This is a genomic window from Apibacter sp. HY039 (assembly GCF_004023655.1).
Taxonomy (GTDB): Bacteria; Bacteroidota; Bacteroidia; order Flavobacteriales; family Weeksellaceae; genus Apibacter; species Apibacter raozihei.
Genome location: NZ_SAYM01000001.1, coordinates 1 through 115343 on the forward strand (window position 1 = coordinate 1; position 115343 = coordinate 115343).

The 115343-nt window shown below is 31.4% G+C and carries 110 protein-coding genes and 3 tRNA genes (1 of these 113 running past the window's edge); 52 read left to right on the plus strand and 61 right to left on the minus strand.

Annotation, left to right across the window (positions count from 1 at the left end):
* Positions 1 to 386 precede the first annotated feature (386 nt).
* Positions 387 to 2528 carry a S46 family peptidase gene (locus EQ921_RS00005; RefSeq protein ID WP_128330090.1) on the minus strand — a complete coding sequence of 714 codons (2142 nt, stop codon included), beginning with the start codon at positions 2526 to 2528 and terminating at the stop codon, positions 387 to 389.
* 224 nt (positions 2529 to 2752) lie between these two features.
* Positions 2753 to 4081 carry a hydroxymethylglutaryl-CoA reductase, degradative gene (locus EQ921_RS00010; RefSeq protein ID WP_128330091.1) on the minus strand — a complete coding sequence of 443 codons (1329 nt, stop codon included), beginning with the start codon at positions 4079 to 4081 and terminating at the stop codon, positions 2753 to 2755.
* 430 nt (positions 4082 to 4511) lie between these two features.
* On the opposite strand from EQ921_RS00010, the gene EQ921_RS00015 reads away from it, so the two are divergent.
* Both EQ921_RS00015 and EQ921_RS00020 read left to right on the plus strand, forming a co-directional pair.
* Positions 4512 to 5060, plus strand: coding sequence for a hypothetical protein (locus tag EQ921_RS00015; RefSeq protein WP_128330092.1), 549 nt, complete (start codon positions 4512 to 4514; stop codon positions 5058 to 5060).
* Positions 5047 to 5691: an ATP-binding cassette domain-containing protein gene (locus EQ921_RS00020; RefSeq protein WP_128149921.1), complete on the plus strand. Its 645-nt coding sequence runs from the start codon at positions 5047 to 5049 to the stop codon at positions 5689 to 5691. The genes EQ921_RS00015 and EQ921_RS00020 overlap by 14 nt, the downstream gene beginning before the upstream one ends.
* A gap of 82 nt (positions 5692 to 5773) precedes the next feature.
* Here EQ921_RS00020 and EQ921_RS00025 read toward each other — a convergent pair whose 3' ends face one another.
* The 3 genes from EQ921_RS00025 to EQ921_RS00035 are packed head-to-tail and all read right to left on the minus strand — an operon-like array spanning position 5774 to position 11528.
* Positions 5774 to 6841: a sulfatase-like hydrolase/transferase gene (locus EQ921_RS00025; protein ID WP_128330093.1), complete on the minus strand. Its 1068-nt coding sequence runs from the start codon at positions 6839 to 6841 to the stop codon at positions 5774 to 5776.
* Positions 6842 to 6860: 19 nt separating this feature from the next.
* Positions 6861 to 8336: a SusD/RagB family nutrient-binding outer membrane lipoprotein gene (locus EQ921_RS00030; RefSeq protein ID WP_128330094.1), complete on the minus strand. Its 1476-nt coding sequence runs from the start codon at positions 8334 to 8336 to the stop codon at positions 6861 to 6863.
* Positions 8337 to 8348: 12 nt separating this feature from the next.
* Positions 8349 to 11528 (minus strand): SusC/RagA family TonB-linked outer membrane protein, encoded by a 3180-nt coding sequence (locus EQ921_RS00035; RefSeq protein WP_128330095.1) that lies wholly within the window; start codon positions 11526 to 11528, stop codon positions 8349 to 8351.
* A gap of 331 nt (positions 11529 to 11859) precedes the next feature.
* On the opposite strand from EQ921_RS00035, the gene EQ921_RS00040 reads away from it, so the two are divergent.
* Positions 11860 to 14031, plus strand: coding sequence for a helix-turn-helix domain-containing protein (locus tag EQ921_RS00040; protein ID WP_128330096.1), 2172 nt, complete (start codon positions 11860 to 11862; stop codon positions 14029 to 14031).
* 141 nt (positions 14032 to 14172) lie between these two features.
* On the opposite strand, the gene EQ921_RS00045 is transcribed toward EQ921_RS00040, so the two are convergent.
* A complete protein-coding gene (locus EQ921_RS00045) occupies positions 14173 to 14679 on the minus strand; it encodes a PepSY-like domain-containing protein (RefSeq protein ID WP_128330097.1) in 507 nt (168 codons plus the stop codon).
* A 287-nt stretch (positions 14680 to 14966) separates the two neighbouring features.
* Between EQ921_RS00045 and EQ921_RS00050 the strand changes: the two genes are divergently transcribed.
* From EQ921_RS00050 to eptA, 5 genes are all read left to right on the plus strand, one after another.
* Positions 14967 to 15758 carry an AraC family transcriptional regulator gene (locus EQ921_RS00050; RefSeq protein WP_128330098.1) on the plus strand — a complete coding sequence of 264 codons (792 nt, stop codon included), beginning with the start codon at positions 14967 to 14969 and terminating at the stop codon, positions 15756 to 15758.
* A 103-nt stretch (positions 15759 to 15861) separates the two neighbouring features.
* The gene (locus EQ921_RS00055; protein WP_128330099.1) at positions 15862 to 16230 is read left to right on the plus strand and encodes a RidA family protein; all 369 of its coding nucleotides are present in this window, start codon (positions 15862 to 15864) and stop codon (positions 16228 to 16230) included.
* 20 nt (positions 16231 to 16250) lie between these two features.
* Positions 16251 to 17183 carry a threonine/serine dehydratase gene (locus tag EQ921_RS00060; RefSeq protein ID WP_128330100.1) on the plus strand — a complete coding sequence of 311 codons (933 nt, stop codon included), beginning with the start codon at positions 16251 to 16253 and terminating at the stop codon, positions 17181 to 17183.
* 474 nt (positions 17184 to 17657) lie between these two features.
* Complete coding sequence (locus EQ921_RS00065; RefSeq protein ID WP_128330101.1) at positions 17658 to 18485, plus strand: phosphatase PAP2 family protein; 828 nt, start codon at positions 17658 to 17660, stop codon at positions 18483 to 18485.
* Positions 18472 to 19992, plus strand: a complete 1521-nt coding sequence (gene eptA, locus EQ921_RS00070) for a phosphoethanolamine--lipid A transferase EptA (RefSeq protein WP_128330102.1) — start codon at positions 18472 to 18474, stop codon at positions 19990 to 19992. The genes EQ921_RS00065 and eptA overlap by 14 nt, the downstream gene beginning before the upstream one ends.
* 266 nt (positions 19993 to 20258) lie before the next feature.
* Here the strand turns inward: eptA and EQ921_RS00075 are convergent, their stop codons facing one another.
* Positions 20259 to 21242 (minus strand): M48 family metallopeptidase, encoded by a 984-nt coding sequence (locus EQ921_RS00075; RefSeq protein WP_128330103.1) that lies wholly within the window; start codon positions 21240 to 21242, stop codon positions 20259 to 20261.
* Positions 21243 to 21430: 188 nt separating this feature from the next.
* On the opposite strand from EQ921_RS00075, the gene EQ921_RS00080 reads away from it, so the two are divergent.
* Positions 21431 to 21964, plus strand: a complete 534-nt coding sequence (locus EQ921_RS00080; protein WP_128330104.1) for a hypothetical protein — start codon at positions 21431 to 21433, stop codon at positions 21962 to 21964.
* Positions 21965 to 22113: 149 nt separating this feature from the next.
* Here EQ921_RS00080 and EQ921_RS00085 read toward each other — a convergent pair whose 3' ends face one another.
* Positions 22114 to 22536, minus strand: a complete 423-nt coding sequence (locus tag EQ921_RS00085; RefSeq protein ID WP_255424399.1) for a DoxX family protein — start codon at positions 22534 to 22536, stop codon at positions 22114 to 22116.
* Positions 22537 to 22803: 267 nt separating this feature from the next.
* Positions 22804 to 23043 carry a hypothetical protein gene (locus EQ921_RS00090; protein WP_128330105.1) on the minus strand — a complete coding sequence of 80 codons (240 nt, stop codon included), beginning with the start codon at positions 23041 to 23043 and terminating at the stop codon, positions 22804 to 22806.
* A gap of 356 nt (positions 23044 to 23399) precedes the next feature.
* On the opposite strand from EQ921_RS00090, the gene EQ921_RS00095 reads away from it, so the two are divergent.
* The 5 genes from EQ921_RS00095 (at position 23400) to EQ921_RS14970 (ending at position 30692) form a co-directional block, all read left to right on the plus strand.
* A complete protein-coding gene (locus tag EQ921_RS00095) occupies positions 23400 to 25319 on the plus strand; it encodes a class I SAM-dependent DNA methyltransferase (RefSeq protein WP_128330106.1) in 1920 nt (639 codons plus the stop codon).
* Complete coding sequence (locus EQ921_RS00100; RefSeq protein WP_128330107.1) at positions 25316 to 26464, plus strand: restriction endonuclease subunit S; 1149 nt, start codon at positions 25316 to 25318, stop codon at positions 26462 to 26464. The genes EQ921_RS00095 and EQ921_RS00100 overlap by 4 nt, the downstream gene beginning before the upstream one ends.
* A gap of 23 nt (positions 26465 to 26487) precedes the next feature.
* Positions 26488 to 29769 (plus strand): type I restriction endonuclease subunit R, encoded by a 3282-nt coding sequence (locus tag EQ921_RS00105; RefSeq protein WP_221410452.1) that lies wholly within the window; start codon positions 26488 to 26490, stop codon positions 29767 to 29769.
* 18 nt (positions 29770 to 29787) lie between these two features.
* Positions 29788 to 30126, plus strand: coding sequence for a hypothetical protein (locus EQ921_RS14965; protein ID WP_370449480.1), 339 nt, complete (start codon positions 29788 to 29790; stop codon positions 30124 to 30126).
* 245 nt (positions 30127 to 30371) lie between these two features.
* Complete coding sequence (locus EQ921_RS14970; RefSeq protein ID WP_370449487.1) at positions 30372 to 30692, plus strand: DUF5655 domain-containing protein; 321 nt, start codon at positions 30372 to 30374, stop codon at positions 30690 to 30692.
* On the opposite strand, the gene EQ921_RS00115 is transcribed toward EQ921_RS14970, so the two are convergent.
* Complete coding sequence (locus EQ921_RS00115; protein WP_128330108.1) at positions 30687 to 30986, minus strand: hypothetical protein; 300 nt, start codon at positions 30984 to 30986, stop codon at positions 30687 to 30689. The genes EQ921_RS14970 and EQ921_RS00115 overlap by 6 nt on opposite strands.
* Positions 30987 to 31131: 145 nt before the next feature.
* Between EQ921_RS00115 and EQ921_RS00120 the strand changes: the two genes are divergently transcribed.
* The gene (locus EQ921_RS00120; protein ID WP_128330109.1) at positions 31132 to 31512 is read left to right on the plus strand and encodes a helix-turn-helix domain-containing protein; all 381 of its coding nucleotides are present in this window, start codon (positions 31132 to 31134) and stop codon (positions 31510 to 31512) included.
* 2 nt (positions 31513 to 31514) lie between these two features.
* Here EQ921_RS00120 and EQ921_RS00125 read toward each other — a convergent pair whose 3' ends face one another.
* From EQ921_RS00125 to EQ921_RS00135, 3 genes are read right to left on the minus strand one after another with little or no spacing between them, the layout of a single operon-like run.
* Positions 31515 to 33677: an ATP-binding protein gene (locus EQ921_RS00125; protein ID WP_128330110.1), complete on the minus strand. Its 2163-nt coding sequence runs from the start codon at positions 33675 to 33677 to the stop codon at positions 31515 to 31517.
* Complete coding sequence (locus EQ921_RS00130) at positions 33674 to 34672, minus strand: hypothetical protein (protein WP_128330111.1); 999 nt, start codon at positions 34670 to 34672, stop codon at positions 33674 to 33676. Before EQ921_RS00130 ends, EQ921_RS00125 begins: the two co-directional genes overlap by 4 nt.
* The gene (locus tag EQ921_RS00135; RefSeq protein ID WP_128330112.1) at positions 34669 to 36753 is read right to left on the minus strand and encodes an AAA family ATPase; all 2085 of its coding nucleotides are present in this window, start codon (positions 36751 to 36753) and stop codon (positions 34669 to 34671) included. Before EQ921_RS00135 ends, EQ921_RS00130 begins: the two co-directional genes overlap by 4 nt.
* A 422-nt stretch (positions 36754 to 37175) precedes the next feature.
* Between EQ921_RS00135 and EQ921_RS00140 the strand changes: the two genes are divergently transcribed.
* The 3 genes from EQ921_RS00140 (at position 37176) to EQ921_RS00150 (ending at position 42860) form a co-directional block, all read left to right on the plus strand.
* On the plus strand, positions 37176 to 38156 hold the full coding sequence (locus EQ921_RS00140; protein ID WP_128330113.1) for a bacteriophage abortive infection AbiH family protein: 981 nt from the start codon (positions 37176 to 37178) through the stop codon (positions 38154 to 38156).
* Positions 38157 to 38228: 72 nt separating this feature from the next.
* Positions 38229 to 39962, plus strand: coding sequence for a hypothetical protein (locus EQ921_RS00145; protein ID WP_128330114.1), 1734 nt, complete (start codon positions 38229 to 38231; stop codon positions 39960 to 39962).
* Positions 39963 to 39992: 30 nt separating this feature from the next.
* The gene (locus EQ921_RS00150; RefSeq protein WP_128330115.1) at positions 39993 to 42860 is read left to right on the plus strand and encodes a hypothetical protein; all 2868 of its coding nucleotides are present in this window, start codon (positions 39993 to 39995) and stop codon (positions 42858 to 42860) included.
* Between the two features lie 292 nt (positions 42861 to 43152).
* Here the strand turns inward: EQ921_RS00150 and EQ921_RS00155 are convergent, their stop codons facing one another.
* The 5 genes from EQ921_RS00155 to EQ921_RS00175 all read right to left on the minus strand — a co-directional run bounded on the left by EQ921_RS00155 (position 43153) and on the right by EQ921_RS00175 (position 47134).
* Positions 43153 to 43776 (minus strand): hypothetical protein, encoded by a 624-nt coding sequence (locus EQ921_RS00155; RefSeq protein ID WP_128330116.1) that lies wholly within the window; start codon positions 43774 to 43776, stop codon positions 43153 to 43155.
* A gap of 633 nt (positions 43777 to 44409) precedes the next feature.
* Positions 44410 to 45411, minus strand: coding sequence for a hypothetical protein (locus EQ921_RS00160; protein WP_128330117.1), 1002 nt, complete (start codon positions 45409 to 45411; stop codon positions 44410 to 44412).
* Positions 45408 to 45680: a DNA-binding protein gene (locus EQ921_RS00165; RefSeq protein WP_128330118.1), complete on the minus strand. Its 273-nt coding sequence runs from the start codon at positions 45678 to 45680 to the stop codon at positions 45408 to 45410. The genes EQ921_RS00160 and EQ921_RS00165 overlap by 4 nt, the downstream gene beginning before the upstream one ends.
* 303 nt (positions 45681 to 45983) lie before the next feature.
* Positions 45984 to 46385: a hypothetical protein gene (locus EQ921_RS00170; protein WP_128330119.1), complete on the minus strand. Its 402-nt coding sequence runs from the start codon at positions 46383 to 46385 to the stop codon at positions 45984 to 45986.
* Between the two features lie 92 nt (positions 46386 to 46477).
* On the minus strand, positions 46478 to 47134 hold the full coding sequence (locus tag EQ921_RS00175) for a hypothetical protein (RefSeq protein ID WP_128330120.1): 657 nt from the start codon (positions 47132 to 47134) through the stop codon (positions 46478 to 46480).
* Between the two features lie 83 nt (positions 47135 to 47217).
* Here EQ921_RS00175 and EQ921_RS00180 point away from each other — a divergent pair, with 83 nt between their 5' ends.
* Positions 47218 to 47451, plus strand: coding sequence for a helix-turn-helix domain-containing protein (locus EQ921_RS00180; protein ID WP_128330121.1), 234 nt, complete (start codon positions 47218 to 47220; stop codon positions 47449 to 47451).
* A 1-nt stretch (position 47452) separates the two neighbouring features.
* Here EQ921_RS00180 and EQ921_RS00185 read toward each other — a convergent pair whose 3' ends face one another.
* The 5 genes from EQ921_RS00185 to EQ921_RS00205 form a co-directional block, all read right to left on the minus strand.
* Entirely contained in the window at positions 47453 to 47752 is a 300-nt protein-coding gene (locus EQ921_RS00185; protein WP_128330122.1) for a hypothetical protein, read from the minus strand.
* A 13-nt stretch (positions 47753 to 47765) separates the two neighbouring features.
* Positions 47766 to 48914, minus strand: a complete 1149-nt coding sequence (locus EQ921_RS00190; protein WP_128330123.1) for a site-specific integrase — start codon at positions 48912 to 48914, stop codon at positions 47766 to 47768.
* 361 nt (positions 48915 to 49275) lie between these two features.
* Positions 49276 to 49349, minus strand: a tRNA-Arg gene (locus EQ921_RS00195).
* A 21-nt stretch (positions 49350 to 49370) separates the two neighbouring features.
* Positions 49371 to 49443: transfer RNA gene (locus EQ921_RS00200), tRNA-Pro, on the minus strand.
* Positions 49444 to 49467: 24 nt separating this feature from the next.
* A tRNA-Ser gene (locus EQ921_RS00205) sits at positions 49468 to 49552 on the minus strand.
* Positions 49553 to 49683: 131 nt separating this feature from the next.
* Between EQ921_RS00205 and EQ921_RS00210 the strand changes: the two genes are divergently transcribed.
* The 4 genes from EQ921_RS00210 to EQ921_RS00225 are packed head-to-tail and all read left to right on the plus strand — an operon-like array spanning position 49684 to position 52708.
* Positions 49684 to 50604: an N-acetylmuramoyl-L-alanine amidase gene (locus tag EQ921_RS00210; protein WP_128330124.1), complete on the plus strand. Its 921-nt coding sequence runs from the start codon at positions 49684 to 49686 to the stop codon at positions 50602 to 50604.
* Positions 50605 to 50611: 7 nt separating this feature from the next.
* Positions 50612 to 51499, plus strand: coding sequence for a GTPase Era (era, locus tag EQ921_RS00215; RefSeq protein WP_128330125.1), 888 nt, complete (start codon positions 50612 to 50614; stop codon positions 51497 to 51499).
* 3 nt (positions 51500 to 51502) lie between these two features.
* Entirely contained in the window at positions 51503 to 52075 is a 573-nt protein-coding gene (locus EQ921_RS00220) for a hypothetical protein (RefSeq protein ID WP_128330126.1), read from the plus strand.
* A 60-nt stretch (positions 52076 to 52135) separates the two neighbouring features.
* Positions 52136 to 52708 (plus strand): tetratricopeptide repeat protein, encoded by a 573-nt coding sequence (locus tag EQ921_RS00225; RefSeq protein ID WP_128149980.1) that lies wholly within the window; start codon positions 52136 to 52138, stop codon positions 52706 to 52708.
* Positions 52709 to 52801: 93 nt separating this feature from the next.
* Here the strand turns inward: EQ921_RS00225 and rho are convergent, their stop codons facing one another.
* Positions 52802 to 54514 (minus strand): transcription termination factor Rho, encoded by a 1713-nt coding sequence (rho, locus tag EQ921_RS00230; RefSeq protein WP_128330127.1) that lies wholly within the window; start codon positions 54512 to 54514, stop codon positions 52802 to 52804.
* Positions 54515 to 54712: 198 nt separating this feature from the next.
* On the opposite strand from rho, the gene EQ921_RS00235 reads away from it, so the two are divergent.
* Positions 54713 to 55093, plus strand: coding sequence for a DUF4293 family protein (locus tag EQ921_RS00235; RefSeq protein WP_164875239.1), 381 nt, complete (start codon positions 54713 to 54715; stop codon positions 55091 to 55093).
* A 56-nt stretch (positions 55094 to 55149) separates the two neighbouring features.
* Here the strand turns inward: EQ921_RS00235 and EQ921_RS00240 are convergent, their stop codons facing one another.
* The 3 genes from EQ921_RS00240 to pyrF are packed head-to-tail and all read right to left on the minus strand — an operon-like array spanning position 55150 to position 57866.
* A complete protein-coding gene (locus tag EQ921_RS00240; RefSeq protein ID WP_128330128.1) occupies positions 55150 to 55905 on the minus strand; it encodes a hypothetical protein in 756 nt (251 codons plus the stop codon).
* A gap of 19 nt (positions 55906 to 55924) precedes the next feature.
* Positions 55925 to 56491: a crossover junction endodeoxyribonuclease RuvC gene (gene ruvC, locus EQ921_RS00245; RefSeq protein WP_228427708.1), complete on the minus strand. Its 567-nt coding sequence runs from the start codon at positions 56489 to 56491 to the stop codon at positions 55925 to 55927.
* Between the two features lie 13 nt (positions 56492 to 56504).
* On the minus strand, positions 56505 to 57866 hold the full coding sequence (gene pyrF / locus EQ921_RS00250) for an orotidine-5'-phosphate decarboxylase (RefSeq protein ID WP_128330130.1): 1362 nt from the start codon (positions 57864 to 57866) through the stop codon (positions 56505 to 56507).
* A 113-nt stretch (positions 57867 to 57979) separates the two neighbouring features.
* On the opposite strand from pyrF, the gene recJ reads away from it, so the two are divergent.
* Genes recJ through EQ921_RS00265 form a run of 3 tightly spaced genes read left to right on the plus strand, consistent with a single transcriptional unit; the run spans position 57980 to position 60960 of the window.
* Positions 57980 to 59689, plus strand: coding sequence for a single-stranded-DNA-specific exonuclease RecJ (gene recJ / locus EQ921_RS00255; protein ID WP_128330131.1), 1710 nt, complete (start codon positions 57980 to 57982; stop codon positions 59687 to 59689).
* 19 nt (positions 59690 to 59708) lie between these two features.
* Positions 59709 to 60284, plus strand: coding sequence for a nicotinate (nicotinamide) nucleotide adenylyltransferase (gene nadD, locus EQ921_RS00260; RefSeq protein WP_128330132.1), 576 nt, complete (start codon positions 59709 to 59711; stop codon positions 60282 to 60284).
* Between the two features lie 49 nt (positions 60285 to 60333).
* Positions 60334 to 60960 (plus strand): 7-carboxy-7-deazaguanine synthase QueE, encoded by a 627-nt coding sequence (locus EQ921_RS00265; protein ID WP_128330133.1) that lies wholly within the window; start codon positions 60334 to 60336, stop codon positions 60958 to 60960.
* A gap of 4 nt (positions 60961 to 60964) precedes the next feature.
* Here EQ921_RS00265 and EQ921_RS00270 read toward each other — a convergent pair whose 3' ends face one another.
* Positions 60965 to 61444 (minus strand): PepSY-like domain-containing protein, encoded by a 480-nt coding sequence (locus tag EQ921_RS00270; protein WP_128330134.1) that lies wholly within the window; start codon positions 61442 to 61444, stop codon positions 60965 to 60967.
* Positions 61445 to 61822: 378 nt separating this feature from the next.
* Between EQ921_RS00270 and EQ921_RS00275 the strand changes: the two genes are divergently transcribed.
* From EQ921_RS00275 to EQ921_RS14700, 5 genes are all read left to right on the plus strand, one after another.
* Positions 61823 to 62461 carry a peroxiredoxin gene (locus EQ921_RS00275; RefSeq protein ID WP_128150000.1) on the plus strand — a complete coding sequence of 213 codons (639 nt, stop codon included), beginning with the start codon at positions 61823 to 61825 and terminating at the stop codon, positions 62459 to 62461.
* Between the two features lie 24 nt (positions 62462 to 62485).
* Positions 62486 to 62800 carry a co-chaperone YbbN gene (locus EQ921_RS00280; RefSeq protein ID WP_128150002.1) on the plus strand — a complete coding sequence of 105 codons (315 nt, stop codon included), beginning with the start codon at positions 62486 to 62488 and terminating at the stop codon, positions 62798 to 62800.
* Positions 62781 to 63038 (plus strand): hypothetical protein, encoded by a 258-nt coding sequence (locus EQ921_RS00285; protein ID WP_128150004.1) that lies wholly within the window; start codon positions 62781 to 62783, stop codon positions 63036 to 63038. The genes EQ921_RS00280 and EQ921_RS00285 overlap by 20 nt, the downstream gene beginning before the upstream one ends.
* 146 nt (positions 63039 to 63184) lie before the next feature.
* Positions 63185 to 65380, plus strand: coding sequence for a peptidylprolyl isomerase (locus EQ921_RS00290; protein ID WP_128150006.1), 2196 nt, complete (start codon positions 63185 to 63187; stop codon positions 65378 to 65380).
* A 222-nt stretch (positions 65381 to 65602) separates the two neighbouring features.
* Positions 65603 to 65845, plus strand: a complete 243-nt coding sequence (locus EQ921_RS14700; protein ID WP_164875241.1) for a hypothetical protein — start codon at positions 65603 to 65605, stop codon at positions 65843 to 65845.
* An 80-nt stretch (positions 65846 to 65925) separates the two neighbouring features.
* On the opposite strand, the gene hemB is transcribed toward EQ921_RS14700, so the two are convergent.
* The 3 genes from hemB to EQ921_RS00310 all read right to left on the minus strand — a co-directional run bounded on the left by hemB (position 65926) and on the right by EQ921_RS00310 (position 68317).
* A complete protein-coding gene (hemB, locus tag EQ921_RS00300) occupies positions 65926 to 66903 on the minus strand; it encodes a porphobilinogen synthase (RefSeq protein WP_128330135.1) in 978 nt (325 codons plus the stop codon).
* 65 nt (positions 66904 to 66968) lie between these two features.
* Positions 66969 to 67295, minus strand: coding sequence for a gliding motility protein GldC (gene gldC, locus EQ921_RS00305; RefSeq protein ID WP_128150012.1), 327 nt, complete (start codon positions 67293 to 67295; stop codon positions 66969 to 66971).
* Positions 67296 to 67318: 23 nt separating this feature from the next.
* On the minus strand, positions 67319 to 68317 hold the full coding sequence (locus tag EQ921_RS00310) for a gliding motility protein GldB (protein WP_128330136.1): 999 nt from the start codon (positions 68315 to 68317) through the stop codon (positions 67319 to 67321).
* Positions 68318 to 68369: 52 nt separating this feature from the next.
* Between EQ921_RS00310 and nadE the strand changes: the two genes are divergently transcribed.
* Together nadE and EQ921_RS00320 are read left to right on the plus strand one after the other, a co-directional pair.
* Positions 68370 to 69155 (plus strand): NAD(+) synthase, encoded by a 786-nt coding sequence (nadE, locus tag EQ921_RS00315; RefSeq protein WP_128330137.1) that lies wholly within the window; start codon positions 68370 to 68372, stop codon positions 69153 to 69155.
* Positions 69156 to 69265: 110 nt separating this feature from the next.
* Positions 69266 to 70009, plus strand: coding sequence for a YebC/PmpR family DNA-binding transcriptional regulator (locus EQ921_RS00320; RefSeq protein ID WP_128150018.1), 744 nt, complete (start codon positions 69266 to 69268; stop codon positions 70007 to 70009).
* Between the two features lie 48 nt (positions 70010 to 70057).
* Here EQ921_RS00320 and EQ921_RS00325 read toward each other — a convergent pair whose 3' ends face one another.
* Complete coding sequence (locus EQ921_RS00325; RefSeq protein ID WP_255424401.1) at positions 70058 to 70363, minus strand: DUF3817 domain-containing protein; 306 nt, start codon at positions 70361 to 70363, stop codon at positions 70058 to 70060.
* Positions 70364 to 70468: 105 nt separating this feature from the next.
* Between EQ921_RS00325 and EQ921_RS00330 the strand changes: the two genes are divergently transcribed.
* Positions 70469 to 71323, plus strand: coding sequence for a glycosyltransferase (locus EQ921_RS00330; protein ID WP_128330139.1), 855 nt, complete (start codon positions 70469 to 70471; stop codon positions 71321 to 71323).
* A 637-nt stretch (positions 71324 to 71960) separates the two neighbouring features.
* On the plus strand, positions 71961 to 72620 hold the full coding sequence (locus EQ921_RS00335) for a YggS family pyridoxal phosphate-dependent enzyme (RefSeq protein ID WP_128330140.1): 660 nt from the start codon (positions 71961 to 71963) through the stop codon (positions 72618 to 72620).
* Here EQ921_RS00335 and EQ921_RS00340 read toward each other — a convergent pair.
* On the minus strand, positions 72608 to 73540 hold the full coding sequence (locus EQ921_RS00340; RefSeq protein WP_128330141.1) for a metallophosphoesterase: 933 nt from the start codon (positions 73538 to 73540) through the stop codon (positions 72608 to 72610). The two genes, EQ921_RS00335 and EQ921_RS00340, sit on opposite strands and share 13 nt — an antisense overlap.
* Positions 73541 to 73547: 7 nt before the next feature.
* Positions 73548 to 74303, minus strand: coding sequence for a 5'-nucleotidase C-terminal domain-containing protein (locus EQ921_RS00345; protein ID WP_128150043.1), 756 nt, complete (start codon positions 74301 to 74303; stop codon positions 73548 to 73550).
* Between the two features lie 147 nt (positions 74304 to 74450).
* Between EQ921_RS00345 and EQ921_RS00350 the strand changes: the two genes are divergently transcribed.
* Positions 74451 to 75506 carry an NAD-dependent epimerase gene (locus tag EQ921_RS00350; protein ID WP_128330142.1) on the plus strand — a complete coding sequence of 352 codons (1056 nt, stop codon included), beginning with the start codon at positions 74451 to 74453 and terminating at the stop codon, positions 75504 to 75506.
* Between the two features lie 19 nt (positions 75507 to 75525).
* Positions 75526 to 76830 (plus strand): nucleotide sugar dehydrogenase, encoded by a 1305-nt coding sequence (locus EQ921_RS00355; protein WP_128150047.1) that lies wholly within the window; start codon positions 75526 to 75528, stop codon positions 76828 to 76830.
* A gap of 5 nt (positions 76831 to 76835) precedes the next feature.
* Here EQ921_RS00355 and EQ921_RS00360 read toward each other — a convergent pair whose 3' ends face one another.
* From EQ921_RS00360 to rlmD, 18 genes are all read right to left on the minus strand, one after another.
* Complete coding sequence (locus EQ921_RS00360; protein ID WP_128330143.1) at positions 76836 to 77726, minus strand: glycosyltransferase family 2 protein; 891 nt, start codon at positions 77724 to 77726, stop codon at positions 76836 to 76838.
* A 9-nt stretch (positions 77727 to 77735) separates the two neighbouring features.
* On the minus strand, positions 77736 to 78692 hold the full coding sequence (locus EQ921_RS00365; RefSeq protein ID WP_128330144.1) for a glycosyltransferase: 957 nt from the start codon (positions 78690 to 78692) through the stop codon (positions 77736 to 77738).
* Between the two features lie 3 nt (positions 78693 to 78695).
* Positions 78696 to 79553: a glycosyltransferase family A protein gene (locus EQ921_RS00370; protein WP_128330145.1), complete on the minus strand. Its 858-nt coding sequence runs from the start codon at positions 79551 to 79553 to the stop codon at positions 78696 to 78698.
* A gap of 215 nt (positions 79554 to 79768) precedes the next feature.
* Positions 79769 to 79960 (minus strand): hypothetical protein, encoded by a 192-nt coding sequence (locus EQ921_RS00375; protein WP_128330146.1) that lies wholly within the window; start codon positions 79958 to 79960, stop codon positions 79769 to 79771.
* 4 nt (positions 79961 to 79964) lie between these two features.
* Positions 79965 to 80945: a 3-oxoacyl-ACP synthase III family protein gene (locus EQ921_RS00380; RefSeq protein ID WP_255424402.1), complete on the minus strand. Its 981-nt coding sequence runs from the start codon at positions 80943 to 80945 to the stop codon at positions 79965 to 79967.
* 367 nt (positions 80946 to 81312) lie between these two features.
* A complete protein-coding gene (locus tag EQ921_RS00385; RefSeq protein ID WP_128330148.1) occupies positions 81313 to 82221 on the minus strand; it encodes a glycosyltransferase in 909 nt (302 codons plus the stop codon).
* A 3-nt stretch (positions 82222 to 82224) separates the two neighbouring features.
* Positions 82225 to 82851 (minus strand): acetyltransferase, encoded by a 627-nt coding sequence (locus EQ921_RS00390; RefSeq protein ID WP_128330149.1) that lies wholly within the window; start codon positions 82849 to 82851, stop codon positions 82225 to 82227.
* Between the two features lie 2 nt (positions 82852 to 82853).
* Positions 82854 to 83936: a DegT/DnrJ/EryC1/StrS aminotransferase family protein gene (locus tag EQ921_RS00395; RefSeq protein ID WP_128330150.1), complete on the minus strand. Its 1083-nt coding sequence runs from the start codon at positions 83934 to 83936 to the stop codon at positions 82854 to 82856.
* Complete coding sequence (locus EQ921_RS00400; protein ID WP_164875554.1) at positions 83933 to 85051, minus strand: glycosyltransferase; 1119 nt, start codon at positions 85049 to 85051, stop codon at positions 83933 to 83935. Before EQ921_RS00400 ends, EQ921_RS00395 begins: the two co-directional genes overlap by 4 nt.
* A 19-nt stretch (positions 85052 to 85070) precedes the next feature.
* The gene (locus EQ921_RS00405) at positions 85071 to 86327 is read right to left on the minus strand and encodes an ABC transporter ATP-binding protein (protein ID WP_164875555.1); all 1257 of its coding nucleotides are present in this window, start codon (positions 86325 to 86327) and stop codon (positions 85071 to 85073) included.
* Between the two features lie 19 nt (positions 86328 to 86346).
* On the minus strand, positions 86347 to 87213 hold the full coding sequence (locus EQ921_RS00410; RefSeq protein ID WP_128330152.1) for an ABC transporter permease: 867 nt from the start codon (positions 87211 to 87213) through the stop codon (positions 86347 to 86349).
* 6 nt (positions 87214 to 87219) lie between these two features.
* Positions 87220 to 88089: a glucose-1-phosphate thymidylyltransferase RfbA gene (gene rfbA, locus EQ921_RS00415; protein WP_128330153.1), complete on the minus strand. Its 870-nt coding sequence runs from the start codon at positions 88087 to 88089 to the stop codon at positions 87220 to 87222.
* 1 nt (position 88090) lies between these two features.
* Positions 88091 to 88615, minus strand: a complete 525-nt coding sequence (locus EQ921_RS00420) for a hypothetical protein (protein ID WP_128330154.1) — start codon at positions 88613 to 88615, stop codon at positions 88091 to 88093.
* Positions 88616 to 88626: 11 nt separating this feature from the next.
* A complete protein-coding gene (gene rfbB / locus EQ921_RS00425; protein ID WP_128330155.1) occupies positions 88627 to 89673 on the minus strand; it encodes a dTDP-glucose 4,6-dehydratase in 1047 nt (348 codons plus the stop codon).
* Between the two features lie 9 nt (positions 89674 to 89682).
* Positions 89683 to 90990, minus strand: a complete 1308-nt coding sequence (locus EQ921_RS00430) for a UDP-glucose/GDP-mannose dehydrogenase family protein (protein ID WP_128330156.1) — start codon at positions 90988 to 90990, stop codon at positions 89683 to 89685.
* Between the two features lie 55 nt (positions 90991 to 91045).
* The gene (locus EQ921_RS00435; protein WP_128330157.1) at positions 91046 to 91723 is read right to left on the minus strand and encodes a DUF6048 family protein; all 678 of its coding nucleotides are present in this window, start codon (positions 91721 to 91723) and stop codon (positions 91046 to 91048) included.
* A complete protein-coding gene (locus tag EQ921_RS00440; protein WP_128330158.1) occupies positions 91692 to 92012 on the minus strand; it encodes a DUF6452 family protein in 321 nt (106 codons plus the stop codon). The genes EQ921_RS00435 and EQ921_RS00440 overlap by 32 nt, the downstream gene beginning before the upstream one ends.
* A gap of 163 nt (positions 92013 to 92175) precedes the next feature.
* Entirely contained in the window at positions 92176 to 93582 is a 1407-nt protein-coding gene (gene rlmD, locus EQ921_RS00445; protein ID WP_128330159.1) for a 23S rRNA (uracil(1939)-C(5))-methyltransferase RlmD, read from the minus strand.
* Between the two features lie 167 nt (positions 93583 to 93749).
* Between rlmD and EQ921_RS00450 the strand changes: the two genes are divergently transcribed.
* Positions 93750 to 94934, plus strand: coding sequence for a pyridoxal phosphate-dependent aminotransferase (locus EQ921_RS00450; protein WP_128150085.1), 1185 nt, complete (start codon positions 93750 to 93752; stop codon positions 94932 to 94934).
* A gap of 103 nt (positions 94935 to 95037) precedes the next feature.
* Here the strand turns inward: EQ921_RS00450 and EQ921_RS00455 are convergent, their stop codons facing one another.
* Both EQ921_RS00455 and EQ921_RS00460 read right to left on the minus strand, forming a co-directional pair.
* Entirely contained in the window at positions 95038 to 95364 is a 327-nt protein-coding gene (locus EQ921_RS00455; RefSeq protein ID WP_128150087.1) for a YegP family protein, read from the minus strand.
* Positions 95365 to 95578: 214 nt separating this feature from the next.
* Positions 95579 to 96370 (minus strand): RNA methyltransferase, encoded by a 792-nt coding sequence (locus EQ921_RS00460; RefSeq protein ID WP_128330160.1) that lies wholly within the window; start codon positions 96368 to 96370, stop codon positions 95579 to 95581.
* Positions 96371 to 96451: 81 nt separating this feature from the next.
* On the opposite strand from EQ921_RS00460, the gene EQ921_RS00465 reads away from it, so the two are divergent.
* The 5 genes from EQ921_RS00465 (at position 96452) to EQ921_RS00485 (ending at position 99136) form a co-directional block, all read left to right on the plus strand.
* A complete protein-coding gene (locus EQ921_RS00465) occupies positions 96452 to 96898 on the plus strand; it encodes a ribonuclease domain-containing protein (RefSeq protein ID WP_128330161.1) in 447 nt (148 codons plus the stop codon).
* Positions 96895 to 97170: a barstar family protein gene (locus tag EQ921_RS00470; RefSeq protein ID WP_128150093.1), complete on the plus strand. Its 276-nt coding sequence runs from the start codon at positions 96895 to 96897 to the stop codon at positions 97168 to 97170. Before EQ921_RS00465 ends, EQ921_RS00470 begins: the two co-directional genes overlap by 4 nt.
* A 381-nt stretch (positions 97171 to 97551) precedes the next feature.
* Positions 97552 to 98274: a polyprenol monophosphomannose synthase gene (locus EQ921_RS00475; RefSeq protein ID WP_128330162.1), complete on the plus strand. Its 723-nt coding sequence runs from the start codon at positions 97552 to 97554 to the stop codon at positions 98272 to 98274.
* A complete protein-coding gene (locus EQ921_RS00480) occupies positions 98271 to 98654 on the plus strand; it encodes a DUF4296 domain-containing protein (protein WP_128150097.1) in 384 nt (127 codons plus the stop codon). Before EQ921_RS00475 ends, EQ921_RS00480 begins: the two co-directional genes overlap by 4 nt.
* Complete coding sequence (locus EQ921_RS00485; protein WP_128330163.1) at positions 98651 to 99136, plus strand: thioredoxin family protein; 486 nt, start codon at positions 98651 to 98653, stop codon at positions 99134 to 99136. The genes EQ921_RS00480 and EQ921_RS00485 overlap by 4 nt, the downstream gene beginning before the upstream one ends.
* A 1-nt stretch (position 99137) precedes the next feature.
* On the opposite strand, the gene EQ921_RS00490 is transcribed toward EQ921_RS00485, so the two are convergent.
* Positions 99138 to 100163, minus strand: coding sequence for a metallophosphoesterase (locus tag EQ921_RS00490; protein WP_128330164.1), 1026 nt, complete (start codon positions 100161 to 100163; stop codon positions 99138 to 99140).
* A gap of 64 nt (positions 100164 to 100227) precedes the next feature.
* On the opposite strand from EQ921_RS00490, the gene EQ921_RS00495 reads away from it, so the two are divergent.
* The 8 genes from EQ921_RS00495 (at position 100228) to EQ921_RS00530 (ending at position 111188) form a co-directional block, all read left to right on the plus strand.
* Complete coding sequence (locus EQ921_RS00495; protein WP_128330165.1) at positions 100228 to 102381, plus strand: S9 family peptidase; 2154 nt, start codon at positions 100228 to 100230, stop codon at positions 102379 to 102381.
* Between the two features lie 19 nt (positions 102382 to 102400).
* Positions 102401 to 104050, plus strand: coding sequence for a peptide MFS transporter (locus EQ921_RS00500; RefSeq protein ID WP_128330166.1), 1650 nt, complete (start codon positions 102401 to 102403; stop codon positions 104048 to 104050).
* A gap of 93 nt (positions 104051 to 104143) precedes the next feature.
* Positions 104144 to 105811 carry a hypothetical protein gene (locus tag EQ921_RS00505; protein WP_128150107.1) on the plus strand — a complete coding sequence of 556 codons (1668 nt, stop codon included), beginning with the start codon at positions 104144 to 104146 and terminating at the stop codon, positions 105809 to 105811.
* 42 nt (positions 105812 to 105853) lie between these two features.
* Positions 105854 to 106810 (plus strand): Gfo/Idh/MocA family protein, encoded by a 957-nt coding sequence (locus tag EQ921_RS00510; RefSeq protein WP_128330167.1) that lies wholly within the window; start codon positions 105854 to 105856, stop codon positions 106808 to 106810.
* An 88-nt stretch (positions 106811 to 106898) separates the two neighbouring features.
* Positions 106899 to 107237, plus strand: a complete 339-nt coding sequence (locus tag EQ921_RS00515; RefSeq protein ID WP_128330168.1) for a CidA/LrgA family protein — start codon at positions 106899 to 106901, stop codon at positions 107235 to 107237.
* On the plus strand, positions 107234 to 107947 hold the full coding sequence (locus EQ921_RS00520; RefSeq protein WP_128330169.1) for an LrgB family protein: 714 nt from the start codon (positions 107234 to 107236) through the stop codon (positions 107945 to 107947). The genes EQ921_RS00515 and EQ921_RS00520 overlap by 4 nt, the downstream gene beginning before the upstream one ends.
* Before the next feature lie 112 nt (positions 107948 to 108059).
* The gene (rnr, locus tag EQ921_RS00525) at positions 108060 to 110219 is read left to right on the plus strand and encodes a ribonuclease R (RefSeq protein WP_128330170.1); all 2160 of its coding nucleotides are present in this window, start codon (positions 108060 to 108062) and stop codon (positions 110217 to 110219) included.
* A gap of 78 nt (positions 110220 to 110297) precedes the next feature.
* Entirely contained in the window at positions 110298 to 111188 is an 891-nt protein-coding gene (locus tag EQ921_RS00530; protein ID WP_128330171.1) for a leucine-rich repeat domain-containing protein, read from the plus strand.
* A gap of 212 nt (positions 111189 to 111400) precedes the next feature.
* Here the strand turns inward: EQ921_RS00530 and trpA are convergent, their stop codons facing one another.
* The 6 genes in view from trpA to EQ921_RS00560 are tightly spaced (at most 33 nt apart) and all read right to left on the minus strand, a layout consistent with a single transcriptional unit that may run on beyond the window.
* Entirely contained in the window at positions 111401 to 112174 is a 774-nt protein-coding gene (trpA, locus tag EQ921_RS00535) for a tryptophan synthase subunit alpha (protein ID WP_128330172.1), read from the minus strand.
* Positions 112171 to 112812 (minus strand): phosphoribosylanthranilate isomerase, encoded by a 642-nt coding sequence (locus EQ921_RS00540; protein WP_255424403.1) that lies wholly within the window; start codon positions 112810 to 112812, stop codon positions 112171 to 112173. Before EQ921_RS00540 ends, trpA begins: the two co-directional genes overlap by 4 nt.
* Position 112813: 1 nt before the next feature.
* Positions 112814 to 113596, minus strand: coding sequence for an indole-3-glycerol phosphate synthase TrpC (gene trpC / locus EQ921_RS00545; RefSeq protein ID WP_128330173.1), 783 nt, complete (start codon positions 113594 to 113596; stop codon positions 112814 to 112816).
* Positions 113597 to 113629: 33 nt separating this feature from the next.
* Complete coding sequence (locus tag EQ921_RS00550) at positions 113630 to 114061, minus strand: hypothetical protein (RefSeq protein WP_128150125.1); 432 nt, start codon at positions 114059 to 114061, stop codon at positions 113630 to 113632.
* Between the two features lie 20 nt (positions 114062 to 114081).
* Positions 114082 to 115080 (minus strand): anthranilate phosphoribosyltransferase, encoded by a 999-nt coding sequence (gene trpD, locus EQ921_RS00555; RefSeq protein ID WP_128150127.1) that lies wholly within the window; start codon positions 115078 to 115080, stop codon positions 114082 to 114084.
* 4 nt (positions 115081 to 115084) lie between these two features.
* Positions 115085 to 115343, minus strand: the 3' end of a protein-coding gene (locus EQ921_RS00560; RefSeq protein WP_128150129.1) for an aminodeoxychorismate/anthranilate synthase component II. 308 nt of this gene lie beyond the right edge of the window; 259 of the gene's 567 nt are visible here — the last part of the coding sequence; its start codon lies beyond the right edge, outside the window — the gene reads right to left on this strand; the stop codon is at positions 115085 to 115087.

Below are 115343 nucleotides of genomic sequence, written 5' to 3' on the forward strand. Positions count from 1 at the left end.
CAAAGATACAGACTTTTTCTTATCCTCCAAATATTTCTGTACTTTTTTTTGACTTTTTTTAACCCCAAACCTATAACTCGCTATTAAACAATTAGATAAATTATTAACTTTTTCTAACCTTTTTTTTCCATTTCTCTCACTTCTTCTATTTCCCAATGTTAACACGATGTTATTTCTTTATCCTCCTCCTCTGTTTTTATTCTTCTATTCTATGATATACATAATTCCCCCCCTTTTTAATTGGGATGTCGTTCTGCAATATCTATAGTTGTACAAAAACTAATATTTAAATTAATGGTTAAATCATACGAACGGGTTTTTATATTCGAGCGGGCGTCAAAATCATTTGACGCCCGCCCGTAATTTCTACTTATATCTATTAATACTTATTTTACTATTTTCATTTCATTAATTAGATTTTCTGCTCCTGCATATTTTTCTATTATAAATAATACAAATCGAATATCCGTATTTATACATCGCTGTAACTTTTCGTCGAACTGAATATTTCCACTCATGGCTTCCCAGTTCCCATCAAATGCCAATCCTATTAGTTCTCCATTACCATTAATGACGGGCGAACCTGAATTCCCTCCAGTTATGTCATTATCTGAAAGAAAGTCAACCGGTAATTCTCCATATTCGTTGGCATAATCTCCATAATCTTTTGAATTGTATAAATCGATCAACTTCTGAGGTAAATCAAATTCCGCATCACCTTTTTTATATTTAGCAATCATACCTTTTAAGGTTGTGTAATAATTTAATCGGGCATCGTTGGGTTTTTCCGGATTATCCATTAAGGTTTTAACTGTTCCGTAGGTTAGTCTCATGGTTGAATTAGCATCAGGGTAAAAGACTTTTTTAGGGAAAGTTTTTCTTAATCCATCAATAAAAAGTCTTTGAGACTTTTCAAATGTGTCGTTTAATTGAATCTCTCCCTCAGTTTTGTTCATTAATGTAGTTGCTGCTTCTTTAGACAATACATAGAGGGGATCGTTGTGTAAAACTTCTTTGGATGGATGGTTAATAAAGTTGATAATGGATTCTTTATCTTTAAATAAAGAGCTTTCTGTTAAATTTTCTATGTTATTTACAGTAATTTTACCTTGTGAAATGGATTTAAGCTGATTTTTTAGCGGTACTCTTTCAACATATAATTGAAGAAGCTCTTTTGCCAGCTCTTTTTCTACCTCCGGGTGAAGGGTTTCATACATTGAATTGATAGTTTCGATGTATTTAGGTTTCATTGCTTCTCTTCCTTCATCTGACTGATCCAGATAAGTAGAAAGCATATCTCCTATACGGTTGGGCATACTCACGTAAGAACTGGCTCTCAAAAACCAAAATAAATACATTTTATCTGCAACCATAAGGTTAGTTTGCTGGTAATAGTTTTTAAGACTGGACAAAACGGAGGAATACTTATCTTTATTTTTGGATTGTAATGCCCATCGTGTAAATTCTTTTTCTTCTTTTTCTTTATAAGCTATAACCTCATTTTTTTTTATAGCTTCAATCATTCCGATTCTGTTTTTCCAGTAATTTGCTATACTTGCATATTTTCCTGCGTAATTTAATTCTATAGCTTTATCTTTTTCACTATGTTTTTTCAATATATCCAACGCATGTCTGGACGCTTCAATAAATGGTGGATATTCATATTCTACTAATTGCTGTATTCCATAAGATGTAAGATATCGACTGGTAACACCGGGATATCCTAAAATCATAGCATAATCTCCGGGTTTTATTCCGTAAATATTTATAGGCAACGAATGCTTAGGCTGATATGCTATATTATTTTCAGAGTATTCGGAAGGATTCCCCGCTTTATCAGCGTATATTCTGAACATAGAAAAATCTCCGGTATGTCTCGGCCATTCCCAATTATCTGTATCTCCTCCAAATTTACCAATAGATGCCGGAGGAGCTCCAACAAATCGTATATCGGTGAAATCCTGATATACAAAGTAATAGAATTCATTTCCCTGAAAAAAAGATCGCACTACAACTGTATATTTCCCCTTTTCATTATTTTCCTGTTCTATTTTTTCAAATTCTTCTTTTATTATTTCCTGTCTTTGCTTCTCAGTAATTTTCTTTTGATTAAGCCGGGCATTTATTCTTTCTGTTGCATCTCCCATTCGTATTAAAAAACGGACATACAATCCTTTTACGGGAATTTCGTCTTTTTTATTTTTAGCCCAGTAACCATCATTTAAATAATCATGCTCTGGTGTAGAAAGCGCAGCAATGTTAGAATATCCACAATGGTGATTCGTAAGTATCAGTCCTTGGTCAGAAACAATTTCACCTGTACAGAACCCACCAAAACTTACAATTGCATCTTTTAGACTTGAGTTATTAACGCTGTATATTTCTTCGGGGGTTAATTTGAGTCCTTCTTTTTGCATATCAACGTAATTTAAACGCTTAATAAGCATCATTAACCACATTCCCTCATCTGCTTTGGCTGGTATAAGGGTTAATACGGATAGGCATAATCCTAAAACTATTCTTTTCATCTATATATTATTTTTATCTACGCTAAATTATCACTATTTTCTTAATTTCAAATGTATAGTAAATACTTCCTAATTGTGTTACTATCATTTGACTCTTAATTTATATGTATGGAATAGATATATTTCTATCTTTTTTTTCTTTAATAATCTTTGGTATAAATATGTTTAAATATAAAAAGCCGAAATCATCCGGCTTTTTATATAATTTTTTAAATTGCTATATATTACTTGTTGCGAAGTTTTTCTAACTCTGAAATCACTACGTGATGAGAAACTGTCTTATCTTTAAAAAAGTTTACAAAATAATTTTTTTCTTCTTCTGTTGCTGCATGTTGATTTAGTATATTTAAAAGGTGCATTTTCATATGCCCTTTTTGAATACCTGTAGTTACTAAAGAACGTAATGCAGCAAAATTTTGAGCTAACCCTGCTACGGCTACTATCTGCATAAGTTTTTCGGCAGAGGGCTTGTTTAAAATCTGCAAGGATGCAATAACCAGAGGATGGAGCTTAGTTAATCCTCCGACAACCCCTAACGATAAAGGCAAATCTAACCAAAACTTAAAAATGCCGTTATCAATTTCACAATGGGTCAAACTCCTATATTTTCCAGAGCGTGAGGCATACGTATGTACGCAGGCTTCCACGGCTCTAAAATCATTACCTGTGGCTATTACTACGGAATCTACCCCATTCATAATTCCTTTATTGTGAGTGGTAGCTCTGTAAGGTTCTATTTCAGCTATCTCAACTGCCTGTTTAAATTTCCAGGCAAATTCTTGAGGAGAAATTCCACTTTCATCAATTAAGTCTTCGATTTTACAGCTTATTTCTGCACGTGCTAAGCAATCAGGAGTATAATTAGATAGTATGGACATTATGATCTGCATAGAGTTTTTTTCGTCTTCAGTAAAACTTTCTGCTTTTTGAATTTCGTATTTTAATGTTTGAGAAAACTGTTCTAAACATGAATTGATAAAATTAGCTCCCATGCTATCTCTTGTATCAAACGAAGCCTGAATCTGATAATAGCATTCTAATTCTGAAGTTTTGTCAATCAGTTCAATAGCATTTATCCCCCCACCCCGTAATACCATATTACGAGTTATATCTTTTGTTTGCTTATAAAGTTCTTCTTGTAAATATAAGGCAAACCATGATTTTAATTTTTCTGGATTACCTTTAAAAATGAAATGAACATGTCCCAGTTTTGAAGCTCCAAGGATAGAGGTTTTAAACCCTCCTTTATCTAACCAGAATTTAGCAGATTTTGAGGCTGCGGCTACAACTGAACTTTCTTCTATAGCCATAGGTATTGCAAACACTTCATTGTTTATCAAAAAATTTGGCGCAATTCCATAGGGCATATAAAAATTGGATATTGTATTTTCAGAAAATTCTTCATGCAATTTTTGTAAAGCGGCATCTTCATTCCAATATTGTGTTAAAATATTTTGAACTTCTTCAGAGTTGTCTGTATAATTGTTTACCAGCCACTTAATTTTATCTATTTTACCTAATCTGGAAAATCCTTCTATTATTTTATTTTTCATCCTTGGAAAGATACATTAATTTGTAACAAAGTTATAATATATTTAACTAATCTGTAAATTGAATGATTTGAAAAACCGCTTATTTTTAAAATATTTATACTTTAGATGTAAACAAATTCTACGGTTACTAAATAACAGCTTAGATTATTCTGTTTGTTTGACTGTTGTAAGTATCATACTTTATTTTATAAAACTGCCTGATTACATTTATTTAATTATTTACTTCACTTGTTTTTCTTTTCTTAATAAAAGAAGGGATACAAAATTTTTAGCTAAGCTATTTGATAATAAATCTTTTCTGCTGCAAATACAAGAAAATCTCATCGTCTTTGCTTTTGTTACATTATTGATTTACTCAAAAATTACCGATTATAAAATACTTATATTCTGTTTTCTCTGGGCAATCTTATCTCCTAAGATCTCTTTTAATATGGATATATTGCAACTTAAAATTATTGATCTTTTGCCTGTGCATATTTTCGAGTGGAAATCTGCGTTAAGAAAAAACATATTTTCTTACCTGATTTTATATATTTTACTTTTTTTATCCAGTTATCATCCATTTACTTATATAGTTATGTTGCTGTTGGTTTTATCTTCATTTATAGAGATTTACAAATATCTGGAACCTAAAGAGTTATATATATCTTATTTTCAAAAGTTTTCATTAATAGAAAAATATAAAATATCTTTAAAGGTTTTTAACGTAATAATCATTCCTCCATTCATTCTATTTGGATTTATAAATACTTTATACTCTGAATTTTTATTACTTTTTTTTCCTGTCAATTTATTTATTTTAGAAATTATTTCCAGAAAGTATAAAAATTACTCAGATAATCGCAGAATCATCGAATTCAATCCTGTTCTGCTGATTATTTTACTGATCAAATCTATACTTATTGTACCCAGCTTATATTCTATACGTAATAACACTCAAATTGCAAATAAGAAAATCTCAGTGTATGTTAGTAATTAAAAATTTACTTGTGTCTTATAGTTCTAAGGTCGTCCTTAACAAACTAAATCTAACTATTCCTATGGGTGAAGTTTTCGGAATTCTTGGTATGAATGGGGCTGGCAAAACTACACTTTTCGAAAGTATTTATCAAAACAATAAATACAAGGGAGAAGTTTTATTTAAGGGAAAAACTCTTGAGAAAAAGAATCTTTCTTATGTTGAAGCAGAAAATTATTTTTATCCTTTTATGAAATGTAAAGAGTATCTTGATTTTTTCACTTTTTCAGATTCTCTTTATAAATGGAAAGAATACTTTTCCTTTGAATTGGAGCAGTACGTTGAAAATTTTTCTACTGGAAATAAGAAAAAACTTGCTATAACCGGAGCTACTTTACTAAATCGGAATATCTATTTACTAGATGAGCCTTTTAACGGCCTGGATTTTGAAAGTGTTGAAAAACTTTATCTACTAATTAATCATCTGAAAAGTCTTGGGAAAACCATCCTTCTTAGTTCGCATATTATGGAAACCCTTGAAAATTGCTGCGATAGAATAGGTATTTTAGAGGGAGGTACAATTGATTCAGTCTATAGTATTGAAAAATTTGCTGAATATAAGAATAAAGTCAGAAGCAAAAATTCTTGTTAAATCTGTTATTTACTGAATAAATTATATAAAAAAACGATAAATCAAAATTTATCGTTTTACTTAATACTTACTACAGGATATTTTAATAAAGGGCACTTCCAACATCTTTGGGTTTATAATCAATTTGTAGAATTTTTGCTATTGTAGCGGCAATTTGATCATTATAATATTGTTCTTTGTCAAATAGTGGAGGATGAACCTGATTACCGATTAAAATCAGCCAGGTTTCTGATGAACCGGGAATTGCAAAATAATGGTCTTTCCAATGCTCTCCTGTACCTCTGCCATGATCAGTCGTAATTATAAATGTAGTTTGATCTTTATAATAGGAATCTGACTGTACATATTCCCACAATTCTCTGATCATTTGGTCATTTACATGAGCCGATTCCAAGTAGTGATTATAAGATCTGTCATGAGCAAAATCATCCGTTTCTCCATAACCGATAAAAACTAATCTGGGTTTTTCTTTCTTGATTGTTTCCAATGCATAGTTATGGGTAAAAACATCGAATCGGACTCCCTGCCAACGTTTAGGTGTTTCATCCTGAAATTTGTCCAAAAATTTTTCAAGAAATGATGGGTTTGAAGACAAGCTATGTCTATAACCTGCATTAACGGGAAGCTTACTTCTTTCTTCATTAAATATAAATGGAAAAACATCCCATCCTCCAAATATGGCTATTTTACCTTTAAACATAGGATCCTGATTTGCAAATTCAAAGAGGGAAACATTAGGATTCCCTACCTTATTATTATTATTAATCCTTGTATCATCAGGTTTTCCTGTTATAATTTCATTATATCCCGGATAAGAAAAATGCATTCCATTTTTTACGTTAACCCTGCTATTTTTATCTCTGTTCCCAATGATTACTCCCTGTTTTTCTACTTTGTCCCATATAAAAGGAAATAAGGCTTTTCTTCGTTCTTCATCCGATTCTTTCCAAAACTTATTTTTTAGCCGTTCTATATCCTGTGTATAGTTTTTGTCTTGAAGAAGCTCCCATTCAGCTCCTCTGAATAATTCCTGCCACCTTAATCCGTCCAGTGTAATCAGAAAAACTTTATTTTCCTGAGATTGTATTTTATTATTGTTAACTATTATTAAAAAAAGGGTTATGAGTACGGTAATTTTCATCTTTTTCATTTTTTTATTAGTAATTTAATTATTTTAACCACCAGGGAGTTGAACGTGTATTGTCATTTCCGCCAAACTGACGTTCTATAGCCTCTTTTACATTTACAGGATTTTTGTTATATTCGGTGATAGGATACATCCACCGAACCGGAGCTGATATCTGTTGTTGTTGCGGTAGCTCAGGATATCCTGTTCTAAGGTAATCCTGATAGGCTGTCCAACCAGACTGATGAAACATGATCATGTATTTTTGAGTGAGAATCTGATTTAGCTGGGATTGTGTGTTTTCCGTTTTGTATTTTACTGATTCCTGAGATAAATATTCATTCATATTGAAATTTTTAAAATAGTTCTCAGCATTCTTAACGTACGTTTGATAGTATTCAAATGAAGCTTTAATTGCATTTTCATAGTGCTGTCCAGCATTTGAAGCAATCCATCCTCTTACTGTGGCTTCTGCAAGAATAAACTCGGTTTCGGAATAGCTTAACAGAGTATATGGTTCGTTCACCGGATCTGAATAAAAACGATTATTTATTTTAGATATATTTTTTTCTGCCACTAATTTTTCATTTTCTGCATAGGGTACTATAGGATTTCCTCCGTGATAGGAATTGTAATCTGTAATGGGAAGCCCTTTTTCTGCCGAGGCTACAGTTTGCTGGGCAAAGGTGAATATTCGCGGGTCTTTTCTTTCTCTGAAAAACTCTATAAAAGAATCTGACAGATAAAGACTTGAAGCGTACGTGCTACTGTTAAATTGAGTATACCGGCTTCCTTCCTGATCATAAAACGGCAATTGTGCATTGTCAGAATTGGAAGAAATAATAGGTTCATTTTCAAAAATTCCTTTAAATTTCTGACCTATAATTACAGAACCTACCTTAGTTTTTTTAGATAAGGACAGTAAAATTTTTAATCGGTATGAATTCATAAGTTTTCTCCATTTTTGCATGTTTCCACTATAGTATAAATCTCCATTGACCGATTGTGTAGCATTTATCATATTTACAGCTTCTTCCAATTCATTTAAGATTCCTTCTAATACTGTTTCCTGCGTATCATAACGTGTGGTAAAAATTCCCTGCGTTTCTCCTGACAATGCTTCATTGTATGGGATATCTCCAAAAGTAAGTGTAAGACGATAAAAATAAAAGGCTCTGAAAAATTTTCCAATGGCCAGGTAATTAGTATTATTTACCCGGTTGGCTTCTTCAATCATTTTTATTACCTGCAATAAGTTCAGATAGTCATCAAATTTCCCGGAATTCCATTTATAATACTGATACGGATTTTCTTCACTGGTTAAAATAACCATACGCATACTGTAAAGTGGATCCAAGCCTTCTACTTTTCCAGCTTCTTTCTGTATTTTGGTAAGAAGCAACTGGGGAGATACCTGAGAAGGATAATTATGATTTTCGTTAATATCATCCAAGTTTGAGCATGAAACCGCAAATTGTGTGTAAATAATAAACATAACTAATTTTTGAATATATTTCATAATTGAGATTACTTAAAATTTAACATTAAATCCAATTCCCAGCCAACGGGTTGAGGGGTCTTGTATGTCATTAGTGTTTTCAAAGTTAAAATCGGGATCGGAATACAGGTTCTTAGATTTCTTCCACATCAGTAGGTTATAGGCAAAGATATTAACTGCTATACCTTTAAATACATGCTTTTCATTTAACAAAGAAGAAAAATCATATTCGAGAATAATTGAGCGCAATTTGACAAATGTTTTGTCGAAAACATTTGCAAATTCACTGTTTTCTTTTTGAGTGACTCTTGCTTTATAAGGGTAGTTTTGTGCCCAAGTCTGCCAACTGACTGTTGATGTATTTTCCTGATAGATACGAGTATCCGAAATGATATTTCCGTTTACATCTCTGATTAATTCTCCGCTAATTATATTAACACCCTGTGGAACATATACCGCCTCTCCTTTAGCATATTCCAAATCTCTATATTGAGTGGACTTGGGATGTTTCCCTCCCCACCACATTTTTTCTACTACTTCCGATCTCATAACCCCTCCAATGCTTCCATCAATTCCTATATCTATTTTAAAATTATTAATTTTAAATGTATTGTTAAAGCCGAAGGTCCAGTCCGGTGCAAAATGTCCCAGATAAGTTTTATAATTATCCCGGGTGGGTAAACCCGTACCGGCATCCAGTATAACTCTTCCATCAACTGATTTCATCCATCCATAATCATAATATGCATCTGCACGGTCATTTACTTTTAAATCACCGAACCGATAAGCATTACCATATATTTTCGTGATTTTTTTTACGCTTGTGCTCCAGTTAATTAGTGTCTTCCAGCTAAAATTTTTGTTTTTTATAACTGTTGCTCCTATAGATATTTCTACTCCCCGGGTAGTGTATTCATTTCCGTTAACCAGGCGAGTTTCAAATCCAGAGCTTTCAGAAACGGGAAGTCTTATTATTTGATCTTTATCTTTAGCCAGATACAAAGCAATATCCAGAGATAGCCGATTGGAAAAAAATGCTGAACTTATACCTGTTTCATAGGAGATGGTAGTCTCGGGTCTGATGTTTGAGTTAACCAAATCTGTTGGATAAACTGCTACCGGATTTCCGTTATGACCTAACTGATTATTTAAATAATATGATTTTAAGCTATAAGGATCTAAGTCTCCGGAAACTTTTGCCCAAGAGCCATATAATTTCAGGTAATTAACCTGCCGGGGCATATGAATTATCTGAGATAATAATACACTGAGGGAAGCTGAGGGATAGAAAAAGGAACGATTATTTTCAGGTAAAGTTGATGACCAGTCGTTTCTAGCTGCAAGAGCCAGATAAATGAATCGATATATTCCTAGTTCTGCAGTACTGTACAAACTGTAAATTGCTTTTTTACTTAAAAAATTTTTACTTTTTACTGCTCCTGAAGAGTTTCCCAGATTATAAACCCCGGGGATGAGCAATCCATCAGTTTCTGAGCTTTCATCCGTATATTCATTGTAATATCCGGAAGCTCCTGCATTTACAGTGAATTCTATATTATCTCCCCATTGAGTATCATAGGATGCCAGGATATCATAATTTACATCTGTAAATTTCCTTTTTCTGATTCCGAATTTTCCTTCGCGGGAAGCACTATAATTAAAATAGGATTTTGGACTCCGTGTTTCATCGTCTATATGATTACTGATTAATGAAACTTTAGTTTGTAGTTTTAATTTTTCAGTAATATAATACGTCAGTCCTAACCTTCCGTTTATGATTTCTTTTTCTCTTTTATTTTTATAATATTCAGCTCCAAACCAAGGGTTATTGTACCAAGCATAATTCCAGTTTGCCTGTTTGTATCCCTCCAGTCCGGGCACCCACAGATGGTTTTTCAGATCTCTGCCGTTCACATCACCTCCCATCCATATTAAAACGGTATACATATGCCCACTTGGATTGTATTCATAATTAGGAATATTGGGACTAAATTGTCGATTGTAAGAAAGGCCTGCTTTAAATTCCAGATTTTCTGCCAGTAAGGTGGATGAAGTAAAGTTTAATCCTCCTTTACTTAATCTGGACCCTGGAATCCTATCGACCATATTTATATAGTTACCTGATACTCTATATTTCCCTTTTTCATTTTTAAAATTTATTGAAAAATTTGTATTTTGGATCATTCCTGTCTTCATAAACTCTTTAAGATTATCGTGATATGTCCAATCAATCGGTACTCTTTCATATCTAGACTGATCGGCATAGGGTGTATCTTCAGTGGTTCCGTACCATGGTATAATTTCCCCGGTCTGCTTATCCTTTACCGGACTGTTCCACTGAGGTAATTTTAATCCTGTTACAAACTTAGGTCCCCATATCATATCACCATCGTTTACTCCTCCGTCTTTTCCATCCCAAAATTCATATTTACCATTTGAACCATTACCATATTCTTTTTGAGTCTCTGGCCTTAATGTAAAACCGGAAGAAAAAAGTAAACTTTGGGATAATTCTATACTTATTCCATTTTTCTTGGCAGATCTGGTAGTAATCATTACTGCCCCATTTCTTCCTCTGGAGCCGTATAGAGCAGATGCTGACGTTCCTTTCAAAATATTGATACTATTAATTTCGTTGGGTGATAAGGATTCAAATGTTTCCTGAGAAACAGGAACGTCATCTATAACTATTAAAGGGTCTTTTCCTCTGAGTTTAAAAACTGCCGCTTGCTGCAATCCTGTAGGATTTGACACCTGCAATCCGGCTACCTGACCGGTAAATAAATTACCCAGGCTAGGAGTAGTTATTTTTTCTACTTTATCATTTTTTATTTCCTGTGTAGAGTAACCAACCTTTTTATCTTGTTTAGTAATACCTAAGGCTGTTATCACTATTTCACCTACTTGTTTTTCTACTTCCTGATGTTTATTTTCCAGCACTATTTTAAGATTTTCACTCGTAATGTTATTTAGTTTATAAGGTTCATAATTAAAATGTTTAATTTTAATTGAATCAGAAAGGTTAGCTGACAAACTAAAACTGCCGTTTTCATTGCTATAGGTTTCTGAGCCAGTAGTTATATTCTTTATATAAGCATCTTCAATCGGCTTTCCTTCAGAATCAGATATAATTCCTTGAATGGTTTTTTCTTGTGCATTTATTAGTAAGGTTGAAAATAGAAAGGATAAACAGTACAGAAAAACTTTTTTCATAGAAATAGTTATTATTTTACCAGCAAAAATTGCGTTTATTTATTTCGTGTTATACACGATTTTGTTAATTTTATGTGAATTAATAATCTAGTTATAAACCATTATCTATCTATTGGTTACATTTTTACCTAACCATTTTATGTTGTAAGTTCGTTTGGTTTCTTAACGATATTTTTATTATTTAAAAAATAAATCCAATCATTACTCTGTTCTTAGCTGAAATGTAACCAATTAGAAATCAGTTTTCCAAATCGGATATTTCTTATCAGAAGAAACAGTTGTCAGGTTATTTTAAGTTTTCACTTATCTTTGTCCTAATATTGAAAAAAGTATGTTAAATTCTTCTCAGCCAATCATAAATTTAGAACAGCAACTGGCTTTTGATCTTGCTAATTATACGAATAAGAATTTGTTTATAACCGGGAAGGCAGGAACCGGTAAAACTACTTTTTTAAGAGAGTTGAAAAACAATACTCAAAAAAATACAATTGTTGCTGCTCCTACGGGTGTTGCTGCTATTAATGCCGGGGGTGTAACCATTCATTCTTTATTTTTATTTCCTCTTACCAGTTTTGTTCCTGCTAATGATGGGTGGGTGGATCGAAATATTGCCATTACAAAGTCTGAACTTCACCAACATTTCCGCTATAATAAAGAAAAGAAAAAATTATTGATTGAGGTAGAGCTTTTAATTCTGGATGAAGTATCCATGTTAAGAGCAGATATTCTGGACGCAATTAACTGGGCGTTACAGAGCGTTAGGAAAAATCCGGCACCTTTCGGCGGAGTACAGGTTATTATGATAGGAGATATGTATCAGTTGCCACCGGTAATAAAAGACGAGCAATGGAACCTTTTAAAAAAATATTATAAGAGTCTTTTCTTTTTTGATGCACAAGTTTTACAAATAGAACAGCCGATTTGCATTGAGTTTAAAAAAGTATATCGTCAGGAAGATCCTGTTTTTATCAGTTTGTTAAACGCCGTTCGTTTTCAGGATTATGATTCTATAGATTATGAATTGTTACACCAACGGTATGATCCTGATTTTATGCCGGAAGAAACTGGCTATATTACTCTAACCACTCATAATTATATTGCGGATACCATCAATCAACAAGCATTAGAGAAACTAAATAAACCTATAAAGTTTTTTGAGGCTATTATTGATGGAGTATTTCCTGAAAATTCATACCCGACAGAACCCGAATTGGTTTTAAAAGAAGGTAGCCAGGTGATGTTTATTCGTAATGATAGTTCCGGTGAAAAACGATATTTCAATGGCAAAATAGGACTTATTGAAAAAATTGAAGATTTTGATATTTACATTCGCTTTGAAAATCAGAAAGAACCCTTTAAGATGGAGCATGAAGTGTGGAAAAATATTAAATACAACTTTGATGCTGAAACCGGTAAAATAAAGGAAGAAGAATTAGGCTCTTTTTCCCAGTACCCTGTTCGCCTGGCCTGGGCTGTTACTATACATAAAAGTCAGGGACTTACTTTCGACAAGGTAATTATTGATGCCGGAAAATCATTCGCCTCCGGACAGGTCTATGTGGCTTTGAGCAGATGCCGTACTCTGGAAGGAATCGTTTTAAAATCTATGATTCGAAATCATAATATCATTCAGGACGAAAAAATTAACGAATTCCAAAATCAAATGTGGAATGTTAAAGAATTAGAAGCTATACTTGAAAAGGAAAAGTATTTATTTGCCCTGCAATCTTTGTTTCGTACTCTTGATATACAGTCTTTACTTTTGGGAGTTTATGAATGGCGAAAAATGACCATTGAAAAAAGTATTCCTGAAAAACAATTGGTTCTTGAACTGATTTCTAGTATTGATGAATGCTTACATTCGTTGCAAATTGTTGCAAGAAAATTTGAAGGCACCTTACTTAATTGGTATAGCCAGCCTACTGAATCTTCATCGCAGTGGGAAAAGATAAAAAACAGAAGTACTAACGCTGTGGAATACTTTGCTGATGAACTATTTCAAAAAGTTTGGAAGCCGTTGATATTGCACTATACTGAATATAAAAATAAGTCAAGAATCACCCTTTATTTAAGAGAAATTGAAGAACTTGAAGGCCAGATAAAACTAAAAATAAAACAAATTCTTTCTGCAGAACTCATTGATCAACGTCTTACTTACAAGGAATCTATATTTATAAGTGATTCAGGAAAAACAGTAACTTCATCTTCCGGTAAAGGTGACACAGTTTTATTGACGCTTGAACTAATTAATGAAGGAAAGTCTTTGGAACAGGTAGCAAAAGAAAGAAATCTGACAGTATCAACTATCAGTAACCACGTAGCTCAACTCATTTCCAAAAACAAGTTACCTGTACTTGCTTTTGTGTCTTCTGATAAATATGATGTCATTAAACAAAAAATTGAGGAAATGGAAACTTTGGAACTAAAAAAACTCAAAGATTTACTGGGAGAAGATTATTCTTATGATGAAATTAAATTTGTGAGAAGTGATTTGGGAAAATAAATTTTACCGATAAACGAATAATTACTTAGCTAATCTATTCTTATCATAATTGTTTAATGACTTTATAACTATTTTTTCTGACAAAAAAAGAGCTTCCCGTTACGAAAGCTCTTCAGTTCAATGTAATTTTAACTAAAACGTTTAATCGTCGTATTTAACTTTAATCAATTTACCGGCTCCGTTAAATCTAACTTCGGCTTCGTATCTACCTTTTTCTAAATCCAATTCGATTTTAGAACTTTTAATTTCGACTTTTAATAAATTCCATCCGGCAAACTGTGTACTCATATAAGAGTATACATTTCCGGGAAGCTTACTTAAAGTACCCATAGGAATCGATTTGTAATCGGATTCGATTTTTCTTACTGAACCATCCAGGTTAAATTTAATTTCAAAACCGTCTCTTGTTTCTACTTCGTACTTATGACGATCTACTTTGGCTCTTGAAACGTTAGACAATCCTCCAAAATAGGTGTTTAAATAATTTTGTGCGGATGCCGGTAATTGAGAGGGTGATATAAAACTAAAATACGGATTTTTAAAATATCCAAACTCATATTCTGATGTTTTTAGTACGGAACTAGTACCTGCGGCAAACACTCCCGTAAAACAAACTACTGCCAAAACTGGTATTATTAACTTTTTCATACTATAAATTTTTAATTTCGTATTTAATTATATAGCAAATTTAGCTTACAATTCTGTAGTGATTCTGTAGTTTTAAGATTTAGATAAAGTTTTTTTTCTCAATTTACTGATTAATATCATATACCTCTTTTTATTTAGACAACTTACGTCTTTATTTATCTCTATTAAGAAACTATCATACTATTTTTTTTACATGATTTAACATTCATTATTATTAAAGCATATAAAATTTATTTTTTTTGTACCTTGTAAAATATTATCGCTAATCCTTTAAATTATACAGATTTATGAGAGAATTATCAAAAAGAGAATACTCTGGAAATAAAATTTATGAACTTGTTACTGATGCTTATTCCTGTTCGGTTACTACATATACACCCAGTTCTTTTGATACTAGCAGGCACTACCATCCTAATGCTCACCTTAGCTTTGTTCTACGTGGAGGATGCCTGGAAAAGAAAAAAAACACTTACTCAAGAAATCCCGGAAAAACTATCTATTATGATCCTGGTGAACATCATCAAATCTGTGAAATGGCTGATGAATCCATACATGTTAATATAGATTTTGAAAATCATTTTTTTTCTGAAGATCTTACTTTTGAAGATATACGAATGACCTGCAATTCAGATCCTAGTCTATCTCTTACTTTAATCAAGCTTTATCATGAATTATATGTACAAGATAATTTAAGTGCAGCAGGTATTGAACTGTTAATTTTGAGTATATTTTATAAAAATCACCAGATTTTAAATTTGAAAAATAAACCGGAATGGATTTATGAAATTAAAGACTATCTCCATGACACCTGGGATAAACCTTTATGTCTGGAAACAATCTCTGATTTATTTTCAGTACACAAGGTTACGGTTTCTAAATATTTCACACACTATTTCGGATGTACCCCTAGTGAGTATTTACGCATACTCAAGATACAAAAAGCCACTTCTCTGATCATCCATACTTCACAATCTTTAACAGATATAGCTTTTGAATGCGGTTTTAGCGATCAAAGCCATTTTGTCCGTACTTTTAAATCTTATACAGGTTTTATTCCTAAAAAGTTCAGACAAGTATAATTCCGACTAATTTCATTCTATTTTTCTTTGAGCTTACCAATTAATTTTGTCTTCCTATTCATTTATAATTGTAAAAAACTGAAGTCAATTTAAATTTAAGCTTATGCAAATTATTCCAACCTCAGAGATAAATAACGGTCATTATTCGCCTGCAATAATTTCGGGAAATTTTTTGTTTATTTCCGGTCAGTTACCTATAGCAAACGGGAACCATTATTTTGAAGAAGATTTTGAAACTCAGGCAAAAATAATTTTTAAAAAACTGGACTCTATTTTGTCTGAAGCCGGATGTACAAAAAACCACTTGGTTAAAGTAACTGTTTACATGACTAACATTGGTTTGTGGGACTCTTTTGATCGCATTTATGCCTCCTATTTGGGTAAACACAAACCTAGCCGATGTATTGTACCTGTACCTGAACTACATTATGGTTATTTATTAGAAATCGAAGCTATTGCCGAAATATCCTAATTAATTTAAAGAATATATATATGAAAAACCATTTAGAAGAAGTATATAAACAGATACTCCCTTATATCCACCGTACTCCGGTTCTTACTTCACATTTACTTAATGAAATTACTGATTGCTTTCTGTATTTTAAATGCGAAAACTTTCAACGTATGGGTGCTTTTAAAATGAGAGGGGCAATTCATGCTCTTTTGCATTTGACTGAGGCTCAGAAAGCACGGGGTGTCATTACCCATTCTTCAGGCAACTTTGCCCAAGCGCTTGCTCTGGCTGCGAAAAGCCTTCAAATCAAAGCTTATATTGTTATGCCAGAAACAGCTCCAATTGTTAAAAAAGATGCAGTTAAGGGGTATGGTGGAACTATCATTGAATGTCCGCCAACTAATGAGGATCGGGAAAGATATACTCAAAGACTGATACAGGAAAAAGGGCTTACGTTTATACACCCATCCAACGATCTCAAAGTTATTGAAGGACAGGGAACCGCTGCCATGGAAATTATAGAAATTTACCCAAACCTTGATTTTTTGTTTGTCCCTGTAGGCGGAGGTGGTTTAGCTGCAGGAACAATTTTGGCTACACAACATTTTTCTCCGAAAACTCAGGTGGTTGGAGGTGAACCTGCATGGGTGGATGATGCTTACCGTTCGCTGAAATCCGGAAAAATTGAAAATCATTCGAACGCACCTACTATTGCTGACGGATTAAGGACCGTACTGGGTGATATTAATTTTCCTATCATACAAAATGGAATAGATAGCATTATCCGTGTAGAAGAAGAAGAAATTATAAGTGCCATGAAGCTGATTTGGGAACGAATGAAAATTATTGTTGAACCTTCCAGTGCAGTAGCTTTTGCTGCGTTATTAAAAAACAAAGCGGAATATAAAAACAAAAACATAGGAATTATATTGTCCGGAGGTAATGTTGATTTAAAAAACCTGCCTTTTTAATTATTTACAATTTTTAAAATTTAGTATGGATCCGGAGCTATTTTATGCTTAGTGACATTGCTTAAATTCAGAAATTAATTAGTACAACTTTGTAAGCCGTATCAAAATTGCTTCTTGCATCTTAAGATACGGCTTTATTGCTATATATCTTCCAACACAATTCGTTAATTGACACTTATCCTTATAAATATAATTTAAGATATTCGTAAATCCGTTGCTTTTTAAATATATAAAATTACTGTCTTTTAAAAAAAATCTTAAATTTGCACCCAATCTTAGGTCATAATTTTCGTTACATTTTTATGAAATGTTATACTTAAGAAAGAACGTACACACATTATAAATCTAAATTTGCAGATTATAAACATTACCGAGAGCTTTTTGTTTTTAGTTTATTTGTGATAAATTAAAAACATGAAGATGTTTTATACTTATGCTAAATGCTATGTTTGAAAGAACTACTAGTAAAATATTATGAATAAAATAGCTATAAATAACTTTGCCAAGCTTAGTTCCTCTCTTTTATATCTACCTCTTTTTCTATTATTATTAATTGCTGGTTTTTTGTATAAAGAATATGCTTTAGATGGCAGCTCCTATACTTTATCCCAGAAAGACTGGTTTTTATATATTAATTCGATATTATCAAAATATCCTGTTTTCATTTACAATTTAACGCAGTTTGGTGATGCATTGGTATTTTTATCTTTTTTAAGCGTCTTTATCATCTATGTTCCTAAATTATGGGAGGTAATGATTACCGCTTCCTTAGTTTCCGCGGTGTTATGCAGCCTGCTTAAATGGTTCTTTAAAATGCCTCGTCCTGCTGCGGTTTACGAACATCAACACTTTACGGTTGTAGGTAACTTGTTATGCGGAAACAATAGTTTACCCTCCGGTCATTCCATCACAGTTTTTACGATTTTAACCGTTTCTTTGTTTGCTTTTATGCCTAAAAAAATGATGTGCACTATTGTCTGGTGCAGTTTTATCATATTACTGGGACTTATTTTTGCTTTTACCCGTGTAGGTGTAGGAGCCCATTATCCGTTAGATGTAATTATCGGATCTATTATAGGATACATTTCCGGTGTCTTAGGTATTTTAATTGATCAGAAATATAAATTATGGCAGTGGATAGGAAATAAAAAGTTTTATCCTTTTTTCATTGTACTTTTTCTTGTCTGTATAGGTGTATTGATAGCAAAAATCATTCAATCAGATTTAATTATATTTTATTTTTCTATCTTTAGCCTGATCATATCCCTTTATTTAATTATTCATAGTTATGTTAAAAAATAATCTAAAAATATCGTATTTCGCTTTATTGTTGAGCATTCTTAATTTCTTGCTTTATCATTACCCGTTTTTTGGATTTGTTTTCAAGAATGTTGATTACCAGTCATTAGGTGGTGCCATATTGATTGTATGCCTTGTAATCATTATGCTGGTCGCCAACTTTTTTGTTTTTTTCTTATTTACATACCTTTCACGCTTTGTGGGAAAATTTTTACTGGTACTCACTTTTCTTATTAACTCGGTAGCTGTTTATTTCATTAATACATATGGGGTTATTATTGACGAGAGTATGATTGGGAATATTTTCAATACTAATTATGAAGAGTCCAGCAGCTTTTTTTCTGTAAAGCTAGTCTTGTATTTTATTATTCTGGGTGTACTTCCCAGCCTATATATCATAAGGGTTAAAATAATTAAAACCACTTTCAAAAAATTTGCTTTAACGTCTGCCTTGTCTTTGGCCTTTATGCTTATCCTTGTATTTGCAAATGCAAGCAACTGGTTATGGATTGATAAAAATTCCAAGACTCTGGGCGGACTTGCCATGCCTTGGTCCTATTCTGTAAACATTCCTCTCTATTTTATTCATAAACATCAGGAAAACGAAAAAGAAATTTTATTACCTGATGCTACGATTAAAGATAATGAGAAATCAATTGTTATTCTAGTTATTGGTGAATCTGCGAGAAGTCAGAACTTTTCTTTATACGGATACCCTAAAAACACCAATCCTTTACTTTCCCAAACAAAAAATCTTCATACATTTAATGCCACTTCCTGTGCCACTTACACGACTGCCGGGGTAAAATGCATTTTAGAACATACCAATTCTAATAAATTATACGAAATTCTCCCTAACTATTTATTTAGAAACGATGTGGAAGTAATCTGGAGGACTACCAATTGGGGACAACCTCCCATCCATATTAAAAACTATCTGGATAAGGAAGCTTTAAAGGCTTCTTGTGAAGGAGAAGACTGTGCGTATGATGAGGTTCTTTTGCAAGGTCTTAAAGAACAGATACTGGCAAGTAAAAAGAATAAAATTTTAGTGATCCTTCATACCAGTACGAGCCACGGACCTTCCTACAGCAAAAAATATCCCTCAAGGTTTGAGATTTTTAAACCCGTATGTAACAGTGTGGAGCTGAGCAAATGCTCTCAGGAGGAACTGATTAACGCTTACGATAACACCATTGTGTATACAGATTATCTTCTTTCTAAAGTTATCGAAGATTTGAAACAAATGAAAGAGTTCCACAGTACGATGTTATTCGTTTCGGATCACGGAGAGTCTTTGGGTGAAAAAAACCTGTACATGCATGGCATCCCTATCAGCCTTGCTCCAAAAGAACAATATGAAATCCCTTTTATCGTATGGCTATCGGATGATTACAGACAACTGAAACCCAATGATCACCTGACCCAAAACCATGTGTTTCACAGTGTACTTAACTTTTTAGATATTCAGAGTCCTATTTATAATGAAGAAATGAATATTTTTAAATAAATCATTACTTTTCTCTCTCATAGTTAGAAAAACAAAAATTAACATATACAGAGAGTATCCGGTTTTTTGTATGCATGATACTCTCTTTATTTATTTTTGAGTTTTTTTACAAATAGCCAAAAAAATATTAAATTAAAGGAAGAGCATAAAGCTCATTATTCAGTTTATTATAATTCTAATCAAGAACATTTTGAAAGAAATTGGGTAATTTATTCATGGGTATGGTCATTGGAATATGAAAAGAATGTAAATACAAAATGTGCACATTACTCTTCCATTCTCTCATATATATATCCCGGAATTTCATCTACCTCACCATTTTGCTCTTTTATGATATAGAAATATTTCTGGTAAGATTTTTTAGCTTCGGAATAATCTTCCGTAGCCCACTGAGCATCTCCCAAGTTTAACCAGGACTCTCTTTTTTCTGGGTATTTTTCTGTTATTGCTTTTAATATGTTAATTGCCCCATATGGTGCTCCAGATTTGTCTAAGTAATGAACAATGTCTCTATATTTATCAACATTTTTTGTCGATAAAGGATTACAGTATAAAAGAGGTTTTATTTTTAATGCATAATCCCCACCGATAATCTTTCTATCAGAATCCTGAAAAGCATTTTTTATTTGTTTATAAAACAAATTGAAATTTAATTTTTTACACACGTAGGCTTCTTTTATCATTTCAAATTTTCGAGTTTGAAAATTAAAAGTATAACTTTCTTCTTTCTCAATACCTACCTCGTAATTTAATCCTGTAGAAGACTCATAATACTCTTCTTTGATTTTCATTAAAAACTCAGTTTCTGTTATTTTCCCAGAAAATATATCCGCTCCTCCTTCTCCACCTAAACGACCAGATATAATTATATTATCTAAATAATTTCCCCCTTCCGAAAAGGCATTTACTAAGTATACATTTTCATGAAACCCTTCTCCTTCTCCTAATAAAGAAAAATTATAAATTACAAATTTACAATTGCGTACTTCAAACTTACCTATAACTTTTAGGTTGTCTAAAGTAAAATAGTTTTTATCAAAATAGTAATAAAAAAAGGAATTATCGCATGTATGTCCTGTAAGTTTTTTTAGGCTTCTAGTATCAACTGGAAGGCTTAACCTATGCAAAGAGTTGTAAAAACCTGTAAAGCCATACTGTTGAGCTTGCAATTTTTGAGATCCAGCCAATAGTAATACTAATATTAAGCTAACTGATAAATTTAAATACCAAGAAGAGTTTTTCAATTTCATATGTTTTAAGAACTATTTATTTTTAATAAATTTCTTTTACTAATTTTTATTAAGTTAAGATTCAATATTAATAAATATTGACAATACACAAAAATACAAATTCACAACGTAACCTTTTTGTAGCTTTTTTATATTATATTTGATACATATCATATGGTCAGTACAATAACTTAAAAATAAATAAATATATGGAAACAATTAACGGGGTAAGTTTTGAAGAGTATGCAGCAGCAAGTGCCCATCTGGGGCAAGGAATGAGCGAAGAACAGGTGATAGAAATATTGGGTCTGGATAAATCTGTTTGGGAGGAAACTTTAAGCCAGTGGAATGTCCGTTTGGGAGAATTAATGGCTGAAAATATGGAATATACCACCCGATTTGGAGAAATATTTGCCAATCCTAAAGTAGGAAGATTTGCTGAAACTTCTACTCCTTCAGTGGATATGGAAAGCCTTTTGCAAATTGCTCCGGATTATGAAACCTACCAAGATATACTCTGGCACCAGTCTGTTGCGTCGCAACATGGAATAGATCCGGTTTCGGTTTTGGAAAGTTATGGTTTAGATGTAGGGAGATGGGGATCTTTAAACATGCATTATATGAAAGATGGAATTAATTCCCTTGATCATTCAGCGCCTGATTTTAATGAACGAAACGAATATTATATAGCCTTAATGGATAGCTTAAAAGCTAAATGGGAAAAATACTATAACGAAAAATAAGCCCTCAGGCATGACTTTTATAACAACACATAGTAATAGTAATTACTATGTGTTATGTGATTGTGAATTTTCTAATCGGGAACTTAAAACAAAGATAAATGATACGTGTTTTGCCCTGAATATAAAATTTAGTTACGTGAATAGAAATTTTAATGTCTTTTATTTTTTCCTGATTCGTATGAAATAATACTTAAGGCAAATGCAGCGGCAGAGGCTGTAAATGCAGAATAGTCTAAAGGAGCCTTTATTCCTATGCCTATAACCATTCCCATTGCAAATAAAAGAGTTAACACTCCACTGCAAAAAGCAATAAGAGGTGTCTTAAAGGTTGTAAGTAATGCGATACCGAAAATTACTTCTAAAATTGTAGAAACCCCGGCCGAAATAGTTACCATCCAATCCGGAAGATAAAACAATAAAGAAGCGGTATATGCTTCAAAAGCCTTCCAGTTTCCCCAGGCAGAGACCTCTGCTGGCCACCATCCAAACCGGTCTGCGGAAGCTGAAAGAAATCCTGCGGCAATTGCCACTCGTAAAAACCATTCTACGAATTTGTTAAACATTTTATTCATTACTATCTTTTTTAGTTATTTTATATTAAATCAGCTCTTGTTAGATCAAATTTAGTACCTCAATGACTACTTATAATTTTAAATTCTATTTTTTTTCTTACAATTAGAAAATAATTGATACACTCCATTCATTACAAATTATAAACATTTTTTCATTGATAGTAACAACATTTTTGTAAAAAACTAACCGTGATAAAACTTAAAAGAAACCCCCGGACATATAATTTCCGGGGTTTTCTTTTTCTGTTATCTATTATTTTAACTTTTTTATTTATTTGAAATAGTAATTACTTTTAATTTATCAATAACTAAAAGAAGAACAAAAATAGAAATAAAGAAAACTAAGGAGGTAAAAATAATGATCGAAATATATTCAATACTCCACTCAAAAGCAACTTTCAGCCTATGAATAAAGCCTATCTGTTTTTCTGGTTTTTCTTCATAAATCGATAATTTTACAGTACAAAATTCATTAACGGAATCAAAATTTCCTAATTCCACTCCCAACTCCTGAAGCTTTTCTTCTACTTCTAATATTTTTTATTAAGAGATATGAAATCAGAAATTTGTCCGCCTTTGGATTTTAATTCTTTTAATGATTCTAAAGTAATTCTCTATAGAGTTTTTTTTCGCATTAAGCTGCCTATATTTATTGGTTTTTAAATTTGATAATTAGTTATACAACCTGAATGCTAATGACTGGATCAATACTTCTACCGGGGAATGTCTTACCGGGTATATGGCTCCAATGGAATTATCTTATTTGCTGGAAGAGGCTGTGAATAGAAAAGCATATTAAAAGATATTATTTACCTCAATATTCTTTCACTTATTTATATTATTTTTGTGTAAAATCATTTTAAATGACTAAACAGGAACTAAAAGAACTTGAAGTCCGTCTTTGGCAAGCAGCCGATAATCTGCGTGCTAACAGCGGACTAAAAGCAAGCCAATATTCAGCGCCATTATTAGGATTGGTATTTTTACGCTTTGCGTCTATCAAATATAAAAAACATCAGGATGAAATAGAGGCTGAATATAAGAAGTACAAGGGTACAAGAAACGAAAAAACAATAGAAAGTATTGCACAAAGTATTTGTGGGTATTATCTACCCGAAGAATCACATTTCGATTATCTGCTAAATCTCAATACAAAACAAAATATTCCGGATGCCATTAAAACAGCGATGGAAAAAATAGAAGAATACAAACCTGAATTAGCGGGCAGCCTCCCCAAAGACGAATATCTGGAATTAAAATCAGAAAAAGAAGTTGACTTCGGACTGGCAAAGGAACTATTGCAAATAATAAACAATATACCCGAAGAAGCCGATGGCGACATATTTGGTAAAGTGTACGAATATTTTCTTGCAAAATTTGCTTTAGCTGAAGGGCAAGGCGGCGGTCAATTCTTTACACCTACCAGCGTTGTGCAACTTATGGTAGAAATGATTGAACCTTACGGCGGACATATTTTAGACCCTGCTTGTGGTAGCGGGGGTATGTTTGTGCAGAGTTCCGATTTTGTGGAACAAATGCGCCTGCATCATCAAAATGAAGAAGCCGAACCCTTACAGGTATTTGGATGCGAAAAAGATAGGGAAACTGTCAAAATAGCCCGCATGAATATGTTCTTGCACGGCTTGAACAATAAGATTGTAAATGCAAACAGTTATTATGACGACGAGTTTGAGAGCCTCGAAAAGTTCGATTTCGTAATGGCTAATCCGCCTTTCAATGTGGATGATGTTAATTTAAGTCGTGTAAAAGACCAGAAGCGGTTTAATAAATACGGTATCCCTCAAAATAAAACGAAGAAAAGCGGCAGCAAAGACGACCAAAAGAACAAAGAAACCGTCCCTAATGCCAATTATCTTTGGATTAACCTGTTCGCCACATCGTTAAACGAAAAGGGACGGGCAGCTTTGGTTATGGCTAATTCGGCAAGCGATGCCCGCAACAGTGAAGCAGATATACGCCAACGCCTTGTCGAAGACGGTATTATCAACTGTATGTTGTCGCTGCCCAAAAATATGTTTTATACCGTAACCTTGCCTGCTACACTTTGGTTCTTCGATCGTGCCCGTTGCAACGACAAACGCATCCTGTTTATAGATGCCCGAAACATTTTCCATCAGGTAGACCGTGCGCACCGCGAATTTACACCCGAGCAAATCAAGAATATAAGCTGTATACGTCATCTTTACTATGGCGATGCACAATATATGTCCGACCTGTTGGATGAATACACCCAAAAGATAGAAACGCTCACAGCCGAAGCCTTAGTATTGGAAACCGACCGCAACCAAAAACAAAAGGAACGCGATGTATTAGCTACAAAGCTTGAGAAACTAACAGATAAAGCTTTGAATGAAGGTCTAACCCCATCGAAGGAAACCGAAAAGGAACTAAAGCAAGCCGACAAAGATTTAAAAAAGGCAGAAAAAGAATTTGCTGAAGCAGATAGACTTTGGAACGAAAAAATAGGCGAAGTACGCTATTTCGAAAGCAACCATCAATGGTTAAACGACCGCTTCCCCGAAAAGAAATACGAAGACGTTACAGGGCTTTGCAAAGCCGCTACATTAGACGAGATAGCCGAACAGGATTACAGTCTCAACCCCGGGCGTTATGTTGGTGTAGTGATAGAAGAAGACGGGCTAACCGAACAAGAGTTTCGCGCCGAAATGGAACAACGCCATAGTGCACTAAACAAATTAAACCAACGTGCCCGCGAACTGGAAAACCTGATTGAGCAAAACTTAAAAAGCATTTGGAAATGAAAGAAGGTTGGAAAGAGATATACTTCAAAGATTTTATTAAGTTAAACAGAGGATTTGACCTTCCTAATGATAAAATAGAAGAAGGCGATTATCCTGTTGTTGCTTCTACCTCAACAAAAGCATATCATAAAGAATATAAAGTTTCTGCACCGTGCGTTACAACTGGACGGTCGGGAAGTTTAGGTACTGTGCAATTTGTAAATCAAAATAGTTGGCCTTTAAATACAACCCTTTATGTCAAGGATTTTAAAGAACATGACCCCAAATTTGTATATTACTTTTTGCAAACGATGAATTTAGATAGTTTTAATTCAGGAGCAGGAGTTCCGACTTTGAATCAAAACCATCTCCATTTTTTGAAAATAAATATACCTAAAACTACAGAACATCAACAACGTATAGCCTCTATATTATCCGCCTATGACGATTTGATAGAAGTAAACAACGAACGTATCGAACTACTCGAACAGTCGGCACGCGAACTTTACAAAGAATGGTTTGTGCGAATGCGTTTTCCCAATTATCAAAATGCCAAATTCAATAAAGGTATTCCTGAAGGGTGGAAAGAGAAGAATTTAGATTTTTTTGGTAAAGTTATAACAGGTAAAACACCTTCTACTGAAATAGAAGATTATTATCATGGAGATATTCCATTTATAAAAACACCAGATATACACAATAATATGTTTATAAAAGAAACAGATTTGTATCTATCTGAAAAAGGTGTTAAATCACAAAAAAAATGTAACCTACCCAAACATACGATATGTGTAAGTTGTATAGGAACAGCTGGTGCAGTGGGGATAACAACTGCACCTGTATCTCAAACTAATCAACAAATAAATTCTATAATATTGAATAATCTTTATAATTTAGAATTTTTATATTTTGCAATAATTGATTTAAAGGAGTACATAGAATTATTTGGTGCAACAGGAGCTACAATGACAAATTTAAGTAAAGGTAAATTTGAAAAATTGAAAGTTATATACCCTAAAAAGGAGATTATAAAGAAATATCATGATATAGTTTCTCCAACTTTCAATCAAATAGAAAACTTACAAGAACAAAACCAACAATTCACTGAAATACGCAATCGGCTTTTGCCCCGATTGATAAGCGGCAAACTCGAAGTAAAAGCATAGTAAACAACATAAACAAAGATACTATGAGCATACGCAACTATATTACCGAAGATGAGATAGAAAAAGCAGCTATCGAAGTGCTTACACATCCCGATATAAAATATCGGCATATCAACTGTTTTAAGTCCGACACCACAGGGCGCGAAACCGAAAAAGATGTAGTTATAAAACCCCGGCTAAGGGATATGCTCAAAAAGTTAAACCCGGATTTACCCGAAGATGTACGGCAAACTGCTTTGAATAAGTTATTAACCATTGACCGCCTGACTTCCGACTTTCAGCGAAACCGTGAAATGATGAAAGACCTGCGAAAAGGTATCGAAGTAAAAATATCTGTTCCTGATGGTCGCACCGAATCGCAATATGTTAAAGTAATAGATTGGGAAAATCCACTTGCAAATGATTTTCTGGTTGTATCACAACTCTGGATACAAGGTGAAGTATACCGCCTTCGTCCCGACCTCATTTTGTTTATCAATGGCTTGCCGTTAGTATTTATCGAACTAAAGAATAGTAATATCAATATTGAGCAAGGCTATAAAGACAACCTTACACGTTATAAAGAAGCAATTCCCGACCTTTTTGTATATAATGCCTTCCTGATAGTCAGTAACGGTAGCAAAACGCGCATAGGCAGTACTTTTGCCTCGTGGGAATATTTCTTCCCGTGGCTTCGTGTAACCGATGAAAAACAACATATCGACAAGGAACGTATCGAAGCTTACAGGCGAAGTCTCGATTATGCCATCAGGGGTTTACTCAAACCCGATAAACTAATAGACTATATCGATAATTTTATTTTCTTCTATGACGATGCTTTAAAAATATGTGCCAAGAATCACCAGTTTTTAGGAGTAAACCATGCTATCGAGCGTTTCCGGTATTTACGTGAGCAAGCACAGACGGGAACATTGAGCGACGAACACGGCAAATTAGGGGTATTCTGGCATACACAGGGAAGCGGAAAGAGTTTTAGTATGGTAATGCTTACCCGCAAAATTATCAGTCAGTTTACAGGCAATTATACTTTCCTGATAGTAACCGACCGTGACGACCTCGACGAACAAATATATAAAAATTACCAACGTTCGGGCATTGTAGGCGAAAAGGACGAATGCCGCCCCAAAAGCAGTTCGGCTTTGCGCAAAATGTTAGGGACAAATGCAAAGTGCATTTTCACCCTCATCCAGAAATTCAGATACGATAAGGGCAAACAATACCCTATACTATCCGAAAGGAATGATATTATAGTTTTCATTGACGAAGCCCATCGTACACAATATAAAGACCTTGCCGAAAACATGCGTGCAGGGTTGCCCAATGCTCAGTTTATGGCATTTACAGGCACCCCTTTGTTTGGTAGTAAGAAATTGACAAATGACTGGTTCGGCGAAAATGTTTCGGAATACAACTTTCAACAAGCCGTAGAAGACGAAGCCACTGTTCCGTTGTTTTATCGAAAATGCTTGCCTCAAATGCAGTTAGCAAATGAAACATTGAACGAAGACTTTTACGAGATTATTGAAGACGAAAATATTAGCGAACAGGATAGTGTTCGTTTAGAAAAAGAATACGGAAATGAACTTCAAGTCTTGCGTAATCCCGACCGTTTGAACGAAATCGCACAATACATTGCCTATCATTTTCCACGTAGGGGATACTTAGGAAAAGGAATGGTTGTAGCCATTGATAAATTTACAGCAGTACGGCTTCACGATTTAGTAAAACATCATTGGCAGGAAGAACTGAGGCGGTTGAATAAAGAGATAGCTTCCGCACCAGAAGATAAGAAGAAGAAACTAAAAGAAATGCGTGAATGGATGCGCGAAACCGAAATGCGCGTAGTTATCAGCGAAGAAGCAGGCGAAGAAGAAAAATTTGCTAAAGAAGGGCTTGATATAAAACCACACCGCGCATTGATGAAGAACGTAAACGATGAAGGACAGGATTTGGAAGATATTTTCAAAATACCTGAATCGAAATTCCGTTTAGTATTTATTTGTAGTATGTGGCTTACAGGTTTTGATGTTCCTACAGCATCAACGCTCTATCTTGACAAGCCGATGAAAGACCATACATTGATGCAGGCTATTGCAAGGGTAAACCGTATAACCGATTTTCAGATTAATGGGAAGAAAAAAGCAAACGGTTTGATTATTGACCATTGCAATGTATTCGGTCGGTTGAAAAAAGCCATGTCAACCTATGGTGGTAATGTTGCATCCGAATTACAATTTAAAGAAGGAAGTGGAGCTACAGACGAAGTTGTAAAAGAGGCGTCTGTTTTATTCGATTTGCTTAAAGACAGTATAAATGAATGTTGTAATTGGTGCAAAAATCATGGGATTGACCTTCCTGCAATATTGGAAAAAGATGAAGTTTTTAGCAAAGTAGAAGATTTTCATAAATATGCCGATACCATAATTGGCATTAAGAATAGTCGCGAGCATTTCAAGGTATATGACAATGCAATTAGTTCTCTTTATGATGCCTGTCGCCCTGAAATATTGAAATATAGGAAAGATTATGCTTTAGCCGAAGTTATACATTATTTGAGAAAGGTAATTGATAATAATAGTGAAAATGACGATATAGACAGGGCAAAACACCGTATTAAAAATCTACTTAATGAAAGCGTAGTTGCTACAACCGATTTGGTAAAAGAAGGTGCTGTAGCTGAGCCTGTGGCAAGCTATGGAATTAAAGCATATAAAGAAATTGACCTTAGTAAATTAGATATTAATAAACTAAAAGAAGAATTTAAACAGTCTGAGTATAAAAATATTGAAATAGACGACCTCCGAAACTTCCTTCAAAGCAAACTGGATAAGATGCTACAACAGAACAGCACCCGTTCCGATTTTGCAACCCGACTGCAAAACATTATAGATAAATATAACGCTGGTAGTCAGGAAAATGAAGAGTTCTTCGAAGAATTGCTTAAATACAAAGAATCTTTGTCAAATGAAGAGCAACGGGCAGCACGCGAAGGATTGACCGAAGAAGAACTTGAAATATTCGATTTATTAAAGAAAGACAATCTCACTAAAGACGAAACGCAAAAAGTGAAACTTGCAGCTAAAGAGCTTTTAGTGAAACTAAAAAAGAATCAGGGTATTATTTTTATTGATAATTGGTATGATGATACCCAGCTACGTTCAAAAGCATCAAATTTAGTAAAAGATACTCTTCATGAATATTTACCGATTTCTTATGACCATAATACTTTCCCTATAAAAACCGATTTGGTATTCAACCTAATTTTAACAAAATCTGTTCAGGGTAATATAATACTTAGTGCTTAATTAAAAAAATCTATTTTTATGTTATTATTTACAAAAGATAAAAATCAGCTTTCAGAATTAAAGGAAAAACCTTTTAAACTGGAAAAAGAGATACAAACACTTTTTGAAAGTAATCTGGAAATTATTACCGGATTAAAGTTTATCAAATCCGAATTTATAATTAAAAATAATCGTATAGATACATTGGTATTCGACCCTGAATCAAAAGCTTTTATTATTGTAGAATATAAACGGGAAAGGAATTTTAGTGTTATAGATCAGGGAGTTTCCTATCTTAACCTGATGCTTGAGTATAAAGCGGATTTTATTGTTGAATATAATGAAACACAAAAACAATCCATAAAAGAAATGAAATAGATTGGTCTCAAAGCCGGGTCATTTTTGTATCTCCTTTTTTTACTCCATTTCAGAAACAATCCTCCAATTTTAAAGATTTAGCTATAGAACTGTGGGAAATCAAACAATATGAAAATAACATTCTGTTAATAAATTCTATAAAAAAGTCTAAATCAGCCCCAAGCATCAAACAAATACAAAGTGACAAAAACTCGGAAATAACAAAAGTAACCAACGAAATTAAAGTATACACGGAAGAAGATCATCTGGCTCATAAATCTGAAGAGGTTAAAGAATTATATGAAACTTATAAAAATGCCATTTTAAATCTTCCTGCCAATATTGAAACAAAGCCTAAAAAATTATATATAGCCTTTAAAAAAGATAAAAATATAGCAGATATTGTACTATTAAAAAAAGGGCTGAAAATTTTCATAAACAAGAAAAAAGGAGAGCTGGACGATCCTAAAAAACTGGCAAGAGATATTTCGAACGTTGGACATTGGGGAAACGGGGATTATGAAATCATTATTAACGATACTCAGGATTTAGAATATATTATGAGCTTAATAAAACAGGCTTTATAGATTGTGATTTCTCAATTTATCCACTTCTTCCAGCTTATCCACAAGAACCAACTGACAGGCTAAATCCAGAAGGTTTACAATATCCAGAAATTCATGGTATTCAGCATTCACTTCATGAGCAAATAAAGAACTTTGGCAGACTTTTAAAATGGATTGTATAGTAAACCCTAACTGCTGATAATTATCCATTATTAAAATAATTTTCACCTTATCGGCATCTAAGGATTCTACATATTGCCTTGCCCTTTTTTGAGCTGCTTTTTGCTGTTGAGTTATTTTCTTCTTTTTCTTCATCATTTCAAATACAAAGAAAAATGATTACTCTAAAATATTAAACTACAGACTGGATAAAAACACTCTGTTGAGGTTGTAAAAAACCACGTATTCATTTTTACCGGAATTTTTCCTACTTTTGTTAAAAGATAAAATTCTTTAAACCATGAATACAGATACAGCCAGCCCAAAAGTACACCACGGAAGAAATGTAAAAAGGCTTCGGGAAATATTAGGAATAAAACAGGAAGTATTAGCCGATAAGCTAGAGCTTTCCCAGCAAACGGTATCTAAACTGGAAAATAAAGAAGAAATTGACGAGGAAACTTTAGGGAAAATTGCAGAAGCTCTTAACATTCCTGTTGATGCTATTAAGAATTTTTCAGAACAAGGAGTAATAAATATTGTTGCAAGTACTTTTAATAACAATTCTTCAATTAATCAGAATTATTATGCAACTTTCAACCCTCTTGATAAAGTTGTTGAACTTTACGAACGAATGATTCAGGAGAAAAATGAATTGATTGAGAAGTTGTTAAGTAAGTAATATTATTTCCTATTGCTTTCAAGACGTCTGATTTCATCTTCTAATTTCTTTTTTTCTGATTCAAGGTATTTTATTTTTTCTTCATCTCCGAAAACTTCTGAATACATTTCCTGTAGTTTAGATTTAATAATGGGTTCATCTATCAGATTAATTAATTTTTGATGATACTCTTTTTCTCCTGATAATTCTTCAAACTTATTATCCTTTTTAAAATGTTTTAATTTCAATTTTTCTTTTTCTTCCAATATTTTATTTAACCAGTCAATAGTATCTTCAATTTTCTTTTTAACAAAATTACCCATTAAACCATCCTCCAGAAAAAAGGAGTTTACCAATAAATCGGATATATTGGCCCCAAAGGTATTCATATCCTTGCAATCTTCCGGTTTCCCATCTTTTAAAAACAATATATTTTCTTTAGGTATATCTGAAAGGATAAAGGGGGAATGGGTAATAAAAATAATATTTATATTGGGTAAATTTTTTAACCTACTAAAATCTATTTTTGCTATGTAATCAAGCAAATCATTAATAAAAGATTTTTGTTGTTCGGGATGATAATACAATTCTATTTCATCTAAAATTATATTAAAATTTTTATAGACCAATAACTCTTCTTTACGCGAATTAAAATTTACAGATAATAAATTTCTTAGATGATAAATAATTGAATTTAAACTATAAATTTTTTGTTTCTCTCCTGAACTTAAATTAGAAAAATTATTTTCAATATTGTTTTCATTATTACTAAAATATAATTCTATTTTAAAAAATGAGGGTGGTACTAAATCAATTAAATCCGCAAATGGATAATCATATTTATTTATCTTATTTTCTAATTCCTGAATCGGAAAAATTTTATCATTTTCAAGAATGTCATCATCTACATAATTCTGATACCTATAGAAATAGAGTGCCTGCCTTAGTTTAAGGGTTATATGACTATGATCTCTATACAAATGCATTACAAAATCGTTCAATTTTGAAGCATCAAGCAAGGATTCTTTAGTATAATTTTTAAAAGTTGGGTATCGTTTTATAATTAAGGTTATTTTCCTTAGAATATAATCAATGGTCTTATCATAAATTACCCCTTCTTTTAATTCAAAATCAATACTTGCCAAATCTTTAGATTTAAAATAACCTTCATATAATTGGGGAAATACTTTTTCTATAAATTCATCTTTTGATAGTATAGTATCTGAACTTGATTTGTCTATATAAGATAATTTAATTCTTTTGACTTCTTTTTCCTCTACTAATTTCTTGTTAGTAATTCCTTTATCAAATATTATTGCTAATAACCGGGAACGGACAAGATAATTTTCAGAATTAATGTCAATATTACCCTTATCTCTATAGGGATTTAACACAATAGGAGTTTGATAGGAATCATTTTTATGAAAAACCTTTTCAATCCATTTTCCTGATTCCTCAGTATTCAGCCCATATAAAGAATAATTAATAACCAGATTATAAAATAAAGTATCTATATTTTTTTTGAAAGCTGAATAGCCATCAATAGTTATATCTTTTTTATCTCCGGAAAAATATCTTAGAGTAATAGTATCATTCTCTAATCTCAATAAATAAACTACAGAATCTATTTCATATATAATTTCAACTTTTATATCTTCAGTATTTTCATCATAATTAATCTTATTTTCCCCTTCTGCCATTATAGTTTTTACTTTTTCTGAAATAAGTGAATGATAAAGACCGAGTATTAATTTATTTTCAATACTAAAGTCTCCTTCTTTTATTATTTTTTTTACATTTTCCAATGCTGTAAAAACTGATGAATTGCCAATATTAGGGGTAGAAATGACATCATCAATTTTAATTATTTCACATATACGAGAAATTTTATAAAAACTAACATATAATAATTCAACCAGACTACTTTTACCGCTTCCGTTTTTACCAACAATTGCAGAAATATTAATTGTTATTTCTCTTAATTCCTCAGTTAAAGGATTGATAGTATCTAAACTATATAAATCTACTTCTTTATTGGAATTGTGTTCTATCCTAGTTATTCCATCGCTTTCTACTATAAATTCATAATTATTATAAAATTTATATATTCCACCTTCTTTTAAATTCTTCCTAAATTTTGAGTTACATCCTTCTAAAGGACGAATAGCTAATAATTTGAAACTCATTTTTTAAAGTGTTTTAATATCCCTAATTCACTTAAAATATCCCTTTTCATCTTACTCAAAGGTCTTTTATGAAATTCTGATTCTTCTATATAAGTACCAAAAGCCAAACGATATACTTCTTTTTCTGATATAGTTCTTTTCATAATATTTTCCCTTAAATCTTTTAAGTATGTTTCTGAATAAGCATATCGTAATCTTGCTAAATCAGAAATTTCATCTTTATGAGCTTCATAAATTTCTTTAAGTTTGAAAAATTCCACTGTTTTTTCTCCTTTAGAATTTTTCGGACTTTTAATAGTAAATCCATAAGAATCTAAAGATCTATTATAATAACTAAATTTTATCTGTTTATTAATATCTTTCCTGTCACTCACATAAGGATGGAAATGCTTATCAAGAAATAATTCTTTTGTTCCTTTGATACTACTATTGCATATAGTACAACAAGGAATTAAATTATAAAAAGACAATGCCAGTAAAGGGTGTTTTTCTTTAGAAAAATAATGATCAAAAGTAGGTCTAATAAGTCCTTTATTGTCTATTACTGTTTTTGTATACATTCGGTTACAGTAGACACAGGTAGGTATATCTAAGTTTTCAGCTAAATTATAGGCTTTGTATTTATTTTCACTATTTATTGAAATAAAATCTTTATAATCAAAAATCTTAGACAATATGTTTTTTATTTCACTATATTTTTGAATAAGAGAAATTTCAGAATCTGTGGGTTTCCTTTTTTTTTCAATCCTAATATAATTCTCCCATTTTTGCAAAGTGAATTTATCTAATATTTTTCTAAAGAACAACATTTGCAATTGATACAACTTTCTGGGATTGCCTAAGAGAATTTGTTCAATTCTATTTTCTGTTAAAAAACAAATTATTTCAGGAGAACCATGTTCATATCGTTTTGATTTAATTTTATCTATCAACCTATTACAATGTTCTTTACTTGCCCTATTAATTTTCGGTGAGGTTTTGTCTATATACATCATAACTCTTTCTTTTTTTGTTCTAAAAATTTGATTTCTTCGTTAATTAGCTTTCTTTGAAATTCTTTATCTTCTACTAACTCTGAAATCATTTCTGCTAATTTCAGTTTAATTATCTGCTCATCAATAAGCTCAATAACTTTCTTATAATATTTTAACTTTTCCTCAAAAGAAGTTCCTCTGTTTTCCGGTTCTTTATTCTCATCAATCCACTGTATAGTTTCCTCTATTTTCTCTTTTGCAAAATCACCCATCAATCCATCTTCTATAAAAAAAGAATCAGATAATAAATCAGATATATTAGCTCCAAAAGTTTTCTTTTGTTTAGATGATATAATGGTTTTATCATTTTCATTTTTATCTAAAAAGATAATATTCGAACTTGGTATATCAGACAAACTTAACGGATCATGAGTAGTAAAAATAATCTGGAGATTAGCAACTGTATTTTTCAAGAATTCATACTCTTTTGTTTCATTATTACGTTTTTGTGGTAGTAATTCCGAAAATAATATGGGTAATGTTTTTGTTATAGCTAAAATAAATTTCTTTTTCCACAAAGGATGGTACCCTAAATCAGCTTCATCCAATAAAAGAAGATAATTTTCTTTATTATGATGAGGTTTATTTTGATAAGTCTGAATATAAGAATATAAAGAAGAATAAAAATCCAGAATAGCTTTTTCTCCTGTAGACAGTTTCTTGTTAGGAACAAATTCAAAAAGAGAAAAATCAATAACCAATCCTGTATTTCTGAAAGACTGAATAAGTTCCTTATACATTTGAAAAAATTGATTGTATTTTTCTAAATCTCCTTTAACATCTATTCTAATAAGATTGTTTTCCAGAATAGTAAAATTATCTTTTATAAAATCATAAAGTTCCTTTGATTTACCAACAGTTAAAATTTTATTTTTTATAGATAATCGAAATTTTCTTATATCTATCCCCAGTTCACCAATTATTTTATTTTGATCTATCTTCTCAAGAATATCTCGATAATTTACAGCCTTTATTTCGACTCTATCTTTAATACTTTCATATAATCCCTCATCCTGATTAATAATATACCATTTAATAAATTCATCCAATCTTTCTTCAAAAGTTCCTGCTTGTAATAAATTACTATAATTATAGTTTCCATTAATTGATTCGTGAATTAAGGCAAAAATAGTATTCATCATAAGGAAACTAAGAATAGTAATCTCTAAATCCTTTAAAAAATTATCTTGATTTATTATATATTGACTTGACTCTGATTTATATTCCTCTAAATTCCATAATTTATCCAGTTTATGAGTAAGACTATCTGACTGTAAATTTTCTACAATGCTTTTATTATATTCAATAAAAGACTCTTTATCCATTGTATATGCATCAGAACGATTTTCCAAATCTGATATATTCTTATTTAGTTCATGAATTAAAGAATCTCCTCTATTAGGGTTTCCAATTTTTGATTCAATATAAATTTTTCTAAAATATGATTTATCATATTTTTTTATAAAAAAATCCAGATACTCATAGAAAGGAAAATATTTATATGCAGATTTTAATTCTTCTATTATAGAATGGTTAAGAAAGATTAAATACCTATGTATATTATCTAAATAGTATTGTTGTAAATCACTTTCAAAATAACTTACTAAAGCTACAGGCGAATGAATATCTTTTAAATCATAATCTAAAAAAGGGGAATAATATAATTTCTCTAATGAAATATCATTTATACCTAAGTGCTGAGGTTCATTGGAAATAAATTCTTTAGAGGTTTTATTTATTATAACCTCTTCTCCACCTTGTTCCAATATAATTAATGTTCTTTCAAACGTATTTAAAATTTTCAATAAACTGGTTTTCCCTACTCCATTCTTCCCTACAATCGCAGAAACTAATGGTATACTTTTATGGTAAAAACCTTTAATAAAATGAATATTATTTTTTCTATTTATAATTAATATTTCATTATTATTTTCTTCTATTTCATAAAAATACTTACCTCCGAAATTTAATGTTATTCCTTTGTGATTTTCTCCAAAAATATGAGGTAATGTATTATAAGGGATATAGGCAGCAGAAATCATAAGAGATAATTTTATCTCAATAAAGATAAAATTTTATCTTGATAAATCATCCCGAATTTTGGATTAATTTTATTTTATAAAAAACCAGTAAAATCAATTCGTTGTCTATATGTTGTCTAAACGAAGAAATAAAAAATCGCAAATCATTTCAATTTAACGATTTACGATTTTATAACGTGATCGCGAAAGGATAGAAACCTAATCTTGTAACCACCTTATTTTCCAACATATAACAAATTTTAAATTTGGACAGGGGTACGTATAGGGGGAATTATTTACACATAGGTTAATTTAGCTCATTCACTATATTTTACTATATTTGTTTCTATCATATATTAAATCAGATGAAATTCCTTCTAGAAAAAAATACTGCTATCAAAATCCTTCAAGTTAATACTTCTAACAATAAATAAATTACTTAAATGCCAATAAAAAAACTTTATATAATAGGTAACGGTTTTGATTTACATCATCATCTAAAAACAAGTTATCTAGATTTTGCAAATTTTTTAAAAAGAAATGACATTGAGCTCTATTCTAAGTTAGAATTATACATTTCATACCCTAAAGAAGATAAAAATCTTTGGTCTAATTTTGAAGAAAACTTAGCTAATCTAGATATTGATAGAATTGTTGATGAACATTTTGGGGATTTACCAAATTATTCTAGTGAAGATTTTAGAGATAGAGATAGATTTGTTTTCCCTAATATTATGGAGGAATATTATGAAATATTCACTAATGGATTATTTTCTCACTTTCAAAACTTCATACAAAGTATTAAGTTTCCAGATAGCCTCAATAACCATAGAGTTCTATTAGATAATAATGCTTTTTTTTTAACATTTAATTACACTAATACCCTTGAAAAAGTATATGATATTAATAAAAATAATATAAAGTATATTCATAATTCTGCTATCTATGGGAATGAGCAAATTATTTTAGGTCATGGGACTGATCCCAAAAAATTTGAAGAAGAGATACCGGAACCTCCAAATGATGTTGATCCAGAAGATTATGCTGATTGGTATAACACAAATATCTATTATGATTATTCTTATGATACAGGAAAAGATACTTTATTGCAATATTTTTCAACAACTTTTAAACCTACTAAAGAAATAATTAAAACTAATAGTAATTTTTTTTCAAAACTAGATTCTGTAACAGAAATATTCGTTTTAGGACACTCTTTATCTAACGTAGATATTCCTTATTTTGAGGAGATCATAAAAAAAACACCTTCTAATACAAAATGGTTTGTATCTTTTTATAATAGTATTGAAAAACAAAAACATTTTGATACATTAACCAATTTAGGAGTTAATCACAAACTAATTACACAGTTTGAATTAGAAGATATCCAACTTAATAATAAACAATTAAAAATTAATTTTTAAAAATATTATAAATTCAAGAATTAGTAAATAAAATTTATACATACAAAAATATATTAAAATAGTGGAAACTTTATGCAAAAGGAAAATCAACTAATGGCTTTATTAGATTTAAGTAATAGTTTAAAAACGACTATTTCAAAGTATGAAACAAAAGATCTTCTTACATTTATATCCGGAGTTTTATTACAAGTTCCTACAAGAAATAATAATCCATTATTTAAAAATTTGATGTCTCCTTTTAGGCAGTTAACATATTTAGCCTTATTAAATTTAGAAAGCACCGACTCTAAAAAAGAAAAAAAGTATTTTTCAGAAGAAGAATGGGACGAAGTCACTACTCTCCTCCATAAAATAGAAACGGAATATTTTTATATTTTAGGATTTCCTAAAAATGGTAAAGAAACTCAAGAAGATATAATTAAAATCACTTCAACTCTTCCTACTTTTTTAAACTATTTTTGTAACGGCTCCTTATCTTTTATCGAACAAGATATCGAAAAAATAGAAATTATTTTTAAAAACTTTAATTCTCAAATTTATAATGAATTTAATTTAGAAATTAGTGATTATATAAAATTTTTTCATTTTACAAATGAAGTTATTAATAACAATACAAAAAAGGCTTTACATTATTTAAATAAAGAAAATTGGCAAACTTTTACTTCCAATTGCATAGAAAAAGGAATTTACGACCCTAAGGACTGGATTAATGAAGCACCTAAAGAAATACTAGCTTCTGCAGAATTTTTCAAAAGCCCTGGAAGTATATTAAAATTAAATATTGATGAAATTGATTTTACAGATTTTGATAAAGACAAATTTCTTTTAATATTAAATACTTTTACTTGTAATGAAATCCCCAAAGAAACAATTACCTTATATACTGAAAAGAATATTATAAATGATAAACCATTCTATAAAATAAACGATAAAATTTTTCTTCCTATTTTTTTTAAGCAATATCTTAATGCTCTATACAACCATTTATTTGAATTTTGCAAAAAACTCCATCAAGATAAAACATATAAAAGTAGAGATAAATATATCGAAAATAAAACATTTGATATATTTAAAAACTTTTTTGGAAAAGAAGCATTTTATTATTGTAATTATAATGTTGATAATGGAGTTTCTGAACAAGACATATTAATTCTATATAAAAAAAATGCTTTTATAATTGAAGTTAAAGCTACTTCTAACAGAGAACCTATGAGGGATTTTAACAAAGCTTATGATAAATTAAAAAATGATTTTAAAAAAGGAATTCAATACGGGTATGATCAATGTTATAGAGTGAAAAATAAATTCAACAATGATGCCTTAATTAAAATATATAATAAAAATAAAAAAATAGAGTACACATTTAACCCAAAAAAATATAATGTATATACAATAGTAGTCACTTATGACAGATTTGGTTGCATCCAAACAAATCTGTCTGAAATGTTAAATTTGAATGAAAACGATGAAAGTTATCCTTGGGCTGTAAATATTGATGATTTAGAAACATTTTTATTAGCACTTAAAAAAAAGAAAAATTACAAACAGTTATTTTTAAAGTTTATCGAATACCGAGAATATTACCATGAACATTTAATTTGTGGGGATGAATTAGAATTATGCGGATTATTTTATTCTGATGAAAATCTATTTTGTAAATATAGTTTATTGGATGAAATAATTTTTGTAGACCCAAACTCTTCCTCCATTTTTGATAAAATGTATAACGAAGGTTTAGGATTCGAAAATGAGCGATTTTATGATAAAAAAATAAACAATGAAGCTATTAATTTATATGAATTTTAAATTATGATTTATTAAAATTAATCCAAGATTATGAAATTAAAACCTATATTTTCAGAGATTTTTCTGTCACAATATTTATCAGATTTTCATCTTTCCAGTATTTCGGATACAAGAAATAAAATCCTTATGATTAAAGAATTAATTGAGGAGTTAGAATCCGGAAAAATAGAAAGTTTGAAAGAAGAAGAGGTAAAATCACGATTTCTCAATACTTTTTTTGGAGATATATTAGGATTTAATTATGGTAATTCAAATAAATGGTTACTAAGAGAAGAAAAGAAATCTACAACCGATGGAACTAAATCTGATGGAACTTTAGGTTATTTTTTTATAGAGCGATTAAAAGATGATGTAAGAGCTGTTATAGAAATAAAAGATGCAAAAACAGATTTAGATACAAAACAAAACAGAGCTAATCCACAAACCCCTATCGAGCAAGCCTTCAGTTATGCATCCAAAGCAGGAGGAAAATGTAAATGGGTCATTGTTTCCAATATAAAAGAAATTCGTTTTTATCCATCGTTAGATCAATCAAAATGTCAAATATTTATCCTAAAAGAGCTAATCCATGAGGACAAACTAAAAGAATTATTCTTTCTTTTCCACAAAGACCGTTTTATAAAAGAAAATAATGAATCCTCCACAGATAGATTATTTAAATTGACAACTAAAATTAAACAGGAGAATGATAACCCTATCCACATAATTGATAAGCTTTATACAAGTTTAAAATATTTTGAAGACTTTGGTTTTGTTAACCCGAATTATATTGCATCTATACCTCCATTTAACATTCTTGATGAATATGTCTGGCACTATCATAATAATAAACTCTTTACAATCAATAAGGATATTTATAATTTATTGACTCAACTAACTATCCTAAATGGTGATATAGACTTTACGAGTCAATTAAAAAAAGAATTATCAGAGGCAAATGTTATTGACGCAAAAAATAAGATTATTTGGATTTTTTATTTTCTTAATATTTGTTCTATTTATGAAATAACTGCAATTAAAGATTATCAACAAATAAAAGCGAATAATAAAAACACAATAGGATTTGGAATTAGACATATGTTCTCATATAAAACGGGTGAAGAGGGTATATCTAAAAATATTCAAATAATAAAAAATGAAAGCTGCGATTGTATATTATGTAATTTTAGAAGTTTCGATTTTAATAAACTTCTAAGAAAACTAAAAACAAATGAAAGTAACGAAGATAATTTTACTTTAGAATATGCTTATGCTCATTACCTTGTAGCAACTAATAACTTCAAAATAACATATAATATTTATAAAGCTCTTGAAAAGAAATTAAAAGAAAAACAAAATAAAAGTATTAAATATTTTTTAGTAAAGCAAAATCTGAAAAATCTTCATAATTTAATAATAGATTATTGGTTAGAAGATAGAGAAACAATAATTAATGACATTAAAACTATTGATTTAAATAAAGTAATCTATGATGAAATTGAATTTAATGTATGTAAGGAAGTCAAAGATTATCTAATTCAAATCAAAGAGGATGCTCTTATCTATAGAATTCAAGATAATATTGAAATAATTATTTCAAAAATTGAAGATTTAAAACAGCTATATGATAATGGTGGTAGCCAAACTGGACCGGATTATCATTTTAACTTAACTCATAATTATTATCTTCTGTATAGACATGTTAACAGTAATTACATAATATATGATGCTTTTACCCGTTATAAATCTATTGTTAAAAAAGTATTTAATGGTCTCATAATTCATTCTCATATTCCACAAATTGGCATTACCCAATTTAATGAATTTTTTTTAACCGAGGCAATACTACATATTTCACCTACCTCTTTACATGAAATTTTAAAACATGATGGTACTCTTAATGTAGATGATAATGATATAGAAATCTTATTAGAAAAATTGAATAATTTTACCTCTTCAATTTTTAAACAAGGTGTATTTAATGATCCTTACGAAAATGAAATGTTATCAATACAGTTAAATTATTTCAAATTTGGAAAATTATTCACAAACATCTTCTCAAATTTTTTCATTATTTTCTCAAAATTAAATATCTCTAAAGAACAATTTAAACAAAACATACCTCTATTAATAAAATTCTTAAAAATTGAAAAAGAATTAGCTCATTATGACTTAAAACACCTTTCTAATTTTATAATAGAAAAAGGGTGTCTTTTTAAAGAAAGTGACTTAATGGAGATTTTAAAAATAGCAGTAAATAACAATAAATATGGTAACATTAAATATCATAATTTTATTAAAAATATACCAAAAACTCTTATAAAATTTTATCCTGAATACCGAATTAATAATGAGAAATTAATTAAACAAGCTCTTTTAAGTCTCACAAATGAAGATGAAAGTTTTGCAAATTATAAAATTCTCATTAGTTGGATAGATGTTTGTAATGATAAATGTAAAGACATTTTATTTAATGCTTTTGAAGAAACACTAGATAAAAAATTTGATTCTAATTTTTATGAATTATTATTGTTAAAGTCAAGTTATGATTATAATAAAAAAAACTATTTTAAATTATATACAGAATATACAAGTAAATATAGAAAAAATGCATATAGATATGGCTTAACTGATATGGTTTTTATAAATTATGTTATTGTAATATACAAACGCAATATAGGTTTTGATAAAGAGGAAATTAAATTGATTACAAATTTAAATGATTATGAAACCTGGCTATTAAATCCAATAAAATTTGATTATAAAAAATTCAATGCTACATGGTTAATAGATCTTAATGAGTCCCCTATAATTTTAAGTAAGCTAAGAGAGATCAAAACAATACCTCCTATCATTGAAGAAGAATTGAAAGTAAACTTCAATTCAATATTGGCGGAAATAAAATATACGTATTTTTGATATTATTAAATCAATGATTAAACTACATAATCCTATTTTGATTCTTAGATTTATAATACACAAAGATATACTTCTATAGGCCATTCTAACAAATCATTATATTTCTAATAATCAGAACATGAGATATGTTTTTCTTATTCTTTAAAAATTTTGAAACAGACCTTTTTAATCCACTTTCAGCAACCCGGACGGTTAATTCTACTTAAACCGAAAATAAATCCATAAAACAATATACAACCACGTAAAAAATAATTTTTCGGTCCAAGTCAATTCTTCGTTTTCCGATTCTAATTTATTTTTTCAATTTCCCGGCAAACTGGAATATAAAATTCAGCTTATTTATTTTACCAACTTTATAGGATTTAAATTTTCTTTCAAAGTATAAACTCGCTTTAGGCAACCGGTTTTTATTTAGTATTTCATTGTAGGTATCTTTTACTATCTCATACTGGCTCATATACGCTTCAAATTTCTTATTAAAAGAAAGAGCAGAAGAAGGTCTGGAAAAACCAAACATTTTAATCACTTCATTAGTATAGATAAGCATATCTTTATCTAACATATTCAGCATTCTGGTAGTAAGGGAAAATTGAAAAGTATTTTGTCCTTTTACATTAGGGATGACATACAATCGTTGCAATACATCGGAAAAGTTAAAATCTTTTTTATTTTTATATTCTTCTAAAATAGAAAAATTTTCTTTCTTGAACTCCCAGGTTAGCCCTATCTTATTTAATCCATAATACTCACAATAATAACGCTGGAAAAGGGAAAAATTTTCCTTTACATCAGTAGTACGGAATTGGTATTTCAGAAACCTATAAATTTCAATATTTTTAAATTTAATTTCTGTAATAATTTTATCGGAATTTTCCTCAATAAAGTTTATAATTTCTTTAGTTTCAGTCATTTTCATAATACAAATAATTAATATATAAATATAATTTAAAACAAACTCATTTAACCCATCCTCAGCAACCCGGACGACTAATTCTACTTAAACCGAAAATAAACTCATAAAATCAAAGATTTAAAAGCTTAATCTTGATATTCCGGTTCAAGTCAGTTCCTAGGTTTCGAATTCTAAATCTATTCCTGCCATTTTAAGCAAAAACTCTAATTTCATTCATTAAGATTTTTACTTTTTCATTTTTCTGGTCATTTATCATTTTTGTTAGTATGACCAAATCGCAAATATCCAAATACTTCTCTTCTATTTTCATATGTAAGAGTTCATCTTCTTCCCTTTAAATACTACAAACATACAAACAGATTTATTTTCTGGTAGTGTCCTTGTCTTACGAGTTTCTGCTTGTCCTTTCCTTACACCAGTAGTTGTAAGTTTCTTGTACGAAATATGTTTGCTTTGTAAGAGTAAGATAAATTTTTAGTTGTAATCAGCCAGGTTCATTTTTTTATTTTTGCTCAATTTTTGCCATAACAATTTTTCTTTATTTATATAGGCTTCATTTCATTAGTCAGTATATATAACATAAGGTTATAACAGATTACTTTATTAATAGGTTAGATTACTCTTATTATATAGAGATCAGTCTGGTTCCACTAATAAAAGTCCTTCTATATCAGTTTTAAGTTGACTTGTTACCCTAAAAATAAGTCTGGTACCATCATCTTTAATATGTTTCTGATAAATATCTTTAAATGATTTACTATGCAAACTCCTATTATTTGGTGTCATATTCTTAAATAATACTGAACTTCTCCTATAGCCTATAGACTCCATTCCTTTAAATATGAAATATTCCATTAATTCTTTTTTTCCACAATTTTTAAGTTTCTTAATCTGTTCATCGGAAATAACATCTATGTAATCAACATGGTCTAATGAATCTCTTAATTCCATGTTTATTTCATCCCAATATTTTTTTATTTTCCATAGTTTATTTATTTTCCCCTCAAATAAACTAACCCCACTTATTTTATGAATCTGTATTTCATATCTTAAAACAAAATAATTTTCATTTATATTTTTCCCCAGACTTTTATTCTTATTACAAAAAATATGAGAAATTTTATCATAAAAAATAACATGATAATTTTCTCCAATAAATTCTACCCCTGTATTAGAATAAGAATTTTTCTGAGTCAGCTCTTTATGACTACCTATACAAAGAAAAAAATTCCTATCCTCAGCTTTTAATTTAATTCCTGTTGTTACTCCTATTTCTATCTGGGTTACCTTTGCCTTCCAAAGAGAATTTTCTACTAAACCAATCTCTTTTTCAAGCATACTAATTACTTCAATAAATTTATTATAGGTTAAATTTTTCCTATGTTCTTTCCGCTCATACCACTTTCTAATACTTCCATTAAACACTAGCTTTGTTTTTCCAGTATCTTTGTATGTACATAAAAATAATCGAAGTCGGGCAGATTTTTCTCCTTTCGGTAATTGTACTTCAGAATTAAAAAGATTCCTAAAACGTCTTGTAAATTTCCATTTAGGAGGTGTTTTATAATTTTTAAATAGTTTTTCTTTTTCTGGTAAAAATTCAGGATTATCCAATATTATTTTAATTCTATCTATCATGATTTATATTTTAAAAATTTTTCAATATTCTTTCTGCAAAACAATACTTTAGCATTTCTTTTTATTTGTATTACTTCCAATCCTTCCTGTCTCCATCTATCTATAGTCCTTTCACTAATGTTAAATTCCAAAGAAGCCTCTTTTTTTGTTAAATATTCTTTTAACTCCTTATTAGGATTTCCCTGTATTCCTTCTTTTAATAACTTGATTTCAATTTTGAGCTTCCCTATTTCTCGTATAGCCCATTTAATTACTTTTTGTTGGTTCATAATTTCGTCTTTTCTTTATAAACTATATTAATTTTTACTCAAAATTAAACTACTCTCTCTATCGATGTAAATACAACAACAACAATAAGTTATTACGATTATACAGATTTTAATTAAATGAACAAAAATTTAAAATTTAGTGATTTAATACTAAATAATAGGGTAATTTTTCATTAAAATACTTACAAAACCCTTTATAGGTAACAGTTTTATGAACTTTTGATTAATTTCAACAAAAAAAGCGACAAATTAAGTCGCTTTTACAGAATATTTTATTTGTATTAGAAAAAAGGCTAATCTATCTCATTTTATAATGGCTATCAAATAGTTTCCAGAAGATAAATTGCTATCATAAGTTGATTCGATTTGAAGAATAATAACATGAACATTGTTAGTATAAGTTAATTTCTCTTGCGATGATACATTTAGTTTCTTATATCCTTGTTTAAGTAAGTTAGCTTTTATTGTTTTTAGAAGATTTTGATCACTGGAAATAAATTCTAATGTCTCAGTACTAACTCTGCGAGCAACTTTATTATACAGAAATACCCTATTTAAGATTTGGCTCTCGTTACAAATCAAACAATTAAAATTATAATATTCTTTTACTAAATCATTTCTTCCATAAACGTTCCTATATCCTATTCCTCTATATTCCCAATTAGGATTTTTATTTAGAGATTGAGAAAATGAACTTGTATCCATACTAAAATAATTAATTAAATCATTTAAATTTTTAATTTGAGCACTTGTTCTTATACTAATAATACCTATACATATTATAAAAATAATTTTTCTCATAATAATTTAGCTTTATGTTTAATCAACTTTTCAAACCGTATCTTATCTCCTTCTTCGTTTAGTAATTCTTCATCATTTACATCATAAGTATGATAGTAAGCAGAGCCGTTTTCAAACTTAACCAGATTTTCTAATTCTTCATCGGTAAGCTCTGCGCAATAGAACATTGTAAAAGGTTCAAACAACAATTTCCAGTTTCCGGTTTTAATGGTATAAGTTTCCAGTACTCCTATACATCCATTTATCGGAGCATTATATACCGTAATTTCATCTATTTTATCATTATTTAAGTCTCCTTCTGCTATCAAGATCCCCCCGCAACAGCCAACAGAAATAGGTTTTATGCTTTTATCGCTGAATTGTATTTCCCACTGGTCGGGTTCTGAATCATCGTCTAAAACAGGAAATCCATAACCCTCTTTTACTTTTACTAAATAAGCAAACTCCTTTTTTCCATCTCCATTAAAATCGCCCAATACTTTCTGACCAACAGTAAATAGCTTTTTTGCTTCTTTTTTGGATAATGAAATGGTATCAGTAGCTTCTTCAGATTTTTTAGTTAATCCAAATACTTCCCGTAATTGAGCGTTTGCCTCTTCTGAACACGACACTAACAGAAAGGGAAAGAACATCAGTAAAAATAATTTTTTCATATTAAATAATTTTTAGCTAAGATAAATAAAAACTGCATATATGCGGTAAATTATATGCGACAATTTCTGAAATTTTACATATTATGTATGATTCAGAAGAAAAAAGAAAAAGTACAATCTCTAAAATTGGAGAAAAACTAAAACAATTAAGAAAAGAAAAAGGTTTTTCCAGCTATGAAACCTTTGCAAATGAATATGAGTTAAACCGGGTACAATATTGGAGAATAGAAAAGGGTCAAAATATTACAATTAAGACCCTTTTAGTTATTTTATCAATCCATGAAATAACTCTAGAAAAATTTTTCAAAGACCTTTAACCTATCGATCAATTTCTTTCTTTAATTTATCTAAAAATTCAAATTCTGGTTTAGGAATTAAACTTTTTGCTAAATCAAGTAAATTATAAATATCCAAATCTGTATGATAATGTATACCCTCTTCTTTAGCTAGTATAGCACTCTGACAAATTCTTAAAATAGATTGCATAGCAAAACCTAAATGTTGGTAACTTTCTATTTCAGCAATAAAATCGTATTGTCTATTAGCATTCTTAGCTAAGGTGCTTAGATAATTCTCTGCTTCAGTTAAAAAAAATTGATTTTTCATTTTGTTATTCATGGTTGTTATATACTCAATTGAAGAAATTAATACCTTTTATAATATCCTTCATCATGGCTTTATTAGAATTTACATAAATCAAAGATTGATTGACATTCTTATGCCCCATTAACTTCATAATCAGAAAAGCATTTACATTATGTTGTCCTAATAAAGAGCCGAAGGTATGACGAGACCAATGAAAAGATAATTTCGGGGCTATTTCTGCCATCTCAGCTATTTCTTTCAACATTTTATTTACATTTTGGTTAGATACATTTCTAAAAATTGGTTCATCTTTCTTTTTAAATCTTTGGTATTTCAAGATTATTTTAAGAGAGTTTTTAGATAAGGGAATGTTAACTATTTCTTTAGTTTTTTGCATTTCAACAGAAAGCATTCCACTACCCCAATTTTTTCTCGTTATTCTATTTACATCAGAAAACCTTAGACCAGTATAACAAGCAAGTAAAAATTTATCTCTTGTTAATCCTAAACTATCATTTAATTCCAAATTTTTAATTCTTTCTACTTGCTGTTGAGTAAGAAAATGGGTCTTATTTTTAGGATTTACATACTTAAAATCGTCATAAGGATTAGAATCAATAAATTTTAATTTTTTTGCAAAAATAATTACGGTTTTCAGATTTTTATGTTTATTCCAAACTCCTCCGATTCCTGTTTCCCTTTTCTCCTTTAGGTAGCAGTCAAATTCCTGAATAAAATTTAAATCAATGTCATATAAATGTAAATTAGGTCTGAATTCTTTCAGTATTTTACCCAAAAGCCTATAATGGTACTGAGTTCCTTCAGTAATATCAGAAAATTTTCTAGGACAAAATGTATTCTCAAAAAAAGTATAGAAATCTTGAGAGTTTTCTTTCCTAAAATAAGTCTTAATTTTATCCAGAGTTATAGGCTTTCCGCCTGCAATAGACTGATTAATAAAATCCTTTACATTTTGTTCCTCTCTATCTAGCCTATTATTTAAACTAAGATACCCTTTCCCTTTAAATCTCTTTTTTACTCCATCCCAATTATTAACCCCTTCAGAAATACCTAAAGGAAGTTTTAGACGCTTTCCATTTAATGTAATTTGTAAATACATTGGGCATTTTCCATTTTGTTTCATCTTATCTGTACGGATAATTGCAAATACAGAAAAATTAAATTTGTTTACCATGATAATCTTATTTTATTGGTTACATCTATATAATAGCTCCAAGACGTAATTATCATTAGCTAAATTCGAATTTTGACAGCAAACATCAAAGCAATTCATTGATTAAATGAACATTAACCTAAACTATCAAACTTTTAAAAAACAAGGAAAATAATAATTAAATAGTAAATAACCCTAATCAATAGGTTTTCTACAATTTATAGTTAGATAACAAAGGGGGACGCTATAGGGGGAAGAAATTTAGTGATTTTTGACTAAAAGTGACGAATTGTATTTTGCCTTTATAAATAAAAAAACCTCTATAAATGTTATTTACAGAGGTTTTATAATATTTTTTCGAGTGAGTTACTCTTAAAGATTGTGATCGCGAAAGGATTCGAACCTTTGACCGTCTGCTTAGAAGGCAGATGCTCTATCCAGCTGAGCTACGCGACCCTCCTTTCGGATTTTATACTGTCGGGGTGACAGGACTCGAACCTGCGACCCTCTGGTCCCAAACCAGATGCGCTACCACCTGCGCTACACCCCGAAAAAAAACAAACCTAGTGTCCTGCGGAGAGTGTGGGATTCGAACCCACGCGACGGTTTCCCGTCGACAGTTTAGCAAACTGCTCCGTTAACCACTCCGGCAACTCTCCAAATCTGAATCAATCGAATCAAATTGGAGTGCAAAAGTAGCGGTAAGATTTTATTTATGCAAATATTTTTTTATTTTTTTTAAGTTATTTTTATTTTCAGGTTTTATAACTTTGTCAATCAAACATTTTATATGAGAGATACATTTCAACTATTTATACTTGCCGCCTTGCTATTAGTGCTGGTAAGCTGTGGTTCGCAGAAGAAAATTACCGTCAATACCAAGGTGGTTCACGATACGGTATACATTACAGATGTAAACCCTAAATATCATTTTGTAACGGAAGCCTCCCTTCCGGGATATGTCATCTCTAAACAAAACTTCCCGTCTGTTGCCTCCAATTACAGAGTTAAATTTCTCGTGATGCACTACACCGTATCCGATTATCCTACCTCAGTTAAGATTCTGGCCCGAAAAGGACAGGTAAGCTCTCACTACCTGATAAGTGATAAACCAAATGATTCAATCGATATACTGGTAAGTGAAGACCGAAGAGCCTGGCATGCAGGTGTAAGCTATTGGAAAGGTGCCGAAAACCTGAATGATACTTCTATAGGTATAGAAATCGTTAATCCCGGTTACAAAAAGGTTAACGACTCCCTGGTTTTTACTCCGTTTACTGAGTTTCAGATTAGAAAAGTAGCTGCCTTAGCCAAAAATATTATAGACCGATACGAAATAGATCCGGTCAATGTAATCGGCCATAGCGATATTGCCCCTTTACGTAAACAGGATCCGGGGCCTGCTTTTCCCTGGAAAAGATTATATACCCAGTACCAGATAGGAGCCTGGTATGACGATATTGATAAATATTCTTTTTTATCGCAGTACATTCCGGACACTTACCCATATAACTCACCGCTGGAGTTTCAGAAAGCTTTGGAAAAATTCGGATATAAAGTAGAGTTAACCGGTAACTGGGATAAAAATACTACCTTAATCATTCGGGCATTTCAATGGCATTTCCGTCCGGAAAAAGCCGATGGGGTGGCAGATGCAGAAACCTGGGCAATATTACAGGCATTAAATAAAAAATACAGAAGTACGAAATAATATCTCTATGGCACATAAATCAGGATTTGTAAGTATTGTTGGAAAACCTAATGTAGGTAAATCTACACTGATGAACCAGCTGATGGGGGAAAAGTTATCTATCGTAACTTCCAAAGCTCAAACGACGCGACATCGGGTCTTTGGTATCTGGAATGATGAAGATACTCAAATCATTTTCTCCGACACCCCCGGAGTTATTCAGAAACCGGCCTACGAACTGCAGGAAAAAATGAATGATTTCGTTAAAGAATCTTTTGAAGATGCCGACGTTATTTTATTTATTACGGAACTGGGAGATGAAAAAAACCCTTCCGAATATTTAATAAAAAAATTAAGCGGAGCTAAGGTTCCGGTAATCGTTCTGCTTAATAAAGTAGACAAATCCAAAGAGCCGCAGCAAATATCCGACAGCGTTGAATTCTGGCATGCTCAGCTACCCGAGGCTGAAATACTTCCCGTTTCTGCATTGCACGGATTAAACACGGAGCTGGTTTTACCCAGAATCAAAGAACTGGTACCCTCTGCTCCTCCCTATTACGATAAGGAACAGCTGACCACTCTGTCAGAGCGTTTTTTTGTAAATGAAACCATCCGCGAAAAAATACTTCTCAACTACCAGAAAGAAATACCTTATTCTGTTGAGGTGGTAACGGAAAGTTTTAAAGTGGATGACTCACTGATTCGTATTGAATCGGTAATCTTTGTAGAAAGAAATACACAAAAAGGGATACTGGTAGGTCACAAAGGACAAAAAATACAAAAAGTAGGTACGGAAGCCCGTCTGGATTTAGAAAAATTTTTTGACAAAAGAATTTACCTGAATTTATTTGTTAAAGTGAAAAAGGATTGGAGATCCAATGAAAGAGATTTAAAAAATTTCGGATATTCTCATTAGTAAATGTGGCCTGAATATAAAAAAAACGGTCTGTTTCTTTTTCTTTTTATTGCCTGCATCCTCTTTTTGGGGTGCAGTTCCGATAGTACGAAAACCGAAACACTGGAACTGGATAAAAAATACTGGAAATTCTCCTCATTTCCCTTTACACCTGTGCGAATACAAGTAGTTGAAACCCCGGATTCCATTCAAATCAGGCAGTTTTTCAAAACAGGGGAAGAAAAAAAATATCAATTATTTAAAAAATCAGGAGAATTTTATTTTCTGAATAAACAGCTAAACCTTCAGAAAAAATATACAGCTTCTTCTTATTTGTTCCTACGAAATTCCGGATCCGACAGTTGTTATTCCCTGTCTAAAAAATCCAATCTGAATCAAGGCAAAAACGGTTCATACCGAAGCATGGATGTATGTTTTTCAAAAATTAAAGGCGGAAATTTTACGACCATTATCCGCTTTAATACCAACGACACCCTCTCCCATAGTGAGAATTTTTTCTACACCCGAAAATACAAAATATATAAGTATGCTGTTAAGTACAGAGACAGTGTCTATTGGTACAAAATCAAACACTGACATCACTTATTTGCCAGTTATCATTCTATATTCTTATCTTTGCCTAAACGTAACAATATAATGAATAAGTATATAAAACTTGTTATTGCAGCAGCAATAATTGCTTTAGGTGTTTACTTTATGTTTAACCGCCAGATTGCTTTAGGTATTTTCATCGTACTACTTTCGGCTTTACCCATCGCTTTATTTTTAAGAAATGAGTATATTTTACTGGCATTCTGGAAACTAAGAAAACAGGATTTGCCCGGAGCCAGGAAATGGCTGGACAAAATTACTAATATAAAAAGCCAGCTGATTCGTAAGCAGTACGGATACTACCATTACCTGATGGGATTAACCGAATCGCAGGGTAATTCGGCAAAAGCAGAATCCTATATGAAAACTGCGCTGGAATACGGATTAAGCTTTAAGCACGACCGGGCTATGGCTACGTTGAACCTGGCTGCGGGAGCAATGATGAGAGGAAACAAAAATGAAGCGGAAAGACTTCTGAATGAAACTAAAAAACTGGATACTTCCAACATGCTGGGCGACCAGATTAAAATGATGAAAGAGCAAATGAAAAAAGTGAGTGTTTCAAGAAGCCAGATGATTAATCCGAATATGAGAAGCCGCTCAAAATTTATGAGATAAATCTTCACTATAGTTGATAAAAAAACGACCCTCTTTCAGAGGGTCGTTTTTATTATTTAGATTTTATATAATGCTTACTTTTTTCTCAATATCTTATTGATTCATAGTCAGCAAAAATTCTTCATTAGAAAGAGACCTGTCTAACCGGCTCTTTAAAAATTCCATCGCTTCCAGCGGGTTCATATCAGCCAGATGATTTCTTAAAATCCACATTCTTTGCTGCGTTACTGCATCCAGCAACAAGTCATCCCTACGGGTAGATGAAGATACCAGATCAATAGCAGGATAAATTCTTTTGTTGGCAATTTTTCTATCCAGCTGCAGCTCCATATTTCCCGTACCTTTGAATTCTTCAAAAATAACTTCATCCATTTTAGAACCTGTATCTATAAGAGCGGTAGCTATAATGGTAAGAGAACCTCCTCCTTCAATATTTCTGGCAGCACCGAAAAAGCGCTTAGGTTTGTGAAGAGCATTTGCATCCACCCCACCGGAAAGTACTTTTCCGGAAGCTGGAGAAACAGTGTTGTATGCTCTGGCTAAACGCGTAATGGAATCTAAAAGAATCACTACATCATGACCGCACTCCACCATTCTTTGAGCTTTTGACAACACAATATTTGCCACTTTCACATGTTTTTCAGCAGACTCGTCAAAAGTGGAAGCAATCACTTCTCCTTTTACACTTCTCTGCATATCAGTTACCTCTTCCGGACGTTCGTCGATTAATAAGACAATCATATATACTTCCGGATGATTAAGAGATATTACATTAGCTATATCTTTTAAAAGCAAGGTTTTACCTGTTTTAGGCTGAGCTACAATCATTCCTCTCTGACCTTTTCCAATAGGTGAAAAAAGATCCACCACACGGGTAGACATAGTGGCTCCTGTACCTGCTAATTTGAATTTTTCTTCGGGAAATAAAGGTGTTAAGTGCTCAAAAGAAACTCTGTCTCTTACAAATGAGGGTTCTCGTCCGTTTATTTCTACAATTTTAACTAAAGGAAAAAACTTTTCTCCTTCTTTAGGTGGCCGAACTTCTCCGGTTACCGTATCTCCTGTTTTTAAACCAAAAAGCTTTATTTGAGAAGGGGAAACATACACATCATCAGGAGAAGAAAGATAGTTGAAGTCTGAGGAACGTAAAAAACCGTATCCGTCCTGAGTAATTTCCAGTACACCTTCCGTATTAATAATACCATCAAATTCATAGTCAGCAGAACGATACTTATTACCATTATTCTGCCTGTAATCATTTTTATTGTTATTATTATGGTTGTTGCTATGGTTATTATTGTTTTTTTGTCTTTGAAAACCACCTTTATCCTCTTCATCTGAAGATTTTTTATCTTCTCTTACCGCACCGCCGGTTTTTTGAAAATGTGTACTTTCTGCACTTTTCCGTAAAATAACCTGAGGTTTTCTGTAAACAGGAATTTCTTTTGCTTCTTCCTCTGCTACCAGCACTTCAGGAGTTATGCCTGGGTCGGCTTTAGAATTTTGATTTTCTTCTTTAACAACAGAACGGGGAACAAACTGATTATCGGAAAATGAAATTTCTTTCTGGCTTTTTCCGGAAGTGATTCTCTTTCTTGGTCTTTTTTCTACTGAAGGTTTGGAATCTTCAGATGAATCAGTTTCAGACTCAGAAGGCTTATGATCAATAATTTCCTTGTTTTGATTTTTTAAGATAGATTCTATTAATTCTGTTTTTTTTAATCCTGAACTCTTAATTTCTAATTGATTGGCAATGTCCTGCAATTCAGCCACTTTCATTGCCTTTAGCTTTTGTTCCTCAAACATAAGTTATGTTTCCTATAAATAATTTTAAATTATATTCTGTTAATTGTAAAGTCTTGATTTTAAATGCTTAAAATGGAAATAAAGTAGTAACTTTATGGAAATAATTCGCTAATCGTGTAACAGATTGTGAGGCAATATTACAAAATATTTTAATAAAACACTAATTTTTTTTAAATTTGCATTTTAAAATTAAAAATATTGATTCAAAGAATTCAAAGTTTATATCTTACCCTAACCGGTGTTATAGGGATTATCGTGGGATATGTCACTGATTTTATTCCGAATGAACTGATCGATATGATCACTTTGTTTGCAATTGGTTTTTTAGCTTTTATCTCGCTCTTCTGTTTCAAAAACAGAAATTTACAAAAGAAAATTAATTATTTCAATATAATTATCAACGTAGTGTTAATTGGTTTTATGGTTTATGCTCTGCTAAATACTCCTGGAGGAGTTTTTTCTCCTGAGAAAGGGGTTGAGTTACTCGTTCCGGTTCTGCTGATTATTCTGCTCGCCATGGCAAATAAATATATCAATAAGGACGAGAAACTTATAAAATCTGTAGACAGATTTCGGTAAAACTCATGACAACTTTTCAATGAGTGTTAAAGCCATTCCTTATAACGGAATGGCTTTTATTTTATTAGCAGGTAAACCAAAACCGGAAATGACGAACAGGCTTCAATCCAAAATCGGGTGTAAAAAAACTGCCCGCTTCGTATAAAAAAAATTAATCCCGCAGAAACAAGACATGCCAGACTCCAAGACCAAACATATACATTAGGAAAACCCTGCGCCCAGTAAAAAGACAAAGCGGATATCACTAAACACAAAATAGATAAGGCTATCGTGTTTTTTTGTCCTATCTTTTTAGGAATAGTTATGACCGTATCTCTATTCATATCGCAAATATCAAAAGGAAGAGTAATTGCTAAAATAAAGAAATAAATGCTCACAAATTCTTTCCATGAAGCCCCTGTGCTCCCAATCCACACAATCGAATAAGACCATGTAAAAGCGATTACAAAGATTTTCACTAAAGATATATTTCGAAATTTTAATCTCAGAAAACTGGAATTGTACATAAATACAAACCAGCTTATAAATGCCAGATGTAAAAACAAATGCCAGCTGTTTTCCTTAAATAACAGGTAAAACAAAATAAAAAAGAGTAAGCTCACAGATATGAGTCCTCTGAGTAAAAAGGACCTATTCCATGAAGCATGGTAGTGAATATAATTATACCCTGCAAAAGTCGAAAATATAACTATAAAAACTCTTTTTATATCCACACTATGAAACATTAATCCAAAAAAAAAGCATAATGCTCCCATCATTAAAGAGACCCATATCTGGGTCCCTATTATATATTTTTGAATCCATTGTTTCACCCTTTCAAAAAATAAATCATTACTTATCTACTCGTTTCGGATTATTCTTTACAAAAGCATCCCATCCGGTATAAGACTTTTTAGAACTGCCGGAAGAGGCGGCTGTACCTGAATTTAAAAAATGACACACTGCCAGAGCCAGACCGTCGGAAGCATCCAGATATTTAGTAGGAAAATCTTTAAGATTCAATAAAGTCTTTAACATTCCTGCCACCTGTTCTTTAGATGCGTTTCCGTTTCCTGTGATGGCCATTTTAACTTTTTTAGGCAGATATTCGGTAATTGGAATTTCCCTGAGCAATCCGGCAGCCATAGCCACCCCCTGTGCTCTTCCCAACTTTAGCATAGACTGTACATTTTTAGCATAAAACGGTTCTTCAATGGCTAACTCATCCGGATGATACGTATCAATAAGTGAGAGAGTCTTATCAAATATTTTTTTTAGCTTTAACGCGTGAGAATCCAGTTTATTCAATAACAACTCATCAATACAAAGCAACGACATTTTTTTTCCTTTAATGCTGATGACTCCGTATCCCATTACATTGGTTCCCGGATCTATTCCTATGATAATTTTTTCTGTCAAGGATTCTGGTTTATTAAACGTTTTTTTTGTATGATTCCCAACCGGCTTTTCGGTACTTTTCAGCTTCGGCCTGAGGATCTGATGATGCATAAATTCCCCTTCCCACTATAATGAAATCTGTATGATATTCTTTGAACACCTTTTCAGGAGTATTAAATTGTTGTCCTTTGGAATCTCCCGAGGAGGTCATATTTACTCCGGGAGTAAATAACAATAAGGTTTCAGGAAGTTTAGACTGAGCTACACAACCTATTACATTCCCCGCTTTTTCAGAAATTTCAATAGCCTTTGCTTTATACGCACCGTCAGTAAGTGTTCCTTTAGAAGACATTTCTGCAATAGTTACGACTCCGGTAGTTTCACCAAAAACTTTAACACTTTCTTCTCCTGCAATTACATGGGAAGTGATCATATCCGCCCATTCGGAAATTTTATATATTCCTTTTTCAAACTGTAGCTGTTGTGTGTTCCCTATATCTCCAAACTTACGATCTTCAAATAATAAAAAGTTTTTTTCTTTAGCTATATTTTTTAATTCCAAAACATATTCAGACGAAAAATCGGAAATTATATCCGTATGAAGTTTTACTGCTACTACCTGATCTCCGGTTTTTTCAGCCAAATCCAATAATTCCGCTGAGGAAGTCACATCTAAAGAGGCTATTAAATTAGACTCTTTCTGCATTGCTATCTGTAATAATTTTTGAGCAACCGGATGATTCTGAACTTTTAATTTTTCTTCGTAGGAACTTCTGGTAACTTTCTGAATACTTACCATAGGCTTTCCTTCTAAAAATTCTTTAATTTTTTTCGCCTCTTCTGCACTTAGCAACGAATGTTTATAGAGTATGTCTATCACTTCACCTATGCTAAATAAATGAAATACATTATATCCTCTGTTTTTCAACAGTTCAATTCCTCCCTGCTGTCTGTCTAAAACTACGACAATATCTTTAACTTTCAGAGCTTCTTTTTCCACCTCTTCTATAGTCTCCACAAGACTCTTCCCGCTGGTAATAACATCTTCGACAAGCACACATACCTGATTTTCTTCGAAAATCCCTTCGAGCATTTTTTTAGTTCCATACCCCTTACTCTCTTTTCTTTTTACAATTAAGGGCACATCTGACTCCAGCGACATAGCTGTTGCCATAGGTAAGGCTGCGTAAGGAACTCCGCAGATTAGTTCATATTGTGAATCTTTAAGCAGGTATAACAAATGATTGGAAAGTTCTCTCAATAATTCCGGACTGGATGCAAGAGGTCTCAGATCTACATAGAAAGGAGAATGTATTCCGCTTTTAAGAGTAAAATCTCCAAATTTTATTATACCTAGTTTATACGCTTTAAGTAAAAATTCTTCTTTATTAATCATTTTTGGATTGGGTTTGAGCAAAGGTAATAAAATATAGATTTTTGCGAAGCCTTATTTTTTAATTCTATTGCAACAATTGCGGTAATTACTAAAATTAATTACATTTGTAATCTATGCATAACCGTTGGCTAATCCGACCTCAACCAGATACTGAAAAAGCTCAGAAGCTAGCTGATGAACTAGGATTCCCTATCCCAATCTCCCAACTGCTTCTGCAAAGAGATATTGATACATTCAATAAAACCAAAGCTTTTTTTAAGCCTTCACTGGACGAGCTACATGATCCGTTTCTCATGAAAGATATGGAACAGGCGACCGACCGAATTATCGAGGCTTTGAAAAATAATGAGAAAATACTTATTTACGGTGATTATGACGTTGACGGAACAACTTCCGTAGCTATGATGTATTTATTTATTTCTTCTCTATACGAAAACGTTGGCTACTACATTCCTGATCGTTATGAGGAAGGATACGGAATATCTTTTGCCGGTATCGATTATGCCCATGAAAATAATTTTACTCTGGTTATATCTCTGGATTGCGGGATTAAGGAAGCAGAGAAAATATCGTATGCCAATAAAAAAGGGATCGATTTTATCATCTGCGATCATCACCTTCCGGATGAGACTCTGCCTGCTGCTAAAGCCATTCTGGACCCTCAAAGGACTGATTGTTCCTATCCGTATAAATTTCTTAGCGGATGTGGAGTTGGCTTTAAGTTGATTCAAGGGCTATCCGTTAAGCTTACCATTCCTTTTGAAAAAATATATTCCTATCTTGATCTGGTTGCCATTAGTATTGCCGCCGATATTGTACCTGTAACGGGTGAAAACCGCTTATTAACTACTTTCGGATTAAAACAACTCCTCCATCATCCCAGAACAGGATTAAAACTTTTTATTCCTAAAGAAACCCGTGAAACCTTTTCGGTTAATAATGTCGTTTTCGGAATTGCCCCTAAAATTAATGCTGCTGGCAGAATCAGCCATGCAAGCAATGCTGTGGAATTATTAATTGCAAAAAACGAGATTGATGCCCGGAAAATTTATTCCCAGATTAATGAACTTAACAACGAAAGAAGAGAACTGGATGCCAATATAACTTCAGAAGCAATACAGGAAATTGTTAAAACAGGACAAATTCAAACTTACTCAACTATCGTATTTAATAAAAACTGGCATAAAGGAGTCATTGGAATTGTAGCTTCTCGTCTGATTGAAGAATATTATCGTCCAACGCTGGTATTTACTGAGGGTAAGGACAAAGATTTGGTTGCATCTGCCCGAAGCGTACCCGGATTTGATATATATAAAGCTCTGGAAGCCTCCTCTGAATATCTGGAACAATTTGGCGGACATATGTATGCTGCTGGTCTTTCAATAAAAAAAGAAAATTTTCTCTTGTTTAAAGACAAGTTTGAATCCATTGTCCGGGAAACCATTAAGGAAAATCAAAGAACACCTACCATTGAAATTGATCAGGAAATTTCTTTAAATGTTATTAATAAACGTTTTTTTAAACTTATTAAATATTTCGAACCTTTTGGTCCGGGTAATATGAGCCCTGTATTTTTGGCTAAAAACGTTAATTTTGCAGGAAATTATACTTTGATGGGTAAAGACAAATCTCATTTGAAGATGGTAGTGTTTCAAAACGATTTTAATCATTGTTTTGAAGTAATTGCTTTTAAAATGGGACACCTGCTTCCCAAGTTTGAAAAATTTTCTTTTGATATGGTATTTTCTCTTTATGAAAATCATTGGCAGGGAAAAACTTTTTACCAGCTTCAGCTTAAAGATGTAAAATTTAACGAATCTTAAAATCTGAAAAAAATATAGTATGAAAACTGGCTTATTTTTCGGTTCTTTTAATCCTATTCATATCGGGCACCTAATCATTGCCAACTATATAGTCGAAAGTTCGGATTTGGAAAAATTATGGTTTGTAGTAACGCCACAAAATCCTTTTAAAAAAAAATCAACTCTGTTGGATGACCATCACAGACTGGAAATGGTAAATCTTGCCATTCAAAGTTATCCTAAATTTCAATCCAGTAGTGTTGAATTTTCATTACCGCAACCTTCTTATACGATTGACACATTGGTAGCCCTCAAAGAAAAATACCCGGAACAGGAATTTGTTTTACTTATGGGTAAAGACAACCTGAATACTTTTTCCAAGTGGAAAAATTATGAACAAATATTAAAATACCATCAGATTTTAGTATATCCCCGAATTACTGAAATAATTGAAGAAACTCCGGTTATTCATCCCAACATAAGCGAGGTTAATGCGCCTATTGTTGAAATATCATCCACTTCCATTCGTCAGATGATTAAAGAAAATAAAAATATACGTCCCATGCTTCCTCCCGAAGTATTTGATTATATAGACGGAAGTAATCTTTATAAATAATTCCTTTTTTGTACCTTTGCAGGCTGTGGTTTTTATGAAGTAACTTATAATGAAAGAAAAAAACATGGATTTAACCCTGGGAACCTCCCTGCCTATCATGGAACATTTTTACACCATTCAAGGTGAAGGTCGACATACCGGAACTGCGGCTTATTTTATCCGTATAGGAGGGTGTGATGTAGGTTGCCACTGGTGCGATGTAAAAGAAAGCTGGGATCCTAATCTTCATCCGGTAAGTTCTGCTGAAGAAATTGCCTGTTTGGCTGCATCTCACTCTAAAACTATTGTTTTAACCGGTGGGGAACCGCTGATGTGGAATTTAAATCCGATTACCCGTCAACTTAAGGATTTAGGCTGTACCATCCACATTGAAACTTCCGGAGCTTATCCGTTAAGTGGTGAAATTGACTGGATTTGTCTTTCTCCTAAAAAAACTTCTCTTCCTGTACAGGAAGTATATGACCGTGCTCATGAATTGAAAGTTATTGTTTATAATCAGCATGATTTCTTATTTGCAGAAGAACAGGCTGAAAAAACAAATGATAAGGCGGTATTGTATTTACAACCGGAATGGAGCAACAGAGAAAAAATGACCCCTAAGATTATCGACTATGTGATGAAAAATCCTAAATGGCATATTTCATTACAAACCCATAAATATCTTAACATACCTTAATTTATTAATTCATGAGTTTTCCCTGCTGATTAAACTTCAGGTTCTTACTTCTGTGTTTACCCGCTATATTGCTACCTAATTTAATCTCATAAAAGGATTGATTGTAATTACGTGTTTCTATTGATTTGACAATTTGATGATCTGGGTAATATTTTTTTATAAATCTCTTAATTTTTGCAGGAAGCTGAGAAGTTGAAATCATTCCCTTGAAGTTTACTTGCTTTCCTTTAGGTGTAAAAGTAATTTTATATTTTTTCCCTCTTACTTTAAATTCACATTTATATAACCCTTCCTTTTCTTTATATTCCCAACGGATATCATAAGCTTCCGGATAATTTTTTGCTATGTATCGTTGAGCTGATCCGGGAACATTTTGCTGAGTAACCAGCTGCTCAATTAAATGATTGCTGATTTTCAGCATCTCTGATCGCATTCCTGAATAACTTAATGCTACTATAACGGATAAGAACAAATACTTTTTCATATTCTGCTGTATTAGTTATGTATTGAAATAAGCAAAGAATATACCACTTACTTAAATAGTAATTCGCCAGAGACATAACATCTTGATAATTTCTTTAGATCCTAAGAATTGACAAATTACCAGATAAATAATTTTACTTTTTTAAAACCCTTTTCTATTGTTTTACTTGGCTTACATTAATTAATAATGGCTAGAAATGGAAACCTTTTTAATGTATTGTATGATATAGGTAATTCGAAATACTACAATGTAAATAATTAATTCAGAAATTTATAAATAAGAATTTCCTATATTAAAATAAAAAAGAATAATAAGGCCTCAGAACTATAGGGTAGTTTAATCAATATCTTTGCATCAATAATTATAAAAATAAAAAATATGTCATTAGTAGGTAAAAAATTTCCAAATATTTCAGTAGATGCTATGGATCACATGGGTGATGATTTAAAAATAAATATTTTTGAAGAAGCTACTAAAAAGAACAAGAAAGTATTATTGTTCTGGTATCCAAAAGATTTTACTTTTGTTTGCCCTACTGAGTTACATGCTTTTCAGGCAGCTCTTCCTGAATTTGAAAAAAGAAACACGATTGTCGTGGGTGCTTCTTGTGATACAAACGAAGTACACTTTGCATGGCTAAACACATCTAAAGATAACGGAGGGATTGAAGGTGTTACCTATCCTATCCTTGCTGATACAACCCGTAACCTTTCGAATATTCTGGGAATTCTTGACATTCAATCATCTTCATATGACGAAGATTTTGATACAGTAGTTATTGAAGGATCCAATGTTACTTACAGAGCGACCTTTTTGGTAGATGAAGAAGGAAAAGTTTTCCATGAGAGTGTTAACGATATGCCTGTGGGTAGAAATGTTCATGAATACATACGACTTATAGATGCTTACTCTCATGTACAAAAATACGGTGAAGTTTGTCCTGCAAACTGGGAGGAAGGAAAAGAAGCAATGAACGCAGACCGCAAAGGTGTTGCAGATTACTTATCCGCTCACTAATCCGTTAATTAAAAAAATATTCTCATGATTCAAGAATTAGAACAAGACAATCTTCAGGAAATCGTACAGGATTCTTCAATAGTTATGGTACAATATTCAGCTTCCTGGTGTGGAAATTGTAGAATAATGAAACCAAAATTCAAAAAACTGGCAGAAGGAAATGAAGCTATATCTTTTGTAATAGCAGATGCGGAAAAATTTCCTGAATCCCGAAAACTGGCAAATGTAACCAATTTACCCACATTTGCTGCTTTTAAAGACGGAAAACTGATTAATCAGATTCAAACAAATAAAATTGAACCTTTACAAGATTTATTAAATGAAGTTACCGGTAATTAAGCATTTAACTCAATTTATTGAGAAAAATGATGAAGATTATATTAATGAAACCATCGAAACTCTGGAAAATTTAACAGAATCTCCCGGATTAAAAGATGAAGAACTGGACGTAATCGGAGAACTTATTTCGAATATGTACGGTGCAATAGAAGTTAATAAAATGGTCAAAGATGGCATGGAACCAAAAGATGCATTAAATGCATTTATGAAGAGGGTTCTGGGCTCTATTGATAAATAGTTTTTCATATTTAGCAAATTCAATTCCCTTTAAATATATTTAAAGGGAATTTTTCATGTAAAAAACAGAGATTCCGGTCAATATTATTTTTATATTTCATCCTGAAATTGTAATTTCGCACACTAAAATAATTAAATTTAGAATAAATGACTATTCTTGGAAGGATAAGACAACAGACTGGATTACTGATAGGTATTGTAACCCTTGCATTACTTGCATTTTTAGTGCCTTGGGATACCGTATCGAGTTTTTTCTTAGGACAAAAAGATCCTAATGTTTTTGGTAAAGTTAACAAAGAGGCGATTACCCGTCAGGAATATTACGATCAGCTTAATTTTTTAAGTTCACAATATCAAGGACAATACCCTGAAAATTTACTTGAAGGCGAAGTTTGGAATTCGCTTGTTCAAAATAAATTAACTGAGCAGAAATTTAATTCTGCTGGTTTTATTTTAACTGATAAAATGATTTGGGACATTGCAAAAGCAGCTCCCATGTTTGCCAATGATGCCCGATTTAAAGATAAAAACGGAAAAGTAAATATTCAGCTTATACAGGATGAGTTCAAAAAAATGGAAGATAACCAGAATGCTTCCGCTGAGTATCGCGAAGTCTACAGAACGCTTCTTACTCTGAAAAGAAATTTTGGATATCAGGCCATGTATAAACAATATTTTGGAGCATATTCTGCCGGAATGCTTACGAATGCCAAAGAATTAGATATACTTAGTCAGAATTTTGCGAATACTGCAAATATTGAATACGTGAAAGTAGGATATGATGAGTATTATAAAGCAAATCCTAATTCTGTGAAAGTTACTGATGAAGACTTAAAAGCTTACATTGAAAAACACAAATCTTTATTTAAAATTGATGATAACAGAACATTGGATTATGTTTTCTTTTCTGGCAGACCCACAAGTACAGATGAAAAGGCTACTTTAACTTCCTTGACCTCTCTATTATCCTCCTCTGTTATTGAAGGGGATACTATACAAGCTTTTGGCTCTGTTCGAAATGATTCATTATACATCAGTGAATTAAATACGGCTCAAATAGTTGACAGAGCTTTTACACCTCAATACCGAACGGAAAAACAGTTGTCTCCTTCTATACAATCCTGGGTAAAAAGTGCTTCAATTGGCCAGATATCCCCTTCTTATAAAGAAGGAAATTATTATGTTTTTTCTAAACTTATAGGACGTAAAAGTTCGGATTCTGTCATTGCTGAAAATATTTTGCTTACGTATACCGGAGCATCTGCACAAGTACAGCCTAAAACTCCAAGAAACAAAGAACAGGCAAAAAAACAGGCAGATGAATTAGCCGCTCAAATTGGTGCTAATCCTTCTGATTTTGGAAAACTTGCTGTGCAATATTCGGATGATCCGGGTGCTGCAACTACCGGAGGTGAAATTAAGTTAACAACTTCTCAAGATTTCCCAGCTCCTTACAAGGCTCTTCAGAATTTCCTTGAATCTTCTCCAGCGGGTAAAACAAGTGTGATTGAAACCCCTCAGGGATACATGGTCATAAATATTAAAAACAGAAAACCTGATGGTACTGTTTACAAACTTGCAGATTTAGCAAAAGAGATTAAATCTTCAGAGGAAACTACTGAGCTGGCACGTAAGCAGGCTAATAACTTTATACAAACTATACAAGGTAAATCTTCTAAAGAATTTCAGGATATAGCTAAAAAATCAAAATATGCACCCCTTCAACAATCCGGAATTTTACGTTTCGGAACTCAATTACAAGGATTAGGTACTGATAAAGATTCAGACATAGTTACCTGGGCTTTTGATTCTAAGAGAAGTTTAGGTGATACCGAAATGTTCACTACCAGTGATCAGAGTTATGTGGTGGTTCGTGTTTCTTCTTTATTTAAGAAAGGTCTTGCAGATCCTTCAATTGTAAGAAAAGAAATAGAGCCTATTGTGCGTAACGAAAAACTGGCAAAAATTGTCAGTGAGAAAATTAATAGTTCTAAACAGAATTTAGATCAACTTGCTTCTACTTACAAAACAGTTAAAAATACAGCTTCTTTTAGTTTTGATAACCCTTCAGTAGGCGGTTCTTTTGAGCCTAAAGTCGGAGGTGCTGCTTTTGGAATCAAGCCTAATAGTGTATCTAAAGCAATTGAAGGTAAATCAGGTGTATATGTTATAATTACCAAATCTATAACTAAAGGTGATGCAGGTAATAAAAAAGACCTGAAAAATCAGCTGATCAATCAGTATTCCAGACAAATGCCTTCTTTACTTTTAAGAACCTTATATCAGGATGCAAATATAGAAGACTATAGAGGAACTATTTTTAATCAGCAACAAAAAAGATAGTCACTAGTATTTACTAAATACTTTAAAAATAATATAGCCCGGTAAAAATACCGGGCTATTTTTTATCATTATTAACATTACACTAACATTTCTATAAATGTCTTAATTAAGATTAATATTTTATATGGCTGAGTTAAACTTCTGTTAATTGTATTAGTGAAATAATAAGTTGGAACAGATTATGCATAATACACATCAGAACTTTAAATTTTAAACCCCATCATGAAAACAAAATTTTTAACTTTAGCATTAGCTGCTATTTTCGGATTAGGAATCGCAAACGCACAAAACGTAAAAGGAGTTAAACAAGAAGCAAAAAAAGAAGCTACGTCTGTAAAAAAAGAAGGTAAAAAAGAAGCAAAAGCAGTAAAACACGAAACCAAGAAAGAAGCAAAAGACGTGAAAAAAGAAGGAACGAAAGAAGCAAAAGCAGCTAAAGCCACTTCCAAAAAAGCGGTAATGTAATAAGAACAAAAATTTATTATAAAAAAACCTCTTATTAAGTAAGAGGTTTTTTTATTTCTAATCTAAATATTTTACATTTTTTATTGATTCAGTAGGATTGCTGCTTCTTTGGCAAAATATGTTGAAATAAGACTTGCTCCAGCTCTTTTGATACATGTAAGACTTTCCAATATAATTTTATCATTATCCAGCCAACCATTTTGTACTGCTGCTTTTATCATTGCATATTCTCCACTCACCTGATATACAGCTACCGGAACGTCAACCAACTCGTGCAAACGAGAAACAATATCTAAGTAAGGCAATCCAGGTTTAACCATTACAATATCGGCTCCTTCTTCAATGTCGCGCAGGGCTTCATTAATAGCTTCCCTACTGTTTGCATAATCCATCTGGTATGTTTTTTTATCTCCAAACCCCGGAGCGCTATCCAAAGCATCCCTGAAAGGCCCGTAAAACGAACTCGCATATTTGGCCGCATAACTCATAATTCCAACATCAGAAAAACCATTTTGCTCCAGTGCCTCTCTTATAGCCAGTACCCTTCCATCCATCATATCGCTGGGAGCAATGAAATCCGCACCTGCTTCCGCATGGCTTAAACTCATTTTAACTAAGGCCTCTACCGTTTCATCATTCAATATTTTACCGTCTTCCACAATACCGTCATGTCCGTGGATTGAATACGGATCCAATGCTACATCCGGCATAACCACTATTTCCGGAACTGCATCTTTAATTGCTTTTATGGACTGCTGCATTAAGCCTTCTTTATTCCATGCTTCTTTTCCGGTATTATCTTTTAACGTATCGCTTACTTTTACATATAAATTAACCGCTTTAATGCCTAGGGACCATAATTCTTTAACTTCTTTTACCGTTTGATCTAATGAACGACGATATATGCCTGGCATAGATGGTATTTCTTCAACTACACCCTGACCTTCGGTAATAAACACGGGTAACATAAAATCATTGGTAGTTAGTACGGTTTCTTTAACAAGATCACGAAGTGACTGGTTCGCTCTTAATCTTCTATTCCTATTGTAAAGTATCATTAATTAAATTTTAGTATTATAAACTGTAAAACAGCTCTTATTTTAAAATATTGGCAATCTATATGTTACATTTTAATTCCGCTTCTATCTGCAAAATACTCAGCAAATCTTCTGATTTCATCTGCCACGTCTTCTTCATCCGTAGCTCTTTGATAAGAATCGCCAAGAGAAGCCAATACCTGATGAAAAAAACGTTTCATTTCATCTACCGGCATTTCTTTAGTCCAAAGATCAATACGCAAGGCTTCTTTTTTTTTATCATCCCAAACGGATAATAAAACCGAATTAGTCTCTGCTCCAATAATGCCTCCGTCGGGAGCTGCCCAAACTATTTTTTCAGGAATATGGTTTTCATCTAATTGTATGGAAAAATTAATTTCTGTTTCTTTCATCGTATTACTTTTGTGTATCTGATTTATTTTGGTTCCGGCTTGTATTTAGATTTAGCGAATATTTGATCGTGATTATTATTTTTAATAAAATCCTGTAAACTTATATCCGGATTTTCGTTTATATATTTTCTGGAAATCTGCCAGCCTACCCAGCTGCCAATCTGTCCGGGACTTTTTGAATCAGCTTCCGTATAAAATTTGGAAAACGGTGCTAATGTAAGGAATCGATCGGATAATGATATATCATCACTAAATACGTAATTTTCCTGAATGAAATAATTCCAGATTTCAAATTCATTATCTTCCGCCCATTTCATCTGTTCTTCGGTATATCCTATTTTAAACCGATCTTGTAACTTGGGTAAAAAAGCATCTTCAAGGACTAATTTTTTCCCCTGATAAATCATCTGGGATACGAAAGACTGGCTGGTCCATTCTTTAGGAACCCACGATTTTTCATCTATAATCGCACGCGCAACCTTGGGAGCAATAAAATTCTGATCCATAGTTACCTGAAGATATCTGTCAATTTTCATCATATCATAATATTTATTACCATATCCTAAAAAGCAATCTGCCGCAATAAACAGATAGTTCTGATTGGGAACGTAGGTTACCGGAGAAAGATGATCTGTAATGAATGATGAGTATAAATAAACTTTAGGAACTTCAAAATTTGGATAATAATATTTGATATGCCTGAATAAATTGCTAAGTTCCTCTTTTATTTTATCCTGGTTAACTTTGCTTTTTATTTCAGTATAAATATTTAATTCAGTAGTGTCTCTTCTTTGCTTTTCATATTCTTTGTCCGGGAAGTTTGAATCCAGATAAAAAGTGTATTTTTTCCGAAATTCGGAGATAGGAAATTCCAAATTATAAAAATCTTTGGAAATATCTGTAAAATCTAAATTTACACCGATACCACTTACATCAACATTCCATCTTTCATTTTTTGTATTCTCTTTTCGGGTACAACCTATCAACCCAATAATTACTAGTAAATATTTAATAATCTTCATTATCTTTACATTAAATTTTCTAGATATAAACTATAGACAAAGGTACAATATTATGCGAACAACAGAAGTAATTTCTCATATAGTTACATGGTTAAATGATTACATTACACAATCCAAAACCCAAGGTTTTGTAGTTGGTGTTTCCGGAGGAATTGATTCAGCAGTAGTTTCCACATTAGCAGCAAAAACAGAAAAACCTGTATTGCTGATTGAAATGCCAATACACCAGCCTGTAGAGCAGGTAACTCGTGCGCAGGAACATATGAAATTTCTTGCTGAAAATTTTCCAAATGTTTCTACGAAAAGAGTAGATTTAACTGAGTCTTTTGAAGTCTTGAAAAAAGAATTGAATGTAGATGAACTTCATAAAAACACTTATCTTGCGCTTGCTAATACTCGTTCCCGACTACGTATGACTACCTTATACTATTTTGCCGGATTACACGGATATCTCGTATGTGGTACAGGAAATAAAATTGAAGATTTTGGAGTTGGCTTTTTCACCAAATATGGAGACGGCGGCGTGGATATAAGTCCTATAGCTGATTTGCTTAAAAGTCAGGTTTACGAAATAGCTAAGGTTTTAGGAGTTTCTCAAGATATTCAAAAAGCTAAACCAACGGATGGGCTTTGGGGAGATGATCGCTCTGATGAGGATCAAATCGGAGCAACTTATCCTGAACTTGAATGGGCCATGAGTGTACATGCAAATCATTCTGCTGATGATTTTACAGGAAGACAAAAAGAAGTTTTTGATATTTATGACAGGCTTAACCGACTGGCACAGCATAAAATTAATCCTATTCCTGTTTGTAAAATTCCAGAAGAGTTACTTTAACGGATTTTGAAAACAGATAAACCCTTATCTATTTATTAAAAAATAGTTTTAGAGAAATATCACAATTATTTACAAATTACTATTTTTGCCACTAGAAATTAAAATCTAATATGGGACGCGCATTTGAATATCGAAAAGCTTCAAAATTAGCCAGATGGGATAAAATGGCTAAACAATTCAGCCGAATAGGAAAGGAAATTGCTATAGCAGTTAAAACCGGTGGTTCTAATCCGGAAGCTAATCCGGCATTACGTCGTTGTTTACTTAATGCGAAAGGGGTTAATATGCCTAAAGATAATGTTGAAAGGGCTATTAAAAAAGCTTCGGGAGCCGATGCTGAACAGTACGATGAAATAACTTACGAAGGTTATGGTCCTGGAGGTATTGCCATTTATCTTGAGTGTACTACCAACAATTCTACCCGTACTGTTGCTAATGTAAGGGCTATATTTAATAAGTTTGATGGTAACTTAGGCAAAAATGGTGAGTTGACTTTTATCTTTGACCGAAAGGGTATATTTACACTGGATAAATCTGCTATAACTCTGGATTGGGATGATTTTGAACTTGAAATGATTGACGCGGGAGCTGAAGAGGTTGAAGCTGATGAAGATGAAGTTATAATCACAAGTTCTTTCGAAGATTTCGGTTCTATGAACCATAAATTCGAAGAATTGAAAATAGAGCCTAAGAGTGCTGAGTTGCAGAGATTGCCAAATACTACGAAAGAATTACCTTTAGATCAGGCACAGGTCATCATGAAAATGCTTGAACGTTTTGAAGATGACGACGACGTTCAACATGTTTTTCACAATATGGAAATAACAGAGGAACTGCAAAATGCAATGAGTTAATTTTTCTAAATTAAAATAACTTTAGAGTTTATCATTTATTGGTAAACTCTATTTTTTTTGATTTCTATCGGGTTTAGCCAACGTTTTTTCCACCCATAAAGTGGCGAATGGAAAGAATGCTGACATAAGGGCAAAAACAAAATCTTCATCATCCCATTTATATATTTTTCGTACAAGAACAGCTAATATTAAATATGCTGTAAAGAAAATTCCATGAATAATTCCTGCAGGAATCATCAATATAGTATTATGAAAGGAATATTTTAACGGCATAGCAATAAAAAACAGTAATACACAGCTTACACATTCTGCATAACAAGCTATTTTAAATTTTTTTTCTATATGTAAATGCAAAATATTTTTTTTAGTTACAATACAAATGTAATCAAAAGTCTAATATTTTAATAAAAATATTGCTACATTTGTATGAAAATTCACTAAAGAATAATTATTATAAATATGTCAACTCAAAATCCTTTATTTTCAATTTTAGTCGCTCAGTATAATAACGGAATTTTTTTTAAGGATTTTTACGACTCTATCCTGTCTCAAACGTACAAAAATTGGGAAATGATTATTGTTGATGATGCTTCAACTGATAATTCTTTAGAAGTAATCAGCAAAATAATAAATGGAGATAAAAGAGTTTCTTTGTACAACAATTCAAAAAATCAAGGGTGTGGCTATACAAAAAGAAAATGCATTGAACTTGCAAAGGGTGATATTCTAGGGTTTGTAGACCCAGATGATAAAATTTCTGAAACGGCAATAGAAGATATGGTTCATACACATTTAGAAAACCCAAATTCTTCTATTATATATTCTTCTCATTATGATTGTGATGAAGCTTTTAATATTAAGTATAAAGCACAAAAACACTCTATAAAGCAAAGAGATCCCTTATTTTTTAATTTAGATGCAGTTATTTTTCATTTCTCAACATTTAAAAAAGTTTTTTATCTAAAAACGGATGGTATTGATCCTTATTTACAAAGAGCTGTAGATATGGATTTATATCTTAAATTATATGATGTTGGCGATGCTACTTTTCTTGACAAATTCCTTTATTATTACAGATGGCATGATAAAGGACTGGCTATAGCAGCAGGAAACAGAGATAAAGCCAGATTCTGGCACTGGTTATCAATTACCAACATTGCAAAAAAAAGGGGTGTAAAAAATATCGACACCTTATTTGTAGAGGATTTTACCAGAAAATATAAGTATGATAGTTTACTACAAATAGTAAATAAATCCAGATTCTTGAAAATTGGCAGATTTTTAGGTTTATTAAAAAACATTCCCACCATTTAAAAGTATATAAAAAGCACTTTCTGGTTCAGTAAAATAACTATTTATACTCCAATCATTATAAAATATTTAGAAATATTGAGGAGCTGAAAATTAAATATGATAGTATCAACTTGCTTCACAATACTATAGATATTTACCTGAATATAAACAGAAAAAACGTTTTTGTTTATAGATCATTTATATTAACCCATTTGGTTAAAAAATGAACGGACTAATACCCTGGCTCATTTCACTGGGAGAAACTTTTTTACAAAGTATATGCCTAACATTATACTAATCAATTATCCAATTAAGATACACATAATTAAAGACTTTTTACTTTGGGTAAAGAATGAAAAAAAATTCTTAGAAGCTAAATTGGACAATTTTTATTTTTGATTCTTTAAATAATTTTTATGGTAAACTTCAAGATGATTCGCAAATCTTGATATCATATCAGAATCAAAAATATAGTTCATAAAATAATCGCTGATAAAATTAAGTCACATGCCATGGTAGTTAATTAACTTCTGTTTATCTATCAAGACAATAAGCCTTAAACATTTGAATTGTTTTTTTTAAATATAATATTCTTGGCATTATCAGTTAATTTTATTTATATATGTTAAATTCTATACTTTTACTAAATTTGTAAACTATGAACTCAAATAAATCCTTGGAAACTATTTTAAAAAGTATCCCTGAAAATGTTAAATTAATTGCTGTATCTAAAACTCGTTCTGTAGAAGAAATACAAGCTATGTATGATGCAGGACAAAGGGATTTTGGAGAGAATAAAGTTCAAGAGCTTACTCAAAAATATCCTGTTTTACCTAAAGATATTTACTGGCATCAAATTGGGCATCTTCAAAAGAATAAAGTCAAATATATTGCACCTTTTATTGACTTAATACATTCTGTGGATAGTGAAGAATTACTTCAAACCATCAATAAAGAAGCAAAAAAAAATAGTCGTGTGATTTCTGTTCTCCTGCAAATTAAAATAGCTCAGGAAGAAACCAAGTATGGACTTTCTTTCGATGAGGCATTAAAGCTTTTAGTAGAGAAAGAATCAGGTAAATTTGAACATGTTAAAATTCGAGGTTGTATGGGAATGGCTTCGTTTACCGATAATATTAATCAGATTAAAGAAGAGTTTTCTTCTCTAAATAATTTCTATGTTTCCCATCAAAAAGAATTTGATTTAACAATTTTATCTATGGGAATGTCTGATGATTACCCTATCGCTATTGAATGTGGAAGCACAATGGTTCGAATCGGAAGCAAGCTATTTGGGCCCAGAGATTATACCCATTGATTATCAATAGGAATTGCCGTACTTGCAATTTCTTTAATCTTATTATTTTCAGTAAATAGATAATCAATTCGTCCAAGCAAAAGACCTGCCCATCCTACCTGATTTAGCAATACTTCTTTCCCTTCTTTATTGAGGTATTTTTCAGGTTCTTTAAAAAATGTGTGCGTATGTCCTCCTAATACCAAATCTATATTAGACGTTTCTTTACATAATTTGATATCGCAAACTTTATTAGGATCACCCGGATATTTATATCCAATATGAGATAAACATATAACTAAGTCGCATTTTTTCTCTTTTTTTAACATTCTTGCTCTATCCTGAGCTATTTCTATCGGATTATTATATTGGGTTTCCAAATAACAAGTGGGTGCCACAAGTCCTTCCAGTTCAACTCCTATACCAAACAATCCTACTTTAACGCCTCCTTTATCAATAATTTTAAAATCTTTAGTACATCCTTCTAAAATTGTATTAGTAAAATCATAATTGGAACATAAAAAATCAAATCCTGCATGTGGTAATTGGCTTTTAAAACCTTCCAATCCATTATCGAATTCATGATTTCCCATCGTAGAGGCTTCATATCCCATTTTTGTCATTAACTTAAATTCGAGCTCCCCTTTAAAAAAATTAAAATAAGGAGTCCCCTGAAATATATCTCCGGAATCGACCAGCAAAACATTTTCTTGCTCTTTCCTTATTTTGTCTATTAACGTTGCCCGACGTGCAAAACCTCCCTGACCTGGATTTTTAGTATATGTTGCAGGAAATGGCTCTATACGGCTATGTTGATCATTTGTATGTAATATGGTAATTTTCTTGTCCGATTTTAGTATATCAGATGCAAATGCAATGTTGGGAAGCGTTAATGCAGTTCCTGCAATTGCTGATGTTTTTATAAAGTCTCTTCTCTTCATGTTATAATTAATTTTGAAACTGTAACCTTATTTCATTACTATTCGGAAGTGTTTTATATGTACTCATTTCTTCGATAAGTGCATCTCTTAAAATAATTTTAGGAATAATTTTATGTTCAGATTTCGTAAAAAAATACATACGGTCTCCACCTGTCATTAAATAGTCATTAGTAGCAACCCAATACGTTTTATTTTTATCGAAAGGCTTTCCAGCAATTTCTGCTACTAAAGTTTGATTTTGATTATAGACTATTTTTATTCCTGCTAATGGATGACCTACTTTTTCTTTTTGAAGATACTCAAACATTTCCTGCATTAATATTCCATTCATTTGAACAAAAACCACTTCATTTTCGAAAGGAGCAACTTCAAATACAGAACCAACGGTAACTTCTCCTTTTGGAATTATGGTTCTCACCCCACCTAAATTTAATAAACAGAAATCTGGTAAGGAAAGATTATGCTTATTAGCATACTTCTTGGAATAATCTAATATTAAATCTGCAAGTAAATTTCCTTCATTACTGGAATAACCGGATTTTGTATAGTCTTCGTTTGCATAGGTTACGTGCTGACTCATAATAGAATCAATTTGATGCTTATATGGCTCAATTTTTCTGGCAAGTTCTTTATTTTCCTGTATCTCATCGTCAATAACTGAATTGAGATAGGTTTTATGAAACTCATGAGTAACCGACGTTTTGCAGCCGATTAAAAACAATGTGAAAAACGTATATAAACTTAGTTTTCTGATTACTTTCATAAATATTAGCTAAAGAGGTTTAAAATTTTTCAAAAATACTAATATTTTATATGCACTTTTCTTATTTTTTAAATAAAAACAAATGACTATAAAAGCTTATCTTTGTTATTCAATTTTTTCAACCTTAAATAATTCAAAGTATATTAAATGAAAATCCTTATAACAGGAATTGCCGGATTTATCGGATATCACCTTGCGTCTGTACTTTCTGAGAGGGGAGATGAAATAACAGGTCTTGATAATATTAATGATTATTACGATGTTTCAATTAAATTCGGAAGATTAAATAATCTTGGATTTACAGAGTCTGATTTAGCTTACAACTGTATCATTAGAAGTCATAAATATTCTAACTTATCGTTTATTAAACTAAATCTTGAAGACAAAAAAAATCTAGATCAATTATTTTCAAAAGAATCATTTGATAAAGTTATCAATCTTGCTGCTCAGGCTGGAGTACGATATTCTTTAGAAAATCCTCAGGCTTATATAGATTCTAACATCATAGGGTTTACAAATATTTTAGAATGTTGCAGGAATTACTCAATAAAACATCTAACTTATGCAAGCAGCTCGAGTGTTTATGGATTGAATGAAAAACAACCTTTTTCTACAAAGGATAATGTGGATCATCCTTTGAGCTTATATGCCGCAAGCAAAAAAAGTAACGAATTGATGGCTCATACCTATAGTCATTTATTTAATATACCTACTACAGGATTACGTTTTTTTACTGTTTACGGACCTTGGGGCAGGCCTGACATGGCCTTGTTTCTCTTTACTAAGGCTATATTAAATAACGAGCCCATTAGTGTATATAACTTCGGTAAAATGCAACGTGACTTTACATATATTTCGGACATTATAGAAGGTATAGTACAGGTTAATGATCACCCTCCATCCGGAAACAAAAACTGGGATCCTCAAAATCCAGATCCATCAAACTCTATTGCGCCTTATAAGTTATATAACATCGGAAATAGTAAACCTGTTGAATTATCCTATTTTATTGAAACTATAGAGAAGGAATTAGGGAAACGTGCTATCAAAAACCTTTTACCTTTACAGGCCGGTGATGTCCCATCTACTTTTGCTGATGTTAGTGATTTGATGGCTGATTTTAATTTTAAACCTGAGACTTCTGTTGAAACCGGGATAAAACATTTTATCGACTGGTATAAATCTTTTTATCAAATTACTTAATTTTTTGACACAATAATTTATGTTCTTAACTTCTCAATCATTGAAAATTTCTGTTATAGGCCTAGGATATGTAGGAATGCCTCTTGCTTTGGAATTTGCAAAAAAATATAAAGTCATTGGATTTGATTTATCTTCTGATAGAGTTACTCAATTAAGAAATTCTTTTGATCATACGTTAGAAGTTTCAAAAAGTGAAATTTCAGACGTTTTAGTAAAATCATCCGATTTTATTGAGTCTTCAAATGGTTTTTTTCCTACCAATCAAATTGACGATATAAAAGATTCTTTAGTTTATATAATTACTGTGCCCACCCCCGTGGATTCATCTAATCAGCCTGATTTAACTCCTTTGCTCATGGCTAGTACAACTGTAGGGAAGGTCATAAAAAAAGGAGATTTAGTCATTTACGAATCAACTACCTACCCAGGATGTACAGAAGAAGATTGCATTCCGGTTATAGAAAAAATATCCGGATTAAAATATAACATTGACTTTTTCGCTGGTTATTCTCCTGAAAGAATAAACCCTGGTGATAAGGTAAATACCCTTACTAAAATAAAAAAAGTAACTTCAGGTTCAACTTCAGAGACGGCTGATTTTGTAAATAAACTTTATGCTTCCATTATAAAAGCAGGTACTTTTAAGGCATCTAGTATAAAAGTGGCTGAAGCCGCTAAAGTAATAGAAAATTCTCAGAGAGATATAAATATTGCTTTCGTTAATGAACTTGCAAAAATATTTAATTTGATGGGAATTGACACTTCGGAAGTATTAGAAGCTGCTGGCACAAAATGGAATTTTCTTCCTTTCAAGCCGGGATTAGTAGGAGGCCATTGTATAGGTGTTGATCCTTACTATCTTGCACAAAAAGCTATGAAAATGGGTTACCATTCTGAAATTATCTTAGCTGGCAGACGTTTAAATGATTCAATGGCCTGCTATATTTCTTCTGAAGTTATCAAGTTAATGATAAAAAGAGATATTATTATTAATAACTCTTCGATTTTAGTTTTAGGATTTACTTTTAAAGAAAACTGTCCTGATGTAAGAAATACTAAGGTGATTGATATTGTAAAGAGCTTAAAAGAATATGATTTATCTGTAACTGTGTATGATCCGGTAGCAGATCCTAAAGCTGTAAAGCGTGAATACGGTATTGATATTCTTACCACCCTTCCTTTACAGGCTTTTGATACTATTATATTAGCGGTTCCTCACGACGACTTTAGAAACATAAATATCAAAGACTTATGTAAAGAAAAATCTTTAATTTATGATTGCAAATCTTTTTTAAATAAAGAAGTAGCCGATCATCGGTTATAATGAATTTAGTTATTTAGAAGTTTTCTCCTGATTGACAATAACCAAGGCAAAATGCCTCCGTATTTAAGATAATATTTGTTTAAATTTATTTCTATTGGAAGATTGTATTTTTTTGAAGTATTTTCGTAAAATCGTAAAAACTTAAAGAGTTCTTTTTTTGGAAAGTGCTTTTCATAATTCAAAAATATATCTTTATAAAATAAGCATGCTCCATATCCTTTAATATCTTGTTTGTCATTTTTGCCAGATATATTAAAATTCCCAGAATGAATGTAAAATGTTGCATCTTCTATAAAATATAAGTTACCAAAATCTGTGAATTGAAGCCAAGCCATATCATCACTAGGCCAAGCTAAAGGGTATTTTTTGAATTTATATTTTTTATATGCTGTATATCTGAAAATATTTTCGCTTATACTATTGCGAGATCTGCCATAAGTTCGGTCTATATAAAACTTAACTGTTGAATATATTTTGGGATGGCTTGTCCTGTAAGAATAAAATTTATTGTTATCGTCAACTAACTGTTGAGAATACTTTATTAGGTTTATATTTAAATCATCAACTTCTTTAAGATGATTATGAAAACTTTCTATAACATTATCTGATAAATAATCGTCATCTCCCAGAATCATAATCCATTCTTCTCCTTTTGTCTCATCAATCACTCTTTCCCATTGTTCTGCTAAATTTTTACCGCCCAAGTTAGTTGGATATTCAAAGTATTCGTATTGTCTATCAGACAAATATTCTTGAATCAAATCTTTAGGATCTTCAGGACTAGCATCGTTACCAATGTAAATGTTAAACCTTTGATCTGTTTGCTTTTTTAATGAATCTAAAGTTTGTGCAAAAAATTGTTTTTTATAATAGGGTATTACAATTGCTAACTTCATTTTATGTTCTTATTTAAGTAAAATATCTTTTATTGTCGTATTTAAAATTTTGTATTTATACCAGCGTAATAATATCCGTTTCTTTTTAAAAAAAGGAGTATTTTTAAAAAAATTTTTTTTAGCTTCTTTACTATTATTTTTTAGAATATAAACATACTTTGATAAACCAGGAATAAAACTTTCATAATTTTCTGCTCTGTTTAATGCTATCGATAGAAACTGTAATTCTATATACCAGTCGGTTATACCTGTAAAAAATTCTAAAATAGATTCTTTTTTGTTTATATCTACTTTGTTGTTATCAATTCCAATTTGTTGTCCTTTATGAAGTCTATAATAACCCAGAGTTTCCGGAATTGCTGATATACTATTTTTAATTGCTAATTTAATTGCTATTTGATAATCATGAATTAAGCCAGAATCTAACGGTAAAATATCATTTTTAACTTCTTTTTTGAAAGCTAATGCTGCACCCGTTACAACATTATTATATTTAAGTAGATATTCAACAAATTTACTGTTTAGTGAAATATTGTTAAAGACATTTTTAAATAATAATACATCCCAAATAGTCTGCTGTAGCTCACTATCTTCCTTCATTAGCTTTAAATCGTGAAAAAAAGCCTTGCATTGTGGTTTTTTTTGAAAGTGATTCAATACGGTTTCTATTTTGTAGGGAAACCAAATATCATCCTGATCTGACAGAAAAATGATATCTCCGTTGCATAAATTTATTGCCTTTTCAAAATTCTTAATTACTTTTAGATTCGTTAAGTTCTGAAATATATTTATTATGGAGGGATACCTACTTTGGAATTCTTCGATTATTGAAAGAGTCTGATCTGTTGATCCATCATCACAAATCACCACTTCATCTGGTTGAACTGTTTGAGACAAAATACTATCTAATTGTTCTCTTAGATAATTTTCTCCGTTGTAAGTGCATATCGCAACTGAAACTCTCACCTCTTATCCACTAATAAATTTATAAATTCGATGTAATATCTTATATAGAAAATTGTTTTCTATAAATTGAATTTTCTTTTGCAGTTTTAAATTTTTGTCTTTTAAGTGAATATTTTCATAATTTAACTGAATTATATTAGGTAATTTTTCGTTATTTAAGTACAATTCAGAGTGTTTTTTTATCATATATCTAAAACTATAATTTTTTTTGTATTCATCTTTGTTAATCTCCTGAATCATAGATCCGCTATCTTTCATTCTGTAATAAAAACCTAAATAGTCAAGTTTTGAAACTGTACCTTTTTCATTTTTTAATAAATTGATCCAAAATTCCCAATCTTCATATCCAAACTTCATGTTTGTGTCATACCCACCAACTTCTATAAAGTCTGATTTTTTAAAAAAAGATGAACAGAAAATCATATTTTCCAGTAAAAGATTAACAAAATTATATTGAGCTAAATTGTAATCATCATTTCTTGTTCCAAAAAATTTAGCCTTACAATATATTAAGCAAACATCCTGATCTTGTTTTATTTTGTTATTTGCTAATTCAAGATATTTATCAGCTATTTTATCATCAGCATCCAGAGGCAACACCCACTCTCCTCGAGCAAATTTAATTCCATAATTTCTGGCTGAACTTAAACCTCCATTTTGTTTTTTTAAATACTTAAATCTATCATCTTTCAGACACCATACATTTGCTATTTCTTGAGTATTATCTGGTGACCCATCATCAACAATTAAACATTCCCAATTACTAAATGTTTGATTTAAAACTGAATTTAAGGCTTCATCGAGATATTCTGCCTGATTATAACAGGGAACAATAATTGAAATAAATGGACTGTTAGTCATAGATTTTTACGATATAAAATCTTATTTTTAAAATTATAGATTTGATATGGAACTTTAAATTTTATAAAATAATAAAGTATATTTTTCTTTCCTTTATAATTTTTATACTCTTTGATAAGAGTGCTATCTACATTATTTTTTTTATATAATTTGACCATGTTTTTGGATATAATGAGCATAGTTACCATTTTTATTATGCTCAATATCTATCTCATTTAAATAGTTAGTCTTAGTACTTCTAAACTATTAGCCACAACTATTACCTCTTCAGCTTTAATGCAATTTTTAAAATTTGTTACTTCTTCTCCTAACAAATACCATCCGGAACGAAAAACTTTCATTAATCTTTCTTCTATTTCAGTTTGGTATTGCCAATTGGTTTTTTGCAGATCTAAAAATTTTATCATAATCTCAATTTTTATAGAGACATACTGCTCCCCATGAATAGCCTACACCAAAACCAGCTATAAGAATTTTTTCTTTGTGATTATTATTAGTTATTAAATTTTTCAAAGAAATAGGAATAGTAGATGATACTGTGTTTCCATAATCTTCCATATCAATAATAAATTTATTATCCGGGATTTTAATTAATTTTTTTAAATATTTTAGCATATATGTGTTTGCCTGATGAAACAAAAATTGATCAACAGAATCTAACGATTCGTCGTTTTTAGCCAAAGTACCAAAAATTAGGTCCGGAACTACTTTTGCAGTAAATTTAAAAATTTCTGGACCGTTCATAAACAGATAATCATCGCTAGGAAAGGTAGTATCACCTGTTTTATCATTTTGCATACCTCCATTTTTGATCATCAAATTTTCACACCCGCTTCCGTCACCTCCTAAAGAAAATTCACCGATTTCGTATTCTCCATTATCTGAAATTAATGTAGCTGTAGCAGCATCACCAAATATGCTTCTATTTCCTTTATCTAAAGGATGTATATGTTTAGAATACATTTCAGATGTAACTAAAACTACATTTTTAGCAACCTTAGAAATTATTAATCCTTTAGCTAAGGTCAAGCCATAAATATATCCGGAACATCCTTGATTAATATCTATTGCGCCACAAGAAGTCGGTAGCCCAGCTTTATTTTGTACAATACAAGCCGTAGCAGGTAAAAAATAATCGGGAGACTGAGTACAAATGATTAAATAGTCAATCTCTGACTTATTAATCTGAAATTCTGAGCAAAGATTTTGAATTGCTTCTATTGCCATATCAGAAACTTTCTGATCTTTACCTGCAATTCTTCTACTTTTAACTCCGATTTTAGAAATTATTTTGTCGTTGTTCCATTCAGGAAATAAATTCTCTATATCTTGGTTTGTAAATTTATTTTCAGGTAAATAATATGAAATATGTTTTATATATGCTTTCATCATATTATTATTTTATTATTTTATTATTTTTAAAATTACATTCAAGTAATATAAAATTTATTAAGTTTGAAAAGTTGTACATAATATACACAGTAATTTATATAGTTTACAAATTTAATCTTCTTATTTTATTAATCTAGACAATATTATATTTACATTACACTCCCCGTCTTTAAAAATTAAATTAAACTTTAAATTCAGACTTTAAAACAATAATTTCGAATTTTCATATGCATTAAATGATGATACATAATTAAATGCAATATAGGAGAAGATTTGATAAGTATTATTTATTATAGACTTAAAAATACCCCAAGATAATGATTTTTTTCATCATGATATAATTATTAAATAAGGTTTAATTTTTTTCCTAATATTTATTTTGGCGTAAATAGTATAAATATATTGTAAATGGCACTTTAAAGCCAACTAATTTAAAATTTTTGATAAATATTTTTATTGCATTAAGTAGTTTTTTATGTGTTATTGAATAGCGATAAATATTTAAACAATAGTTATTAATCAATGAAATATCTTGATTAGAATATTTCGGTTTAAAAAATTTCTTAATTCTTGTTATTTGTAAAATATGTTTTTCATCTAATTGAATATTAGTTAATCTTGACATAGCCCCAAGTTCATGAATACGATACATAGAATAGCATTCATTTGATACATATGCTTTAGAATTTGGAATTGAATACAATACATTTATATACAACATCCAATCTCCAAAATAGATTTTTTTGAAACAATCATCCTCTATTCTACAATTTTTAAACATTATGGTACATGTTATCAAATTATTTTTTGTGAAAAAATCAGTTATATTATACGTTTGTTTTTTATAATAATTACCTATTATACTTGCAGGTATTTTATTTTTTAGCTCCCTAGCATGAGAACTATGAATTGAATAATCTTCATTTTTTTCTAAAAAACTAACCTGTTTTTTTAGTTTAGAATTATCAATCCAATAATCATCTCCTTCACACAAAGCAATATATTTACCTTTTGCTTGTTTTAACGCCCAAGTAAAATTTGCCATAACACCTTTATTCTTTTGATGGCAAATAAAATTAATAGTAATATTTGAAGGAATAGTTTCATGTTTTATATAATCATCAACAATTTGTTTTGTATTATCGGGAGATTTATCATTTGCGATAATTAGCTCTATTTTTCCTTCATAATCTTGTTTTATAACCCCATTAATTGCGTCAATAATGTATTTTTCATGCCCATAGGTAATCATGATAGTACTAACTAAAGGATACATATTTTATTTATTTAAAATTCTTGATGGAACACCTACAGCAGTACAATTATCTGGTAAATTTTTTGTAATAACAGCACCTGCACCAGTAATTACATTATTTCCTATAGTTATGTCGGGAAGAACTATTGTACCTGAACCTAACTGGCAATTATTTCCAATTTTAGCTCTACCTAGTATCTTTACATCAGGAGAAATTTCTACAAAATCTCCAATTACAACATCATGAGTAATAATTGAATTATAATATATAATACTACCTTTACCAATAATTACGTCATTTGAAATTTTAACACCATCTAAAATATTTGCTCCTTCTCCTATTTCTACTCCATACGATCCTACTTTAGAATCTTTGCTAATTAAAGAAGTAATTTGCCCACCAATGCTTGTTAGCTTATCTGTGAATTTTTTTCTAAGAATTGGGTTACCTAATCCTAAAGCGAATCTATGATCAATATTTTTAAAATACTCTAAGGCTGCATCTGTACTTTTAAGAATCGGAAATTTACCATATAATATCTCATTATTTTTGTTTACATCATCAAAAAAAACAAGATTTTTTAATTCATTATTCTGATGGCAAATTTCTAATAATTCTTTGGCAAAACCTTTAGCGCCAACTATTAGCATAATTAATTATTTTGGATTCTTAACATAATTCTAGCTATCAGTTCAATCTCTTCAAAAGTAAGATCATAATATAAAGGAAGACATAAAATTCTTTTTGATATGTCTTCTGTGATTGGAAGCTCTATTTTTGGCAGATAGGGTAGTGATGAAGCTAAGCTTGGATAAAAATATCGCCTTGTGAAAATTTCTTGTTTATCTAGTTCTGATTTAATATTCAGAAGCAACATTTCACTTTCAAAAATTATTGGATAATATGCGTAATTATTGTTTGCATTGGGATGCCAAAGAGGTTTTACGGCTTTTAAATTTTTAAGCTTTTCACTATAAATTTCATCAAGAGCTTTCCTTTTGTTATGTATTTCTGAAATATATTTTAAATTTGCCAGCCCCATCGCAGCATGGAATTCGGAATTCTTCCCATTAATACCTAACTCTGAAAAAGAATCAAATCCCGAAATTCCAAAATTTCTGATAAGCGCTAATTTTTTTAACAACTCCGAATTTTTTGTGATTATTAATCCTCCCTCTATACTATGGTAAAGCTTAGTAGCATGGAGCGAACATGTAGAAATATCACCATACTCAAATATGGATTTCCCATTTACTTCTACTCCAAACGCATGAGCAGCATCATAAATCACTTTTAAGTTATGCTTCTTAGCAATAATATCTATAGCTTCTACATCACACGGATTTCCATATACATGTGTTGCTAAAATAGCACTTGTTTTATCCGTAATAGCTTCTTCTATTTTTTTAGGATCAATACATAAACTTTTTGAATCTATATCCACAAAAACAGGTGTACATGATTCCCATACTATTGTGCTTGTTGTAGCTACAAAAGAAAACGGAGTTGTAATAATTTCTCCTTTCAATTTAAGAGCTTTTACTGCCATTTGAAGAGCCACAGTACCATTTGTAACAAAAAGTAAATGTTTAAGTTTCAAATAATTCTTCAGTTCCATCTCAAGTTGGCTTGCTAAAGGCCCCATATTCGTAAGCCAATTTCTTTTCCAAATGGCATCTATATACTTCAAATACTCTTCCTTAGGAGGTAAAAAAGGTTGGGTTACATTAATCATAAATATTTTTCAAAAATTTTTAATCTTTCATTAAGTTGATTAGAGTTAGAATAAATCTCTCTACATTTTAATTGAATTTTTTGAGACATAAATTCAATTTTTTGTTCATTCTTTAATAAATTTTCTACAGTATTAACAATTTCCATAACGTTTGGTTTGACTACAATTAACTCTGATTCGCTAAATTGTGAATTTTGTTTTAGTTCGTCAGTTAAAATGGGAATTACCCCATTTAATGCCGCCTCCACTACCGCTCCTAAAGGAAATCCATCAAAAGAACCGTCGCTTAGCGTAAAGGGCCTGTTAGGTGATAATATAAAGTCTTGTTCCAGAAATATTTTAGATAATTCTTCATATTTTTTATATCCATAAAAAGTAAAACTATTTTTATACTGTTCTAATGGAATATCATGTTCTTCGTGTCCTCCTATTACATTAAAATGTACATTGTATTTTTTATCTAGCAAAACTTTAGCTACTTCGACAAATATATCATACCCCTTATCAAGTCCATTTTTCATATATCTTGCAGCACAAAAACAAAGGTTTAAGGTCATACTATTTTTATAAACTCTTAACCTCTGATTGTTAATGGAACTTTGAGGAATTATTCCTCCAAAAATATAGTATATTTTATCTTCAGGACAATTATAATTTTGTATTAAAAATTGTTTTGTAAATTCTTGTGTGACAATTACTCCCTTAAAATAGGGTGATTGTAATACAACTTTTAACTTTTCTAAAGCAATTTTATCTTTTATATTAAACCCTCCTCCAGGATATAAAGTAAATAAAAAATTTTTTTTGCTTTTCTCTAGGAAAGGTAAACACTCATAAATTATATTAAGAAAAACACAGTAAAACAATCGAGATTGGATATGTTGTATTTGGTTAACTGAACCTTTGTAAGTTTTTGCATAAACAGCCGGATATGCATTCTTTAAAAGCCTTAAGTCTTTAATATGATCTAAATCAGATTGATTGAATATATGATAATCTTTTGGATCTACAATAATTCTAGAATTTTTGTATTGAGAAAGTATAGCTATGAATTCAGCCATTCTAAATCCTGAAATAGGATTTGGAAAGATACTGTCATACATAAGTAAATCCACTTTTGATTTTTTTAAAAAATTAAACATTATCCCATTTCAATTTAGGTCTCACTACCCCATTCCAAGTACCAATATAATCACTTCTACCTTCTAATACATCTTTCAAATCAAGCTTAATAATTTTATCTAGCTCAGTAATGATTTTAAAATTTTCTCCCACAAGTAATACTGTGATAAAATATATGCCTGAATTTAATAGATCTTTGGGTATAATACATATTGACTTATGTATGCCTAACTCAAATTCAGGTCGATTAAGATTAGGGGAGGAGAGTACGTAGATATCATCTTCTGTAAAAATTGAAAAGGAAATATTCAGCTTTTGTAAATGTATATAATTCAAAAACTCAAATTCTAATTTTATATCCTCATTAATATTAAATTCATTGGAGAGACAGGAAGCCTTAATAGATAAAATTTTAGCTAATGAATTTCCTGGAGCATCATTTTCGTTCCATTTTATTTCCTTATCTCTGTTAATATTTTCTGTATTATAAAGTTTAATAGCGGCATCAATATTCCCTTCATAAGTAAGTCTTCCATTTTCTAAAAGAATTCCTTTTTGACATAATTTTTTTATAGACAACATGTTATGACTGACAAACAATACTGTCCTGCCCTGTCCTTTAGAAACATCATTCATCTTGCCTAAACATTTTTTCTGAAATTCTGCATCTCCTACGGCCAAGACTTCATCTACAATTAATATTTCAGACTCTAAGTACGCAGCTACAGCAAATGCTAGTCGTACGTACATTCCTGAAGAGTATCTTTTAACGGGTGTATCTATATATCGTTCACATCCTGAAAAATCAACAATTTCGTCAAATTTATTCCTTATTTCACGACGAGTCATTCCCAATATAGCTCCATTTAAAAAGATATTTTCTCGCCCAGTCATTTCTGGATTAAATCCTGTACCTACTTCTAATAATGAAGCTATTCTACCATTTATTTTAAAATCTCCGGTTGTTGGTTGCGTTACTTTACTAAGTAATTTTAACAAAGTCGATTTTCCTGCTCCGTTCCTCCCTATAATGCCTATTGCTTGCCCCTTTTCAATTTCAAAATTTATATCTTGTAGGGACCACACATAATCAGTATTTCCTTTTTGCGTTCTATCATTCACTTCCCCCACTTTTAAATAGGGATCTTCATTTCCTCTCAAGCTCGCCCACCACCTGTTTAAGTCGTGTACAACAGTTCCTGTACCCACCTGACCTAAACGATACTGTTTAGATATATTTTCAGCTTTAATCGCTAACATTTTACTCATATTAAATTTTTTAACAGGATTAAACCGTATCCATAAAACTTTTTTGTACTTTATTAAAAACTATTATACCAATAAAAAAAATCATAAAAATCAGAACTGTTGAGTATAATAACATGTTAATACTAAATTCCCCGACTCCTAAATATCCATATTTAAAGCATTCAAATATACCTGTTAATGGATTAATATCCATTAACCACTTATATTTTTTAGGAAATGAGGATATGGGTACTATAACTGGGGTTAGATACATATAAAGTGAAACCCCAAAGCCTAACAGCATGGATAAATCTTTATATTTAGTAGTCATTGATGAAAAGATCATTCCTCCCCCCATAGCAAATACGGCCATCAGTAAAATCAAATAAGGTGTAGCCAATATCCAAAGGTTAGGATGTATCTCTCCTTTTATATAGTAATAAGCTATAACAATAATAAAAAGGAAATATTGAACAAAAAATCTCATCAAGTTAGATAATACGATCGAAATTGGCATTACTAATCTAGGGAAATAAACTTTACCAAAAACCCCTGCATTATTTACAAATACATTAGATGTACTATTTAAAGATGTTGAAAAATAGTTCCATAAAGTTACTCCAGCTAAATAAAAAGCTAACATTGGAGCTCCATCTGTTGATAAACCTGCAACTCTTCCAAAAATAATGATATACATTAACGTAGTAAGAATGGGATTAACAAAAAACCATATAGGCCCCAAAACCGTTTGTTTAAATGATGTTATAAAATCTTTTTTTACGAGCATATAGACCAGATCACGGTATCTCCAAACCTCTTTTAAACTTAAATCAAATAAAGAATGTTTTGAAGATATTTCATCAGTCCAAACCTGCTCTTCTTTGTTGTTTTTTAATGTATTATCCATTAATTTTTAGTGTTTATGATAAGTAATATTTTTTAAATAGGAACCATATCCGCTTTTTCCATACTTATCAGCAATTTCATGTAATTTTTCTCTTGATATGAATCCCCTTTTAAAAGCAGTTTCTTCAATACAGCCTATTTTTATTCCTTGTCTTTTCTCAATTACCCGGATATATTCTGTTGCATCATGTAAAGAATCAAAAGTTCCAGTATCGAGCCAGGCCGTCCCTCTATCTAAAACTCCGACTTCTAAATCACCTTTTTCAAGATATTCTTTATTAACATCTGTAATTTCATATTCTCCTCTTTTCGAAGGCTGTAAATTTTTAGCAATTTTTACTACCTTGTTATCATAAAAATATAATCCGGGAACCGCATAGTTTGACTTAGGTATTTCTGGCTTTTCTTCAATAGAAATTGCTTTCATATTTTCATCAAATTCAACTACGCCATATCGTTCCGGATCGTTTACGTGATAAGCAAAAACCACTGCTCCATTTAATTGGGTTTTCTCTCTTAATAATTTCCCTAATCCAGAACCATAAAAAATATTATCTCCTAATATTAATGCGACAGAATCTTTCCCTATAAATTGTTCTCCTATAACAAATGCTTGAGCAAGACCATTAGGTTCATATTGTATTTCATAAGTAAGCTTACACCCTAAATCTGAACCATCTCCTAAAAGTTTCTTAAATCCTTCCTGATCATGTGGGGTGGTTATTATTAATATTTCTGTAATATCCGCATCAAGCAAAACAGACAAAGGATAATAAATCATGGGTTTATCATAAACAGGCATCAGCTGTTTACTAACAGCAATAGTTAATGGGTATAATCTTGTTCCCGAACCTCCGGCCAATATAATTCCTTTCATATTATTTTATAATAAATCCTTTAAATATTTTATTAAAATCAGATCTGTCCGATTTGTTTTTTAAATCAACGGCCTGAACAATCACTGTGTTTTTTTGAACTTCAAAAATATATATATCTCCATATACTTTTGCATTTTTAGTATCATCTGCTACATATGAACTAACTAAAACTTCAAACCCTGCTAATTTTGATTTGATTTTATCTTCGGTTACTTTAAAGTTGACTCTTTGATAATAAAATTTCAACTTATTGATTTGATCATTCATTGTTGAATCAAAAGAAAGTGGTTTTCTATAGATAGTAATTCCTATCGTATTTTCTATTTGATAATTCCCGACTTTATCTAACTCCAAATATCTTACTTCATTATTGATACTGTCTTGTTTTACACTCCATCCTATCGGTAATGTAAAAGCCAGATTTTCTTTTTCATACTTTTTTTCTTCAGGTATTTGCTCTTGTTTTTGAGAACAGGAACAAGCAATGAATAATATTGTAAAAAATAGTATTTGTATATTTTTCATTTCCTTTGAAATTATTGATATTGCTGTTGATAATATTTTTGATAAGCCCCACTGGTCACGTTCTCTAACCAGTCTTTATTAGCTAAATACCATTCAACGGTCTTATCCAGACCTTCTTCAAAAGTGACACTAGGCTTCCAGCCTAATTCCTCATTGATTTTTGTAGCATCTATGGCATAACGTAAATCATGCCCCGGGCGATCTTTTACAAACGTTATTAATTCAGCGCTCTCTCCGTTTTTCCGACCTAATTTTTCATCCATTAAATTACATAATAAATGAACCAAATCAATGTTTTTCCACTCGTTGAATCCTCCAACATTATAATTTTCTTGGTTTTTACCTTGATGAAAAACTAAATCAATAGCTATTGCATGATCTATAACATATAGCCAGTCTCTAGTATAATTTCCATCTCCATAAACCGGTAAAGGCTTTTTATTTATGATGTTATGAATCATTAAAGGAATTAATTTTTCAGGAAAATGGTTAGGTCCATAATTATTAGAGCAATTGGTAATAACGATAGGTAAACCATAGGTGTCTGAATAGGCTCTTACAAAATGATCTGATGATGCCTTGGATGCAGAATAAGGGGAATGCGGATCATACTTAGTTTCTTCAGTAAAAAACCCTTCATTACCTAAAGCTCCAAATACTTCGTCTGTTGAGATATGGTGAAACCTTTTTCCTTCAAAGGAGTTTTTCCAGCATTCTTTGGCTGCATGAAGTAAATTAACAGTTCCTATAATATTCGTTTTAACAAATTCCAACGGTGAAGTTATAGATCGATCTACATGAGATTCAGCAGCTAAATGTATAATTCCGTCAGGTTGAAATTCAGAAAATATTTTACTGATTTGTTGCTCATCTGTAATATCTGCTTTAACAAATGAATAATTTTGACAATCTTCAATATCTTTTAAATTTTCTAAATTCCCAGCATAGGATAAAGAATCCAAATTCAAAATCTGATATTCAGGATATTGATTTACAAACCTTCTAACTACATGTGACCCTATAAATCCTGCCCCTCCTGTTATTATAATTTTTTTCATTTTTTTCTACTATTTAATTAATTTTCTGCCTATACTTTTATAATAAAAACCATGTGATGCCAATTCTTCCAGATTGTATAGGTTCCTACCGTCGAAAATAGCTTTGTTTTTCATTTTTTTTGTTAAAATATCAAAATGTGGATTTTTAAACTCTCCCCATTCGGTTACTACTACCAATGCTTCGGCATCTTCTACACATTCATACATGTTTTTTGCATAAGAAATCTTATTTCCCAACACTTTTTTCACATTTTCCATTGCTATAGAATCATACGCAATTACATTAGCTCCTTTACTCAACAGTTTTTCTATTATTTCCAATGACGATGCCTCTCTTATATCATCGGTGTTTTCTTTAAATGCTAAGCCCCAGATTGCAATTTTAGCTCCATTTAAATTTCCTAAATATTTTTCGATTTCAGGTACTAAGATAGTTTTTTGCTTTATATTTATTTCTTCAACTGATTCTAAAATCTTAAAATTATATCCTACTTCTTTACCACTTTTAATTAAAGCCTTAACATCTTTAGGAAAGCAACTTCCTCCATAGCCAATCCCTGGAAATAAAAAACGATTTCCTATTCGTTCATCAGAGCCCATTCCCATTCTGACTTTATCAACATCTGCTCCTACTTTCTCACAATAATTAGCTATTTCGTTCATAAAAGTGATCTTAGTCGCAAGAAAAGAATTGGAAGCATATTTGGTTAACTCTGAAGATTTTTCATCCATTTGAATTAACGTAACACCAATGTTTGTTAATGGCAAATATATACGATCCATTACCTCAAATGCTCGTTGAGAACTTGAACCCACAATTACTCTTTCCGGATTCATAAAATCTTCCACTGCATATCCTTCTCTTAAAAATTCAGGGTTTGATACAACGTCAAAAGGAATGCTGGTTTTAGACTTCATTATACTTTTAACTTTTTCAGAAGTTCCTACAGGAACAGTACTCTTATTTACAACTATTGTGTATTCTGTAATCAATTCTCCGATTTGGCCAGCTACATCCAACACATAAGATAAATCCGCAGAGCCATCTTCTCCCGGAGGAGTTGGAAGAGCTAAAAAGATCACATTCGAAACTTTAATTGCCTCACTTAAATTTGTGGTGAAAAATAATCTCTCTCCTCGTATATTTCTTAAGAAAACTTCTTCAAGCTGCGGTTCATAGATAGGCACACGACCTTTCTTCATCATTTCAACCTTTTCTTCATTAACATCAACACAGTGAACCGTATGCCCTAAATCTGCCAAACAGGTTCCTGAGACTAATCCCACATATCCTGTACCTACAATTGTAATATTCATATTAAAATATTTTACAAAAATATATTTAATTTATTAATTTTCAAATATTTAAAATCTAAAAAATTCGATAGCTTACTCCCCAGAATAAAGATATATTAGCATTTCCTTTATTTTTTCCATAGCCGGGAATAACCAAATTATCTATACCTTCCTGTTTATTAGAGAAAATAAGAAACTTAGGCCGAATCATAAAATCCAAATAAAAAGGAGATTGACCTAATTGTACTTTTGCACCAACTAAACCTTCAAACCACCCTGAACTTACATTTTTCTCAGGTAAGGAAGATGAACTAATTATTTGGGTCTGACCATCTGAATTTACTCCTTTAACAGGATATTGGTTAATTGTTTGTTTATAGGGAGAAAAAGCGAATCTTGCTCCTATGAAAAAGCCTTCTCCGGTATTTTCATAATTATTTGTAAGTATATAATTAACTCCAAATTCCGCAAAAACACCTTTAGCTGAAACGTCCCAGTCATTATATTTATAAATATTTTTTTCGTAACCTAGTTCTCCAACCGCTAACCATCTATTTTTTATTTTGTAGGAAATATATCCGCTAATGTTTTTTTTATCTGAAAAAAAACTAGCTATTGGATTAAACAAATCTACTCCTACAAACATTTGACGTTGCTTCGGAATAATAAAGGTTGAGTCTATTGTTGGTTGTTGTGAATAAGAGAAAACTCCTAGAAACAAGCTAATAAGTAACAAATAAGTTTTTCGATTCATTATGAATTTGTGAAGTGTTTGGAGTTATTCCTTTCATATTAACAGCTCTTGACAAATCATAGCTGACATTGTCAAATATGACTTTATAGCCACATGCTTTTGATATAAACTTTTGGCTTGTAATGTATTTTACAGTAATAATATCTTTATCTGTGTCAATAGTATTTTTCCTATTATAAAAATAAAAAACCGTTTGTTCTGCTTGACTGTTTAGCGGTAATCTAACACTATCTATACTTGCAAACTTATTTCCTCTGGTAACTATTCCGCCTGAACTTACTTCATCCACATATAGCGTATCTACAGTATAGCGACTTCCTAATGAATTTATAAATCCAATTGTTAACCTAGGTGTAACAGGTTTGTCGCATATATCATCATCCACGCAAGCATTAATAACAGTTATAAATAATAGGCAAAAACCTATAATATTTAGCCTTTTTATATACATTTTACTTCAATTTTAATAATGCAACACTTTCTACGTGATGCGTCTGTGGAAACATATCTACCGCCTGAACTTTGATAACTTCATATTTATCTCTCATTAGTTCCAAATCTCTAGCCTGTGTTGCTGAATTACAACTAACATAAACTAATTTTCTCGGACTTATTCTCAATATCGTTTCTACAACATTTTTATGCATACCATCTCTCGGAGGATCAGTGATTATTACATCCGGCCTTCCATTTTGTGAGATAAATTCATCAGTAAAAATCTCCTTCATATCTCCACAATAAAATGTACAGTTTGTAACCTCATTGTACTCTGCATTCATTTTTGCCGCTTCAATAGCTTCAGGTACAGCTTCAACTCCTATAACTTTTTTTGCTTTTCTGGAAACAAACTGAGCAATAGTTCCTGTACCTGTATATAGATCGTAAACGATTTCATCCCCATTTAATTCTGCAAAATCTCTTGTTATCTCATAAAGATTAACTGCTTGATTATAATTTGTTTGAAAAAAGGATTTAGGACCAATTTTAAATTTTAAACCTTCAATTTCTTCTGTGATATATCCATCTCCGGAATAAACCTGAACATCTAAATCGTAAATACTATCATTACCTTTAGGATTAATAGCATACATAACTGTTTTTACCTCAGGAAACTCTTCTTTTATAAATGAGAGAATTGCTTCTCTCTGTTCCTTTATTTCTTTAAAAAATTGAACTAAAATCAGAATCTCATTTTTAGAATTCGAGCGTATCATCAATGTGCGTAAAAAACCTTTCTGCTCTTTAATATCATAAAATTCCATTCCTTGTTCCAAGGCAAATTTTTTAACCTTATTACGAATAGTATTTGAAGGTTCCGCCTGTAAAAAACACTCTTTTAAATCAAGGACTTTACTCCATTGTTGAGGTATATGAAATCCTAAGGCATCTTTTTCCTGTATTTCATTACCAGACTGTATTTCTTCAAGAGTTAACCATCGGGCATTTGAAAAAGAAAATTCCATCTTATTACGATAGTTATACTGCTCTTTAGATGAACAGATAGGTAAGTAAGAAAAATCTTCTATTTTCCCTATTCTTGTTAGATTACCGTATACTTCTTTCTCTTTATACTCTAATTGTTTATCGTACGAGAGATTTTGCCATTTACAACCTCCACAAACTCCAAAATGCATACATTTTGGCTCTACTCGGTCATCAGAATACTTTAAAAAACTTACTATTTTTGCTTCAAAATAATTTTTCTTCGATTTAACTACCTGTACGTTAACTATATCACCAGGAACTGCATTGGAAACTAATACTGTTTTCCCTTCTTCTGTCCGGCCTATAGCCACACCTTTTGCACCAGCCGTAACCAGCTCTAGATTATCTATTTGAATATTTCTTTTTCTCCTCAAACCTAATAATTAAATAAGTTTACAAAAGTACATAAAAAATATATTCCTTAAAACACTTAACTTGTCTTGATAATGAATAGATTAAATAATTTTCTTAATCTCATAAAAAACTATTAATTTTTCGAAAAAATGCTGTAATTTTGAGTATTAAAAAAATAATCGCAACAATGAATCTATTATCAGATCGTATTAATCGTCTCAGTTATTCTCAAACTTTTGTAATGTCGAACAAAGCAAGAGAATTAAAAGCTCAAGGAGTTAATGTCATTAGTCTTACCTTAGGTGAACCTGATTATGATATCCCTGAATTTGTAAGGGAATCTGCTATAAAGGCTATTAATGATGGTGTAAAGTCATATACACCTGTACCCGGATATGCTGAGTTAAGAAAGGCTATCTCTGATAAGTTCAAACGCGATAACAATTTGGATTACAAACCGAATCAAATTATTGTTTCCAATGGAGGAAAACAATCAATCATCAATGTTTTATTATCCATCGTAAATGATGGAGATGAGGTAATTGTTCCTGCACCATACTGGGTTAGCTATTTCGAGATGGTTAAACTTGCCGGAGGAGAAAACGTGGTAGTTGACACTACCATTGATACAGATTTTAAAATAACTCCTGAACAGTTAGAAAAAGCTATTACTCCAAAAACCAAAGCTTTCTTATTCAGCTCACCATGTAACCCATCCGGAACTGTTTATACTAAAGATGAATTACATGCCTTGGCTAAAGTATTAGCAAAACACCCAAACATTATTATCATCTCAGATGAAATTTATGAATACATAAATTACGAAGGAAAACACGAAAGTATTGCTCAGTTCCCTGAAGTTTTTGAACAAACAGCCACCATTAACGGAGTATCCAAATCATATTCAATGACCGGGTGGAGAATCGGCTATATGGGCGCTCCGGCCTGGCTCACAGATGCTTGTGACAAGATACAGGGTCAAATGACTTCCGGTGCTAACTGTATCGCTCAAATGGCATCTATCACAGCTGTTGAAGCAGATCCTTCAGTAATCAATTATATGATTGATGGTTTTAAGAACAGAAGAGACTTAGTTTTTAATCTACTACAGGAAATTCCTGGAGTTAAGGTTAATAAGCCTGCTGGTGCATTTTATTTCTTCCCGGATATATCTTCATTTTTTGGAAAAACTATTCAAGGACACGAAATTAAGGATTCAGATGATTTTTCTCTTATGCTTTTAGAAAAAGCTCATGTTGCTACTGTTGGCGGAGTATCTTTCGGTGACAAAAATTGCATCCGTCTTTCTTACGCTGCTTCTGAAGAGGATCTGAAAGAGGCTGTTCGTAGAATTAAATCTGTTTTAGAATAAACAAATTTTAGTTTATTAAAATAAAAAACTGTGAAGATTAATCTTCACAGTTACTTTTTTTGTAAATACTCAAAAACCTAAAAATTTAGGCTTACACAATTAATTATTTTGATAAATCAACTGTTTCTGCCGTTGGTGCATTGTTCATCACTGATTTAACACCATTTTTAGCACTTGCTTCATTGTCATAAAGTTCGCTGGTTCCTACTATCTGGCCGTTACCTGCCTTTAAATTAAAGAACCATTTTTTGTTAGAACTCTGTTTCAATTCAAAACGATCTTCATTTTTAGAATTTCTTTTCACAGAGCTTACTCCTTTCTGACAGTTCGTTTTTTGAGTATATCCTTCGCTAGCAAGGATAATCTGTCCATTTTTGGCTTTAAGTCTAAAACGAAAAGCCCCTGATTTGTCTTTAAAAATTTCAAACATAGTGTACAAATTTTTAGTGTTACTTTATTAAGTCATTTAGTGTTATTTTTTTACATTATATTTTGTATTTTGAACTTTACATTAACAAAAACAAAATTAATGGACTTTTTCTTTGTCTAATTATTTTTTTCAACCACCTGTATCACTATAAATAAAGGACAAAAGTAATATATTTTTATGACATAATAAGTAAAAACACTTTAAAAAATCCCCTTTATGCCTTTTCTGGAGCAATTCTTTGCCGTTCTACCTCATAACTTATAATAGCTACTGCGTTGCTTACATTCAAGGAATCTATCTTCCCTTTCATAGGAATTAAAACATTTTTATCAATTCTTTCTCTCCAATAATCCGAAACTCCCTGATGCTCAGTACCAAATAGTATAGCACAGGAAGAAGCCAAATCCGCATTCTGAACACTAATCGATTGCTCATTCATAAAGGTTCCGTAGAGGTTTATTGATTTATTAGTAAGAAATGTGTAAACTTCTTCATTTGTTGCCGATATTACAGGTACATTGAAAAAGCTGCCAACAGATGAGCGTATGACATTAGGATTATAAATATCTGTTTTTTCTTCACATACGATTACCATATCTGCACCAAAAGCATCGGCAGTTCTGCATATAGCTCCTAAATTACCCGGCTTTTCAATTGATTCTATAACCAAGATAAACGGTGTTTCGGACATAGACATTTCAGGAAGCTTTTTTACTTCATACTCAAAAACTCCAATTATTCCTTCAGTAATCTTACGATATGCTAATTTATTATATACTGTAGCTGATACTTCATATAAAGGTACTGACTGAGGCAATTTTAATGAACTTTTAAATATTTCCGGCTGAATATAAAATTCTAAAGGTTGAAAATTATTTTCTAAAGCAAAAAAATTTTCCTGCCTGCCTTCTACTACAAATTTCCGCTGAGACTTTCTTTCCCGGCTCTTTTCAAGTAGTTTGACTAAATTTTTGATCTTTGGATTTTTATCGCTTTCAATATTCATGATGTACAATAAATTTGTCCAAAAATAAGAAACTTACTGATTTTTTGATAATTTTACTTCTTATTTTTATCTTTTTAACAAATGTTATTAAAAAAACAAACCCTAATTTATACAATTCTTTTTGGATTATTAATCATTACCGGCATTATATTCAGCTATAAAAATGCCAAACAACATGTTAATATACAACAATTTGACGTACAAGAATTAAGCTCTGAAAATGTTGTAGTTCCTTATATTCGTTTGCATCATTCTTTACCAACATATTATATAACAAAGAAAGAGGCAAGAAAATCAGGTTGGAAACCTGAACAGGGAAACCTGTGTAAAATTCTGCCAGGCAAAATTATTGGCGGAGATCTATTTACTAATAGAGAAAATAAACTTCCTTTTAAAAAAGGAAGAATTTGGTTTGAAGCTGACATTAATTATCAATGCAACCAAAGAGGAGCTGAACGGGTTATATTTTCATCTGATGGATTAATTTTCATAACTCATGATCACTATAAAACATTTGAAAAAAAATGAAAACAATCAATTTTGACTTTAATACTATCAGAAAATCTACTGATTTTTACTCTCAATTTAGAAATAAATTCGAGATAAATTCCGATTTCGTTAATAATCGAGACGGCTTATGGGATGCTTTAACCGGAATGATTGAATTACCTGTAAAAATTGAATTTCATAATCTCAATCTAACGTCTTTAGACAAATTCCAAAAACTGATATCTCTTTTCGAAGATGCTGAAGAGGAAACAGACGGGTTACTGGAATTTTCATATTTTATAGATAAGTAAAAATCTCTGTGTATAAATTTGTACTTTTGTTTCTATAAATGAATAATGAGAAGTTTGTTTTTTCAACAATTCGTATGGCTATTAGTCAATTATATGAAAATAGCCGGTTCCAAAATATGTATTGGGACCAAAGACTCATTTGTTGAAATTCATTCCTGTTCTCATTTAAAGAGTACGTTTAATTTTTTGTTTGAAAGTATACTAACCTCATTTTTCACACGTTTTAGAAGCTTATCAGTAATGAACTATAACTATTCAAAGCACATATTAACTTCTTCTTTATTTATGTTACTAACAATTGAAACTATTTGTATAATGGTTATATTGATGGTAAATCCGCACACAAAAATTAATTTTTAAAATAATATATTAATATAAATAATGACAAACAAATTAGTCATCATACCTACTTACAACGAAAAAGAAAATATTCAGGATATTATTTTAAAAGTTCTAAACCTTGAAAACACATTTCATGTTTTAGTAGTTGATGATTCTTCTCCGGACGGTACCGGAGCTATAGTAAAAAAACTACAATCCCAATATCCGGAACAACTATTTCTGGAGGAAAGAAAAGCAAAAGACGGATTAGGCCGGGCGTATATTCACGGATTTAAATGGGCGTTATCAAATGGATATGATTATATCTTTGAAATGGATGCAGACTTTTCTCATAATCCTGAAGATATACCCCGTTTATATGAGGCTTGTTTAAATGGTGCTGATATGGCTGTAGGATCCAGATACTCTCAAGGTGTAAATGTAGTCAACTGGCCCATGAATCGGGTTTTACTTTCTTTTTTTGCATCAAAGTATGTACGAATGGTAACAGGTCTCCCAGTACATGATTCAACCGCTGGATTTATTTGTTTTACGAGAAAGGTATTAGAATCTTTACCTTTAGATAAGGTGAAATTGGTTGGATACGGGTTTCAAATCGAAATGAAATTCAGAACCTATTGCAAAAAATTTAAAATTGTAGAAGTACCCATTATTTTTACTGATAGAACTAAAGGAGAATCTAAAATGAGCGGTGCAATTATTAGCGAAGCAGTTTTTGGAGTGATAAAGATGAAAATAATGGCTTTAACAGGAAAATTATGAAACAGATATTAATCACTTTATTTTTTTTGTGCGTTTTATCCTCTTGCCAGCATGCATTGGATAAACCTGAAGATCTATTATCTAAGGAGGAAATGGTTGATATAATGACGGATATTTACCTTTATAAACAAACCCCTGCGGAGCTTCCATTAAATGATGAAATAGCTTCTGATACTTATATTGCTATTTTTAAAAAATATAAAATATCAAAAGAAACTTTCCAACAAAGTTTTAGTTACTACTATTCCAATATTGAAGATATGCAACACATATATGACCGAGTCATAAAAAATTTAAAAAATAAATTACCTTCAAAACAATTAGACATTTTAAATGCTGAAGAAAAAGCTGAAAGCGAAGACAAAAAAATGAAAAAATGAAAAAAATTTGGATTATCTTTTTATTTATAATTTCTCAGCTGGTACATTCTCAAGTTAAAAAATTATACAGTCCTTTGGAAAATGCTGAGCAAAAAATTGACTCACTATTGTCTGTGGCTCAAAAAGAAAATAAATTTGTACTTATACAAATAGGCGGAAACTGGTGCCAATGGTGTTTAAGATTCCACCAACTTATTAAAGAGACTCCGGAAATTCAAAATATCATAAACAAAAATTTTTTAGTGTATAATCTTAATTATTCAAAAGAAAATAAAAATGAAGAATTGTTGACTAAATATGAATTTCCGCAAAGGTTTGGATTTCCTGTATTTGTAATACTTAATCAGAACGGAGTAAAAATACATACGCAACAATCGGATTATTTAGAAAATGGAGAAAATGGATATAACATAGAGCGTGTTAAAAATTTTTTAGAACAATGGTCTCCTATAATGCTTGATTCTAAAACTTATCAAAAATAATTTAGAACTTATTAATCGCAAGATTCATCTGTTGCATAATAAAATTCTTGAGCATTTCTATTTTTTCAGGACTATCATAAACATCTATCATGTCTCGGGCACTCAATCTTCTTTTTTTAAACTTGGTTAAAAGCAGGTTAAGTTCATCTGAAAGCAATAAACTTGAATAATTAAAATTATCTTTCTCCATCTTACAGAAAATTTTATATATCTCAATGAATAGTTCAGGATAAAGTTGTTTTAGTTTTTCACTCCAATGCTTTATTTCATTTAAATATTCTTTAACCTCCTCATTTTCAATTTGCTCATATTTTTTCAGTTGTTTTTTTATACTAGCAAATGTCATAGTTTTCCAATTTTTTGTTTTCAATACCGATACTTGATAATGATCTTGTTTGATCGTACGACTTATTCCTGATTTTACCTGAAAAAAATAATATGAACCTAATTCTAATGCTGTTAAATATCCACCGTGGCTAGCTCCAGTATCAATACCATAAGTATTATTTTTAATTTTTGGGGAGGTTCCCACTACCCGATGTCCATAAATTACTGATTTTGTACCTTTATAATAATCTCTCCAGCTTTTTTTTTCTGAGTATTTCTTACTTAAATATTTTTCACCAGACTCAGTTCCACACAAAACATTATTTTTTTGTTCCGTAAGTTGCTTATCATGTTCTAAAGAAGCATGAACTATTATCGCATCAGTAGTCTCAATATAGTAGGGCAGCCTATTTATCCAGTCTATAAATTCATCATATAAATCTCCAAACTGCAAACGAACTATTTCCTGAGAATAACTTAAAATTCCCTTTAAATGCTTTTTTTCATGATTCCCCATAACTACATAGGAATTGGGCCTATCCCTAAAAAATTGATACACTTCTTTAGACTTCATACCTCTGTCTACAATATCTCCAACAGAAATTAATATATCATCTTCAGTAAGATTTATCTTATTCAGAAGATCCTGCAATTCATCATAACAACCGTGGATATCCCCCACAACAAAGGTCCTAGACATATTTTATTTATTGTTATATTCAGTACATCAAATTTACTAACTTTGAAATTCAAAAATTCAAGCAATGAAATTTCATTTACAATCTAAGCCTATCTCATTAATTATTGGCCTTTTTTTTATTTTTTTTATTAATAGCCTGGCTTATTCCCAAACTATTACATTAGAAGAAATTTGGAGTGGACGTTTTCTTCCTAAGTCTATTTCTGGTATTACATCTATGAAAAGTGGCAAACACTATACGGTTTTAACTCAACAAGGAATTGAAAAGCACTCTTATGAAAATTTTCAAAAAATGGAAGACTTGGTTCAGGGAAGATTTACTGACTACCAGTTTAGCCCTGATGAAAAATATCTTTTATTGGAAATGGAAGCTGCTCCGGTTTACAGGCATTCCAAACTAGGAGTATATCAATTATATGACATTAAAAATAAACACTATTTTAAAATAAATAACAATCAACCTATCCAAGAACCTTTATTTTCACCGGATGGATCGAAAATCGCATTTGTCTTTGATAACAATTTATACTACCAGGAAATTCCTTCATTAAAAATAACACAAGTGACTACTGATGGTATAAAAAATCAAATTATTAACGGTATTTCAGATTGGGTATATGAAGAAGAACTAGGGTTTGTACGAAATTTTGAATGGTCTCCGGACGGTAAAACCTTAGCGTTTGTGCGCTTTGATGAATCTAAAGTTAAGGAGGTGGATTTACCTATGTATGGTAAAAATCTTTATCCGCAACATTTGATTTTTAAATACCCTAAAGCCGGTGAAGAAAATTCTTTGGTAACTCTTCACTCCTATCATTTGGAAAGCGGAGAAACATCTGCCATCGACCTTTCAACAGTCGAAAAATATTATATAGTTAAAATCAGATTTGCTCCTGACGGAAGCCTGATAACGTTAACCTCTAACCGACTTCAAAATAAAGTAGACGTGTCTCGTATTAATGTTATAGATGGCTCAATAAAAAAATTACTATCTGAAACATCCCGTACATGGATTGAAACTGATAATATTTTCCTTTATTTACTTTCTAATGGAAATTTTGTCATGAATTCCGAAAAAAACGGATTTAACCATTTATACTTATATGATAAAAACGGAAAACAGCTTAACCAGATAACCAAAGGGAACTGGGAGGTTACGGAAGTATATGGATTAGACGAACATAAACAAAAAATCTACTTTCAATCTACCGAAAAGGGCTCTACCAACAAAGTAATAGGTACTTCGGAAATAACAACGGGAAAACATCATCTTATAACACAGGAAAATGGCGTTCATAATGCAGAATTCAGTTCCGATTATTCCTATTTTATTGATAAATTCAGCACAGCAAACACTCCTCCGGTTTATACTTTAAGAGATCAAAACGGTAAAATTCTAAAAACACTTGAAGATAACTCTTCATTACTATCATACATTATAAAAAAAGAAATCAGATTACAAGAATTTTTTACACTTCCTAACGGAAAAGGAGAACCACTAAATGCATATATTATAAAGCCAAAAAACTTTGATCCTCAAAAAAAATATCCCGTACTCATGTATGTTTATGGAGGTCCGGGACATCAAACCGTTACAAACTCGTGGGATTCATTTAACTACTGGTGGTTTCAAATGCTTGCTCAACAAGGATATATCGTCGTTTCTGTTGATGGAAAAGGGACTGGAGGAAAAGGAGAAGCTTTTAAAAAAGCTACTTATAAACAATTAGGAAAATTAGAACTGGAAGATCAACTGGCTGCGGCTCAATGGCTGAAAGCTCAAACATACATAGATGAAAACCGGGTAGGAATCTGGGGATGGAGTTTTGGAGGGTATTTAACTTCTCTATGTATGACCAAAGGGAACGGAACTTTTAAAATGGGTATTGCGGTCGCTCCTGTAACCAACTGGAGATTTTACGATACCATTTATACTGAACGTTTTCTTCAAACACCTCAGGAAAATTCAAAAGGATACGATGAAAATTCGCCTATAAACTATGCTAAAGAATTAAAAGGCAACTATCTGATTATCCATGGTACCGCTGATGATAATGTTCACTTGCAAAATTCAGTAGAAATGATTGAAGCTTTGGTTCAGGAAGGTAAACAATTTGACATGGCTATTTACCCGGATAAAAATCACGGAATCTATGGGGGTAAAACCCGTTATCAGCTTTACCAAAAAATGACTAATTATATCAAAACCAATTTATAGTATTCAAAAATATGTAACGATGGAAAAGCACCCGAAAGGCCTATATTTTTTATTTTTCACAGAAATGTGGGAACGATTCGGATATTATCTAATGCTGGGAATATTTGTTCTGTATATGATTGATGCGGATACAGGAGGATTGGCTTTTGGAGATAAAATTTCTTATGATATTTTCGGTTCTTTTATAGCCCTTACCTATTTAACTCCTTTTTTAGGAGGATTTTTAGCTGATAGAATACTGGGCTATATAAAAGCTACATATTTAGGAGGTACATTGATGGGGTTAGGATATATTAGCTTAGCTTTTTCCTCATCGAACCTTATTTTTTTCTATGTAGCCATTGCATTAATTGTAGTTGGCAATGGTTTCTTTAAACCAAGCATATCTACTCTTTTAGGGAATTTGTATTCTGAAAAACAATATAAACCTCATAAAGATGCCGGATACAATTTATTTTATATGGGAATTAATATCGGAGCTTTTATTTGCAACTTTATTGCTGCATTTATGCGCAACCAATATGGCTGGGGATTTGCATTTGCTACTGCAGGAATAGGTATGTTTGTCGGATTACTAATTTTTACAACAGGTATCAGTCATTTTAAGCATGCCAACCTTATAAAGCCTAAACAAAAAGAAGACGTAGGTATCTCACAGGTTTTAATCTTCGTTTTTCTTCCTGCTATAGTATTTGGTGCTTTAGGCTGGTTTATTCCCGGCAACCTATTTGGCAGTAATAGTACTGATGCATTTATTTTTGCAACTATTCCTATTATTATCTTTTACCTTTCACTCTATTTCCGCGCAAACAAACAGGATAAAAAACCTATTGCTGCTTTATTAACCGTTTTTGCTGTGTGCATGGTATTCTGGGCTGTTTTTAAACAAAATGGAACTGCACTTACCAATTGGGCAAAATACTATACTGAACGCTCCGTTTCTTCATCTTTTGAAAAACCTTTAGAAACCCTTAAGCAGGTTGAAAAAGTTACATATCAAACAGAAAAGGTTACTCAATATGATGATCAATACAGAGTTATAAAAGATCGTCAGGGAAACGTTAGTAAAAAAGAAGGAAAAGATATTTATTTCCGTAATATGGATAAAGATAAGCTTCCCGCAGAGGGGCAATCTGTATACCTAATTAATCCTGAATTATTTCAATCCATTAACCCTGGCTGGGTTATAATCCTAACCCCTCTTCTTATAGGCTTTTTTACTTTTTTAAGAAAGAGAAAAAAAGAACCTTCAACTCCAACTAAGATGACTCTGGGACTTTTTATTTCCGGACTTTCCTGTTTAGTAATGGCTACAGCAGTATATGTTGGTAATAACGGAGAAGTAAAAGTCTCTCCCTTATGGCTGGTTATTTCTTATGGTGTGATAACCGTAGGCGAACTTTGTCTTAGCCCTATGGGATTATCTCTGGTTTCTAAACTATCGCCCCCTAGAATTACTGCATTAATGATGGGAGGGTATTTTTTATCTAATTCAATAGGAAACAAACTTTCAGGTATTTTAGCTGGTATGTGGTATGACTATGAAGATAAAACTAACTTTTTTCTTGTCAATTTCTTATTACTTACTATTTCATTTTTAATAGGACTTGCCTTGTTAAAATGGCTAAACAAAATAATGAAAGAGACGGAAAACCAAACAGTTTCTTAGTCCTTATTTCTTTCTGTGAATAATTCGTTAAGACTTATTAATTTTTTATAATAACCAAGAGGAAAGTGCTATATTTGTTAAAATTTAAATAAAATGGCAATTTCTAAAGCAAGAGAATCGACGGATATAATTGAGAGACTATACATAACTATGCGCCATCTGTTTAACAGAGGAGGCTTTAAACCTACCGGAACTTCCGGTCTTGAATTAAGAAATTATCTTTTAAAATTAAATCCAGAAATTTACGGATCTATTGCAGATCCTGAAAAAGTGGAACTCAATGGCCTGATGTATGTTTTGGATAGACTTCCGCAAGGTATTGAAGAATGTTCTTTTATTTTTCTTACTTCAAATGAAGGGTTAGATAAATCCTCGTTCACTCCTATATATCCTAAAAAAAGAAGAAGAACCTGTTATCGGGTTGACGAGCATCAAATGAATATTGAGCTACTTTTAGGTAGATCAGAAATATATGATATTCTTACTCACCTCACTTTCTTATATAACGAAGCAGACAAAATACGAAGGAGAACCCATGACTTTAATGGCAAAGCAGGGAGAATATGGGGTTCTTTGGAAAAAACAGCTTTAAGCTCAGAACCTTTAAAACGTAAAGAGCGCGAAATTATCCTTTCACATATATCAACCGTGTTAGGAAGAAGCTTTGATGAAGTTGTATCTGCCTATAAAAACTTTCAGGAAGCTAATGATCCTGACCGATTTATAAAAATTATTTATAACCTTGGTAAGGTTAGTAAAGAAGATTTTTCAAACCTGAGAAGAAGAGAAATTTTTTTCAGCTCAATTTTAAAAGAAAGAGTAGGACACCATTTATTTGGAGATAAATGGGCAGAAAGTGTTAAAAAAACTCTTATCAAGAATAAACTTCAGGACAAAAAAATTCATATTATAAGTTCTAATATGCATAGTGTTTGTAACATGTTATATGCATTTGAAGCCTTAGGTAAAAAACACGTTATTTCAGAAGAACTTAAATTATACGAGGAAATAAGTAAAAAATCTGAACTTGCAGATACCGTTAAACAACATGCACTGGATAACGGAATGATTTACATGAAGGATACCAGTGGTTCAAATATTGATTTTCAGATTTTTGATCTTTCAAAAGTCAATTTAAAAAATTCTACCTTCAAAGACATCAAGAGTTTGAATAAAGAGGATATTCTGATTGTTTTTGATTATGCTTTTGGTGAGCAGGCTTTTGAGATTATGGATGAATTATTACGTCCTATTGAAACCAATAAGCAAAAAATCAATCTTAATGTTGATTCCATTTCAATTTTAGGTAAAGCAGGAATTCTTGTAGGAGATAAAGGAGACATTATGATTCCAGACGCTCATATCTTTGAAGGAACGGCAGATAATTACCCTTTGCATAACGAATTAGATTTGAAAGATTTTGAAGGATATAATGTTAAAGCTTATAAAGGAGCCATGATAACGGTTTTAGGTACATCCTTACAAAATAAAGATGTCCTTACGTACTTTATGGAAACTTCATGGAAAGCCATTGGACTGGAAATGGAAGGTGCCCACTACCAAAAAGCCATACAGGTAGCTTCAAAAATACGACACCATATTACAGAAAACGTAAAGCTGAGATATGCTTATTATGCTTCTGACAATCCTTTGGAAACAGGAAGCACATTAGCTTCCGGAGGTTTAGGATTAACCGGTGTAAAACCTACCTATTTGATAACTCAAAAAATTCTTGAACAAATTCTTACAATAAAAAAATAATTTGTTTTACTGCCTCTCTAACCAGTTAACACCAAATTACAATTGACCGAAAATAGTTTAAAAATAGCCTTAGTTGGTTTTGGACATATAGGTAAACTACATAAAAAAGTAATTTCTTTAAATAAAAATTTAACTCTTGTTGCCATCGTGGATATCGATGGCAATGAAGAGGATTTTCCTTTATTTAAAGATATCGAACAATGTCATCTTCAATTCCCCGATGTTGATTTGTATGTTATTGCTACTCCTAACTCTTTACACTATGAACAGGCAAAAAAAATACTGGAGTTAAATAAAAATGTGCTGGTTGAAAAACCTGTTTCTTTACACAAGGAACAAGTGGAATCTCTGGTATCTTTAGCCGAAAAAAATCAAGTACGTATATTTTCTTCTCTTCAATTACGTTTTAACCCTTATGTTCAGTACATTAAAAGGCTTTTAAATACAACATCTTTAGGAGAAATCTATATGGTTCATGTAGAATGCTTTTGGAACCGTAATCAAGAATATTATGAAAACAGTACATGGCATGGGAGTAAAAATATTGATGGGGGAGTTCTGTTCACTCAATTTTCACATTTTATAGATATTATTCATTATCTTTTTGGCAATCTTAAGCTTACAAGCGGCATAAGTAATAATTATGCACACAAAAACAGTACTGAGTTTCCTGATAGCGGTATTCTTCAATTTAAAACTCAATCTGCATTAGGCAGCATGATTTATACCATTTCAACTTTTGAAAAAAATTTCGATTCATCCATCACCCTTATTGCTGAAAAAGGAACTATAAAAATAGGTGGACAGTACATGGATCAACTTCTTTTTCATAATGTTGAAGCCTTGGAAAAACCAGAAATTCACATCAAAGATAACTTGTATCATAAAAATCTATATCAGAATATTTTAATTTCTTTAAAGGAGAAATTACCTTCAATAGTTGATGCTGAAAATTCCATTGATGTGATTGACTTTATTGAAAAATCCTCTGCTTACTAAAAAATTTTATCTGCATTTAATTAAGTAAATCTTTTATTTTTTATAAAAAAAATCATGTCTGCCTTATTTTATGAAGTAATTTTACATCATGAAATTAATCTCGCAATTAGGAATTATTCTATTACTATATTTCATCGGAGAATTAATAGTTTATTATCTGCAACTAAAAATTCCCGGAAGTATTTTAGGTATGCTGCTTTTACTAGTCTCTTTACAATTGCATATCATTAAAATTGAAGACATTAAAGACGTTGCAACTTTTTTCCTGAATAATATGCTTATATTATTCATCCCGCTAGGTGTTGGCTTAGCTTCCCAATGGAATCTAATTTCAAAAGAATGGTTCTCTATACTCGTATCTGTTTTTATAAGTACTTTTATAGTATTGCTGTGTGTAAGTTTAATTATAAAAAGAAAAAAAGAATGAGTCCTTTTTTTGATACTCCACTATTTCATTTAATGATCACTTTACTGGTATTCTGGTTATCAACACTGTTATATAATAAGTTCAAACTTAAAATACTCCATCCCGGCATTATTTCTATCCTGATATTAATCTTATACCTAAAAACCACTAATACTCCCTTTGAAGATTACACCCAAAATACCTCTCTGATTACGTTTTGGCTGGGGCCCTCAGTAGTAGCTTTGGGATTACCTTTATACTTATATATAAAACACCTGAAAGGAAGCTATCTAAGGGTATTTACTGCTATGGTGTCCGGTAGTATTGTTGGAATAGTCTCAGTCATTGTAATTGCAAAACTACTGGGAGCATCCGATGTAATTGCCTATTCGTTATGTCCCAAATCAGTAACAACCCCTATCGCTATGGAAATTTCCAAAGGGTTAGGAGGAATACCTTCATTAACTATAGCCATTGTTTTTATAACTGGTTTTACAGGTGCCCTATTTGGTTGTGGATTTCTTAAAGCGATAGGTATTAAGGATAAAAAAGCGATAGGTATTGCAATGGGTACTGCAGCTCACGCAGTGGGTACCGCAGAAGTAGTGAAAAACGGAGAAGAGCTGGGTGCTTACAGTGCTCTGGGAATGGCTTTAAACGGAGTTTTAACAGCTATTTTTGCTCCTTTGATTGCTCCAATGCTTATAAACTGGTTAAATTCTTTATTCTAACGCTTTTTGGTTAACTTTTTGCTATAAATCAATAAAGTATAAAGTTTAATATAAATTTATATTATCTTTACAAAAGATAATGCCTTTGTAAGGCTTGACAGATTGACAAATTATGACGAAAAAAAAGAATAAAATCCCATCCAAACACAAAGCGAAACTTCGGGATTTAACCAGGGAAATTCTCTCATTATTTATGAGAAACCCTAACAAACAATACAATTATAAACAAATTGCCTCAGCTTTAGATCAAAAGAATCCAAGACAAAGAGAACTAATTATACAGGGGCTCCAAAAGCTGGTAACAGAAAAACAGCTTCTAGAAGTCAAAACAGGAAAGTATCAGATTAATTTCCAAAAAGAAACTTTAACGGGGAAAATTGATTTCAGCCAGAATGGAAATGCCTATTTAGTAGTTGAAGGATTAGAAAAAGATATTTTCATACCTAAAGGAAAAACCGGGAAATCACTTCAGAATGATATAGTCAGAGTTTTGGTTCATCAGTTTAAAAACCGAAAACCAGAAGCTGAAGTTACAGAAATCATTGAGCGGTTTAAAACTCAGTTCGTCGGAAAGCTAGAATACTCTTCCAATAAGAATTTTGGGTTTGTTGTGGTAAATAAGCATTCCTTACATACCGATATATTTATACCTAAAGAAAAATTTAACGGAGCAAAAGACGGTCAGATAGTATTGGTCGAGTTTATGGACTGGCCCGATAAGGCCGACAGTCCTACAGGTAAAATTATTGAAGTGTTAGGTGATCCCGGTGATAATGAAACCGAGATTCATGCTATACTGGCAGATTATGGACTTCCTTATGAATTTCCTGTGGAAGTTGAAAGAGAGGCTGAAGAACTGGATATAAGAATCACGAAAGAAGAAGTGGCTAAAAGAAGGGATATGCGTAAAATTACAACATTTACTATTGACCCGACTGATGCTAAGGATTTTGATGATGCACTATCCATTGAAAAGCTGGAAAATGGTAATTGGGAAATAGGAATTCATATTGCCGACGTTTCTCATTATGTAAAACCTGGCACTTTATTAGATAAAGAAGCTTATTCCAGAGCCACCTCTGTGTATCTTGTAGATCGTGTGGTTCCCATGCTTCCTGAAGTTTTAAGTAACAATGTATGCTCTCTTCGTCCTAATGAAGATAAGTATACATTTTCAGCCGTTTTTGAATTGGATGAAAATGCCAATGTGATAAAGCAATGGTTTGGAAGGACAGTAACCCATTCCGATCGCAGATTTACTTACGAAGAAGCACAGCAGATTATTGAAGATAGAAAAGGGGATTTTGCAGAAGAAATTCTGATCCTTGATCAATTAGCTAAAACTCTTCGTGAAAAAAGACTTAAAGACGGTGCGATTTCATTTGATAAAATTGAAGTCAAATTTAATTTGGATGAAAATAAAAATCCAGTAGGCGTCTTTTTTAAAATTAGTAAAGACAGTAATCATCTCATTGAGGAATTTATGTTGCTTGCCAACAAAAAGGTTTCTGAATTTGTAAGTACTAACAAAAAAGGTAACCCTAGCGGTAGAACATTCATTTACAGAATTCACGATGATCCGGATCCTGTTAAGCTGTTATCACTTAAACAGTTTGTAAACACTTTGGGGTACGATATTAATATAACTAATAAAAAGAAGACATATCTCACTATAAATAAACTTTTAACGGATGTAAAAGGCAAAGGGGAAGAAAATATGATTGAAACACTGGCCGTAAGAACCATGTCCAAGGCTAAATATTCTACGGAAAATATAGGTCATTATGGATTGGCTTTCGATTATTACAGCCATTTTACCTCGCCTATCAGAAGATATCCCGACGTAATTGCACATCGATTATTACAGGATTTTCTGGATAAAAAACCTTCCGCTAATCAGGAACATATTGAAGAAATGGCGAAACATTCCAGCGAAATGGAAAAGTTAGCATCTGATGCAGAAAGAGATAGTATTAAATACATGCAGGTCAAATTTATGGAACAGCATGTCGGAGAAAGTTTTGCCGGAGTTATTTCGGGAGTTACCGATTTTGGTATTTATGTTGAAATTCGCGAATTTGGTGCAGAAGGCTTAATTAGACTTCGAGATATTAGAGATGATGATTATCGATATGACGAAAAAACATATTCTATTACCGGCCAACGTACCGGAACACAATATCAGTTAGGTGATACAGTACATGTAAAAGTAACTAAAGCTAATCTTGAAAGAAAACAATTGGATTTTGAACTTGTAGATACTAGTTTATAATCGATAAATCAATTATATAAAAACCCTAAAATCTAAATTGGTTTTTAGGGTTTTTATAATTTAAATTAATTACTTTTTATGAAAAAATTACTCCTTTTGTTTATATTATATATCTCTAAATTATCTGCCCAAGATTATGGTGAAGCAATAGTTAGATATCAAAGAAATGAAAATGGTTATTTCACACAACTGGAATACGCCTTAAACGACAGAGAAAAGGTAAAACAACTAAGTATACAAAAAAATGATGCTGATGATTTTTTAACCAATTCTGAGCTATCTTTTCCTAATCTTGAAGTTCTTAATATTAGTTTTATAAGTGTAGCTAATTTTCAAAGTCTGAAAAATAATCCAAAACTTAAAGAAATTTTTATTAGTTATTCTTGGAGCACTATATCATTACCTGAGGACATAACTACCTCTCCTCAATTGGAAATCGTTTCATTTACTGACACTTTTTTAAAGAGTTTGCCTAACTCATTTTTTTTCAATACTTCTGTAAAAGAAGTTTGTTTAAAAAAAAATGTTCTAACTCTGATCCCGGAAATTCCTAAAAATAATAATTTACATTACTTATCAATAACTTCAAACACAATTAATAAACTACCTTCCAGTATAATAAACTTACAAAAGCTTCTAACTTTAAATTTAAAAAATTGCCTTTTCACCGAATTTCCGCTAGAAATACTTAAACTAAAAAATATTCAAACACTGGATTTAAGTTTTAATCCTATTTCTTACATTCCTGAAAAGTTATCCGAATTATCTTCATTAGAAAGATTATATTTAATCAGAACCCAAATAAAGGAATTTCCTGAGTCTATGAAAAACAGTTCACTAAAACAAGTTTATATGAGTGATGATTACCTTACTGAAAAGCAAAAGGACAATATAATAAAAAATCTTCCTTCAGATTGTATTATAGAATGGACAGATACTCTGAATTATACTACTAGGCCCGGATGTTAATTATTTAAATATTTTTATAACACTATTAGCTATATCCATTATATTCAGAGGAATACTAAAACCATGCAAAAGATAACCTTACTTTCTACTGTAAAGTAGTCGATTCCGTATTTATAACAATTTTTATGCAAATGCTTATAAAACTGATATCTGTATGGTTAAAAATAATATCAAAAATTGGTCAGTAATTTTCTCTTTCTACTGAAAAAAAACTATACTTCGATAGATTTTTTCAATTCCATAACTGCTTTTTCTATATTATTTTCAGCTTTTAATAAAGTAATAAACTTGCTGCCGATAATAGCCCCATTTGCATTCGACTGAGCTGCTTCAAAAGTTTCTCTGTTAGATATTCCAAAACCTATTAATCTGGGATTCTTCAAATTCATTGAATTAATTCTCTGAAAGTATTCCTGTTTATTTGAATCAAAACTTTTTTGTGCTCCCGTGGTTGAAGCTGAAGAAACCATATAAATAAAGCCATCGGTATGCTCGTCAATTAAACGGATTCTATCATCAGATGTTTCCGGTGTAATCAGCATAATAATCTTAATATCATATTTATCTGCAATTGCTTTATATTCTTTAATATAATCATCAAAAGGTAAATCCGGAATAATAGCCCCATCTGCACCTACTTCATTGCATTTTTTGCAAAATTCTTCAAATCCATATTGCATAATAGGATTTAAATATCCCATCATGATCAATGGAAGATTAGCTTCTTTTCGTACTACTTTAATCTGTTCAAAAAGCAATTTCAAAGTCATCCCGTTTTGCAAAGCTTGAGTTCCGCTTTCCTGAATCGTAGGTCCGTCCGCCATAGGATCTGAAAAAGGAATTCCTACCTCAATCAAATCAACCCCATTATTTTCAAGCTCTTTAATGATTTTTACTGTATCTTTTAATTTAGGATATCCTGCAGTAAAATATACGGAAAATATATTTTTTTGTTTCTTTTTAAACAATTGTTTTATTCGATTCATAATCGTATCTGTTGTATAAATTTATTTACTAATTCAATATTTTTCAATCCTGGTTCAATTTCAAAACGGCTGTTTAAATCTAATCCATACAATTGAGGGTGTTGAATTTTCTTTATATTCTCTATATCTTCAATTGAAATACCACCACTCAGGAAAAAAGGCACTTCTCCTTTATAAGAATTCAGCACAGACCAATCGAATTTTTGTCCGGAACCTCCATGCTGAGAAGTTTTAGTATCAAATAAAAAGAAATCACACACTTCTTCATATTTTTCCGTGTGCTTTATGTCTGAACTATCTGAAATTCTAAATGCCTTAATTACTGCTGTTTCCGGAAAAACCTCCAGAAGATCTTCACAATATTCCGGACTTTCTTTTCCATGAAGCTGAACCGTATCAAGACTATATTTTTCTATATTATGAAAAAGTGAGCCTACCTGTTCATTTACAAAAACTCCCACTTTATTTATATCATCTGATAAAAGATTCATTATTTCAGGATTTAAATTCTCTACATATCGAGGAGACTTCGGATAAAATATAAACCCTAAAAAATCAATAGGTAAAAAAGAAATATTTTCAATATTCTGAGGATTTTTCATCCCGCAAACTTTTATTTTCATTTTGTTTATGTCCATATTAACCCAATTCTGTAATAAATTCTTTCAAAGCTTTCCCCGGATCTTCCGTTTTCATAAAATTTTCTCCCATTAAAAATCCCTGATAACCCGCCTGCATTAATTCTTTTACAGTTTCTGAAGAAGACAGCCCACTTTCGGAAATTTTAACAAATTCGTCGGGTATTTTATTTACCAGACTAAAAGAAACCTGTACATCTGTAACAAATGTTTTCAAATTTCGGTTATTTACCCCTACAACATCCACCCATTCGCTGATATGTTTTAATTCGTCTTCATTGTGAATCTCAAGTAAAACATCCAATCCTAAGTTTTTTGCAGTTACTGCCAATTCCTTAGTCTTTTCAACTGTAAGAGCTGCCGCAATCAATAAAATAGCACTGGCTCCATAAAGTTTAGCCTGATATAGCTGATACTCATCTACCATAAAATCTTTTCGAAGCAACGGTGTTTGAGTAAGGCTTCCTGCTAATTCCAAATCCTGTAATGTCCCTCCAAAAAACTCTAAATCTGTAAGCACAGAAATAGCGCTGGCTCCATTTTGTGAATAAAAAGGTATTACTTCCTCTATTCGGGCATTTTTAAAAATCCAGTCTTTTGAGGGCGATCTCCTTTTAAATTCGGAAATAATTCCGGTTGACGAATTTCGCAGTGATTCTTTAAAAGATTGTACTGGTTTTACTTGTTGCACCTTCTTTTCCAGCTCTTGCAAAGGAACTTGCTGCTTATGATTTTCTATTTCTACTTTTTTATTAGCTATTATCTTATCTAGTATGGTAGACATTAATTATAGTATCTTTAAATTATTTTAAATATTTTATTTCTCCGAATCCTGGTAATCTAATCCTTCTATAAGTTTAGTATCTATAAATTCATAGTTGGAATTATTAAGTTCCAGATTCGTGCTGTCTAGCCTGAATTTCACATGCTGATCATCGAGTACCTCATAAAAATAGGTATCAGTTAATTTAGTATTAAAGTGGATTTCATAAAATTTCCCCCCTTCTGTCCACCATTCTCCTTTATCCACCAAAGAACTTCCTTCTCCATCTTTGTCAATAGTTACAAAAAGCATAAGAAAAGTACCATCATTAAATCGTTGCTGCACCCAATACCTTGACATTCCCTCTTCTTGATTTCCTTTTTCAGATCCCTGCCAGGTGCCAACAAGTCTTAAATCTCTTTCTTTTATCTGCGAATAACCTATAACGGATGTTATAAAGAAAGTTGTTAAAAATAATAATTTCATATGGATGATATTTATATTACTTATGAGTTTAATTCTAAAAACTTAACAAACGTTTCTTTTGTTTTACCACTTTCTAAGGCTTCTCTGGCCTGGAAAAGGCATTCTTCAATTGATAATTGAGGGTTGATAGTCTGTATTGAAAAAGCTGAATTAGCTAATACGGCATTTTTTTGAGCTATAGTAGCTTTATTATTTAAAACATTATCAAAAATTTGCGATGCTTCACAAGCTGTATTACCTCCGTCTAAGTCTTCCTGTTTACATTTGGACAGACCTACCTCATCCGGTGAATAAATGGTTTCTCCCAGTTTGGTTATAACTTTAAAATTATCCGTTAAAGAAATTTCATCATAACCATCCAGACTATGTACTATGGAATAATCGCAGTCGGTGTTCTGGTATATATAATAGTAAAGACGAGCCATTCGAAGATTGAAAACCCCTAACATATTTCTTTTAGGTTTGATAGGGTTTACTATAGGTCCTAACATATTAAAAAAAGTACGCACCCCAAGAGCCTTTCTTATAGGCGCAACTATTTTCATGGCATCATTAAACAATGGAGCGTGAAGATAGGCTATATTAAGTTGATCTAGTGATTTTTCCAGTTTACTAACCTCAGAAGTAAATTTGACTCCATGTTTTTCCATTACGTTGGAAGCTCCACTTACTGAAGTTGCTCCATAATTTCCATGTTTGGCAACTTTATATCCGGCACTTGCCACTACAAAGCAGGAAAGTGTAGATATATTAAATGTATTTTTATTATCTCCACCGGTACCTACTATGTCTATCGGATTATACTTTTGCAAAGCACTTACATCTGCACATAAATTTAATAAGGCATCACTAAATCCAAAAAACTCATCAATACTTATGCTTCTCATTAAAAATACAGTAATAAAAGCAGCTATCTGAGATTCGTTATACTCTCCGGCAGCCATTTTAGTAAGTATTTCTTTTGCTTCGTCTCTATTTAAATATTGATGTTCAAATAATCTGTTTAATATCTGCTTCATAGATTTAGTTTTCCAGGAAATTTTTAATCATTATTTTACCTTCCGGCGTCAGAATAGATTCCGGATGGAATTGCACCCCGTGAATATCATATTCTTTATGTTTTAAAGCCATAATCTGGTTATTTTCATCTACAGCTGTCACGGTAAGGCTTTCCGGAAGATTTTCTCTGCTAACTATCCAGGAGTGGTAACGTCCAACCTGGATCGGGAATTCAATATTTTTAAATATATAATCCTCCTCCGTTATTTGAATCTCTGTAGCT

Coding starts and splice junctions, on each gene's coding strand:
- EQ921_RS00370 (WP_128330145.1), bottom strand. CDS start 79,553: ATGACTAACAGTCCATTTATTTCAATTATTGTTCCCTGTTATAATCAG.
- EQ921_RS00210 (WP_128330124.1), top strand. CDS start 49,684: ATGAGAGATACATTTCAACTATTTATACTTGCCGCCTTGCTATTAGTG.
- EQ921_RS00385 (WP_128330148.1), bottom strand. CDS start 82,221: ATGTATCCTTTAGTTAGTACTATCATGATTACCTATGGGCATGAAAAA.
- EQ921_RS00310 (WP_128330136.1), bottom strand. CDS start 68,317: ATGAAGATTATTAAATATTTACTAGTAATTATTGGGTTGATAGGTTGT.
- EQ921_RS00275 (WP_128150000.1), top strand. CDS start 61,823: ATGTCATTAGTAGGTAAAAAATTTCCAAATATTTCAGTAGATGCTATG.
- EQ921_RS00010 (WP_128330091.1), bottom strand. CDS start 4,081: ATGAAAAATAAAATAATAGAAGGATTTTCCAGATTAGGTAAAATAGAT.
- EQ921_RS00485 (WP_128330163.1), top strand. CDS start 98,651: ATGAAAAAAATTTGGATTATCTTTTTATTTATAATTTCTCAGCTGGTA.
- EQ921_RS00035 (WP_128330095.1), bottom strand. CDS start 11,528: ATGAAAAAAGTTTTTCTGTACTGTTTATCCTTTCTATTTTCAACCTTA.
- nadD (WP_128330132.1), top strand. CDS start 59,709: ATGAAAACTGGCTTATTTTTCGGTTCTTTTAATCCTATTCATATCGGG.
- EQ921_RS00470 (WP_128150093.1), top strand. CDS start 96,895: ATGAAAACAATCAATTTTGACTTTAATACTATCAGAAAATCTACTGAT.
- EQ921_RS00495 (WP_128330165.1), top strand. CDS start 100,228: ATGAAATTTCATTTACAATCTAAGCCTATCTCATTAATTATTGGCCTT.
- EQ921_RS00180 (WP_128330121.1), top strand. CDS start 47,218: ATGTATGATTCAGAAGAAAAAAGAAAAAGTACAATCTCTAAAATTGGA.
- EQ921_RS00410 (WP_128330152.1), bottom strand. CDS start 87,213: ATGGATAATACATTAAAAAACAACAAAGAAGAGCAGGTTTGGACTGAT.
- EQ921_RS00060 (WP_128330100.1), top strand. CDS start 16,251: ATGAAAAACCATTTAGAAGAAGTATATAAACAGATACTCCCTTATATC.
- EQ921_RS00005 (WP_128330090.1), bottom strand. CDS start 2,528: ATGAAAAGAATAGTTTTAGGATTATGCCTATCCGTATTAACCCTTATA.
- EQ921_RS00055 (WP_128330099.1), top strand. CDS start 15,862: ATGCAAATTATTCCAACCTCAGAGATAAATAACGGTCATTATTCGCCT.
- EQ921_RS00270 (WP_128330134.1), bottom strand. CDS start 61,444: ATGAAAAAGTATTTGTTCTTATCCGTTATAGTAGCATTAAGTTATTCA.
- EQ921_RS00355 (WP_128150047.1), top strand. CDS start 75,526: ATGTTCTTAACTTCTCAATCATTGAAAATTTCTGTTATAGGCCTAGGA.
- EQ921_RS00120 (WP_128330109.1), top strand. CDS start 31,132: ATGAATACAGATACAGCCAGCCCAAAAGTACACCACGGAAGAAATGTA.
- EQ921_RS00145 (WP_128330114.1), top strand. CDS start 38,229: ATGCAAAAGGAAAATCAACTAATGGCTTTATTAGATTTAAGTAATAGT.
- pyrF (WP_128330130.1), bottom strand. CDS start 57,866: ATGATTAATAAAGAAGAATTTTTACTTAAAGCGTATAAACTAGGTATA.
- trpA (WP_128330172.1), bottom strand. CDS start 112,174: ATGAATCGAATAAAACAATTGTTTAAAAAGAAACAAAAAAATATATTT.
- EQ921_RS00165 (WP_128330118.1), bottom strand. CDS start 45,680: ATGAACCAACAAAAAGTAATTAAATGGGCTATACGAGAAATAGGGAAG.
- EQ921_RS00380 (WP_255424402.1), bottom strand. CDS start 80,945: ATGATGAAAGCATATATAAAACATATTTCATATTATTTACCTGAAAAT.
- EQ921_RS00080 (WP_128330104.1), top strand. CDS start 21,431: ATGGAAACAATTAACGGGGTAAGTTTTGAAGAGTATGCAGCAGCAAGT.
- EQ921_RS00490 (WP_128330164.1), bottom strand. CDS start 100,163: ATGTCTAGGACCTTTGTTGTGGGGGATATCCACGGTTGTTATGATGAA.
- EQ921_RS00115 (WP_128330108.1), bottom strand. CDS start 30,986: ATGAAGAAAAAGAAGAAAATAACTCAACAGCAAAAAGCAGCTCAAAAA.
- EQ921_RS00350 (WP_128330142.1), top strand. CDS start 74,451: ATGAAAATCCTTATAACAGGAATTGCCGGATTTATCGGATATCACCTT.
- EQ921_RS00475 (WP_128330162.1), top strand. CDS start 97,552: ATGACAAACAAATTAGTCATCATACCTACTTACAACGAAAAAGAAAAT.
- EQ921_RS00430 (WP_128330156.1), bottom strand. CDS start 90,990: ATGAATATTACAATTGTAGGTACAGGATATGTGGGATTAGTCTCAGGA.
- EQ921_RS00395 (WP_128330150.1), bottom strand. CDS start 83,936: ATGATTAATGTAACCCAACCTTTTTTACCTCCTAAGGAAGAGTATTTG.
- EQ921_RS00465 (WP_128330161.1), top strand. CDS start 96,452: ATGTTATTAAAAAAACAAACCCTAATTTATACAATTCTTTTTGGATTA.
- EQ921_RS00480 (WP_128150097.1), top strand. CDS start 98,271: ATGAAACAGATATTAATCACTTTATTTTTTTTGTGCGTTTTATCCTCT.
- EQ921_RS00225 (WP_128149980.1), top strand. CDS start 52,136: ATGAATAAGTATATAAAACTTGTTATTGCAGCAGCAATAATTGCTTTA.
- recJ (WP_128330131.1), top strand. CDS start 57,980: ATGCATAACCGTTGGCTAATCCGACCTCAACCAGATACTGAAAAAGCT.
- EQ921_RS00390 (WP_128330149.1), bottom strand. CDS start 82,851: ATGCTAATAGTTGGCGCTAAAGGTTTTGCCAAAGAATTATTAGAAATT.
- EQ921_RS00125 (WP_128330110.1), bottom strand. CDS start 33,677: ATGAGTTTCAAATTATTAGCTATTCGTCCTTTAGAAGGATGTAACTCA.
- EQ921_RS00050 (WP_128330098.1), top strand. CDS start 14,967: ATGAGAGAATTATCAAAAAGAGAATACTCTGGAAATAAAATTTATGAA.
- EQ921_RS00280 (WP_128150002.1), top strand. CDS start 62,486: ATGATTCAAGAATTAGAACAAGACAATCTTCAGGAAATCGTACAGGAT.
- EQ921_RS00160 (WP_128330117.1), bottom strand. CDS start 45,411: ATGATAGATAGAATTAAAATAATATTGGATAATCCTGAATTTTTACCA.
- EQ921_RS00025 (WP_128330093.1), bottom strand. CDS start 6,841: ATGAAAAAGATGAAAATTACCGTACTCATAACCCTTTTTTTAATAATA.
- EQ921_RS14965 (WP_370449480.1), top strand. CDS start 29,788: ATGTTATTATTTACAAAAGATAAAAATCAGCTTTCAGAATTAAAGGAA.
- EQ921_RS00030 (WP_128330094.1), bottom strand. CDS start 8,336: ATGAAATATATTCAAAAATTAGTTATGTTTATTATTTACACACAATTT.
- rho (WP_128330127.1), bottom strand. CDS start 54,514: ATGTTTGAGGAACAAAAGCTAAAGGCAATGAAAGTGGCTGAATTGCAG.
- EQ921_RS00460 (WP_128330160.1), bottom strand. CDS start 96,370: ATGAATATTGAAAGCGATAAAAATCCAAAGATCAAAAATTTAGTCAAA.
- rnr (WP_128330170.1), top strand. CDS start 108,060: ATGACGAAAAAAAAGAATAAAATCCCATCCAAACACAAAGCGAAACTT.
- EQ921_RS00550 (WP_128150125.1), bottom strand. CDS start 114,061: ATGAAATTATTATTTTTAACAACTTTCTTTATAACATCCGTTATAGGT.
- hemB (WP_128330135.1), bottom strand. CDS start 66,903: ATGATACTTTACAATAGGAATAGAAGATTAAGAGCGAACCAGTCACTT.
- EQ921_RS00130 (WP_128330111.1), bottom strand. CDS start 34,672: ATGATGTATATAGACAAAACCTCACCGAAAATTAATAGGGCAAGTAAA.
- EQ921_RS00045 (WP_128330097.1), bottom strand. CDS start 14,679: ATGAAAAAGTTAATAATACCAGTTTTGGCAGTAGTTTGTTTTACGGGA.
- EQ921_RS00020 (WP_128149921.1), top strand. CDS start 5,047: ATGTTAGTAATTAAAAATTTACTTGTGTCTTATAGTTCTAAGGTCGTC.
- EQ921_RS14700 (WP_164875241.1), top strand. CDS start 65,603: ATGAAAACAAAATTTTTAACTTTAGCATTAGCTGCTATTTTCGGATTA.
- rfbB (WP_128330155.1), bottom strand. CDS start 89,673: ATGAAAAAAATTATAATAACAGGAGGGGCAGGATTTATAGGGTCACAT.
- trpC (WP_128330173.1), bottom strand. CDS start 113,596: ATGTCTACCATACTAGATAAGATAATAGCTAATAAAAAAGTAGAAATA.
- trpD (WP_128150127.1), bottom strand. CDS start 115,080: ATGAAGCAGATATTAAACAGATTATTTGAACATCAATATTTAAATAGA.
- EQ921_RS00435 (WP_128330157.1), bottom strand. CDS start 91,723: ATGAATCGAAAAACTTATTTGTTACTTATTAGCTTGTTTCTAGGAGTT.
- EQ921_RS00340 (WP_128330141.1), bottom strand. CDS start 73,540: ATGAAGAGAAGAGACTTTATAAAAACATCAGCAATTGCAGGAACTGCA.
- EQ921_RS00360 (WP_128330143.1), bottom strand. CDS start 77,726: ATGAAGTTAGCAATTGTAATACCCTATTATAAAAAACAATTTTTTGCA.
- EQ921_RS00375 (WP_128330146.1), bottom strand. CDS start 79,960: ATGATAAAATTTTTAGATCTGCAAAAAACCAATTGGCAATACCAAACT.
- EQ921_RS00105 (WP_221410452.1), top strand. CDS start 26,488: ATGAGCATACGCAACTATATTACCGAAGATGAGATAGAAAAAGCAGCT.
- EQ921_RS00520 (WP_128330169.1), top strand. CDS start 107,234: ATGAGTCCTTTTTTTGATACTCCACTATTTCATTTAATGATCACTTTA.
- EQ921_RS00320 (WP_128150018.1), top strand. CDS start 69,266: ATGGGACGCGCATTTGAATATCGAAAAGCTTCAAAATTAGCCAGATGG.
- EQ921_RS00220 (WP_128330126.1), top strand. CDS start 51,503: ATGTGGCCTGAATATAAAAAAAACGGTCTGTTTCTTTTTCTTTTTATT.
- EQ921_RS00455 (WP_128150087.1), bottom strand. CDS start 95,364: ATGTTTGAAATTTTTAAAGACAAATCAGGGGCTTTTCGTTTTAGACTT.
- EQ921_RS00075 (WP_128330103.1), bottom strand. CDS start 21,242: ATGAAATTGAAAAACTCTTCTTGGTATTTAAATTTATCAGTTAGCTTA.
- EQ921_RS00285 (WP_128150004.1), top strand. CDS start 62,781: ATGAAGTTACCGGTAATTAAGCATTTAACTCAATTTATTGAGAAAAAT.
- EQ921_RS00420 (WP_128330154.1), bottom strand. CDS start 88,615: ATGAAAAATATACAAATACTATTTTTTACAATATTATTCATTGCTTGT.
- eptA (WP_128330102.1), top strand. CDS start 18,472: ATGTTAAAAAATAATCTAAAAATATCGTATTTCGCTTTATTGTTGAGC.
- EQ921_RS00095 (WP_128330106.1), top strand. CDS start 23,400: ATGACTAAACAGGAACTAAAAGAACTTGAAGTCCGTCTTTGGCAAGCA.
- EQ921_RS00345 (WP_128150043.1), bottom strand. CDS start 74,303: ATGAAAGTAATCAGAAAACTAAGTTTATATACGTTTTTCACATTGTTT.
- EQ921_RS00530 (WP_128330171.1), top strand. CDS start 110,298: ATGAAAAAATTACTCCTTTTGTTTATATTATATATCTCTAAATTATCT.
- EQ921_RS00405 (WP_164875555.1), bottom strand. CDS start 86,327: ATGAGTAAAATGTTAGCGATTAAAGCTGAAAATATATCTAAACAGTAT.
- EQ921_RS00040 (WP_128330096.1), top strand. CDS start 11,860: ATGTTAAATTCTTCTCAGCCAATCATAAATTTAGAACAGCAACTGGCT.
- EQ921_RS00100 (WP_128330107.1), top strand. CDS start 25,316: ATGAAAGAAGGTTGGAAAGAGATATACTTCAAAGATTTTATTAAGTTA.
- EQ921_RS00290 (WP_128150006.1), top strand. CDS start 63,185: ATGACTATTCTTGGAAGGATAAGACAACAGACTGGATTACTGATAGGT.
- EQ921_RS00190 (WP_128330123.1), bottom strand. CDS start 48,914: ATGGTAAACAAATTTAATTTTTCTGTATTTGCAATTATCCGTACAGAT.
- EQ921_RS00515 (WP_128330168.1), top strand. CDS start 106,899: ATGAAATTAATCTCGCAATTAGGAATTATTCTATTACTATATTTCATC.
- EQ921_RS00150 (WP_128330115.1), top strand. CDS start 39,993: ATGAAATTAAAACCTATATTTTCAGAGATTTTTCTGTCACAATATTTA.
- EQ921_RS00065 (WP_128330101.1), top strand. CDS start 17,658: ATGAATAAAATAGCTATAAATAACTTTGCCAAGCTTAGTTCCTCTCTT.
- EQ921_RS00335 (WP_128330140.1), top strand. CDS start 71,961: ATGAACTCAAATAAATCCTTGGAAACTATTTTAAAAAGTATCCCTGAA.
- EQ921_RS00170 (WP_128330119.1), bottom strand. CDS start 46,385: ATGGATACAAGTTCATTTTCTCAATCTCTAAATAAAAATCCTAATTGG.
- EQ921_RS00450 (WP_128150085.1), top strand. CDS start 93,750: ATGAATCTATTATCAGATCGTATTAATCGTCTCAGTTATTCTCAAACT.
- EQ921_RS00015 (WP_128330092.1), top strand. CDS start 4,512: ATGGATATATTGCAACTTAAAATTATTGATCTTTTGCCTGTGCATATT.
- EQ921_RS00135 (WP_128330112.1), bottom strand. CDS start 36,753: ATGATTTCTGCTGCCTATATCCCTTATAATACATTACCTCATATTTTT.
- EQ921_RS00185 (WP_128330122.1), bottom strand. CDS start 47,752: ATGAATAACAAAATGAAAAATCAATTTTTTTTAACTGAAGCAGAGAAT.
- EQ921_RS00505 (WP_128150107.1), top strand. CDS start 104,144: ATGGCAATTTCTAAAGCAAGAGAATCGACGGATATAATTGAGAGACTA.
- EQ921_RS00155 (WP_128330116.1), bottom strand. CDS start 43,776: ATGAAAATGACTGAAACTAAAGAAATTATAAACTTTATTGAGGAAAAT.
- EQ921_RS00085 (WP_255424399.1), bottom strand. CDS start 22,536: ATGAATAAAATGTTTAACAAATTCGTAGAATGGTTTTTACGAGTGGCA.
- era (WP_128330125.1), top strand. CDS start 50,612: ATGGCACATAAATCAGGATTTGTAAGTATTGTTGGAAAACCTAATGTA.
- EQ921_RS00175 (WP_128330120.1), bottom strand. CDS start 47,134: ATGAAAAAATTATTTTTACTGATGTTCTTTCCCTTTCTGTTAGTGTCG.
- EQ921_RS00265 (WP_128330133.1), top strand. CDS start 60,334: ATGAAAGAAAAAAACATGGATTTAACCCTGGGAACCTCCCTGCCTATC.
- EQ921_RS00500 (WP_128330166.1), top strand. CDS start 102,401: ATGGAAAAGCACCCGAAAGGCCTATATTTTTTATTTTTCACAGAAATG.
- gldC (WP_128150012.1), bottom strand. CDS start 67,295: ATGAAAGAAACAGAAATTAATTTTTCCATACAATTAGATGAAAACCAT.
- rfbA (WP_128330153.1), bottom strand. CDS start 88,089: ATGAAAGGAATTATATTGGCCGGAGGTTCGGGAACAAGATTATACCCA.
- EQ921_RS00330 (WP_128330139.1), top strand. CDS start 70,469: ATGTCAACTCAAAATCCTTTATTTTCAATTTTAGTCGCTCAGTATAAT.
- nadE (WP_128330137.1), top strand. CDS start 68,370: ATGCGAACAACAGAAGTAATTTCTCATATAGTTACATGGTTAAATGAT.
- EQ921_RS00140 (WP_128330113.1), top strand. CDS start 37,176: ATGCCAATAAAAAAACTTTATATAATAGGTAACGGTTTTGATTTACAT.
- EQ921_RS00540 (WP_255424403.1), bottom strand. CDS start 112,812: ATGGACATAAACAAAATGAAAATAAAAGTTTGCGGGATGAAAAATCCT.